The sequence below is a fragment of the Halorubrum distributum JCM 10118 genome, from assembly GCF_000337335.1.
Classification (GTDB): domain Archaea; phylum Halobacteriota; class Halobacteria; order Halobacteriales; family Haloferacaceae; genus Halorubrum; species Halorubrum distributum.
On the sequence record NZ_AOJN01000063.1, the window covers coordinates 1 to 108,217 of the forward strand.

The window sequence follows — 108,217 nt, forward strand, 5'->3', positions numbered from 1 at the left end:
GACCCCCAAGGGGAAGCGAAGACCCTATAGAGCTTTACTGCAGGCTGTCGCTGAGACGTGGTCGCCGATGTGCAGCATAGGTAGGAGTCGTTACAGAGGTACGCGCGCCAGCGCGCCACCCAGACAGCATTGAAATACTACCCGTCGGTGACTGCGACTCTCACTCCGGGAGGAGTACACCGGTAGCCGGGCAGTTTGACTGGGGCGGTACGCGCTNCATTGAAATACTACCCGTCGGTGACTGCGACTCTCACTCCGGGAGGAGTACACCGGTAGCCGGGCAGTTTGACTGGGGCGGTACGCGCTCGAAAAGATATCGAGCGCGCCCGAAGATCATCTCAGCCGGGTCGGGAATCCGGCGAAGAGCGCAAGAGCACAAGATGGTCTGACAGTGTTCTTCCCAACGAGGAACGCTGACGCGAAAGCGTGGTCTAGCGAACCTACGAGGTTCCGGAATGGGACCCGTAGATGACAGAAAAGCTACCTTAGGGATAACAGAGTCGTCACTCGCAAGAGCACATATCGACCGAGTGGCTTGCTACCTCGATGTCGGTTCCCTCCATCCTGCCCGTGCAGAAGCGGGCAAGGGTGAGGTTGTTCGCCTATTAAAGGAGGTCGTGAGCTGGGTTTAGACCGTCGTGAGACAGGTCGGCTGCTATCTATTGGGGGNNGCCACTGGTGTATCGGTTGTCCGAGAGGGCAGATGCCGAGTAGCCACGCGACACGGGGTAAGAGCTGAACGCATCTAAGCTCGAAACCCACATGGAAAAGAGGTACCACAGAGGTCACTCGTAGAAGACGAGTTCGATAGACTCGGGGTGTACGCACCAAGGCAACGAGGTGTTAAGCCCACGAGCACTAACAGACCGAGCCACATTCATTGGCGCTGACGCGCCACGACTCGCATGAGTTCAGGCGGTANGCAACGAGGTGTTAAGCCCACGAGCACTAACAGACCGAGCCACATTCATTGGCGCTGACGCGCCACGACTCGCATGAGTTCAGGCGGTATCTGGATCGCACGATTTACACGGTTGGTATCGAACCATACCGACACAGGCGTCTCTCTCCGGTCACAGAGAGAGAGTCTCGGTTCGACTCCGAGAGTCGGCATGAAGGCGGCCAGAGCGGTAGGGAAACACCCGTACCCATTCCGAACACGGAAGTTAAGCCTACCAGCGTATCGTGAAGTACTGGAGTGAGCGATCCTCTGGGAACCACGAGTCGCCGCCTACCCACTCATACGGGAACAATCCCACCAAGCCCACGGACGCAGCGTCCGTGGGCTTTTTTCATATCCAGCGACCCACACGCTCGCNGCCTACCCACTCATACGGGAACAATCCCACCAAGCCCACGGACGCAGCGTCCGTGGGCTTTTTTCATATCCAGCGACCCACACGCTCGCAGCCGACCGCTAAGCTTAAACGCTCGACAGCGGTACGTTCGCACGCGCCAAGGTGGCAGAGTCTGGTCAGACGCAGCGGCCTGCAGAGCCGCCCAACGCCGGTTCAAATCCGGCCCTTGGCTTTCTTCTTCGAGACGGACCGGCCGGTCGGTCCCACGAACTGACCCGCTTAGTAACCGTTAAACACCGGGTGACCCATGCGTGAACTATGCAACGACGCGCTGTGGCCGTGTTTGTCGCGCTGTTCCTCGCCGTCGCGGGCGTGGCGGGCGCGCTGACTGCGACGGCCGAGAGTCCGGAGATAGCGCTCGAAAACCCGGAAATTGACGCTGCGCAGGGTGATACGATCGAAGCCGGCGGGGAGACGTTCACGGTGGCCGACATCTCGGAGACGGAGGAGGGTGGCGGTCACGGCGGTGCGGCAACGACCGTCGTTACCGGAACGCTCGAACGCGAGTACACCGCCGAGACGTCCGAGACGTGGGCGAACGGCTCGACGGTGACGGTCGATGACCGCCAGTGGCGCGTTGAGATTTCCGGCGACGACGCCAGCGAGTTCACGCTCGTCGAAGTGCTCGACCGACAGGCGATTCTCCAAGCCGACGACGCGGCGGAAAACGAGACGGTCACGCTGGAGGACGGCGAGTACGTCGCGGTGACCGACGAGAACGGCGACCGGACGCTGGTGCCCGTCGACGAGTACTTCCCCGCGCCCGAAGAGCGGACGCACGCGACGGGTGAGACGCTCGAGTACGACGGGCAGACGGTCACGGTCGACGACGTGACGACCGGCGGCGCGGTCCTCGTGTGGGAGACCACGGAGACGGAGACGGTCGAGGTCGCGCAGCACTCGACGGTGACGCTCGGTGACACGGACTACGTCGCGCACTTCCCCGACGCCTCGACGCTCCGGATGTCGTCGGACATCGAGGCGTACGAGGCGCAGGTCACCGAGATCGAACGATTCAACCAGTACAGCAGCGGTCTCTCGCGCGTCCTCGTCCTCTCGGTCCTGTCGTCGATCATGCTCGCCGGGATGGCGTTCATCCCGTCGCGGTACTGACCGCCGACCGGCGTTTTCGTTCGGTTCCGCTCCGGTCTACCGACAGTCACTACCCGTCGGGACCGCTACCGAGACCATGAGTTCGACAACGGAGAAGGTGCGACAGCTCGCCCCCCACTGGGCGGTGATGTTCGTCGCCATGTTCGCCGCGCTGGCGGTCGTCGAGCGCGTCCTCGGCGGGCTCGGGCTCGCGGCGTCGCTGGTGATCGTCCTGGTCATCGCCGTCGCGTACCCCGTCGTCGTTCGGACGCTCGGCGTCGCACCGCCCGTCTGGCAGCAGTGACGGCGGCCCTCCGCAGTTGCCGGCACAGCTCCGCGCACGGGGACTCGACGACGGGATCAGCCGGCGACGGCGACCCGCCGGGCGCTCTCAAGCGGAGTCGAACGACGGCCCCTCTGAGGTACTCCGCCAGATAACACCGATGTCAGCCGGTCACCGTCCCGTCCCTCTCGATTTTATACGGCTCGGTCGCCTCTCGATCGGTATGAGTGACGAGAAGCTGGCTCCGGTCACGTCGGAGCTTCCGGACGCACCGTTCCACACCAGCGGCACCGATCACATCACGGTCTGGGGCAGCAACGAGGAGGACACGCTCGCCTTCTACCGCGACCTGCTCGGGATGCCACTCGTGTTGCGGCAGCCGAACCTCGACGACCCTTCGCAGACGCACCTCTTCTTCGACACCGGCGACGGCCGAATCCTCACGGTGTTCGTGAGCGACGAGCGGGCGTCTGCGCGCGGCCAGCGCGTCAACACGGGGGCCGTCCACCACCTGTGTTTCAGCGTCGAACCCGACGAGTACGAGGAGATCATGGCGGCGCTCGAAGACGCCGGCAAGGGGTACAACGTGTTCGACCGGGGCATCTTCCACTCGATTTACACCCAAGACAACAACGGGCTCGTCATCGAGCTGTCGGCCGACAAGTACGAGATTCCCGACGGCCGGAAGGGCGAGGTGCTCGCGACCGCGCAGCGCCTCCGCGAGGAGGACGGTGCCGACTTCGCGCAGGACCGCCACATGGAGGGGGCCCTCGAAGAGCTCGGGCTCCCCGTGAACAAACACGACCTGCCCGACGCCGACGCCGGCGTCGGGGTCTGAGATGGCCGACCGCTCTCCGGGGCCGCACGCGGGCGACGACCCCCACGGCGACGAGCCGCTGGTCACGGCCGGGACGCCGCTTGACGACGCCGGAGCGGCGCTCGTGCTCGTCCACGGCCGCGGCGCCACCGCCCGCAGCGTCGTCGACTTGGGCGAGCAGCTGGCCGGCGACCGCGACGTCGCGATCATCGCACCCGCGGCCGCGGGAAACACATGGTACCCGAACTCCTTCCTCGCGCCGATTGCGGACAACGAGCCCGGTCGGACCTCGGGGCTTCGGGCGGTCGGATCGGCGGTCGGTCGCGCGGTCGACGCCGGGATCGCTCGCGATCGCGTCCTCGTCGGCGGCTTCTCGCAGGGCGCCTGCCTCGCGAGCGAGTTCGTCGCCCGCAGCCAGACCCGCTACGGCGGGCTCGCCGTCTTCAGCGGTGGGCTGATCGGCGAGACGGTCGCCGTCGACGACTACCTCGCGGCCGCCGACATCGAGAGCGGGGCGGGGGAGGACGCCGAGGGCGGACTGGACGGCGACGCCGAGGAGCCGCTCGCCGGGACGCCCGCGTTCGTCGGCTGTAGCGACACCGACCCCCATATTCCCGAGGAGCGCGTCCACGAGACGACCGCGGTGTTGGAGGCGCTCGGTGCCGACGTCGACGAGCGGATCTACGAGGGGATGGGCCACGGGATCAACGACGACGAGATCGCGGCGGCGTCGGAGCTGGTCGCCGCGCTCGCGTAGCCGCGCTCCGTTTCCCGATCGCCTGTCACGACACCGCGGCGATCGAGAGTCGCAGCGTCGCCAGCGCGGCGGCTCCGAGCACGCCGCCGAGTGCGGTCGACGCGGCCGTGAGCCCGCCCGTCAGCGTCGCCAGCGTCGCCGGGATCACGACCGCGAGGACGAGGAGGACCACCGCGGCGCTCCCCGTCGCCATCGGGTCGAGGCGCCGCACGCGCTCCCGGAGTCCGGACGGCGCGTCGGACACGGCGGCGCGTTCGCCCGCCGCGGTCGCGGGTTCGGCCCGCTCCCCGCCGCTCGCAGCGTCGGATTCCCGCTCCCCGTCCGACCGCCGCCCGGTCACGATCCGCCAGCGGCCGTTCTCGCTGCGCGCGCGGGCGAACTCCCCGGCGATGAGGTTGGCGGCGCCCGGCGGGTAGCCGAGCCCGCGGACCAGCGCGAGGAAGTCGCTCTCGTCGTACCGGCCCGCAGTCGGCCAACGGTAGCGGTCGCGCAGGCGCTCGCCGGTCGGGAGCGCGTAGGCGACGCGGACTAGGTCGCCGTCGCGCTCCCAGCCTAACACTTGGACCCTGACGGTGCCGTCCGCGTCCGAGTGCCGGTCCAGCAGGTACAGCTCGGTCGCGTCGTCGATCGCGGTCGGGTCCCGGTCCGCGAACGCGAGCGGCGTCCCCTCCGGGAGCGGGCGCGATCGGTCGGCGCCGCGCTCGGCGGCCTCCGTCTCCGGAGCGTCCATGTCCGTCATTGTCGCCCGCCGGCCATAAGTGTCGGTCCGGAGGGCGGAACGGCGGATCCAGGGGCCACCGGGCGCCTCACGCCAGCCAGTCGTCGGGCTTCGTGTCGTAATCGACGTCGTCGGCCGCGATCCGGGACTCGGTCTCGGCGTCGAGGTCGTGTTCGGTCACGTCGCCGCCGTCGTACTGGTACCGCACGCCGACCTCCGTGCCCGCCGGCTCCTCGCCGCGTCGCTTGGCGCGCCGGACCTCCCCGTCGTCGTACTCGACGCGGATCGTCGCGAGGTTCACCGGGCGACCCCACAGCTCGAAGACGCGCTTCAGGGTCGCCTTCGCGCGCTCCGCGTCGAGTTCGACGCCGTTGTACCGGTGGCCCAAGAGGAGCTCGCCCCGGTTCCGGAAGTTCCCGTCCAGCACGACGATCGTCGGCTTCCCGAAGTTCGTGAACCGGAGGAGCAGCTTCTTGCGCACGTCGTCGGCGTCGACGCTGGCGACGCGGTGTTCCCCGGCGGCCCGGCTGTACTCGTAGGTGAAGTAGTTCCCCTCGCGGACGAACTCGTCGGTGAGGAACGCGTCGATGAACGTCACGTCGTTGTGGCTCTCGCGCACCTCGAACATGCGCTCCCAGCCGGCCGCGCGGTCGACGTCGTCGATCGCGGCCGCCACGGTGTCGTATCGGTCGACGTCGAACAGGTACCGCGCCTGCTCTTCGAGCGCCTCCCGGGAGACGTTGCGGAGCGCGCCCCGGTGCTCCGGCCGCGAGAGGACGTAGTGGCGCTCCGCGAGCCCCTCGCGCGTGAGCAGCTTCCACGGGTACCGCTCGACGTCGACGCCGGCGGACTCCGCGCCCGCGTCGGCCTCGTCTCCGGCGGAGAGCGCCCGGTCGACCGCCTCGGCGTCCACGCGGGGGTCGCCGTCGGCGGCCATTTCGGCGAGCTCGTCGAGCGTCGCCGGGCCGGCGCCCGCGATCGCCGGGTGCGGGTCGAGCAGGGCCGCGACCTCGTCGAGGTCGATCCGGGCGTGGAAGTTCTCCGGCGTCACCCCCTCGACGCGGAGCAGCTTGTCGAGCACCTCCCGGCGCGCCGCCCGGAGCTCCACGTGCGTCCACAGCTCGAAGCCGAGCTTGTACGGGTTCAGTCCGGGTGACCCGAGCACCCGGGACATGTGGTCGGCGTACGTGAGGAACTCGTCCGGGCCGGCGAACCCCTCGCCGCCCATCATCACCGACTCCCAATACGTCGCCCACCCCTCGTTCATCACCTTCGTCTGCTTCTGCCCCGCGAAGTAGTACGCCTCCTCGCGGACCGCGTCGATGACGGTGGTCTCCCACGGCTCGCGGTCGACCGCCTTCCCGCTGTCGGGGTCGTACCGCTTCCCGTGGTCGCGCAGGAACGCCAGCACGTCCGGGCGCGGCTCCTCCGGCTCGACGCCCTCCCCGCGCGCCTCCAGCCACTCGTCGTCGAACACGTCGCGGCGCACCTCCTCGGAGAGATTGAGCTCGTCGATCCGGGCTTCGATCGCCCCCAGCGGGTCCTCGTCGCCGTCGCTCACGTCGGCCGCGACGCCCGGCTCCTCGACCGACCGGGCGGCGTCGACCGGGCTGTGCTGGTCGATCGTGTCTTCGAGGGCGCTCACGGCGTCGATCAGGCGCTCCACCTCGTCGCGGTCGACGTCCGTCCGTTCGGCGATCGCCGCGATCCGGTCGGCGTTGCGCTCCAGCCGCGCCGCCGCGTTCGGGCCGTCCTCGCCGCGGTCGGCGTACAGCCCGAACCACTCGTTGTTCGCGAAGAAGTCGGCGTGCGCCTCGACGTGGGTGATGACGGCCTTCTGGTCGGCCGCCGAGTTCGACTCCTGGAGGAAGGCGTGGGCGGGGTCGTCGTTGTTGACGATCTCGAACGCCTTCCCCAGCCCGTGGCGGTCCTTCTTTTTCTGTCTCTCGTAGTTCATCCCCCACCGCCAGTGCGGGTACCGACGCTGGAAGCCGCCGTAGGCGATCAGCTCGTTCATCTGGTCGTGGTCGACGACCCAGTAGCGCACAGGGTACGGCGCCAGCCCGAGCCGCTCCGCCAGTTCGCGGGCCTCGCGGGCCGGCTCGTCGAGCGCCTCGGCCTCGCGTTTCGCCTCGACCCGGTCGTCCCTCATCGCCGCTCACCCCCGTCGGTCCGGCCGGTCGCGCGGCCGTCGCCCGTCCTGGGTCCGTCGTCTTCGGCCTCCGTGCTGAGGATCTCGTAGATCGCGTCCGTCACGTCGTCCGGCTCGCTGACGCGCGCGACGGCCACGCCGTCGTCCCCCTCGAACGCCGCCTCGACCTCGTCGGCGTGGCGGGCGTTCGCCGCGCCGTCGCCGGGCTGGGTCTCCACGTACGCGTGGAGGTTGGCGTCGATCGACTCCATCTTCGGGATCACGCGCTCGGTGGTGTCGCTGCCGGCGTTCTCGGAGTCGCCCGCGGCGAACACGTACCGGTTCCACTCGCCGTACGGGTACTCCTCGAGGATCTCCTCGACGAGGTCGTACGCGCTGGAGATCCGGGTGCCGCCCCCGGACTGAATCCCGAAGAACTCCTCGCGGTCGACCTCCCACGCCTCCGCGTCGTGGACGACGTACCGGAACTCGGCGGCGTCGTACTTCCCGGTCAGGTACCAGTCCATCGGGGTGAACACGCGCTCGACGAGCTCCCGCTTCGTCTCCCGCATCGAGCCGGAGGCGTCGCGGACGTTGACGACGACGACGTTGCGCTCGCGCTTCTCGATCACCTCCGGGTGGCGGAACCGCTCGTCCTCGCGGCGGAACGGGACGCTGTCGAGCCCCTCCCGGCGGATCCGGTGGGTGACGGGCTCGCGGTCGACCTCGGCGTCGAGCGCGTCGAAGCTCTCCCAGCGGTCGAGCGCCGCCACCGGCTCGCCGTGCCCGTCCTCTGCGGTCGCCGCGGCGTCGGCGATCCACGCCCGCGAGACCGGGATCCCCTGGTCGCGTGCCCACGCGAAGACGTCGTCCACGTCGGCGCCGGCGACGAACAGCCCCTCGCGGACGTACGACTCGTCGAAGTCGGTCGCGAGGTGGCGCTTCAGCCCGCGCTTGAAGAACTCGTCGACGTCGAGGGTCCCTCGGGGGCCGGAGCGGGCGGTGTCGGTGAAGTCGCCCTCCACCTCCGCTACCACCCGCTTCCCCTTCGGTTCGAGGTCGAGGCCGAGCGCCTCGTCGAGCTCGCGGGCGAACTCCTCGGGATCCATCTCGTAGTACTCGTGGTCGCCGCCCTCCTCGCCGGGATCGCCCTCTTCGTCGCCGTCCCCCGGCTCGGGGTCGACCGGCTGGCCGGGCTGGGGCTGGCCGTCGCCGCCCTGCCCCACCCCGCCGGCCGCTCGCTGGTCGTACTCGAAGGCGGGGAGGTCGACGACCTTGATCGGGATCCGGATCCGGTCGGCGTCGGAGCCGCCGAGGTCGCCGTGGCTGATGAACTCCGCGAGGTCCTCTCGGCGCGTCTCGCCGACCTCGCGGAAGCGCCCGCGGTCCTCCGTCAGTCCCACGGATCACCACCTCCGTTCCGGTCGGCGCCGCCGTTCGGCCCGTCTTCGTCGGCGCGGCCGCCGTCGACGTCGGGCCACTCGTCGCGAACGTCCTCCATCACCGCGCGGCTCGTCAGCTCCGCGGACGCGGGGCTGTACCCGCGCTCGCACAGGCGGGCTATCGTCTCGGCCTTCACCCGCTCCGTCTCGGTGTCGGCGGGCGGGTCGGGCCACGCCGCGGGGTCGAGATCGGGGAACCGCCGCTTCACGTCGGCGAGGTCGTTCGCGTCGATCACCGCCTTCAGCTCGGGCACCTCCCCGAGGTCGACCTCGTCGACGCTGAACTCCTCGCCGCGGTTGCGCCACGCGTACCGCGTGAGCCCGCGGATCACCCGCTCGCGCCGGAAGCGCTCGACGTCGCGGCCCGGGTCGGTCCCGCGGTAGTCGCCCTCGTCGAAGCGCCCGAGCGTCTCCGTCTCGAACACCTTCATCGCGAGCGGGTCCGGCGCCTCGTCGGCTCGCTCGCTGCCGGTCGGGTCGTCCTCCTCCCACGCGTACACGTGCTCGACGTACTCGGCGACCGTCTCCGTCGGGACGGTCTCCTCGGCGAGGATCGCGCCGATCACGTCCTCACGCTGCCGCTCGCGGATCCGCTCGGCGACCGGCCCGCGGCGCCCCTCGAACTCCGCGGCCTCGGCCCGCGAGAAGACGGGGGCGCCGGCGAGCCCGTCCGCCATCGCGTCAAGCACGTCCGTCGGGGTGACGACGCGCTCGACGGGGAGGTCGGGGTGGCTCCGGTCGGCGGTCGTCGCGAGCAGGTCGGCGACCGCGTCGCGGGCGTACGTGACCGGGATCCCGTTCCGGCCGTCCCCCGCGGCGAGGGCAACGTCGTCGACGGTCACCGCGTCGTCGCCGCGCCGGACCTCGCCCGTCTCGTACAGCTCCGCCGTCTCGATCAGGTCGAGGTCGCCGGGGAGGTCGTCGCCGTCGAGGCGCGTGACGACCGCGTACAGCGCCGCGGCCCCCACCGCGTGGGGCGCGATCTCGCGCTCGACGGCCGCGCCGTCCGACTTCCGGACCTCGATCGACAGCGGCGCGGCGCCCGGGTCGTCGCGCGCCCCCGTCGCGCCGTCGCTCCCCGCGGCGGCGTCCGCTCCGACCGCCGCGTCGTCCGCGTCGCCCGCCCCCTCCACCGCCGTCGCGCCGGCGATCTCTCTGCGCAGGAGCCGCGCCTCCAGCCGCCGGTTCGTGAGGTAGCGGAACTCGTGTTTCGAGAGCCGGCGCTTCAGCGCCTTCAGCGGGTCGGCGTCGCCGCGCTCGGCGTGGCGGTCCAGCTCCGCGTCGAGGTCGGGGTTCGAGATGACGATCAGCTGGGTGTCCAAGTCCATCCCGATCCCCTTGTCCAGCTTCACCCGGCGCTCGTCGGGGACGTTGAGCAGCCGCCGGAGCAGGTCCGCGTGCTGGCTCGCGTCCTCGACGACCGTGGCGACGCCGTTCCCCTGCGAGAGCACGCCGTCGTAGCTGAACGCCTGCGGGTTCTTCCGGCCGCGCGAGTCCAACTCGCGCAGCATGCCGCCCATCCACGAGCCGACGAGCCGCTCCTTCGCGGTCCCGTCGTCTTCGGCGTGGAGGACGCCGATCCCGCGACCCACGTCGACGACGTAGCTCGTCACGCGGAGGTGGTCGCGGTCGGTGATCGCCGAGAAGAGGTCGCGGCGTCCCCGCTCGCGGTAGGCCGACTCCAGGCGGTCGTACGCCTCGCGGCTGAACGGGTCGAGCTCCACGTCGGCGGCGATCGGGTAGGCGTCGTCGTCGGCCGCGTCGGCGATCGACTCCCGGACCGCCTCGGGGAACACCGACAGCGGGTGCGACTGGACCGGGCTGCGGTACCACTCCCCGGCGTCGCCGCCGTCGCCGTACGAGAGCGACGCGGCGCCCGCGCCGCCGCCGACGCCGTCGGCGCCCGCGACGTTCCACTCGACGGTGTACCGCCGGCCGGCGTCCGTCTTCGAGAACGCGCGGAGCCCGTTGACGAGACACCGCTTGAACTCCGATTTCCCGGTCGCGGTCGGCCCGTCGACCCAGACTATCGTCTCGTCGCCGCCCCGCCCGGTCGCGGCCGCGCGCAGGTCGTCGACGAACCCGTTGAGCGCGCGGGTGTTGCCGAGGACGGCGTGTTCGCCGTCGTTTGCCGGGTCATCGAAGAAGCGGTACCGGTCGAGCGTCTCGCCGCGCTCGCGGACCTCGCGGGTCCCGAACGACTCGACGGCCGCGAGGACGTACCCCGCGCCGGAGGCGGCCGCGGTCGGGTTCTCCAACACGCGGTCGACGTAGGCGGCGAGGCTCATCGGCGGGTCGTACGCCCCCCGGAGCGCCTCGTCGGCCGCGTCGACGAACCCCTCGCCGTCCGATCGGGTGCGGTTGCTCATCTCAGCCACCGTCCTCGATCTCCGAGCGCGCGACCGCCGCGCCCGCGTACTCCAGCACCTCGGCGGCACCCTCCTCGGAGTAGCCACGGTCGACCAAGGCCGAGACCCACGCGCTCCGGTCCTCGTCGTCGAGGTCGGTCGCGGACACCAGCGCCGAGAAGTTGATGTTGTGCTTCTTGTCTTCCCACAGCTTCCGTTCGAGGGCGCGCCGGAGCCGGTCGTTCTCCTGCGGGTCGAAGCCGCGCCCCTCGCGGGCGCGCCGCGACACCCAGTTCGACACCTCCTGTCGGAAGTCGTCTTTCCGATCGGAGGGCACGTCGAGCTGCTCTTCGACGGCGCGGAGGAACGTCTCGTCCGGCTCCGTCTCCCGCCCGGTCAGCTCGTCGTCGACGGTGTCGTCGTCGATGTACGCCATCACGTGGTCCATGTACTTCTCGCCCTGGCGACGGAGCTCGTCGACGTCGTACGCCAGCGCGTGGCGCACGTCCTCGATGGCGCGCTCGCGGTACTCCTCGCGGACGCGGTCGAGCAGGCGCTCGTAGCGGTCGAGGTCCTCGGCCGCGATCGAGCCGTGGCCGCCGAGGTTCGCCTCGAAGTGGTCGAAGACGGAGAGCGGCGAGAGGTACCCCCGCTCGCGGTGGGTGGCGTCCATGATCGCCTCCGCGATCTCGTCGCCGACGAACCGCGCGGAGATCCCGTCCATCCCCTCGCCGACGTCGGCGGACTCGGCGGCGTCCTCGCGGAGCTTTCGCCGGTCGATCTCCTCGTCTTCTAACTCCCCGTTGTACGCCTTCGCCTTCTCCACGAGCGTCACCGTCTCGTCGGTCGGCTCCTCCAGCCGGGTCAAGACGCCGAAGAGCCCGGCCATCTCCAAGGCGTGGGGCTCGACGTGGACGTTGGGTACGTCGGCGTTGTCGAGCATCTTCTCGTAGATCTTCGCCTCGCTCTCGTACTCCAACACGTACGGGTAGTCGATCCGCTTGGTGCGGTCGTTGAACGCCTCCATCTTCTCGTCGCCGGTCTTCTCGCGGTACTCCGGCATGTTCGTCCGGCCGACGATCACCTGGTCGATGTCGATCCGCGGGTTGTTCTTCGGCTTGATCGTCGACTCCTGGGAGGCGTGGAGGAAGTCGTAGAGGAACTCCCGCTGGAGCTTCAAGAGCTCCTCGCCGGAGAAGAGGCCACGGTTCGCGTTGCAGAACGCGCCGGCGTAGTCGAACGCCCGCGGGTCGGACTCGCCGTAGACGGCGAGCTTCGCGTAGTTGACGTCGCCGGTGAGCTCGGTCTCGTCCTGGTTCTTCTTGTCCTTCGGCTCGAACGTCTCGATGCACTCCCGGCGGTTCTCGTCGGCGACGAGCCGGACGACCTCGACGTGTTCGTCGAGGACGCGCTCCAAGTCGTCGTCGTAGTGCGCGAGCAGCTCGTTCAGGTAGAACTCCGAGGCCGGGTCCGGGTGCTGGTCGTTCCTGAGCGTGTAGGGGGCGTCGAGCCGCTCGTTGAGGTCGTCGATCACCGCCCCACGCTGGGGCTTCGGGAGGAGGACGAGCGGGTCCTGGCTCATCGGCGAGCGGACCGCGTCGTCGTCCGGGTCCTGATCGTCGATCACCGAACAGAGGTCGATCCACCGGAAGGTGTACATGCGGCCGGCGTCCTCGCGGGTGTACGCCTCGAAGTAGCGGCGGACCAGCCAGTCGAAGTGCGACTTGCCGGAGCCGACCGGACCGAGCAGGAGCTTGATCCGCTTTTCGGGACCCAGTCCGCGGGCCCCGGACTTCACCTTGTTGACGAACTCGTGGATCGCCTCGTGTACCTCGCGGCCGTAGAAGACGTTCTCGCCGTCGTGGAGCGGGTCCTCGGCGGCGAGCGCGTACTCGACGACGCCGCGTTCCTCGTCGTAGCGCGTCCCGTAGTGGTCGAACATGTCCGCGACGCGCTGGTGCGCGTTCCGCGCGATTTCGGGGTCGTCGTACAGCGCGTCCAGGTACCAGTCGAACGAGCGCGCGGCTCTGAGGTCGTCGGGGACCGCCGTCCGGTACTCCTCGCTGAGCCGTTCGAGCGTGTGTCGGTCTGCCATCGTATCACGTTCGCTCGGATCGCGGGCGGCGTCGCCGGCGCGGGTCGCGACGCCCGGAGCTGTCGCTCTCCGTGCGCGTATCGGCAGCTCGTCGACCCGCGAGCGGCGCGTCGTCGGGGTGCGCGTCGGTGCCGGTGGACGCCTCGCCCGTATCCGAGGCTATATATGTGGGAGGGATTGCCACGGATAAGTATGTCGCCAGTTCACATCCCACTCGATCCGTTCGGTGCCGTCGCAGTCCCCGGATCCGCCCCGATCGGTGACGGTCCGTCGGCCGGTTTTATCCGGGGTTCGTGAGATCCACGGCGGGCGTGGGTCCCCGCGAATCGCTCGCGCGCTCGCCGTCCGTTTCACCGCGCCGCTCCGCGCCCGAGAACCGGAAAGCTCGCCCCCGGAACCCACTCTTTTGCGGGACGCCGACCCAGTGGACGTGTGACGTTCAGCATCTGCGTTCGCGAGCGGTACACCGACGAGGACGGCGGCGACCAGATCCGGTTCGGCGTGGCGGTGACGACGCGGCTGCCGGGCGTCGGCACGCTGTGCCCCTTCGCGTCGTCGGACGGCGCGGTTGCGACCCAGTCGCTCGTCAACGTCGAGCTCGGGCGAAAGGGGATCGAGTACCTCGGCGACGGGCTCGCGGTCGACGACGCCTTGGAGGCCCTGTTGAACGCCGACGAGGGGAGCGCCCAGCGCCAGCTCCACGGCGTCGACGCCGACGGGACGTTCGCGTTCTCCGGCGACGAGTGTAACGGCTGGTACGGCCACCGCGAGGGGCAGAACTACACCGTCGCGGGCAACCTCCTGACGGGCGAGGACGTGATCGAGGACACCGCGGCCGCCTACGAGTCCGACGCGCACGGCGACGCGCCGCTCGCCGAGCGGCTGATCGACGCTCTCGCGGCGGGCCACGCCGCGGGCGGCGACAAGCGCGAGGACCTCGAGGTCCAGTCCGCGGCGCTGCTCGTGCGCAACACCGAGGAGGACGCGGACGACCCATACTACAACGACCTCCGGGTCGACGCGAGCGAGACCCCGGTGGCCGACCTCCGCGAGACGTACGAGACCGCCAAACGCGGCTACGAGACGATCTTGGAGAAGTACGCCGACGCGGAGGACGCCGAAGACGACGCCGGTACGGAGGCCGACGACGCCGGTACGGAGGCCGACGACGCCGACGCGGAGGCCGACAACACCGACGCGGAGTAGCGGCCGCTCCCTACACCGACAGCCGCGCGAGGATCGGCAGGTGGTCGGAGGGGTACCGCCCGCGGTCGTCGCGGTCCGTGAGCGTCGCGAACGCGTCGACCGACACCGCGGGCGAGACGATCGCGTGGTCGATCCGGCGGCCGTCGATCAGCCGCGAGAAGTCGGTGAGGCTCGTCTCCGGGCCGTGTCTGAGGTCGGCGTCGGCCGCGGCGTCGCGGAGCGCGAGGGCGTCGCCCGTCGTAGCGCCGTCTCTCGCGACGGACTCGTCCCCGACGAGGATCCGGTGCGGCTCCGACCCCGGGGTACAGTTGAGGTCGCCGACGAGCACGACCGGGGGCGTCTCGCCGGCATCGTCCTCGTCCGCCGCCGCTATCTCCGGCACCCGCTCGCGGAGCAGGCGGGCGGACTCGCGTCGCGCGTGTGCGCTCACGTGGTCGAAGTGCGTGTTGACGACGAGTAGCTCCGCGTCGCCGTCGACGGCTTGGACCCGCGCCCACGTCGCGATCCGCGGGTGGGAGGCGTCCCAGCCGGTCGAGGGCTCGTCGGGGATCTCCGAGAGCCAGAACGTGTCGCTGTCGGCGATCTCCCAGCGCTCGCTCCGGACCGCGATCGGGCATCCCTCGCCCTCACCGCCGGCCTCGCGGCCGCGTCCGACGAACTCGTACGCCAAGAGCCGCTCGCGGAGATCCTCGCGCTGCTTGGGGAGCGGCTCCTGGAACGCGGCGACGTCGGGGCGATGGAACCGGACGAGTCGCGCGACGGCGTCGCGGCGGTCGTGCCAGGCGTCGTGGTGGTCGCCGCGGTTGGCGTAGCGGACGTTGTAGCTGAGCACCCGGATCCCGGTCATTACCTCTGGGGTCGCGGGCGAGGCGATTAAAAGGCGCGGAGGGATCGCGTGTTCGCTTGGGTCGTCGTCGGTGGGTGTGCTGTCGATTACTGATAAAACAGCGTGTGCGGATCAGCGGTGAACACCGCCGAAGCCCCAGCCGGGAGGCGGCCGTACGCTCGCTGTGCTCCTCGGTCGCTCAGTTCGTTCGCTCCCTGTGGTGCTACGTCGCCTACGGCCGCCTCCCGGCAGCGTGGCGCTACGCGCCACGGGCAACCGGCGGCGGAGCTGCCGGTGACTGCCCCTTCGAGTCCCACCCCGCACCGCACGGCACCTCACGCCTCCCCAGCCTCGTCAGTCGCCGTCGCTTCGCTCAGGCGACTGACTCCCTCGCGCGGTGCTGCTCGGCCGCGAAGCGGCCTCGCAGGCACGCGCCACCGCCTCGTCTATTTATAAATAGTGTCGCTGCCGCCGCCCGAGCTCACACCGAGAACTCGTAGAGGTCGTCGCCGACGTGGTGGATCGACTCGACGACCTTCCCGCTGTCGCCGGCCATCTCGTCGCCGTCGACCAGCGCGCGGCCCACCGCCAGCACCTTCCCGTGGGTCTCCTCGGCGATCACGACGAGGTCGCCAGCGCGGATCGCCTCGTCGGCCTCGACGATCCCCGGGCGCATCACGTCGGCGCCGTCGGAGACGAAGGAAATCGCGCCCGCGTCGACCGTGACGACGCCCGTCTCCGGGTCGAAGTCGTTCGCGCCCCGGACGGTGAGGAACGGCTCGTCGTCGTCGACGTAGAAGACGGCCGGGTCGCCGTCGACCAGGACGAGCTCGTAGCCGGCGTCGACGAACTCGACGAACTCGAAGGTGTCTCCGTCGATGTCGACCCCGAGGTGGTCGGCGACCGCCTCTTGGATCGCCGTGATCTCGTCGCTCCGGAGGTGGTGCCGGGATTTCACTTCCATGGGCGTCCAGTCGACCGCTCGGCCGATAAATGGACCGCTCCGCGGCGTGGCTGCGGGCGATCTCTCCGCAGCGCTGCCGCTCGACGCCGGTCTCGTCCCGTTGGACCGATCAAAACGGTCTTAATCCACCTCTTCATATCCCCTCGTATGCTCAACCCACTGGCGATCGTGCTCGCGGCGATCGTGAACCCGCCCGCGATCGTGCTCGCGGCGGTCGCGACGCTGCTCATGGTCCTCGTCACCTCGGTGCGGGGGACGGGGTGGGAGCCCACGACCGACATCTCGGACGAAGTCCTCGAACGCCGCGCGTCCGCGGTCCCCGAGACGGAATTCCCGGAGCCGGGTAACCGCGCGGTCGGCGGCGGCGGTGGCGGCGGCGGCGCTATCCCGGCCGGCGGCGACGGCGAGGAGGGCGAGCTCGAAGAGGGCGATGCCGGCGGCTCCGGCCCCGGTGCCATCCCCGAAGACGAGGTGGAGTACTTCGAGGTCGAGTTCGTCAAGCAGGGCGAGACGGTCGAGCTCTCCAACGACGAGCCCATCCTCGAACAGGGCGAAGACGAGGGGTGGGACCTCCCGTACGCCTGTCGGCAGGGCCAGTGCGTCTCGTGTGCCGGCCGGATCGCGGACGGCCCGAGCGAAGACTTCGTCGAGCACGACAACCAGCAGATGCTCGAGGAGGCCGAGATCGACGACGGCTACACGCTCACCTGCGTCGCCTACCCCCGCGACTCCTTCAGCATCGAGACCGGCGAGGCGCCGTAGTCGCCCTCGCGTCCGCGCTCTCGCCTTCCCTCCAATTTCCGCTCGCGTTCGCTCGCGACACCCTTTTTCCCGTCTCGCCCCAACCGATCGTATGTCCGTCACCACGGCGCTCGTCGCCGGCGGCGGGGGCCTCGCCGTCGCGCTGATCGCCGCGGCCGTCTACCGCGACGCGGTCCGCGTCGGCGTCGACCTCGGCTCGCCGCCGGCGTGGGCCGCCCTCGTCGTTCTCACCGGCGGCGCGAGCCTCGTCACGCTGGTCCTCGTCCCCGACGCGCCCCTCCCCGGCGTCCTCGTGTTGACCGCGCTCGGCCCGCTGCTGTACCTGCTCGAGCGCGACGACTCGATGAACGGCGACGACGCGGCCGACCCCACGCGCCTCCCCAGCCAGTCGGGCGACGCGGCCGACCCGAGCGACGAGCCCGACCGGTAGTCGCTCGACGCCGGCCCCAGATGAGCGGTCCTCGCGGCGCTGTTCCGTCTCATCGACGATGACACAGTTCCTTTCGATTTGTTCGATCGCTCCTAAACCGCAACTTTCCATACCGTCGGCGTTGTACTGGAGGCAATGAGCGACGAGAGCGACGAAAGCCTCGCGGACCGGGTAGAGCAGTGGATGGTCGGGCAGATGCCGATCATCCAGATGCACGGCGGCACGAGCGTCGTGCGCGAGGCGGACCCCGAGACCGGCGAGGTCGTCGTCGAGCTCGGCGGCACCTGCTCCGGCTGCGGCATCTCGAACATCACCGCCGACAACATCCGCCGCGACCTCATCATGGACTTCGAGGAGGTCGACAACGTCACCGTGCGGACCGCCTCCTCCGGCGACAACGGCGCCTCCACCGTCGAGGGCGGCCGCGGCGGCGAACTGAAACACGAGACCGAGTCCGCGAACCACTTCTGAATGCGGCGCGGCGGAGGGCTCCGCCGCGTCTCTCTTCTCCTCTACTCTACAGCGGCGTGAACGGCAGCGACGCGAGCGTATCGGCGTCGTAGGCGAGCGCGTCAGACTGCGACGTTCCCTCCGGCGTGATCATGTCGATCACGCGCGGCGCGTTTCCGGCCGCGTCCGCCTTCGCACCGCCGAAGACGAACCCGCCGGCCTCGACTTGGACGTCGCGGAACGCGCCGAAGTCTTCCGAACCGACCACCGGGAGGACCTCCCAATCGGAGATGTCGGCGCCGCCGAGCGCCGTCTTCGGAACGGAGACGACGGCGACGTTCGAGCTGAAGTCGGCGAACTGCTCGGGGCTCTCTATTCGAGTCCCGTCGGCGTCGACGAGCGCCCCGGCGAAGCCGCTGGCGGAGAGCCGGTACTGCCACGGGTCGTCGAACTCCGTGACGACGCTCAGGTCACCAATTTCCGTCGTTCGCCCGCTGTCAGCCGACGGGTCGCGGAGGTAAACGACGAAGAAGTGCGGCGAGAACACGCCGCTCCCGAACGTGTCGTACAGGTTCTCCACCTCGAAGGCGAACCGGTACTCCTCTTCGCTCTCCAGCACGCGGAACGAGCGGAGGTCGAACGCGCCCGGTTGGAAGTCACCGCTCCCCGGGTAGATGTACTCGCCGGGCCCGGCGTCGTCGCCCTGCGGGTCGGTGAGCTCCGCCACGAGGTCGCCGGGAGCGACCGTGACGGTCCCGGAGCCGAGCTCCGTCCCGCTGTCGGCCTCGCGGACGACGATGTCGAAGGTGTCAATCCGCGAGACACTGAAGCCGAGCTCCACCGTCTCGTCCGTCGCGTTCGGCGGTAGTCGGACGTTATTGAGCGCTTCGACCTCGCCGTCGACGAGGATCTCGACCGTCCTGCCGCCGACGAAGGCGGCGTCGTTGGAGCCGGTCGCGGTGATGAACGGTTCTCCGATATCCGCTTCCTCGGCGACATCGACCGCCGTCACCTCCTGCTCCGGGCGCCCGTACTCGGGGAGCCGGTTGATCTCTCGGCCCGGCGCCGGGCGCAGTTTGACCGCGGTCCCGCCGCTCGCGGCGAGCGACGCGAGCAGCGTCGTGTCGGGCGTGACGACCGCCTCGTCGATGCGGACCTCGGTCGGGTCGCGGTCGACGCCGGTGCCGACCGCGTCAGCGAAGATCTCCGCGACGTACTTCGGACCGTTTCGGCCCTTGCCGCGGCCGTTTCCGCGACCGTTTCCGTTGCCGTTGCCGCGGCCGTTACCCTTCCCTTTGCCGCGCCCCGGCGCGTCGCCGGAGTTGCCGGGTGCGTTCCCCGAGTTCCCGGGCGCGAGGAAGTCGAGCGGCACGTCGACCGCGCGGCCGTCGCCGTCCGTCATGGCGCCGAGGTACCACTCGTCGCCGTGCCGGCGGGCGATCGCGAGGTAGTCGCCGATCGCGGCGCCGACGACGCGCGTCTCGTCCCAGCCGGCCGCCGGGACCGACTCGATGAAGCCGAACTCGGGCTCGGCGTCGAAGTTCTCGCTGTCGGGGACGTACCCCTCGTACTCGGCCGGGGCCGGCGACGGCTCGCCGGACTCGGTGACGGCGACGGTGTTGAGGTTGAATCCGCCCACGTCGCCGCTGAAGCCGTCGTCCCCCTGCTCGTAGTCGAGTTCGATCGCGACCTCGTTGTCGCCCGCGTCGAGGTCGACCTCGGTCGTGAACACCTGCCAGTCGTCCCAGTACTCGGTGAAGTCGGGCTCGATGGTCTCGCGGTCGTCGTTGACGCGCAGCGTCGCCCGCGGCGTGCCGGCGTCGCGCACGCGGCCCGCGTTCTCCTCGGCGTCGCTCGCGTAGCGCAGGTGGAGGTCGTACGCCCCGGCGCTCGGCACGTCTTCGACCGTGAAGGAGACCGACGACCCGCTCGGCGCGCGGTTGGGATCGACCGCGACGTAGTTGGTCCCGAACGCGTCCCGCCACTTGTCGCTGGTGACGAGCCCGTCGAGCTCGCCGGCGGCGGCCTGGAGCGCCTCGCCGACCGCGAACGTCTCGTCGACGTACCCCTCGATCCGGTCGGCGGCCATCTGGAGGCCGCTGAGGTACGTCGGGTACATCGCGAGCTGTTTCGCCCGCGTCGTCTGGATCTGGTCGCCGCGCTCGTCGTTGAAGGTGATGTCGAAGATGCCGGGCTGGTAGCTCACCGGGCCGGCGAGGTTCCGCGTGAACGGCAGCGTGACGTGGTGGTCGCGGCCGACGTTCGACCCCAGCTGACCGAACCCGTCGTACTCTTGGGCCTTCACCACCTCGCGGTTCGCCACGTTCGGGTAGGTGCGGATCTCGCCGGTCGGCTTGATCCCCTCGTGGATCTCCAGCTGCTGGCGGTTCGCGGCCGCCTCGCGGATCACCCGCCGGTGGTGGTTCACCGCGAGCTGGTTGTGGTGGTTGTGGGTCGCCGCCGTCCCGTCCCCGTCGATGCCGAGCCCCCGATCCGCGACGTAGCCGTTCTTGATCGTGTTGATGCCGACGTCGTCGTAGCCCGCGAAGGCGTCCCCGTCGAGGACCGCCTCCTCGTAGTTCGGGATGTTACCGGCGGTCTCGTTGTGGGCCGTCATCTCGACGGGCTCCGGAAGCGACGCGCCGAACTCGGTCACCTCCCGAACGTCGAAGTCGGGGTAGGTGTCGTCCACCCCGAACTTCAGCCCGGAGCCGTCGCCCGGATAGGTGTCCCACCCCTGGTTCCACCCCTCGACGAGGACGCTGTCGATGCCGTTCTCGCTCGCGAAGCGCATGTACCGCTTCATGCGCTCGGTGCGCGCGCCGTGGATGTACGCGGCGGGGTTGTTCCCCGCTCCCTCGATCTCGTCGTCGGAGCGGTACTCCCAGTTCGCCGACCCCGCGATCATCGTCCACCAGATACCGACGTACTTCCGGGGCTCGATCCAGTCGGTGTCGGGCGCGCCGCCGGCGGTCGGGAGCGCCGACTCGTCGAGCGGGTCGGAGAGCAGCGGGACCAGCTGCGACTCGATCAGCTCGCCCGGCCGGTCGACGACCTGGATCGTCCGCCACGGCGTCGCCGCCGGCAGCTCCAGCGAGGCCCGCGACCCGTCGGGCAGCGGCGTGAGCTCGGTCGCGAACGCCGTCCCCCCGTCGTCGCTCCGGGGTGCGAGCGTCGCGGCCGCGTAGTCGTCGAGGTTCGCCTCGTGGACGCTGAGGTACGCGTCGCCGGCGTCGACGGTGAGCGGCGTGTGCGCCCCGGTCCGCATCGGCGTCTCGTCGGGCCGTCGGTCATCGCTCCCGCCCGGGATCTCCGAGAGCGGCGTCTCCGCGTACTCCTGTTCGAACCGCGGGTTCGTCACCGCGTTCGCGATCCACCACGCGGTGTAGTCGTCCGCGAAGTCGACGCCGGTGTTCTCCGAGTCGACAACTGCCTTCTCCGAGTTGCTCGCGAAGCCCTCGCCGAGGATCACTCGGAGACCGACCCCGTCGTCGAAGACGCGGATCTGGAGAGTGGCGGTCCGGGCGTCCTCGGCGGCGCCCCCGTCCGATCCCGCGTCCGCGAGGCCGACGCTGAGAGCGTTGTACTCGGCCGACACCGCGTCGTAGGCGCCCCACACCGGCTCCCACTCTTCCGTCGCCGCCTCGCGCTCGGCGCCCGTGACTGCCACTGCCCCGTCCTCGCTACCGGCGCTCGCACCGAACGCCGACTGGTTCCGGAAGTCGAACCCGAGCGTCGACGAGTCGACGTAGGTCTCGCCCTCGCGCGCGACCTCGTAGGTCGGCACCCCGTCGGCGACGTCGACCGTGACCGCGATCGACCCGTCGGGCGACTCCACCGTCTGAACCGGATCGTCCGCGTCGTTGGCCACCCGCGCGGCGTCGTCGGCCGACACGTCCCGCGAGTAGGCGGCCGCGGCGACCAGCGCCCCCACGCTCCCGAGGAACCCCCGCCGCGTCGATCCGTCTAACGATTGCTGAGATCGTTTTTCACTCATTCCGTCCCCACCGTCTATACGATGAATAATAATGTTATTGTAACGAATCGAAGTGATTGAATTTCGAAACGACCGAGTCGATACGTTCGTCCGGAAGAGATATTCGGGGCGTTGGGCGCCTCACAGCGCGTTTTCCAGCGCCGACGCGACGCTCCGCGCCTTCTCCGCCAGCGGCTCGGGGACCGTTCCGGCCGCGACCGCCTCGTCGAGCTCGTCGTCGTCGACGCGCTCGACCGTTCCGTCGGGGCGTTTCACCACGTCGACGTGGAGGTCGACGTATCGGGCGGCGTCCGGGAAGATCTCCACCGGGGTACAGACGTTGACATACGTCCCGCGGACGGTCCCGTCCCGGCCGCGGTACGTCGTCGGGTACCACCAGCGCCCCTCCTTCAGGCTCGTCTCGGCCACGTCGCCGGCCACGCGCTCGACGCCGAGCCCGTCGTAGGTCCCGCCGCCGGTCATCTCACGCTCGACGGCGACGGTCCCGTCCGGGTCGACCCCCGTCACCATCCCCTCGCCGAGGGTGATCAGTCGGCCATCCGGTTTCCCGTGGTCGATCCGGAGGGCGTCGCCCTCGCGCGGGCCGAACGCGTCGGTCACGGTCGCGAACGGGAACTCGGCGGCGGCGGCGGGCTCGCAGAGCGCCTCCGCGAGGTCGACCCCGGCCGAAGCGTCCGCCGACCCCGCCTTCACGCGGTGGTGGCCCGGCATCGTCACGGTCGCGGTCCGGCGCGCGTCGTCGAGCCCTGACCGGCTCTCGCGGCCGAACCAGACCCAGACGCCCGCGCTCGGCGCGGCGACCGGCGCGTCGCGGAGCCGGCTCCGGTCGCCGCGGACGCCGAGGCCGCCGCCGTCACTGTTGGCCTCGCCGCCGACCGACTCGCTCCCTTCGCCGGACTCGACCGCCGCGCGCAGCTCCTCGGCGGCGTCGACCGCCGCGTCGAGGCCCGCGGTCAGCGCCTCCGTGTCGGCGTCGACCGCGGGGGGCTGCCACACCGCGCGCCACCCGTCCGGCGGGTCGAGGTCGAGCAGGTCGAGCATCCCCGACAGCTCGCGGGCGGCCTCGTCGTCTCGCACGTCGACCCGCGTTCCCGACCCCGGTTCGAGCGCGACGAGGTCGCCGCCGACCCGGAGTTTCCCGGCGAGTTCGGGGCGCTGGTCCGTCCACGGCGCCGCGGACTCGCGCACCTGGACGCGGACCGGGTCCCCCGTCTCCACTCGGGCGTCGACGTCGCCGTACGGGAGGTATCCCTCGGCGGCCCCCGCGGGCGCGCCCCCGGCTTCGTCGCCGGCGCCGCCGGCTTGCCCGTCGCCGACGCGGAGGTCGACGACGGCGCCGCCGCCGAGGGTCTCCGTCACCTCGCCGTCGAGGACGGCGCCGGGCGGCGTCGGGTCCGCCCACGCGAGCGCGTCGCGGCCCGCGTCGGTCAGGAGCCCGCGGACCGCGTCGAGCGCGTCGGGGTCGCCGTGCGCGCCGACGCCCTGCCGGTCGCCGCTCGTCTCGATCCGGACGTCCGGCGGGTCGTTTTCGAACTCGACGTCGAAGCGTCGGCGGATCGGCGGCGAGGCGTCGACGACCTCGTGGCCGGCGTCGAGCAGGCGCGCGGTGAGCGCCGTCGCGTAGATGCCGCGGACGCGGGCTCGGGCCATCCTCAGAGGTCCCCGCGCTCGCGCGCGAACCGCACCCGGTCGTTCACCGTGTCGCCGAGCGAGAGTTCGACGACGACCGGGTCGCCGCCGCCGTCCTCGCGGAGGATCCGTCCGCCCTCGACCGGGACGCCCCACCCGTCGAGCGAGAGGTAGCCGCGGAGGTCGCTCCCGTGGGTGAACAGGTCGACGTCGGCGGTCGCGTGTTCCTGCGTCTCCGACGCGCTGTGCGCCATCTCCATGTCGGAGTAGTAGGGCCCGTCCGCGTCGAAGAACGCGCGGAGTCGGTCGGCGTCGCGGGCGACGAGCTCGGCGACGCGGTCCGAGGCGTCGGCGACGGCGTCCGCGTCCAGCCCGGCCTCTCGGAGGGCGCGCTGGACCCGTGGATCGAAGTGCATACCCCGCCTTCGGGCGCCGCCGTTTCAACGCTGTCGGCCGCGCCGCTCCTGTCCGCTTGCCGCCGACCGCCCCTCGGACGCCGCCCACTAATTAAGTCACCCCGGAGGCAAACGGGAGCCATGCCATCCGACGAGGACCCGATCGCGTCCCGGGCCGACGACGGCCGCGACCTGTACGACGTCGCGACCTGGGAGGAACGGACCTCCCTCGACGGGCTGTCGGTCGCGTTACACTGGCTCATCACCCGCTCGGCGAAGGCGCTCGTCGTCTTCGTCGCCTTCGTCGGCCTCCTCGCGATCCTCGGCTCGTTCGGGCTGGGGCTCCTCTTCGACCCGGCCATCGCGATCCTCCTCGGCCTCTCTGTGATCCCCGCGCTCGGCCTCGCCGCGTACGTGTACGTCTCGGACGTGACGACCGCCGAGCCGCTGTCGCTGCTCGTGGCGACGTTCCTCCTCTCCATCCTCACCGCGACGTTCGCGGCGATCCTGAACAGCGTGCTCCAGCCGTACTTCCGGCCGTTCGGCTTCCTCGGGCTCGTCCTCTTCTTCTTCGTCGTCGTCGGGCCGATAGAGGAGTCGGTGAAGCTGCTCGCGGTGCGGCTGTACGCGTACACCGACGACCGCTTCGACGCCGTCATCGACGGCGCCGTCTACGGCGCCATCGCGGGCCTCGGTTTCGTCGTCATCGAGAACTTCGTGTACATCGCGCAGAACGTCGACATGGCGGAGCTGACGGTCGGGATCGCGGCGCTCGGCGCCGGCGACGGCATCGCCGCGCTCCGGGCGCTCGCGGGCCCCGGCCACGTCGTCTACTCGGCGTTCGCGGGATACTACCTCGGGCTCGCCAAGTTCAACCCCGGAAATCGCGGCCCCATCATCGTCAAGGGGCTCGTCCTCGCGGCGGCGATCCACGCGCTGTACAACACGCTCGTCGGTCCGGTGACGGGCGTCGCCTCGCAGCTGCTTGGCCTCCCGCAGGTCGTCGCGCTGTTCGGATTCGTCGTGGTCTTTCAGGGCGCGTTCGGGTACGTTCTCCTCCGGAAGATCTGGCGGTACCGCGACGCGTTCCTCGACACGCGCGACGAGGTCGGCGAGGACGTGGAGCCGGAACTCGACGAGTTCGAGCAGTAGAGACCGACCCGCTCCCGTTCCGCATGCCGCCGTCAGGGCGCCTGCTCGACGCGCGAGCGGTCGCCGGTGCCGTCCGTCAGCGCGCTCGCGAGGGCGCCTTTCACCACGACGTCGTCGCCGAGGTCGGTGAGCCGCACCTCGGGGACGTTGATGAACACCATCTCCGGGAGCTTCTCGCGGATGGGATCGAGGACGCGGTCGGGGTTGTTGAGCGCGACCGCGCCGCCGACGCTCACGACGAGCGGCGCGTACGCGTGGATGACGTTGGCGATCCCCATGGCGTTCCAGTGGGCGACCTGGTCGATCACGTGGTCGGCGAAAGTGTCCTCGCCGGCCGCCTCGAACACGTCGACCGCGGAGAAGTCGGGGTCCTCGATCGGGAGGCTCGTCTCGATCGGGTCCTCCTCGTACAGCTCGCGGGCGTACTTCGGGATGTTGTTCCCCGAGCAGTACCCCTCCCAGTGCCCGTCGAGCCCGCAGCCGCAGGTCATGAACCCGTGCGGGTCGACGGTCATGTGGCCGACCTCGCCGGCGTTACCGTCCCACCCCGAGAGCACGTTGCCGTCGACGGCCACCCCGGCGCCGATCCCCGAGGAGATGGTGAGGTACACCATGTCGTCGGGGTTGCGCTCGGAGTGGAACCGCTCGCCGATGACGCCCGCGATGGTGTCGTTGTGAAGGTACACCTCGTCGGTGTCGAGTAGCCGACCGACCGGCCCGACGAGCGGGATGCGCTCGACGGTGTCCGGGAGGTTCGCGGGCCCCTGGACGACCCCTTCCGCGAGGTCGAGGGGGCCGATCGAGCCGATCCCGGCCGCGACCGCCTCGCTCGGTGAGATTCCCGCGTCGGTACAAGCCCCCCGGACCACCTCCAAGACGGCCTCCGTGACGGCGATGCCGTTCGGTCCCCGCGGGGTGCCTCGCGACGCGGAGCCGAGGACCGCCGCGGTCTCGTCGCCGACGACCGCTCGGACGTTCGTCGCCCCGAGATCGACGCCCACGTAGTACATCGGGTGTAAGCGCGAACCCGTCTCACTTAAGCGGGACGCTTCGGGCGGTCGAGCGAGTGTAAAGAACCGAGCCGCTTCAGCGAAATCGCGTTACGAGGCGGTCTCGCGGACGAACGTCACCGGACACGGCGACGAGAGCATGACCTCCTGCGCCGCGCTGCCGAAGACGGCCTTTCCGGTCGGCGAGCGCCGCCGGCCGCCGACGACGACGCGGTCGGCCTCGAGTCCCTCGGCGGTCTCGACGACCTCGTCCGCGAGGTCGCCGACCGCGCCGCGGACGGAGTGCCGCACGCCGGCCGCCGACAGCGCCTTCGAGAGATCCCGGGTGGTCCGGTGTCGCTCCGCGACCTCGTCGGGCGTCGAGTTCTCGCCGTCCGGGTCGAAGCCCAACTTCGCGCGGGTCTCGTCGAACTCCTCCTCGCCGAACACGTGTGTCAACACGACCTCGGCGTCCGCCGGCTCGGCGAGCGCGATGATCTCCTCCGCGAGCCGCTCGGTCCGTTTCTCGTCTTCGCTCCCGACCGCCAGCACAACTGTCTCGATGCTCATACACGCCTTTCGCCCCCGACCGAGTTAAGTTTGGCGGAGTTTTAACTCGAATCTGAATAAATATTTAACCGATCGATCCTGACACTCTCACGGGCGGGAGGCGTCGCTCTTCGGCCTTCCGCCGAGCGAGAAGCTACCGGCTCCGAGCACGGCTCTCGGCGAAAAAACGGCGGCGTCCGCTCAGTAGTCGGGCGCGTCGTCCTCGACTTCGCGCTTCAGCGAGTCGCGGCGGGACTTCGCGTCGCGGCCGGTCGCCTCCAAGAGGAACTCGTTTTTCGCGTCGACGGCGTCCGCGGCGGCGTCGGCGTTCCCCTCGGCGATGACGTCCTCGGCGGGGCGCTCCTCGAAGTGGACCGCCAGCTTGTCCTTCTTGCTCCCGTACTCGGCGGCGCCCGCGACGATCCGGTCGAACACCGGGTTGTCGGGGTCCTCGACGACGTACAGTTCGTGGCCCTCCCACTCCTCGGTGTCGGTGACCTCGCCGAAGTACTCCTCGACAGAGCCCTTCAGGTCCGGCATGCGGTCGTCCAGATGCTCGCCGCGGCGCATCTTGTACTCCTTCATGCCGCGACCGTTCGACAGGCCGGCGTAAACCAGTTTCGTCACGGTCGCTCCGCGCGGGCTCGGCCGTCGATACGCGCCGTTTCCGCTCCGTCTACTGGGGCCGCTCGTCGACGTACCCGCGCTTGCACTCCGGACAGATGTCGCCGGCGCGCATCGAACTCCCGTCCGCGGCTCGGACCATCCCGCACTCGGGGCAGTAGTACTCCGTCGGCCCGTCGTCTCCCACCGTCTCAAGCTCGGGGCTCTCGCCGCGCGTGATGCCCGTCTCCCCCTCGTCGCCGGCGTCGAACGCGACGCTCTCCGCGTCGTCGGGGGCCTCGACGTACTCCGTCTCTTCCCCCTCTTCTCCCCGCTCCTCCGCGGCCTCCGGGGTGAGCCCGCCGCCGAACTCGACGCCCGCGTCGCCGCCCTCGCCGACCTCCGCGCTGAACCCCTCGTCCTCGCCGCCGTGGTCGGGCCATGCGGTCGACCCGTCGGCGTCGGCGTCCGCCTCGTCGACCGACGGCCACGCGCCGCGCTCCCTGTCGTCGGCGTCCTCCCCGTCCTCGTCGAGGATCACGCCGTCGTCGCTCTCCGCGTCGGTCTCGCCCGACGCGGATTCCGGCGCGTCGTCCGTGGGGGACGACGCGGCGGAGGCAGACGAGGCCGACGCCGAGTCCTCGCCCGCGTCCAACAGCTCCGCGTCCTCGTCCGCCGGGGCCGCTCCGCCAGCCGCGTCCGACCCGCCCGCGGTGTCGGGGCGCTCCGTCGCGCTCCCCGGCGCGTCGCTCCCTTCCGGGGACGCTCCGGCGGCCGTTTCGGGCGCCTCGTCGCCCGCGTCGTCGTCGAGGATCACCGCGTCGTCGCTCCCGGCTTCGGGCTCCTCGTCGAGGGTCACCCCTCCCGTGCCGCTCGCGGCGTCGTCCGCGTCGACGCCCCCCGACGCCGAGCCCGGCGTCCTCTCGGTGGGGCCCGGCCCGCTGCCGACTTCCGGCGTCGCGGCCGCGTCCGCGTCGCTCCCGCCGGCCGCGTTCGCGGCGGCCTCGTCGGCGAGTTGCTCCATCGTCGTCACCTCGGTGTTTTCGCTGACGATCTGCGTCTCGCCGCAGCGAGCGCAGGTCTTCACCTCCTTGACTGTCGTGACGACCTCGTCGCCCTCCTCCTCGCGCTCCCGCTGGAGTTCGGGTTCGCCGAAGTCGTGTCCGAGCAGACACCTGAGTCCCATTGTGCCACCCTGCGGTGCCGAGGGTAAAAAACGCCCCGTCGGCGTCCGACGCTCGGCACACGACCGTTTCGCGGGGCGGCCGGGCCGCCGACCTCGGTTTCGCTCGCCGCGTCGCGCGGACACAGACTCTTTGTGGATCGCTCGCGTACCGTGTACTCACATGCCTACTGTATCCTACAAGGGCGAGGAAATCGAGTGCGAGAAGGGCGCCAACCTCCGCGACGTGCTCAAAGAGGCCGGTCTCTCCGTCTACAACGGCAAGATGGAACAGCTCAACTGCCGCGGCGCCGGGTCGTGCGGCTCCTGTGCGGTCCAGGTCGAGGGCGAGGTCAGCGAACCGGGCAAGAAGGAGCGCGCCCGCCTCTGGCTCCCGCCGCACCACCCGAGCCACGACGTCCGCCTCGCGTGCCAGACGAAAGTCGAGGGCGACGTCGAGGTGACGAAGGGCCGCGGGCTCTTCGGCCAACACATCTGAGCGCGGCCGCGACGCGCTCGTCGATTCTTCTACGCACCGCGGCGCACGCGACGAGCGACGCGCTCGTCGGGAATAAAATACGGCCGCGGCGAGCGTGAGCCCGCGACGCGGACGAAAATGGTTAGTACCGTGTGTCAGAGTCGCGTTCGGCGTCAGCCGGACCGACCCACCTTTCGGATCGGCTTACTGCCGAACGACGTTGGTCGCGCGGGGGCCCTTCTCGGAGGACTCGATGTCGAACTCGAGCTCCTGGCCCTCTTCGAGGTCCGGGCCGCCGACGTCTTCCATGTGGAAGAACACGTCGTCGTCCGCGTCGTCAGTCTCAATAAATCCGTAGCCGCCAGTGTCGTTGAAGAAATCAACCTTTCCGGTCGCCATTGCGTTCATAGGGAGGCCCCGACCGGGGATAAGAATTGCGAGTGTACAGTTACCACGACGCTCTCTGAACGATTGTCTTCGAAATACCCAGTTCTACGGCAGCCAGTTGACCGTTCGACGGGTTCGCTGCGCGCGAGTGTCCGATCCGTCGAGTTCTCCGGCGCCCAGTCCGACGCCGACGTTTATGGTTCCGGCCGCGAAAGCGGCGCGTGTGTCTCACGCGCACCGAGCGGGCGGCCCCGGCTTACCGCTCCGCGAGAACGGTCCCGCGCTGTTGGTCCCGGCGGCTTGGGGAGTCGCCGCCGGGGCGGTCCTCGGCGTCGTCTCTTCGCACGCGCTGTTCGTCGCCCACGTCGTCATGAGCGCCCTGCTCGTCGCCTTCGTCGCCGCCTCGTGGCGCGACATGGCGACGGGCGTCCTGCGCGCGTGGAAGCTGGTCATCCTCGCGGGCACGCCGGTCACGCTCGCCGGCGTCGCCGGGTTCCTCGCGCGCGACGGGACCGTCCCGGCGCTCGCGGGCGCGGTCCCGGCCGACGCGCTCCTCGCCGTCGCGTTCTACGGCTGGATGCTGCTGCCCGCGCCCGCGTTCGTCTACACGGGCCTGCGTGACCCGGCGGTCCCGCGCTCGATCGTTCAGTACGTCGCGGCCGCGTGTTCGGTCGCGGGCGCCGCCGTCGCCGCGCTCGCGGGCTCTGCGACCGGCACCGTCGCGGGAATCGCGCTCGTCGGCGCCGGGCAGACCGCGGGCATCCTCGCGGCGACCGCGCTGTACTCGCTCGGGGAATGACTGACGCCGCCGACACCCACGACTGCGAGACGTGCGGCGCGAGCGTCGCCGTCGCGGACGCCCGGCGCTCGGAGCCGTTCGGCGACCTCGACGCGGACACGTGGCAGACGCTGAACTGCCCGCACTGCGGCGACCGGCTCGCGACCGTCTTCGTCGGCGACGAGTGAGCCGCGGTCGGCCGCCCGGGGCCGAGGACTGTCCGCGACCCGTGTTGACACCCTACACTATCTACGTCTCCGGCCCGTAGGCACCCCATGGTCGACGTTGGCACGGTCTACCTCGTCGCGACCGGCGCGCTGCTGCTCGTCGCGCTGGGGGTCGGGGCTCGGGCCCTCGTTGCGATCTTCCGAGAGGGTCGCGAGCGCAGCCGCAGGCGGCGCGAGGGCGAGATCGAGCGGTACACCGAGGACCCCGTCTACGACCGTGACCCGGCGGACCCGGAGACCGACGGTGCGGGTCCGTCGACCTGTCCGCAGTGCGGCGCCGAAAACGCGGCCGAATTCGTTTACTGTCGCGAGTGCGCGTCGCCGCTGGGGCCGAACGGGTGACCGGGTCCTTCAGCCGACGCTCGCGGGTTCAGAATATGCCGCCTCCCCGATTTGAAACGCGTGGGACTCCCTCCGGTCGTCTCACTGTTCCCCGCTCGCTACGCTCGCGGGGACGGGGGACAGCTCGATCTTCAATCAAGGCTAACGAATGCGGATCGTGCCGAAAAGCCATGCCGCCTCCCCGATTTGAACTCCGGAAGACGTGTTCGCTGCGCTGCGCGCGACTTCCGTGCCCAAATCGGGTCGGCGTCGTTTCTTCNCCGGAAGACGTGTTCGCTGCGCTGCGCGCGACTTCCGTGCCCAAATCGGGTCGGCGTCGTTTCTTCACCCGCTCGCCGTCGCTCGCGGGTTCAGAATATGCCGCCTCCCCGATTTGAACGGGGGACAGCTCGATCTTCAGTCGAGTGCTCTCCCAGTCTGAGCTAAGGCGGCTCGCACTCGAACCAACGCCGATTCGAGACAAAAGGATTTCGAAAGGCGGCGCCCCGATCGGACACCGCCCGCTCGCTTCCGTCGATCGCCCTCGCTCCGTTCGGCGTCCGATTCGCGTCCCAGACGTCGGACGATATCGCCGCCGATCCGGGGCGACGGTGCGGATCGGGGTTTCCGCAACCGCCCCCTTTCTCGCGCCCCTCCGATCCGCCGATGGCATCCCACGACCACGACGCTGAGGCCGACCACGACACGCACCACGAGCGACTCGACGCCGCGGTCGACGAGCGAGACGACTGGGCGCGGCGCCGCCGCAAGGGGATCCCGACCGACGAGAACCTCCTCGTCGTCGCCTGTATGGACGAGCGAATCCCGATCGAGGAGGCGCTCGGCATCGACCTCGGCGACGCGCAGGTGTTCCGCAACGCGGGCGGCAAGGTGACGGACGACGTGATCCGGTCGGCCGCGCTCACGACGAACTTCTTCGACACCGACGAGATCGTCGTGATCAACCACACCGACTGCGGCATGATGAGCGCACCCGACGATGCGGTCCGCGAGGGACTCGAAGCGCAGGCCGGCGACCTCGACGACGTCGACCTCGACCCCTCGCTCCCGGAGCTCACCATCGGCGAGGCCGACCTCCTCGACTGGGTGAAGATGACCGACGACATCGACGCGGCATGCGCCGCACAGGTCGAGTACCTCCGCGAGTCCGCGTTCATCCCGGACGACACGACCGTCTCCGGCTACGTCTACGAGGTCGAGTCCGGCGAGCTCCGCCGCCCGGACGAGCGGATCGCCGAGGAGATCAGCGAGCGGCGGGCCTGATCCGCGGACCTGATCCGGGGGCCTGATCCGGGCGGGCGACCGACGCGCCGACGCCTCGCGCCCCGAGGTGTGACGTTTTTATGCGCCCGCAGCGAACCGAGTGGCAAATGGACCGAGTACACGCGCCCGCGTTCGAGCGAGGTGGTGCCGGTGGGCGCTGACGGCGACGCGACGACCGGTGACGACGCCGTGACCGGCGCGGACGGCGCGCACGCCGCGAGCGGCGACGCCGACGCGCCGGTCGTCGCCGGCTTCTTCTCTGGGTGCGGCGGCTTGGATCTGGGCTTCGAGCGCGCCGGCTTCGACGTCGCCCTCGGGAGCGACCAGTGGGAGCCGGCCGCGGAGACGTACCGCCGCAACTTCCCCGACACCGAGTTCGTCGAGGAGGACGTCCGCGAGCTCGACGCCCCGGCGATCCGCGAGGCCGTCGCGGGCGCCGGTTACGACCCGGACGGCGTCGACGTGGTGATCGGCGGGCCGCCCTGTCAGGGGTTCAGCCGGCTCAACAACGAGCAGATCGAGCTCGACGAGATGGAGAAGGACCGCCGGAACACCCTCTTCGAGGAGTTCCTCCGGGTCGTCTCCGTCCTCGAACCGCAGCTGGTGTTGATGGAGAACGTCCGCGACCTGATCAACCGCCAGACCAGCGACGACCGGTACGTGAAGGACCTCATCGTCGACGAGTTCGCGGCCCACGGCTACAAGTGCGAGTACCGGGTGCTGGAGGCCGAGCAGTACGGCGTCCCGCAGAAGCGCCGCCGGATCTTCTTCATGGGCACCGACCGCGACGTGCCGATCCGGTTCCCGGAGCCGACGACGCCCGAGGGGCAGTGGCGCACCGCGGGCGAGGCGCTCGCGGACGCGACCGACGACCTGCCGAACATGACGTACGCGGACACCGGCGAGAAGACGCTCGAACGCATCCGCCACGTCCCCCCGGGCGGCTACTACCGCGACCTCCCCGACCGGCTGAAGACGAAGAAGTACCAGTGCGACTGCGAGGACACCGACACCTGCCCGCACGAGCCCGAGATCGTCAAGCGCTACGGGACGTACCTCCGCCGGCTCGACCCCGACGAACCGTCGCTGACGGTGAGCACGAACGTCTTCATCCACCCGAGCGAGGACCGCTACCTCACCCCGCGCGAGATGGCGCGGCTCCAGACGTTCCCCGACGAGTTCGTCTTTGAGGGGACGAAGACCGACGTGATGAAACAGATCGGCAACGCCGTCCCGGTCCGACTTGGCGAGGAGTTGGCGACCCAGCTGCTGGAGTACTACCCCGAGATCCGGGACGCGCCCCCCGCCGACCCCGACGTGTACGAACAGCAGTCGCTGACTGACTTGGCCTGAGATCTTTTTTAGGTGGTGATCGGCGGTGCGGTGAAGAATACCAAAGTTCCAGCGGCTTGTTTATAAATAGTCGCTGGTAGATCGGCGGCGAACACCTCCAAAGCCCCGGCCGAGAGGCGGTCGCACGCTCGCTGCGCTCCTCGTCACTCCGTTCGCTCCCTCGCTGCGGTGCTTGCGTCACCTGCGCCCGCCTCCCGGCTGCCCTTTTGAGTCCCACCCCGCACCGCGACCGCACCTCACACCTCCCCAGCCTCGTCAGTCGCCTCCGCTTCGCTCCGGCGACTGACTCCCTCGCGCGTGCTGCTCGGCCGCGGGGCGGCCTCGCAGGCACGCGCCACCGCCTCTTTATTTGTAAATAGTCGCCACTGCTCACGGATTGTTCGCAACAGCAGAATGGGACCGCCCGGATTCGAACCGGGGTCACGAGCACCCAAGGCTCGGAGTATACCACTAACCCACGGTCCCGTACTCCTACATACCCCGAAGAGCCGCTAAAGGGTTTCGTTGCGCGTCGTCACTCCTCGTCGTCGCGCCGTTCGAGGTCGGCGACGATGTCGTACGGGTCGGTCCCCTTCCGGACCGAGTCGAGGATGAAGAACGCCTCGTCGGGCGCGAGGAAGTGCCGCGTCACCCCGCGGCCGAGCGGCGTCGGCTCGAAGCCGTCGATGAAGTTCCACTCTAGCAGCTTCCCGAGCGCGTGCTTGGTGGGGACCTCGCCGATCATCCGGTCGTTGAGGCGCTTCGCCTTCTTGCCGGCGACGACGACGTTCGCGAGCGTCTCCTCGGCGGCCGCGGTCTCGTCGTAGTGCGTCGCCACGTCCTCCATCTCGCCTTTCAGCAGGGTGAACGCCACCTCGTCCTCCGTGCGGTCCATCGACCCGTGGTAGACGCCGTCCGGCTCGACGAGGAGGTAGACGCGGCCGCGGTCGTGGTAGTCGGGGCGTCCGGCGCGCCCGAGCATCTGCGAGAACTCCTGGACCGAGAGCCACTCGATCCCCATCGCCAGCGAGTCGAAGATCACCTGCGAGGCGGGGAAGTCGACGCCGGCCGCCAGCGCCGCGGTGGTGACGACCGCCGAGAGGTCCTGGTTCCCGAACTGGCGCTCGACCTTCTTCCGGCGGCCGTAGTCGAGCCCGGCGTGGTACGGCGCGGAGTCGTACCGCAGCTTGCGGCTGATCTCGTGGCAGCGCCGCCGCGAGTTCGTGAAGATGATCGTCTGCCCGCGGTACCCCTTCGAGGACTTCGTGTCGAACTCCCGCTTGACGAGCTTGTCCGCGATCTGCGCCTTCTCCCGGCTGTCCGCGAACGTGACGTGTCGCTCGATGGGGACGGGTCGCTCCTCGTACTCGATGAGCGTCGCCCGGAGCTTCTCGGCGAGCCACTCGGGGTTCCCGACGGTCGCCGAGAGGTAGACGAACTGGGTGCCGTCGTAGCCCGCGTGGGTCTCCATCCGATCCTCGCTGTAATACTTCAGCCGCGAGATGAGCCCGTCAAGCCGGTGGCCGCGCTCGCCCTCCTTCAGCGTGTGGACCTCGTCGATGACGACCGTGCCCACGTCGCCCAGGTCCTTGCCGGTCCGGAGCGCGTGGTCGATCCCCTCGTAGGTGCCGACGATCACGTCGGCGTGCGGGTCGAAGCGGTTGCCGTCGTCGTTCACCCGCGAGGAGCCGACCCGGATGGAGACGTCGAGCAGGTCGCCGTAGCGGTCCTCGAAGTCCTCGTGCTTCTGGTTGGCGAGCGCGACGAGCGGGACCAAGAAGAGCAGCTTCCCGTCCCCCTTCAGCGCGCGGTCGATCCCGGTCAGCTCGCCGACGAGCGTCTTCCCCGTCGCCGTGGCGCTCACCACGAGCTGGTCGTCGCCGTCGAGCAGGCCGTTCCGCACGGAGAGACTCTGGACCGGCAGTAGCTCCTCGAAGCGGCCTTGGAGGTGCGAAGAGAGGTCCGGGTGGAGGTCGAGGTCCTCGGTCCGGACCGGGGAGACGTCGTCGACGTTCGCCGACACCTCGTCGTACTTCGTGAGGTCCGGGTCGAGTCCACCTTGGAGGAGGCTCACGATCCGGTCGAGGTCGCCCGACTCGTACAGCAGCTCCTCGAGGCGTTCCTCGGCCGCGCCCGTGAACTCGCCTTTGTACGACAGTTCGCGCTCCAGCTCCCGGCGGGCGCAGTCCCGGCAGATCAGCTCGCCGTTGTGGTCGATGGCGTCCTCGCTCGTGATCGGCCCGTAGCGTCCGTCGCTCGCGCAGCGCCGGCAGGTCCGGACCGCCGTCGCCTCCAGCTGGTAGCCGTCGAGCATCTCCTTCAGCCGCGCCCGGTTCTCGGGAGTGGTCTGCTCGGAGATGCGGATCCGGCCGGCCGCGCGGGCGAGGTCGACGAACTCGTCCGGCTGGCGGGGGTGGTCCTCGCCGTCGCGGATCACCCGAAACTTCCCCGGGCGCGGGCCCGCGGAGGTCTCCTTGAGCTCGAGCCGCCCGCGGAGCACGCGCTTGCCGTCGCGGTTCGCGACGACGGTGTAGTCGCTCCGCGCCTCGTGGAGGAACAGCGTCTCGACCTCGGCCAGCTGCTGTGACACTGCCGTGCGGTACGCGAGCGAGGTATTTCAGGTGTTCGGCTCGGGGATCGGAACCGGTCCGGAGACTCGCGGCGCCGCGGCTACGTCACGCGAACGCGCGGAGAAAAGCCCGCCTCACGGACGGGGGTCGAGGTGGTCTACGAGACGAGCAGCTTCTCGCCGCGGTCGACCGTGATCCGGCACGGCGGGGAGAGCTTGTTGTACGCGCGGCGGAACGCCTCTTTCACGACGGACGCCTGCTCGACGTCGCAGTACGCCGTGAAGACGACGTCGTCCTTGTTGAGACGCGCCGCGGTGCCGACCGGCTTACCGAACGCCTGCCGCATCCCGTCGGAGACGCGGTCCGCGCCGGCGCCGGTCGCCTGCTTGTTCTCCCGGATGACCTGGTGGGGGAACTTGCGGAGGGTCATCTTGTAGTTGCCCTCGCCGAGCTCCTTGATCAGGTGGCGGTTCGCCGAGAGGCGCGCGCTCTCCAGCGAGCCGTGTCGGACCTGGAGCTCCTCCTCGACGCGGAGGCTGATCTGGACGGGGTAGTCGTCCGGCTCCGCGGAGAGGTCGCCCATGTTGTGCTGGGCGATCTTCGAGCCGGGGATGCCCGTGATGTACTCGCGGCGGGTGTACGACGGCTTGTCGATCGTCCGATACATAGAGGCGGGTTTGTCAGACATGGCTACTTGTCCGATGTAGCCCGCGCTGCGGCGATAAACCCTTCGATAGCGAGGCGGCTTCGTCGGCTCTTCGGGGGGCAGCGGCGGCGTTCCGCCTCGAATCGCGGTCCGCGTTGACACGCCGCCCGGCTCACTCCTCCGGCGTCGGGTCGAGCGCGACGTGGTCGAACCCGCGGTCCGCGAGCCGCTCCGCGGCGCGGTCGGTGACCGACGGCGCGACGAGGACGCCGCGGACCGCGGGGGCGTCGCGGTCGGAATATTCGTCCTCTTCGGTATCCTCGATCCCCAGTTCCTCGCGGAGCGCCCGCACGTACCGGGCGAGTTGCCCGACGGCGTCCGGGCCGACGCGCCGGCGCTTCAGCTCGACGACGACCGGGGTCCCGTCGGCGTCGACGCCGAAGACGTCCATCGGGCCGGCGCTGGACGGGCGTTCGGTCTCGCGGGGCTCGAATCCGGCCTCGACGAGGTCGGGTCGCTCCAAGATTCGGGTCCGGAGGTCCTCCTCGCTGCCGTGGAGGTCGAGGTCGCGCCCGCCCGTCACGGCCATCGCGGAGAGCTGGTGGACGTCCGAGAAGCGGACCGTCAGCGTCTCGTCGGGATTGCTTCGGGTCGAGCGCACGCGGAGCCGCCCCTCGCGCACCGCGGCGTGGTGTTCGGATCCCGGTGGCTGCCAGTTGACCGGCTGGCGCCCCTCGTCGGTGTGGACGAGGGCGGCGCCGTCGGGCTTCAACACGAGCAGCCGATCGCCCGCGCCGAGGTCCGAGGCGGCCCGACCCTCGTACGAGACCGTACAGCGGCCGAACAGGCTGACGAGATCGCCGCGCTCGAAGGCGTCCTCCAGCTCCCAGAGGGCCTCGCGGTGGCTCGGGTCGTGGACGCTCGTAACTGTCACTGGCCTCCGTAGGCGGTTGCGAGTGAAAAAGGGCGCGCGCCGGGGGCGGATGCGGCTCAGTCGCCGCGCCGCGACACGACGATGCCGGCGACAAATAGGATCGCCCCGAGCGCGAAGGCGGCGACGCGGAGCGTCGCGTCCGAGACGAGGATTCCGGCCAGCACCGATACGCCGAACCCGGCGTGTAACACCGCGGTCAGGTTCATGGGATCGGTACGACCGCGTCGCACAAAAGCCGGTCGAAGGCGGCGGTGCGGTCGGTGGGCGGGCTGCGTTGAGCCCGGATCAGGTGCCGTGCTCCCAGCTCCCCATGTACTTGCGCTGCTCGTCGCTGAGCGCGTCGTACTCGACGCCCTCGGCTGCGAGCTTGATGTCCGCGACCTCGCGGTCGAGATCGTCGGGCACGTCGTGGACGCCGGCGTCGTACGCGTCGCCGTTCGCGGCGAGCTCGCGGACGACGACCGCCTGGACGCCGAAGCTCTGGTCCATCACCTCGACGGGGTGGCCCAGGGCGATGGGCGCGGCGAGGTTGACGAGCCGGCCCTCCGCGATGACGTTCAGGACGCGGCCGTCGGGCATCTCGAACCCCTCGACGCCGTCGCGGACCTCGTAGCGGTCGACCGCGAGGTCGTCGAGGTCGTCGAGGTTCACCTCCACGTCGAAGTGGCCGGCGTTCGCGAGGAGGACGCCGTCGCTCATCTCCTCGAAGTGCTCGCGGGTGATCACGTCGCGGTTGCCGGTCGTCGTGATGAACACGTCGCCCTTCTTCGCGGCCTCCTCCATCGGCAGCACTTCGTAGCCCTCCATGTGGGCTTCCAGGGCCTTCCGGGGATCGACCTCGCAGACGATGACGTTCGCGTTCTGGCCGGCCGCCTTCTTCGCGACGCCCTTCCCGCACTGGCCGTAGCCGCCGACGACGACGTTCTTCCCGGCCCACGAGAGGTTCGTCGTCATCGCGATGGTCGCGAGCGACGACTCGCCCGTGCCGTGGACGTTGTCGAACAGCTGCTTCATCGGCGTGTCGTTCACGGCGAAGACGGGGTAGTGGAGCTCGCCGTCGGCGTCCATCGCGCGCAGGCGGTCGACGCCGGTGGTCGTCTCCTCGGCGCCGCCGACGATGGAGTCGATGAGGTCGGGGTACTCCTCGTGGACGAGCTTCACCATGTCCATCCCGTCGTCGACGGTGATGGTGGGCCCGTGGGCGATACAGGCGTGCATCGCGTCGTAGTACTCGTCGTCGTCGACGCCGCGGACCGCGTAGGAGGTGATCGACTCGTGGGCGTCGAGCGCGGCCGACACGTCGTCGTGCGTCGAGAGGGGGTTACAGCCGGTGATCGCGACCTCGGCGCCGCCCTCGGCGAGCAGCTCGACGAGGTTCGCGGTCTTCGCCTCGACGTGCATCGCCATCGCGATCGTCTCGCCGGCGAGCGGCTGCTCGTCGACGAACTCGTCGCGGAGCGCGTTCAGGATCGGCATGTGCTGGAGCGCCCAGTCCATCTTCCGGCGCCCTTCCTCTCGGGCCGCTTCGACGTCCGAGAGGTGCTGTGACACCGGCGAATACGCGGTTTCGCTCATGCCTCTCGGTTCGCTCACGGCGCACTAAACCCTGCCGACACGGAGTGCGCACGCAAAAGGAAAGTCGGTTCTCAGCGAGCGACGCTCGCGTTACCGACCCGAACTGCGGACCGCGTCGTCAGTTACCGCCGGGGCCGCCAGCGTGGTCCGGCGGGCCGCCGTCGTCGTCGTCGTCCTCGTCCTCTTCATCGTCTTCATCATCCTCCTCGTCGGCGTCGTCTTCGGCGTCGTCGTCTTCGGCGTCGTCTTCCTCAGCGTCGTCGTCTTCGGCGTCGTCGTCTTCGGCGTCGTCTTCCTCAGCGTCGTCGTCTTCCGCGTCGTCACCGCCCGGACCGGCGTGGGCCGGCGGGCCGCGCTCGTCGCTGTCGTTCTCGCCGTCGGGGCCGCCCGCGTGGTCGGGCGCGTTGCCCGGCGCGCTGTCGTTCTCGTCGCTGGCGTTACCGTCGTCAGGGCCGCCGGGGCCGCCCGCGTGGTCGGGGGCGTTACCGGGGTTGTTCTCCGTCACGAAGTCCGAGACCGCGCTGCCGATGCCGCCGTCCCGGTCCTCGAGGCTCTCGATGAACTCCTGGACGAGTTGGCCGAACGCCTGCTCGTCGGCCTCGTCGCCCTCGTCGCCGACGGTGAGGTCGGCGGTCGTCGAGACGCTCTCGTTCTCGTACTCGGCGGTGATCTCGACCGTGACGTCCTCCTCGGCGGCGGGGAGCGTCACCGTGCCGTTGGCGTCCGTCTCGTACTCGCCCGTGCCGGCGTAGGAGGCGTTCTCGCCCGCGTCGTCGGCGAGCTCGACGGTGATCGAGGCGTTCTCGGCGGGGTCGTCGTCGTTCGTCACCGTGACGACCGGCTCGCCGTCGGTGTTCTCCACGTCGAGTTCGAGGCCGTCGGGCGCCTCGATGTCGACCGTCTCGGAGACGCTCTCGTTCTCGTACTCGGCCGTGACGTTCACCGTCACGTCCTCCTCGGCGGCGGGGAGGTCGACGGTGCCGTTCTCGTCGGTCTCGTAGTCGCCCGTGCCGGCGTAGGAGGCGTTCTCGTCGGCGGTCGTGACGTTGACCGAGGCGTTCTCGACCGCGGTGTCGTCGTTGGTCACCGTGACGACCGGCTCGCCGTCGGTGTCCGCCACGTCGAGTTCGAGCCCGTCAGGGGCTTCGAGGTCGACCGTCGTCGCGGCGGTGTCGTTACCCGCGGCGGCCGTGACTTCGACCGTCACGTCCTCTTCGGGCGCTTCGAGGTCGACGGTGCCGTTCGCGTCCGTCTCGTACTCGCCCGCTCCCGCGTACGACTCGTTCTCCGCGTCGACCACGCTCACGACGACCGTGGCGTTCTCGACGGCGGTGTCGTTCTCGGTCACCTCGACCGTCGCTGTCCCGTCCGCGTCCGTGTCGACGGCCACTTCGAGGTGGCCGTCGGCGGCCGCAACGCCGGTCATCGCGCCGAGCGCGACGACCGCGATCAGGAGGATGGCTGTCGTGCGTTTGCTCATGTCCACTCGGGTCCACTCCCTGTTCACGTATAAATAGAGAAGTCCGTTAACGCGGTTTAATTCGGTTTGTATCCGGGTTAACGGCGCTGAGGAGTTTGTTTTGGGAGATCGGAGGTTCGGCGGCGGTTTCGACGGTGATCGCCCCCGGTTTCGACTCTGCCATCGCTCGCGCGCACTGCGTCGTTTACCTATCGCCTGTTCGCGCCGCGTCTGCTGGCGCGGTGACTACCGACGGAACCCCGGCGGCTCGTTTATAAAAGGTAGCTAGCGGAACGACGGCGAACGCCTCCAAAGCCCCAGTCGCGAGGCCGACGTACGCTCGCTGCGCGCTTCACTCGGTCGCTCACTACGTTCGTTCCCTCGTTCCAGTGCTTGCGTCGCCTACGTCGGCCTCGCGACTGCCCCTTTGAATCCCACCCGACCGCACCGCACAGCGCCTCACACCTCCCCAACCTCGCGGCTCCCTCCGCTTCGCTTCGGTCGCCGCGTCCCTCGCGCGTGCTCCTCGCGGCCGCCTCTGGCGACCACTCGGAGGCACGCGCCACCGCACTCTCATTTATAAATGGGACGTGAATCCCGGATTCGATATTTAAATACTGCCTACGTGGGTCGGCTTCGCGCTTCGCGTTCGGTTGCGGTCGCGCAGCGCGCTACGCCGATTCGACCCGCTCGACGAGGTCGCGCGCGGCGTTCGCGGCGCGCTCTTGGACCGCCTCGGCGTCGAGCGTCAGCACCTCGCGGTCGCGCATCAGGACCTGGCCGTCGCAGACCGTGTGGCGCACGTCGCTCCCGCGGGCCGCGTACGCGAGGTGCGAAACGGGGTCGTGGACGGGCGTCAGGTGCGGCGCGTCGAGGTCGACGACCGTGAGGTCGGCGGCCGCGCCCGCCTCGATCCGGCCGCCGGGGAGGTTCAGGGCGTCGGCGCCGCCGGCGGTCGCCATCTCCACGACGGCCGCCGCGGGGACCGCGCTCGCGTCGTCCGCGGCCAGCTTCCCGAGCATCGCGGCGTCGCGCATCTCGTCGAACACGTCGAGGTCGTTGTTCGAGGCCGCGCCGTCGGTGCCCAACGCGACCGTCACGCCCGCCTCGCGCAGGCGCTGAACCGGCGCCATCCCGCTGGCGAGCTTCATGTTCGAGGCCGGACAGTGGACGACCGCGGTCCCCGCCTCGGCGAGTCGGTCGACCTCGGAGTCGTCGACGTGGACGCCGTGCGCGAAGAAGTCGTCCGGGCCGAGCGCGTCGATCTCGGCGGCGTACGCGATCGGCCGCTCGCCGCGCTCCTCGACGATCGGCTCCACCTCGTCGGTCGTCTCGTTCGCGTGGAGGTGGATCGGAATCCCCGCCTCGCGCGCCTCGGCGACGCCCTCGCGCAGGAACTCCTCGCCGACCGTCGTCAGCGAGTGCGGCATGAACGCGGTGCGGACCCGCCCGTCCGCGGCGCCGTCGAGCTCGCGGGCGACCGCGAGGCTCTCCTCGACGTCCGCCCGGGCGTCCGCCTCGTCCTTCCCGACCGTGACGACGCCGTGCCCGAGTCTCGCGCGCAGCCCCGCGCGGTCGACGGCGTCGGCGACGCGGTCCATCGCGAAGTACATGTCCGCGAACGCGGTCGTCCCCGACCGGATCATCTCTACGGCGCCGAGCTCGGCGCCCGCCTCGACGTCGTCCGGCGTCAGTTCGGCCTCCGCCGGCCAGATGTCCTCGCGGAGCCACGGGTCGAGCGGCTTGTCGTCGGCGTACCCGCGGAGCAGCGTCATCGCGACGTGCGTGTGCGCGTTGACGAGCCCGGGGATCACGAGCGACCCCGACGCGTCGAGCGTCTCGGCGGCCGCCCCGCCGACCGCCTCGTCGACCTCGCTCGGCGACCCGACGGCTCGAATCGTTCCCTCGTCGCGGTCGACCGCGACGTCCGCCCGCTCGACCCGGCCGTCCGGCCGGAGCACTCGTCCGCCGGTGACGCGGAGGTGGTTCATGTCCGCTCGTTCCGCCCGCCGAACCAAACGCCTTCGGTTCCTCGTCCCCGCGCGTCGACCCCGCCCGTCGACCGATACGCTCGTCGAAACACTCCTTCACGAACGATACGACTTTATCTACCGATCGAAACGAACGGGTATGGCTCTGAACCGCATCGTCTCGGCGCTCACCGCTGGGAAGCTCCGGATCGCCGTCGTCGGGCTGCTCGTCGTCGCCGCCGCGGTCGGCGGGGCGTTCGCCCTCGGCGTCGTCGGCGTCCCGAGCGTCGCCGCCGTGAACAACTCCTTCGGCGACGTGACGAACGAGACGACGGTCGTCGAGACCGACCTGGTCGTCTCGAACCCGAACCCGATCGGGGTCGGCCTCGACGGCGTCTCGATCGACTACACCGTCTCGATGAACGACGTCGAGATGGCGAGCGGCGGCCGCGAGGGCGTCAGCGTCGCCTCCGGAAACTCCTCTATCGCGTTCGAGACGGATCTCGAGAACGACGCGATCCCGCCGTGGTGGACCAGCCACGTCGAGAACGACGAGCGGACGACCGTCGCCATCGACGCGACGGTCACCTCGGACCTGCTCGGCCGGAGCGCGAACCTCACGCGGACCCGACAGGTCGAGACGGACCTCATCGGCGCGTTCACCTCCGACGAGACGCGCCCGGTGAACGCCGACGCGCCGCTCGTCGACGACCCCGTGCTCTACGTCAACGAGACGCGCGGACGGTGGGGAACGGTGAGCGAAGAGGAGACGCCGATCGAGATGGAGTTCGACGCCTACAACCCCAACCTCGAACCGTACGTGGTCTCCGAGATCGGCTACGACGTGACGATGAACGGCGTCGAGATGGGTTCCGGTTCGACCGACGAGGAGTACGTCATCCCCTCGTACGGCTCCGAGACGGTCGAACTGTCCGCCGCGCTCCGCAACGAACGCCTCGACGAGTGGTGGGTCACCCACCTCAACGAGTCCGTCAACGGCCACCAGGTGAGCGACCTCCGGATCGAGTTCTACGCGGTGGTCGAGCTCCCCTCCGGCGAGGAGCTCACCGTCCCGCTGGACGCGCTGACATACGAGGAGACGGTCGAGACGGACATCTTCGACGAGGGGCTCGACCGAGGCGAGGGGAGCGACACCGGAGACTCGACCGACGCCGAGGGCTCCGACGACGGCGAGAACACCAGCGACGGGGGCAGCACCAGCGCCGACGACAACACGACTGACGACGGCGACTCCGGCGACGACTCCGGCGACGACGGCGGACTGCTTCCCCTCGCCGCCGACCGATAACCGCGGCCGCCTCCCGCACCTCGGACCGTTCCTCCCGCTCGCCGTCCGAACCTTCTTGCCCGCCCGCGGCCGCGTTCCGCCATGGCAACCGACGCCCAGCAGGCGTGTTTCGAGGCGGGGATCAAGTTCGGCTCGCTGTACCACCAGTTCGCCGGGACGCCCGTCAGCCCGTCGAGCGCGCGGAGCCTGGAGGCCGCGATGGCGGAGGCGATCGAGAACCAGCCGCACTGCGAGGCGGTCGAGGTGACGGTCCACGACGACCGCGTCGCGGACGCCATCGACCACGAGAACGGCTACACCGAGCTCACCGGCTCGCTGATGGACGTCCGGATGCGGATCGCCTACGAGGGCGTCACGGTCCGCACGCGCATGGAGCTGGAAGACGGGTACCCCCTAATGAAACTCGTCGAGGTGGTCGACGGCGGCCGGCCGGGCTCCGGCGACGCCGACTCATCGCCCGACGCCGACTCCTCGCCCGACGCCGACTCCTCGCCCGACGCCGACCCGAACGCTTAGTACCGCGAACCGCCTACGACGAGCCGAACGGCGGCCGACGCTCCCGATCTCCCGCTTTCAGAGACTCACATGGTCGACAGACGACACGACGGTCGGACGGACCGAACCGGCTTCGACGAGACGAAGAACTACCTCTCCGAGGCCCTCGGCCGCGTCGTGCCCCGATCGGTGGCGCGGCGAGCGATCGAGGTGACCGTCAGCACCGACGCCGCCGAGTACGCCCCCGACGAGCCGGTCGCGATCACAGTCGCGATCCGCAACCGCCTGCCGGTCCCGGTCGAGGTCCCCACGACGACCCGCCGCCTGTGGGGGTGGGCGGTCGACGGCGTCTTAGAGGCCACCGACGAGCGACGCTACGTGTCCGCCGAGGAGTCCTCGCTGTCGCTCCGGGCCGGCGAGACGAAGCGCGCGACGGTCACGTGGAACGGGCGGTTCCGCCGCTCCGACGAGGACGGGCTCGACCGGTCGGTCCGGGCCGAGCGCGGCGACCACAGGATCTCCGCGTTCGTCCCGGTCCCCGACGCCGACGAGCGTCACGAGGACGCCACGCAGATCCGGATCCGGTAGCCGGCGCTCGCCGGCCCGCTGTCAGCTTCTCCGCCGAACCAGACGGCCGAAAACGAGGGCGGTCAGTCGTCCGCTTCGGTCACTCCCGCGCCGGGGCGGGCCGCGTCGTCGACCGCGGGCTCGTCGACGGCGCTCGCGAGCGCCTCGTCGCGACGCAGGTGACACGCCGAGTAGTGACGGCCGTCGGTGAGGTCGGACGGCACCTCGTAGGCGGGCGTCGTCGTCGCGCAGACGCTCTGGTCCGCGAACCGCTCGCTGAGGATCTGTTCGGCGTCGTCCCATTCATCGCGCTCGATGTGCCCGAGCGCCTCGTCGAGCAGGGTGCCGGCGTCGCCGCTCGGCACCGCGTTTTCGAAGTACCGCGACCGGAGCGCGTCGGGGTCGGTCTCCTCGAACGCCCGGCGCTCGACCGCGCGCTGGAACTCCACGACGTTCCGCCAGGCGTCCTCCGTCATGTCGTACTCGTCCGGCTGGATCACCTTCGGACACCGCGTCCGGAACCGGCAGCCCGAGGGCGGGTCGATCGGCGAGGGCACGTCGCCCGAGAGGAGCGCCTTCCGCCCGCCGCTCCGCGGGTCCGGGACCGGAATCGCGTCGAGCAGCGCCCGGGTGTACGGGTGTTTCGGGTTCTCGAACAGCTCCTCTTTGTCGGCCAGCTCGACGACGTTCCCGAGGTACATCACCGCCACGCGGTCGGAGATGTGGCGGATGACGCTCAGGTCGTGCGCGATGAACAGGTAGGTGAGGTCGAACTCCTCTTGCAGCTCCTCCATCGTGTTGAGCACCTGCGCCTGGATCGACACGTCGAGCGCCGACACCGGCTCGTCGCAGACGATGAAGTCGGGGTTCACCGACAGGGCCCGCGCGAGGTTCACGCGCTGGCGCTGCCCGCCGGAGAACGCGTGCGGGTACCGGTTGTAGTGTTGCGGGTCGAGCCCGACCTTCTCCAACAGCTCCTTCGCGCGGGCCTCCCGGCCCTCCTCGTCGAGCATGTCGTGGGCCTTCATCGGCTCCTCGACGATCGGGCCGACCTTCATCCGGGGGTCGAGCGACGACTGCGGGTCCTGGAAGATCATCTGCATGTCCTTCCGCATCCGCCGCAGCGGCTCGCCGGACAGCTCGGCGAGGTCCTCGCCCTGGAAGTAGACGCTCCCGCTGGTCGGTTCGAGCAGCCGGAGGACGGTGCGCGCGAGCGTCGACTTCCCGCAGCCGGACTCGCCGACGAGCCCGAGGGTCTCCCCCTCCTTGATGTCGAAGCTCACGCCGTCGACGGCGCGGACGTCGGAGGTCGACCGGGAGACGTACGGGAACTCGTCGTCGAGTTGGACGCCGGCGAGGAGTCCGCTCTCGTTGTCGAAATGCTTCTTGAGGTCCCGGACCTGTAACAGCGCCTCGGGGTCCGACTCCGGCGGGCCGACTTCCGTCATTCCGCCTCACCCCCGGTCTCGGTGAAGCCGGCGGAGAACCCGCCGGTGGCCTCCGTCTCGATCGGCGGGCTCTCGTCGTACCCCACGCCGAACGCGTCGTGTTTCACGCACGCGGCCGTGTGCGGCGCCTCGCCCTCGTCACTCAGTTCCCGCGGCTCGGGGTGGACCTCGCGGCACACCTCCCGCGCCTCGGGACACCGCGAGTGGAACCGACAGCCGGCGGGCGGATCGATCGCCTCCGGCATCACCCCCTGGATCGGCCTGAGCTCGTCGACCGTCCGGTCGGGACGGGGCATCGAGTCGAGCAGCGCCGACGTGTACGGGTGTTTCGTGTCGTGGAACAGGTCGTCCACCTCGGCCTGCTCGATGATCTCGCCGAGGTACATCACGTTGACGCGGTCGCAGATCTCCGCGACGACGCTCATGTCGTGGGTGACCCAGATGAACGAGGTGTCGTACTTGTCCTGGAGCTCGGTCACCATCTCCAGGATCTCGCCCTCGACGGTGACGTCGAGCGCGGTCGTCGGCTCGTCGGCGATGATCAGGTCGGGCTGGCAGGCGAGCGCCATCGCGATCAGCACGCGCTGCCGCATCCCGCCGGAGAACTGGTGCGGGTACTCGTCGTACCGGGACTCCGGCGCCGGAATCCCGACCTCCCTGAGCATGTCGATCGCCTCTTCTTTCGCCTCCTCGGCCCCCAAATCGCGGTTAATCTCGATGAACTCCCGGAGCTGCCCCCCGACGGTGAACACGGGGTTCAAAGACTCCATCGGGTCCTGGAAGATGATCGCTATCTCGCGGCCGCGGATCCGCTTTCGCATCTCCTCTTCGGTGAGCATCTCGTCGCGGGGGCGCAGCTCGCCGTCGTCGCCCTCTTCGAGCCCGAAGATCGTCTCGCCTTTGAACTCGATCTCGCCGCCGACGATCTCGCCGGGGCTGTCGACGAGCCGGAGGATACTGGAGGTCGCCACCGACTTTCCGGCGCCCGACTCGCCGACGAGGCCGACGATCTCCCCCTCGTGGACGTCGAAGGAGATGCCGTCGACGGCGCGGACCGTGCCGTCCTCGGTGAAGAACTGTGTCTTGAGATCGCGTACGCTGAGTAGTGGTTCGCTCATATCAGTTGTTGATCCGCGGATCGAGGGCGTCCTGGAGACCGTCGCCGAGGATGTTGAAGCCGATGACGGTGATCAGAATGGCGATTCCGGGGAAGATGCTGAACGTCGGCGCGGGGAGCATGTACCCGCGCGAGGCGGACAGCATCTGCCCCCACGACGGCGTCGGCGGCTGCGCGCCGAAGCCGAGGAACGAGAGGCCGGCGACGATGAGGATGCTCACGCCGACCTGGAGCGTCGCCTGGACCAGCACCGGCGCGAAGCTGTTCGGAATGATGTGCCGGAAGATGATGTTCCGGTCTTTCACCCCGGCGGCCCGCGCGGCCTCGACGTAGTCCTCCTCGCGGATGGAGACGACGCGCGACCGGATCAGCCGGTTGAACACGGGGACCGCCGTGATCCCGACGCCGATCATCGCGAACGTGAGGTTCCGCCCGAACGCGGTCATGAACGCGATGACCAGCACGAGGAACGGGATCGCGTAGATGGTCTCGGTGACGCGCTGGAGCACGTCGTCGATCCAGCCGCCGTAGTAGCCGGAGACGGCGCCGATGACGGTGCCGCCGCCGAGGCCGATTGCGGTCGCGAGGAACCCGACCGTCATCGCGATCCGCGTCCCGTAGATTGTCCGGGAGAGCAGGTCTCGACCGCGGTGGTCGGTGCCGAGCGGGTGTGCCATAACGCCCTGCCCGAACTGGTTCTCCATGCCGACCGGCGGGAGGAGCCGCCGGACGTTCTCCGGGTCGGTCTCGGGGTTGTACAGCACCGCCTCCGCGATCGCGTAGTCGAGGACGTAGTAGTCGAACGCGGCGAACACCGCGACGAAGGTCATGAAGCCGACGATGTAGGTCCCGATCCGCGCCGTCGTGTCCTGTCTGACCTGCTTGAGCGTGTACCGCAGGCCGACGCGGGCCTCGACCTCCTCGGGCCCGCCGCTCTCGTCCCCGTCGTCCGGCGTGTCGTCGTCCGAAGTCGCGCTGTTAACAGACATTACTCGTCACCGTAGGTGACCCGCGGGTCGAGGTAGCTGTACGTGATGTCCGTGATGATCACACCGACCACGTAGACGAACCCGAACACGAGCGTCGTCCCCATGATCAGCTGGTAGTCCTGGTTGTTGATCGCCGTGATGATCAGTCTCCCCATCCCCTGGATCCCGAAGACGGTCTCCGTGAGGACGGCGCCGCCGAGCGCGGTCGAGAGGCCGAGGCCGATGATGGTGATAACCGGCAGCTGCGCCACCTGGAACGCGTGCTTGCGGACGATCGTCGACTCGGGCACGCCGTACGCGCGGGCGAGCTTCACGTACTCGCCCTGGAGCGAGTCGACCATCGACGAGCGCTCGATCCGCGTGATCTGCGCCATCTGAAGCGTTCCGAGCCCGATCATCGGGAGGAAGAGGTGATGCATCGACTGGCGTATCACCTGGAACTGCGTCGCCGCCCCGCGGACGTTCGTCGGGTCGGCCCACGGGAGGACGAGCCCCCGCGCGGGGAACCACCCGAGATAGAAGGCGAAGACGATGATCAACACCAAGCCGATCCAGAACGACGGGGTCGAGACGCCGATCAGCGAGATGATCCGGGAGACGTGGTCGGCCGGCTCGTTCCGCCGTTTCGCCGAGATCACGCCGAGCGGAATGGCGGTGATAATGGCGAACGCGAACGCGGACAACATGAGCAACAGCGTGACCGGGAGCCGGAGGATGATCATCTCGAGGACGGGGCGGTCGTAGTAGATACTGAGGCCGAGGTCGCCCGTCGCGACGCTGCTGAGGTACGCGAAGTACCGCACGTGTATCGGCCGGTCGAGGCCGTACCGGGCGCGGATTGCCTCGACCTGCTCTTGGGCCGGCGTCGGCCCGAGCATGATGTCGACCGGGTCGCCGGGGATCTGGTTGGCCAGGAAGAAGGTTATCGTCACGATACCTATCAGTACGGGTATCGCCTGTGCGAACCGCCGGAGTGTGTACCGAAGTAAGCTCACTGTCGTTGGTTCCTCGTTGCGTTCGTCTCGGTTTGTGCTGTCGCTTATCCGTTTCGCTCCTGCCGACGCACCAATTCGGAGCCGCGAGCGGCCGGTCGACCGCACCACCGACCGCTCGGAAGGGCGGCGTTTACGACTCGATACCGTTCCGAGCGCGGACCGCGCGGGTCCGCACCGCCGGGCCGATCACCGGGTCGCCGCGTCCGATCACCGGGTCACGGTGACGCCGTCCAGCTGGACCTCCGTCGAGATCGGGTGCGAGCTGAAGCCCTCCACGACGTTGCGCACGCCGTAGGAGTTGTTCAGGTTGTACGCCGGAAGGTGGACGCGCCCCTCAAGCAGCGATGTCGTGGCGTCGATGTAGAGCTGGCGACGCTCCTCGCGGTCGGCGGACTCGCGGGCCTGCGTCAGCTTCTGCGAGGCCTCGTCGTAGCCGTGGAACGTCCCGTTCGTCACGCCCTCCGTCTCCTGGCTCAGCAGGTTGTACGCGAACGTGTCCGGGTCCGGCGAGCCGGACCAGCCGAGGGTGTACATGTTGTAGTCGTCCTCGTTGCCGGTGACGTACGCGTCGAGGAATGTGCCCCAGTCGAGACGCTGGACTTCGACGTTCTGGAAGCCGGCGTTCTGGAGCCCGTCGCCGATGGAGATGCCGATCTGCTCGCGCTTGTTGTCCGGCGGCACGATGATCCGCCAGTTGTAGTCCATCGGGACGCCGGCCTCCTCGAACAGCGCCTGCGCCTCCTCGAGGTCCTGGTCGTGCTGAATGTCCGACCACTCGTCGGTCGGGAAGTTCCACTCCTCGGAGATCGAGGACGGGAACGGGCTGCTCTGGCGGACGCCGGCCGGCTCGACGAAGTTCTCGACCGCCTGGTCCATCGAGACGCAGTAGTCGACCGCCTCGCGGACGAGCGGGTCGCTCGTCGGCCCCTCGTTACAGTTGAACGCGAGGTAGAAGTACCCGATACCCGGCTCCTCCGTCAGCGTGGCGTTCTGGTTCGCCTCGACCGTCTCGTACAGCTGCGGCGGGATCGACTCGATGACGTCGACGTTCCCGGTCTCCAGCTCGGTGACCCGCGTCGTCTGCTCGACGATCGGCTCGAACTCGACCGTGCCGATCTCCGGGAGGTTGTCGCTGTCCCAGTAGTCGTCCCACCGCTCGAGCGTCGCGTAGCTCTCCGGCTCCCACTCGCTGAGCTTGAACGGCCCGGAGGTGACCGGGTCCATGTTGTACGCCTCGGTGTCCTCCTGCCGCACGGAGGCGTTGACGACGTTCCGCGCCATGGCGATCGTGAACGCGCCGTACGGGTACTTGAGGTCGAACTGCGCGGTGGTCTCGTCGATCGCCTCCCCGGTGTCGATCATGTCCACCTCGGAGGCGTTCTCGGTCTGTTCCTCGACGGGCGCCATCATCGTGTGAACGACGTCCTCGGCGGTGACCGGGTCGCCGTTCTGGAACTGGGCGTCCTCGCGGATCGGGACGATGAACCGCGTCCCGTCGCGCTCGACCGTGGGCATGTCCGCGGCGATCTTCGGCTCCAGGCTGACGCCGTCGGTGTACTCGTAGAGCCCGTCGAATATCCGCCCGGCGATCTGCGCGGACGGCACGTCGTTCATGACGACCGGGTCCATGTCGAGCGGACCCTTCGCCTGCGCGAAGAACAGGGTCGGGGCGCTGCCGCCGTCGCCGCCGTCGGAGCCGTCGCCGCTGTCGGAGCCGTCGCCGCCGTCGGAGCCGTTACCGCCGGACCCGTCGCCGCCGTCCCCGCCGCCGGCACACCCGGCCAGCAGGAGAGAGGTGCCGGCTGCCCCGCCGGCGAGAATCTTCCGTCGCGAAATGCGTTGTGTGTGTTGTCGACGCATACAGCCGATGTCTTGTTTCTATATAATAAGTATTTTGGCACCACGTGTCTGTACGGTCACATCTGGTCGCTACGCTGTCGTATCATTAACTCGTTCCCCCGTAAAAGTCGTCCAGATTAGTAAGAAACTGCTGCCGCGATCCGGATTTTTCCGCCCGGGCTTCGACCGATCTCCGCCGGCCGACACGGATACCCCGCGCTGCTCGGGAAAGCCGCGAACCGCACGCAGGCGGTCGCGGGACGGCGTTCCGCCGCGCGCGCCCTCGGTCGCCCCTGGCGCCCCGATCCGCTCACCGAAGACGAATTGCCGTCCCTCCTCGGTCTACGACGGGACACACTCAGTTGACCCAGACGCGGCCCCCCGCGCCTGTCGTCCGGGAAGAACGTCCCTCCGGACACACCGCGGTCGCCTCCGAGGGTCCCGAGGCGAGCCACCGGCTCGGACCCCTTCCGGATCCGGGCCGCGCGGTTGAGTGCCATCGTCCCTGCGTCGAACCCCCTGACCCGTTCCGGACCGCTGCCGCGTGATTTCGGGGCTGTTCCGCGCTCGATGGAGACGGCGGGAGGCCACCCCCGATTGGATTCGTTTCCGTCGGATCAGCAGAAAGCAGTGAGCGAGCGGCGACGACCGCGACCCCGGCGACGGCTCTCTCCGGTCGAGACGCGGTCAGCGCTCGTAGGCGTACACCGACTCCGGGTCCGGGAAGAACGCGTCGGGGTCGTCGTGGTCGATCGTTCCGAGGTGGGTCCCGTCGACCTTCCTCACGTGCGTGTACATGCGTCCGCGGTCGAGAGCGGCCCTGACCAGCGGCGCCGCGAACATGAGCCGGAACGTGCCGGCGATGAACACGGCAATCCCCTCGTCGTGGTCGAGACACTCGGTAACGATAAACCGGACGCCCTCCGAGTCGGCCTGATAGACTCCGGTCTCGTCGAAGTCGGCCCGGTCGTACAGCGCCCCGAACTCGTCTTCGATGTCGCCTGGAACGACGTAGCTCAGACCCCACTCGTCCGTCTCGCCCGTGTCCGGCGCCTTCGGCGTCGTGTCCCCCGCCGCGACCGTGAACGTCTCGTACCCGGCCTCCTCGCGGTCGGCGGCCATCGCCTTCATGTCCTCGATCGTCTGCTGTAGCCCCGTCTTGGACTGTTCAACCGACCGTGCGCGCCGCTCGGCGTCGTCCGCATCCTGTCCGTTGGGGTCCGTTCGAACCATGCTCTCGCACTGTTACAGAGAGGTAAAACGCTTGTGCGCTTCAGACGCCGACGCCCGCGACGAGTTCGAGCGACAGCGACACGCCCAACACGACCAGGCTCGTCACGAACGTCTTCACGTTGCGACTCACGCGCTCTTCGAACGGAATCGTTCGCTCGCGGAGTGGGGGAAGCCGCATGAGTCTGGTCTCGATGTCCCACGCCTCGTCGGTGTCGAGGGTGATGCGTTCGCGGTCACGACGCTTCGACTTGGGCTGAATGGCTAACGACCCCAGACCGAACAGCACGAACCCGACGGCGAACAGGACGTACTTCAGCGTGATCAGGCCGTCGCCGAACGCGAAGGCGACGACGGCGCAGCCCCCGACGACGGCGGCCGACGCGGCGCCGACCCAGACGGCGAACTCGCTGATCCGGTCGGCGTTAGTCGCTGTCTGCACGGCGCGTAAGCACGGGGTCTACGTCCTCGTACTCGTCGGCGTGCCGGTGACAGTAGCTGTACCGACCCGACGCGGACACCTCGTACATCTCGGGCTGTTCGTCGTCACAGACGCTGGCGAACTCCTCGTAGAGGTGTTCTTGCGCCTCCGTCGGCCGCCCCCGTTTGACCATCTTGACCGCGGTCTGTATCTCCTCGTCGACCCGCTCCGGCACCTCGATGCCGTCGAAAGTGTCTGCCCTGCTCTCTTCGATGTCGTCGAACCGGTCGAATCGGTCGAACCGCCGCCTGACTCGGTCCCCCGTCGAGAGCGCGATGCGAGCGCGTTCGCGGACGACCTCCCTGAACTGCTCGATCCCCTCCCAGAGGTCCTCGTCGAGGTCGGCGTACGACTCCGGTTTGATCTTCGCCGGGCAGCGCGTCGAGAGGTTACAGCCCGCCGGCGCGTCGCTCGGACTCGGGGGCGTCCCCGAGAGCGTTATCCGGCGAGACGTCTTGGTCGGGTCTGGCTCTGGAATCGCAGACAACAGCGACTGCGTGTACGGGTTCGACGCGTCCGCGAACAGTTCCTCCGCTTCGCCCATCTCCATGATCTTCCCGAGGTACATCACGGCGACGCGGTCGGAAATGTACCGGACCACGGAGAGGTCGTGGGCGATGAGCAGGTAGGTGAGGTTGAACTCCTCTTGGAGGTCCTCGAGGAGACTGATGATCTTCGCCTGAACGCTCACGTCGAGCGCGGAGACCGGCTCGTCGAGGACGAGGAAGTCCGGCTCGAGCGCGAGCGCGCGAGCGATCCCTATCCGCTGGCGTTGGCCGCCGGAGAACTGGTGGGGGTACCGGAAGTAGTGTTTGTCGGGGAGACCGACCGCGGACAGCAGGTCGAGCACCCGCTCGCGGCGGTCGTTCATCGTCTTCCAGTCGTGCGCGTCGAGCGGCTCCCGAATGATCTCACCGACCGTCATCCGGTCGTTCAGGCTGGATTCGGGGTCTTGGAACACCATCTGGGCGTTCTTTCGCCACTCCTTCAGATCCTTCCCGGAGAGCGTCGTGATGTCCGTGCCGTCGTATCTGATCGAGCCCTCGGTGGCGTTTTCGAGCGCCAGCATGGTGCGCCCGAGCGTGCTCTTTCCGCACCCGGACTCGCCGACCAGCCCGACCGTCTCGCCGCGCTTGATCTCGAAGGAGACGCCGTCGACCGCCTTCACCGGCGGGTCGGCGAACATCCCGTCGCCTCCGTAGTACTTTTTCAATCCCTCGACTTCCACCAGCACCTCCGACTCCTCGGTCGGGGGCGACTGCTCGACTGCGTTGCTCATGAGTGTTCCTCCGTACTCTCCTTCGCTATTTCGACGTGTTTCTCCACGCGCGCCGTCTCGCTCAGATCGTCGGGGTACAACAGACACGCCGCCGTGTGGTCCTCGGCGTCACTGACGGCAACGTGCTGCGGCGGTACCTTCTCGCAGTCGCCGAACGCCTTCGAACACCGGGGCGCGAACCGACAGTGATCGGCCGGCTCGTTCGGCGTCGGAACCTGTCCTTCGATCGTTTCGAGCCCGTCCGCACGAGAGTGTTCGCCCGGGATAGACCGGAGCAGCGCCCGCGTGTACGGGTGATGCGGATTCCCGAACAGCTCTTCGACGGGCGCCTTCTCGACGATCTGTCCCGCGTACATCACGTTCACGCGGTCCGCGATGTCCGCGATGACTCCCATGTCGTGGGTGATGAACAGTATCGACAGCCCGCGCTCCTCCTGTAGCTCCTTCAGGAGGTCGAGGATCTGCGCCTGGATCGTCACGTCGAGCGCGGTCGTCGGCTCGTCGCAGATCAGGAAGTCGGGGTCACACGCCAGCATCATCGCGATGACGGCGCGCTGGCGCATTCCGCCGGAGAACTCGTGCGGGTACTCGTCCAACCGACGCTTGGCGTCCGGAATGCCGACGGCTCGGAGCAGTCTCGTCGCCTCCTCGGTCGCCTCCTCGCCCGTGATGTCGCGGTTGACCGCGAGCGACTCACGGATCTGGTTGCCGACGGTGTAGACCGGGTTAAGCGACTGCTGCGGGTCCTGAAAGACCATCCCGATCCCGCTCCCGCGGATCGACTGGTACTGCTTCTCCGAGAGGTCGGTGAGCTCCTGTCCGTCGAACGAGATCGACGACTCCGGGAGCACCTTCCCCGGTGACTCGATCAGCCCCATGATCGAGCGGGCGGTGACGCTCTTGCCGGACCCAGACTCGCCGACGATTCCGACCGTCTCGCCGCGACCGACGTCGAAGCTCACCGAGTCGACCGCCCGGATCGTTTCGTCGTCCGTGTAAAAGACCGTTTGGAGGTCTCTGACGGAGAGGATCGGATCCTCGCGGCCGTCCGTGGCGTCCGTGCTTGCGCTCTGTGATCGGGCCATCACGCACCACCTCCGGCGGCCGCCTCCTCGCCATCGCCGGTCTCGACTTCCGGATCGATGGCGTCGCGGATCCCGTCACCGAGGGCGTTCATTCCGGTGACGAGGAGCACGATCATCAGCCCGGGGATCAGCGAGATGTGCCACGAGGGCGACGAGACGTAGCTCTGCCCGGCCGATATCGCCCGTCCCCAGGCGGGCGTCGGGGGTGATATCCCCAAGCCGTTACCGAGGAACGACAGCGCCGAGAGGCTGATGATGATCCCGCCGACGGACATCGAGGCGTAGACGAGCAGGTACCCGAGGACATAGGGGAGCATGTGCTTTTGCATGATGTTCCGCGGCCGTTGGCCGTAGCTCTCCGCGGCGCGGACCCAGTCTTCCTGTGCGACCTGTAGCGCCGGGCCCCGAACCGCTCGCCACAGGAACGGCCACGTTGTGAACGCGAATATGAGCGCCAACAGGAACCCGCCGTCGAGTACCGCCCCGAGCCACGTGTTCGCGAAGACCGCGCTCATCATTATCAGCAACAGCAGCTGTGGCACGGAGACGACTCCGTCCGCGACCGTGAGTATCCCGAGGTCGAGCGACCCGCTGTAGTACGCGGACAGCATCGACAGCGTCATCGCCACCACCGCGGCCCCCGTGATCGCCATTCCCGAGACGATCATCGTGATCCTGGCGCCGCCCATCATGAACGTGAACAGGTCGCGACCGTTCGGGAGCGTTCCGAACGGGTGGAAGCGGCCGTAGTCGTCGTAGGTCATCACGCCCACGTTGGTATCGACCGCACCCTTCGACTTCGAGTCGAAGTTGGCGTCGCCGGCGAACACCGTCTCGACCGTTCCCTCCTCCGTGAGGTACTGGATCTGGCTCTCGTCGCTGTAGGGGCTCTGGATGTTCTGACTGACCGTCGAGGGAGCCAGCGCGGACCCGAACGTCGCCATCGTCAGGAACACGACCAACACGATGATTCCGAACTGTCCCCAACGGTGTCCACGGAGGTTGTTGACGATGTCGTCCGTCGGGGTCCAGTCGGACTCGCGGTAGTGGTCGCGGTAGACGAGCCACCCGCGGAACGCCCAGTAGGCGGTAAAGAGCGCGTACGCCATGATGAGCGAGAACCTGAGAGCCCATGCGACCGCCGGCTGAAGCCCGAGGAAGGTGCCCTGCCACGCGCCGTTCGGGGTCTGATGCCCTTGGTTCGGGATGACTTCGCGGCTGAACAGCGTCGGCAACTCGCCGAGCGTCCCCCCCACGCTGCGGAGCATCCCGACCACACCGGCCTGGAAATCGGTCACGATCTGCGCCAGCCCGGGCGAGACGAACCCCACGACGATGTCGATGAGACCGGTCACTCCGATGACCAACGCGTCGAGCATACCGACCAGGATCCCGCCCCACGTGGCGAACTCGACGGCGAGCAACACGAACATCGGAACGGCCCACCACACGAACGGCTCCGGGTTCTCCGCGATGCGGGCGGTGAGCGACAGATTATCACGGTGTGTCAGTTCCTCTCGAATCGACTCGGTGGAATGTCTATCGGACATATTACTCACGCTCTCCAAGGCTGATTCGCGGGTCGATGTACGTGTACAGGAGGTCTTGGCTGATGTTGAAGAGGATCTGGATCACGATGAAGATGAACACGAGAGCCATCACCAGCGGGATGTCCGGCCCCAGCACCGCGCTGAAGAAGAGATTCCCGAGACCGTTGATACCGAACACCGACTCGACGAGGACGGATCCCCCGATCAACAGGTAGAACTCGCCCATGACGACGGGCAGAAGCGGGATGATCGCGTTTCGGCCGACGTGTTTGGCGATGATCCGACGGGGTGACACGCCCTTGGCCTTCGCTGTCTCGACGTACTTCGAATTGATGCTCTCGAGCACCGCCGTCCGTCCGATCCGTACCTCGTTACCCATCGACGACGATCCGAGCACGAGCGCCGCGGGCAGTATCCATTTGAACGCGACGAACATCGGGCCGGGATTGGGTACCGGAATGAACAACAGCTCCAGGTACGGGATGCCGCTGAATATCTCCACGTTGGTGAACAGGTTGCCCAGCGCATCGGGGGTCCCGCTGACCTGCGTCTCGACGATCGCTGTGCGGTAGAAACTGAGGGCACCACCGGCGGTGATCAGCCCGGAGATGATGACGGCGAGCCAGAAGTTCGGCATCGCGCGCCAGATGATCCCGAACCCCGAACTCGCGTAGTCGCGGAACGTGTTCGCGCGCAGGCCGGCGTACAGCCCGACCGGGACGCCGACCCCGAGCGCGATGACGACCGACCAGAACCCGAGCCAGAGCGTCGCGGGCATCCGGTTGATGATGAGCGTGGTGACGGGCGTCTCGCGCTGGATGACCCACGAGTCACCGAAGTCGAGCAGGAACAGGTCGCTGACGACTCGGAAGTACTGTTCCCACAAGGGTATGGGGTTTCCGGCCGAGTCGATGTAGTTCAGCGCCATCCGGAGCTGTCGGATGTCCGCCGGCGTCGCCTGTCGACCGAGGATGCTCCCGACGGGATCGATCGGCCCGAGGTAGAGGATCAGAAACGACATCGTGACCCCGAAGATCATCACCGGGATCGCGAGTCCTAACCGCTTGAGTATGTAGATTCCTCGATTCATGCCTCGATCACCGGATCGGGCACCGATGTCTCGCCGACGGGCTGAGGCTGGGAGGACTGGTTAGCCGGGACCGGCCCGCACGAACGTAACACGGTCCGGACGCGCCGCGCGCGGCTTGTCGGTGCCGTCAACGACTGTCGATCGTTCGTCGAATCTGTGGGGCGCAAACGTAATGGACTGATACTGGTGGCCATTCTTAACCATATCGATCAAACGACCGAGAGGGAGGCCGAACGGCCGGTTCAAAGCCGATAAACGACGCTGTCGCGGGTTACTCGCCCTGCCAGTGGTTGGCGTACCCGTCACCGCCGCCGGGGAAGACCTGCGGGGGCGTGAGGTGGTACGCGGACTCGCCGCGGCCCTTGAACACGCTCTCGACGAAGTCGTCGCGCGTCATCACGTACGCCATCGCCTTCCGGACCGGCTTGGGCACGTTCTCCATGTTGAACGCGACGTAGAACGTGTCGATGGTCGGCGTCCGCGACATGTTGACCGTCTTGTCGTTCCCGAGCGGCCCGTACGTTCCGGTCTGCTGGGCGCCGTCTTGGCTCGTCAGGTCGATGAGCCCGGGATCGAACTGCGAGGTCGGGATCCCGCCGGCGTCCGCGTTCTCGTTGAGGAACCGATTGTAGATCGCGTTCGGATCGCTGAGGATCGCGTCTTGGACGTTGTCGATCGCCGGCGCATCGCCGTGGTAGTCCCCGAACGCCGAGGCACGGAACTCGCCGCCGACGCCGGACTCCCACTGCTCGAAGACGAACGGACCGCAGCCGACCGGGTTCGTCGAGAACTCCTGGAAGGTCATGTCGCCGTCGTACCCTTCGATGTCGCCGACGATGCCCTCGGGGACGGCCGAGAACGCCGAGTAACTGAGCACCTCGAGCGCGTAGCCGAACGGCTCGCGGAGCGTGACGGTGAAGGTGTAGTCGCCGGTCGCTTCGACGGCGACCGACTCCGGCACGACGTTCCCGTCCTCGTCCTCCTCGCGGTCGATGTTCAGGACGCTGATCGGGAAGTAGGTGTTCGTCGAGTTCGAGGACTCGACGAGCCGTCGGATCGAGTAGACCATATCGTCCGCGGTCACCTCTCCGTAGTCGCCGTGGAACTGGATTCCCTCCTTGAGGGTGAACTCGTACTCGGTGAGGTCGTCGTTCGTGGAGTAGTCCTCGATCAGGAGCGGTTCGACCTCGACCGTCCCGTTGACGTAGTTGAACGGCGCGTCGAACATGTCCATGATCTTGGCGCCGCTCGCCGTGTTCCCCGAGGCGATCGGGTCGAGCGCGTTGAACGTCGCGGACGTCCCGTTCAGCGTGCTGCTGCCTTCGAGCCCGCGGACGGACGTGCTGGTCTTCGCCCGGGACGCGCCCATCCCGCCCGGCGGGTCGTAGTCGACTCGGTCGTACCAGAACAGGTCCTCGACGCTGTGGTACACCGGGAGCAGCGCCGCGGACTCCCAGAGCAGCTTCTCCAGCCGGAGGGTCGCGTCGCCGCGTGCGCTTGCCGCCTCGTCGGTGTTCTCCGGATTGCCCGAGATCCCCGCGAACGCCTCCGTCATCGCGCTACGGACTTGGGGGTCGGTGTAGGAGTCTTCGCTCCAGAACAGCCGTGCGCCGTTCGGCGACGCCCCTTCGGCGTCGTAAACCGTGTTGTCCGGATCGACCAGCTGCGTGAAGTTCCTGATCCCCGGGTAGTCCGCGATCCAACCGAGGGTGAACGCGTCCATCTCGCCTTTCTCGGTCCGCTCGAGGAGGGCGCCGAAGTCGGCCTTGCTGATGTTCATATCGATGTAGACCGACTCGAGGCGGGCTCGGAGCGTATTCGCGATCTCCTCCCACGCCGGCGAGTTGTACTGGAGCCAATCGAGGCTGAACCGGTTGTCGGGCCCGTACCCGGCCTCTTCCATCGCCGCTCGGGCCTCCTGGATCCGGTTCTCGTTCGCTCCGTACGGGTACGAAGACGGGAGTTCCAACTCGCCGTCGTCTCCGTCTCCGCCGTCGTCTCCGTCTCCGCCGTCGGATCCGTCCATTCCGTCTTCGCCGTCGGATCCGTCTCCGCCGTCGCCGCCGTTCCCGGAACAGCCCGCGATGCTAGCCGTGAGTGCCGACGCTCCAGTCACTCGGAGGAACTGGCGCCGTTTGAAATTGTCTTTGTCAGACATACACAGTCGATTCCTAAGAACAATAATTAATACTTTCGGTGTACTGAGATATCAATACCCGATCCCACCGTTCGGACCGAGTTTTTTCACCGGATCCTGAACCTGTGGCCCCACTCGCTCGGTGCCGTGAGAGATGGCAGAAAATCCGACTCTTGTTCCGATCGGATGCCTCCGCTACGACCGAAACGAGCGTCCGTCGCCGCCGCGTCGTCGGGGCGAAATCGCAGTCGAACACGGCGCGTTCGACCGCCCTTGCCACGGCCGGTCCGCGTCGGCTCTCCGGCCGTCACTCCCCCTCGGTCGACAGCACCGTCCCGACCCCCTTGCTCGACCCCTCGCGGAAGACGAACCGCTGCCCCTCCTCGATCAGGTACGGGCGGAACTTGAAGCGGACGCGCGCCTCGCCCGTGTCGCCCGGGAGCAGTCGCCCCTCCGCCGGGAAGAACGCGGCCGCCTCGGAGACGGTCTCGAGGTGGACGACCGGCTCGTACCCTTCCTGGATCCGGGTCGGGTGGTTTAGGACCATCACCTCGGCGTCGAACTCGCGGACCGGCTCCGGCTCGCTCCCGCGGGGGACCAGGGCCATCCCGCGCTCGATCTCCGCCTCGTCGACGCCCTTCAGCGCGATGCCGACGATCCGCCCGGCGGTCGCCTTGTCGACCCGGTGGTAGTGCATCTCGATCGACCGCGCCTCCACCTCGCGGAAGGAGCCGTCGGACATGGGACCGAGCAGGAGCTCGTCGCCCGTCTCGACGGTCCCCGAGTTCACCGTGCCGGACGCGACCGCGCCCACGCCGGTCACCTGGTAGCTGCGGTCGACGTACATCCGGAACGTCTCGCGATCGGGCGTCGCGCGCTTCGGCAGGTGCTCGAACAGGCGGTCGAGCGTCTCAACCCCGTCCTTCGTCACCGCGCTGGTCCGCAGCAGGGGGACGACGCCGTCGCCGACCTCCGCGATCGCGGTGTCGACCCCGTGCCGGTCGACGAGGAGGGGAGTCTGTCCCGCGTCGCGCAGCATCGACTCGACCTCGCGCTCGACGTCCGCGAGCCGCTCGTCGCTCACGGCGTCCGCCTTCGTGATCGCGACGACGGTCGGCAGCTCGGTCGCGAGGAGGATCCCGAGGTGCTCGCGGGTGGTCTTGGTCGGGCCGTCGTCGGCGGCGACGACGAGCAGCCCGTAGTCGAGCTTCTGGCCGACGAGCCCGCGGATCGTCGTCCGGAGCCACGGCTCGTGGCCGACGGTGTCGACGAAGGACACGAGCCGGTCCGCCGCCTCGACGACGCCGGCGCGGTCCGCCTTGCGGTGTGGGTTGTCCATCCGGACCGGCTCGTCGGCGTCGTCGGCGAACCCGTACACCGCGTACGAGAGGTCCGCGGAGAGGCCGCGCTCGACCTCGTGGGGCTGGACGTCGAGGAAGCCGCGCGTGCCGCCCTGCCCGTCGTCGGCGCGGCCGGTGACCAGCGTGCCGACGAGCGTCGACTTCCCGTGGTCGACGTGGCCGGCGGTGCCGACGACGAGGTGGTCCTCGTCGGCCTCGAACACGCCGCCGTCGCGGAGCGTCGCGAGCCCGACCAGCCCCGCCTCGTCGCCGTCGCGCCCGTCGCCGGCGCTCCAGGTCTCGACGTCGGCGATGTGGGCGTCCGCCTCGTCGGCCAGAAGCGACAGCACGTCCATCGTCTCCGAGAAGGTCTCGGGGGCGATGCCGGCGAGTCCCCCGTCGTCGGTGACGCCGAGGACGTAGGTTGCCTCGCCGTCGCCGGAGAGGACGCGGTGGCGGAGCTGGGCCACGAGCGACTCCATGCGCCCGTCGGCGAGGTGGACCTCGCGCGTCAGCCGCTCCTTGAACTCGATGGCGCCGCCGTCCCGCTCGCCGCGCTCGATGGCCCGCCTGAGGGCGGACCGGTCAGCGCTCATGTCCGCTCGTAGGCGACAGCCGGGCTTAACGGTTTTCGTGGTACGTGCCCCCACGACACGTGATCGCTCGCGACGCCTCGGGAGCGCTCCGGCGGGCTATTTAACCGACCGCCGCGGACAAGGACGATATGGACACCTCGGTCCCCAGCGTCGCCGAACGCCGCGTCCACGTGGTCCCGCTCGGCTACGAGCGCGACCGGATCGTCGAGCCCCTCCGCCGCCACGGCGCCGACGTCGCCTACCTCCTCGTCGACGCCCCCGACCGCGACGGGGCCCGCGGCGACGTGGACTTCGACGCGGCCGGCGCCGCCGACCCCGCCGACACCCGCGTCGACCCCGACGCGCTCACCGACTACCAGCGCGACGCGTGGACGGCCGCCGCCGAGTTCGCCGAAGTCCGGCCGATCCCCGTCGCGCTCGCGGACGTGTACGACGCCCTCGGCGTGACGACGACGGTCGCCGCCCGCCACCAGGCGAGCGCGGCGGACGGCGACCGCCTCTTCGGGAACGTCTCTACCGGACCGCGGATCGCCGCGGTCGGCGTCGCGCTGGCGTGTATGATCGTCGGCGCGCGCCCGTACAGCGTCGAGCCCGAGCGCCACCGGCACGACCGGCGCGAGGAGCCGCTCACCGAGGGCGTCGCCCGCACCGTCGACCTCCCGATCTACCCGATGGACGCGCCCACCACCGACCAGGTGGCCGTCCTCGGTCGGCTCCACGAGCGCGCGGAGGAGAACCTGACCACGGACAAGTGGAACCTGATCGAGTGGGCGCGCGAGCGCGACCTCACGTTCCTGCGCGAGGCAGGCGAGAGCCGGACCGCGAAGTACCGCGCCTTAGAGACGCACGTGCTCTCGCCGCTGCGCGAGCGCGGCTACGTCGAACTGGAGGACATCGGGCGCTCCGACACCGTCCGCCTCACCGAGACCGGCCGCCGCGTCTTCTTCGCGTTCAAGCACAAGATCGGCGAGTAGCGGAGCCATCTCGGCCGACGAGCGGCGACCGGTCGAAACGCACGCCGCGAGCCGTCCGACCCGAACGCGTTGTTCGGTCTGTCCGAACTATCGACGGCTAACGTAGAATTATCCCCCGCACCTCGACTTAGATGCGTGACGCCCGCCGGGCGGTCGGGGCGCCCTCCCCGCCCTCCACACCGCCTGTCCGCTATCGGCTCCCGGTCGCCCCGGTCCCCTCTCGCGGCGACCGGCCGTCGCCGCCGGCCGGATGCCGGCGACGATCCCCGCTGACGCCGCCGCGGCCGTCCGGCGGACCGTCACGGCCGGCGGAGCTCCCGTCGGCGTTTCTCCGACTCACTCTTCGGTCAGATCGACGTACGTCTGCCGGACGGTCACGGGCGTCACGTCGGCGACGTCCGCGGCCTCCTGTTGGGTACACTCCGCGTCGAGCTCGCGGGCCGCGGTGTAGAGGCAGGCCGCCGCGACCCCGACCGGGTTGCGGCCGTTCGCGATCCCCTCCTCGACCGCGCGCTCGGCCAGCTCGCCGGCGCGGCGCTCGACGGCCGGATCGCAGCCGAGGTCGCTGGCGAACCGCGGGAGGTACTCCGCGGGGCCGCTCGGCGCGATGGGCAGGCCGAGCTCGCGGTTCATCGCGTCGAAGGCGGCCCGGTGTTCGTCCTCGGTCGCTTTCGCCTCGGCGCACACCTCGCCGACGGTGCGCGCCACGTCGGCGGTCCGGCAGGCGACGTAGACGCAGGCGGCCGCGAAGCCCTCCAGCGAGCGGCCGCGAAGCAGGCTCTCCTCCTGCGCGGAGTCGAACAGCGCGCAGGCGGCGTCGCGGACGCTGTCGGGCAGCTCTAGGACGCCCGTGAGCCGGCGGATCTCGGTGTAGGCGTACACCTTGTTGCGGTCGCGCTTCGTCGAGATCTGCGCGCGGTTGTGCTGGGTCCGCATCCGGGCGAGCCGCCGGCGCTTGCGCCCCTTCACCTTCGTCGACCGCCCGATCTCCGTCGAGAGGCCGCGATCGTGGCGGGAGCGCGTCAGGGGGGCACCGGTCCGCTTCGGATTCGCGTCGTCGTCGTCGAACGACCGCCACTCGGGGCCGTGGTCGATCCGGTCGGCCTCGACGACGAGCCCGCAGTCGGCGCAGACGCGCTCCGCCGCGTCGGCGCGCGTGCGGCCGCCGCACTCGGGACAGGTCTCCCGGTCGCCGGCCTCCTCGGACTCCTCGGCGGTGGCGGGGCGCTCCGCGGTCGCGGCGTGCTCTGCGGTCGCGGCGCGCTCCGCGGTCGCGGCGCGGTCGGCGGTCGCGGCGTCGTCGGTCTCGGTCCGGGGCGAACGAACGCGGGTCGAGCGTGCGTCACTCATCACACGTCGAACTCCGGCCCGATGCCTTACTTAAACCCGGGCGAATCGGCGGTCGATCGGCCGGATCGCGGCGCGCGAACCGACCGGTTACCGGTCGGTGATCGGTCGGCCGAGGGCGCCGCAGTACGGTGGTTTTAACCATCCTGCCGAGCCATCGGTTCGCATGACGCTGTCGGAGATCGCGGCGGGGGTCGAGGTGACCTCGCGCCAGCGCGATCGAGGGGTCGCGCTCGCGGACGACACGGAGACGCCGCTCGTCGACCGCCTGTCGGATCACGCCGAGTCGCTCCCGTGTACGCCCGAAGCGACCGCCACGCTCGTCGACGCCTACACCGCCGGACGGAGCGTCGGCGACGCGGCCCGCGAGGCCGGGGTCTCCCCGATGACGGCCGCGAAGGCGCTCCACCGGTGCGGCGTCGCGGGCGTCTGCCCGCTCTCGCCCACGGGCCGCGACGTCGTCCGCGACTGGCTCGCGGGTCGGACCGCCCGCAGTGAGGCCGTCGAGCTCACCGGCGGCGACGAGGCCGACTTCGCGCTGGCGACGTACGTCGAGACGCACGACCCGGTCGAGCCCGTCGCGGAGGCGGTCGACGCGCAGGTCGCGGGCTCCGCCCCGCTCGGCGAGGGCCTCGGCGCCGACGACCCCCTCGGCGACGCGCTCGGCGCCGGCGACGGCCTCCGCTGAGTTCCGCGCCGCGGTTCGGCTCTCCTTCGACCCGTTTCAGGGAGTGAACCGTTCGACGAGCCCCGGCTCCGGGAACTCAACGCCGAGCGACGCGTCGAACGCGGTCTCGTAGGCGGCCGCGATCGCCCGCGCGTACGCGTCATCTCCCGTCGCCGCGGTCGGCGCGGCCGCCACGGCGGGATCGGTCTCCGGTACGCGGACGACGCCGGACCCGTCGCCGTCGCGCTCCCCGTCGCTCTCACCGCCGGACCCCGCTCGCTCGACCGCGAGCGTCGCGTCGAGGCTCCCGCCGACGTCGGCGATCCGCCCGCGGAGCCGCTGGACCGCGTCGCGCCCGTGGGCCGTCGCCGGCCTGACGGCGACCGCGCGGTCGACGGTCGTGGCGGCCGCGACCGCCTCGTTTGACCCGACCGGCGCGGCGTCGACGACCACCGCGTCGTACGTCGTCGCCGCCTCGTCGACCCGCCGCTCCAGCTTCCGGGCGGCCTCGGCGGTCTTCGCCCGCGCGACGCGCTCGAACGGCGCCCTCGCGGGTATCGCGTCGACCCGTCCCGGCAGGTCCGGCGCGTCGCCCTCGTTCCCGTCGCCTCCGCTCCCGCCGCCGAAACTCGACCGCTCGGCGCTCGCACCGGTCCCAGCGAGAGGGTACGCCGCCGCCGACAGCGCCGCGTCCGGATCCTCGGTGAGGAGCGCGGTGAGGTCGGGGTCGATCCGTCCGGAAACGTACTCGGAAAGTCCCTGCGTCGTGAACGCGGCGTCGACGACCGCGACGTCGTCGCCGTCGCGCGCGCCCATCGCCGCCAGCTCGACAGCGGTCCGCGTCGTCCCCGCGCCGCCGGTCGCCCCGACCAGCGCGAGCGTCGTCGCCTGCATGTGCCGCTCTCGCCGGAGGCCGTTTGTAAAAACCGCGAAGGCGAGCGGCGGCGCGGGCCGCGGGTCCGTCGCGCCTCCTACCCGTCTATCGCGGCCGCGACCTCGTCGGCGACGGCGTCGAGCTCGTCGTCCGAGAGGTCGGGTCGCTCCCCCGCCACCGCGTGGATCGGCGCGCCGCCGTCGCCCTCGAACCGCGGGACGACGTGGACGTGGACGTGTGGAACCTCCTGGCCGGCGGCCTCGCCGTCGTTGACGCCAACGTTGGCGCCGTCGGCGTCGACCGCGTCCTGGATCCGCGGCGTGAGCGACGCGACCGCGTCGAACAGGTCGCTCGCGAGGTCGGCGTCGAGGTCGCCGACGTGCTGCGCGTGCGACTTCGGAATCACGAGGGTGTGCCCGCGCGCGAGCGGGTTCGCGTCCAAGAACGCGAGCACGGCGTCGGTTTCGTAGACGGTGCGCGCCGGGATGTCCCCGGCGACGATCGAACAGAAGATACAGTCGTCGGACATACCCGAGCGATCGCTCGGGCGTCTCATCAAGGTTTCCCGGGCCGCGGTTCGTCGGTGCTCGCCGCCCCGTACCCCCGCCGAGGACCGACAGCTGCCCGCGTCGCCAACGGACCTATATCCGCCGCGCCGAAACGGGCGGTATGGACGACCGGCTCGAACGCGTCATCCGCCAGCAGCTCCGGAAGGCGGGCAAGCAGTTCGAGGAGGCCAGACGCGCCTACGCCGAGGGGCGCGACGACCCCGAGGGCGACGCGGCCGCGGCGGCGCGGTTCGGCCTCCCGACCGACGACGCCGGCGCGGCCCGCATCGTCTGTCGCCGTCACGCGGAACGCCGGACCGTGCCGGTCGACGCCGAGGGACGACCCGCCTGCTTCGAGTCCGGCCACCCCGACTGCGAGAGGTGCGCCGAGGACGTTCGCGACGTCGTCGTCGAGACGTGGTGACCGCCGCGACCCGCGGGATATTTCGGCGGTAGCGCGACGAGCCCACCCGAACAGGTTTGTGTTCCGGGCCTCTGGTGAGGCGCATGAAACGGATCGGGGTCGTCGTCGCCCTCCTCCTCGTGGTCGGGGTCGGCCTCGTCCTCTCCGGGTTCTTCGCCGGTGTCGCCGAGGAGCCGACGGTCGGCGACGTGGCGGACGACCGCCTCATCGAGGTCGACGGCGACTACCGGCTCTGGCCGTACACGAGTCGGAGCCGGACCGTCGAGGGGCGCACGCTCGCGATCAACGTGGTGTTCCACGCCGACGCGGCGACGACCCGGGCCGCGATCGAGGGCGACGCGGCCGCGGACTGGCAGGAGACCGACCCCGGCGAGGCGGCGGCGACGGCGGGCGACGACCAGATCCGCGAGTTCGTCGGCCGCGACTGGCGGGACGCTCACAGCTCGCTCCGCTACTCCTACGTCGAGGGACCGACTGGCGGCGTCTGGCTCGCCGAGACGTTCGAGCTCCACGACGGGGCGTACCTCGGGGTCCGCGACCACCTCCGCGCGTACGAGTCCCCCGACGGCGCCTACACGGCGATACAGGCCCACGAGGAGTACTACGACTGGTTCCGGCTCCGGCACACCGTCCCCGACATCGACGCGCCCGCGACGCGGCTGGAAGACGAGTTCATCGAGTCGGGCCGCGCGAACGACGTCCGCCGCGAGTACCGCGGCATCGACGGCGGCCGCAGCGACGGCTGGCTCTCCGTGATCGAACTGGCGGCGACCGCGGCGCTCGCCGGGGCGCTGCTCCGCCGGCGGACCCGCGAGGCGGCCGCCGACCTCCTCGGCCGGCTCCGGACCGACGCGGAGCGACACGCCGCAGCCGCGACGCTGGGGCTCGCGCTCGGCGTCGTCCTCGTCGGCGTCCGCTTCGCGGGCGTGACGCTGGAGGCGGCGCTGCCGGGCGTGTCGCCGAAGGGCATCGCGGCGCCGCTGTACCTCGTCCTCGCGCTCGGGCTGCCCGCGCTGGTCGTCTGGCGCGCGCCGCGGTCTACCCCCGAGGCGGCCTCGGTGGCCGTCGTCGTCGGCCTCGGCGGCGGCTTCGTCGCAGACTTCGCGGCGCTCGGGGTGGCGGTCCCGCCCGCCCTCGTCGTCCACCGGGTGGCGCTGCTCGCCGGGCTCGGCGTCGTCGCGATCGGGCGGGCGGCCGGGGACCGGCCGGTCGCCGTCGTCGGACTGCTGGCGTGGGCGATCGGGCTCGCGCTCCCGCTGGCGGACGTGATCTGATCGACAGGGGCCGCTCCGGACGCACGGGCGGTCCGTCGCACCGACGCGACACCTCGGCGCGGCGACAGCACAGAAGAGATATATCCGGCGACTGAAAACAGGGGGAAACGAACGGATGACGCGACCGATCAGTCGACGAGCGGCGCTCGCAGGGCTCGGCCTCGCGGCCGCCAGCGCCGGCTGTCTCGGTCGTACGGAGAACATCGCCGGACGGGACCCCCGCTCGCAGCTGACCCTGGAGATCAACACCACGCCGGCCGACGGCGACCCCAACGGGATCCGGATCGCGAGACAGCTCGAAGAGCACCTGACCGCGGTCGGCATCGACGTCCGACTCAACACCGTCGGACAGACCGACCTGTGGCGGAAGGTGCTCGTGAACCAGAACTTCGACCTCTACGTCGGGCAGTTCGTGGAGACGGAACCGTTCGATTCGGACGCGCTGTACGGGCTGACGCACTCGCAGTTCGTCGCGGAGCCGGGGTGGCAGAACCCCTTCGGGATCACGGAGATGGCGGTCGACGACCTGCTGGAGCGACAGCGCCGGACGGCCGGAAACGACCGGTCGGACGCCGTCGACGCGCTTCAGGAGACGGTGTGTGACCTCCAACCCTTCTCCGTCGTCGCGTTCCCCGACGCGCTCACCGCCGTCCAGGGGGCGCGGTTCGAGGGGTGGACCCAGGACCGCCAGCCGGTGTCGGTCACCGGACTCCTCGGCCTCGACGCCGTCCCCGACGCCGACTCGGCGGGAGACGGGGGGTCGGGCGGCGGCGACACGACGGCGGACGACGACAACGCGACCTCGTCGGCGACGGCGGGCGGCGCGGACGGCGAGGGCGGGGCCACCCTCCGGCTGGTGACGACCGACGACCGCATCACGGAGAACTGGAACCCGATCGCCGCGGAGTACCGGAAGTACGGCACGTTCACCGGCCTGTTGTACGACCCGCTCGTCCGCACGGACGGCGAGTCGACCGTCCCGTGGCTGGCGGCCGACTGGGAGCGGCCGGGCGCGAACACCGTCGACGTCGCGCTCCGCGACGCCCGGTGGCACGACGGCGAGCCCGTGACGGCGAGCGACGTCGCGTTCACCTACCGGTTCCTCCGGGACACCTCGCTGGGGGGCGTCGAGACGGCGGTGCCGACGCCGCGGTTCCGCGGGCGGAGCTCCCTCGTCGAGGACGAGCGGGTCCTCGACGACGCGACGGTCCGACTCACCGTGCCCGACGTCAACGAGACGGTCGCCGCGCGGGCGCTCCGGGTGCCGATCCTCCCGGAACACGTCTGGTCCGAGCGGACCGACCCGGCGACGATCGGGGGCTTCGAGTTCGACTTCGAGACGACGCAGGCGGTCGTCACGAACAACCCCGAACCGGTCGGGAGCGGCCCGCTGCGGTTCGTCGAGGCGACAGCCGGGGAATCGGTCGTCTTCGAGCGCAACCCCGACCACTTCCTCGTCCGTCCGGCGCCCGACGCCGACTCGGAGACCTCGGGGGGGACGACGGACCCGCGAGCGGGGATCCCGCCCCGGTACCACGGCAAGCCGGCGTTCGACCGGCTCCGGATCGAGGTGCTGCCGTCGGACATCTCGGCCGTGGAGTCGGTCGCCGAGGGGCTCGCGGACGCGACCGTCTCGAACCTCGGCCCCCAGTCGGTCCCGCGGATCGGCCGCTCGGACGACGCGCGGCTCGTGAGCGGCCGGTCGGCGGCGTTCTACCACGTCGGCTACAACGTGCGGCGGAGCCCGCTGTCGAACCCGCGGTTCCGGGCGGTCATCGCGCGGCTGATCGACAAGTCCGCGGTCGTCGACGAGGCGTTCGAGGGGTACGCGCAGGCGGCGGCCTCCCCGCTCGCGGCGTCGCCGGACGCGGTCCCCGACTCGCTGGCGTGGACTGACGGGACCGACCCCGTTCACCCGTTCTTCGACGACGAGGGATCGCTGGACGTCGAGGCCGCTCGCGCGGCGCTGCGGGACATCGGGTATCGCTTCGACAGCGAAGGGCGGCTGCTTTCGCGGGCGCAATGAGTCCGTTCCTCTCCGTCCTCTCGTCGGTCGTGGCGTGGGTCGGAGCGATGCTGGCCGCCGCGAGCGTCGCGGTGATCGGTCCCGCCCGGCTCCGGGAGACGTGGGACGGGCTCCGCGGGCGGATCTGGGACGCGCGTCGCGCCGTCGCGCTCGTCTGCGTGGTGCTTCTCGCCAGCGCGGTCGGCCGCCCGGCACTGCTGGACGTCTCCAGGCTCTTCGGGATCCAGGCGACGGCGCTCATCTACGGGCTGGAGGGCGGTTTCGTCGCGTGGGTCCAGGCGACGTTCGCGTCGCCCGCGCTGACCGCGTACTTCTCGCGGGTGTACGTGTACGGGTACGCGTTCCTCGTCGCGTTCCCGGCGATCGCGTACCTCGCGCTGCCTCGAACCGCGGATCTCAGGCGACTGCTCGTCGCGTACGCGCTCAACTACGGGATCGGACTGGTCCTCTACACCCTGGTGTTCGCGCACGGCCCGCGGAACGTGATGCCCGACATGGTGACGCCGCTGCTGTTCACCAACCAGCCGGACGTGATACTGCTCGCGAGCGAGGTGAACCAGAACTCGAACGTCTTCCCGTCGCTGCACACCTCGCTTTCGGTCACCGTCGGGACGTTCGCGGTCCTGACGCGCGACGAGTACCCGCTGTGGACGGCGGTCGCGGTGCCGCTCTCGCTGTCGGTCGTGATCGCGACGATGTACCTCGGCATCCACTGGCTCACCGACGTCGTCGCCGGCTTCGCGCTCGCGTTCGGCTGCGTCGTGCTCGCGTATCGCCTCGTGGAGCCCCGGGACGCCGCCGCAGAGGCGAGCGACGCGGGGGAGGGAAGGCGTTCCGGGTCCGAGCCCGCCGCGGAGGACTGATCGGCGCGCCCGCTCCCGCCGACCTCAGACCCCTTCGACGAGCCGTTCGAGCTGCTCCGGCGGGACCGCGCCCCGGGCGGCGTGACCGTCGTACGCGAACGTCGGGACGCCGGTGACGCCCTGTCGCCGCGCGGCGTCGAACATGTCGGTCACGCGCTCGCGGAGGTCGCCGTCGCCGAGCGCCTCGTCGACGACCTCGGGGTCGAGCCCGTCGACGTCGGCGGTGATGTCCGCCAGCACGTCGCGGTCGCCGATGTCGCGCCCCTCCAGCCACAGCGCGTCGAAGACGGCCTCGTCGAACGCGAGCCACGCGTCCGGCGCGGTCTCGCGCACGCGGACCGAGACGATCTGCGCGGGCAGCGAGTCGACGTCGGTCGCGAGCTCGAGTTGCATCTCGTCGGCGCCGTACTCCTCCTGAAGCCGGCGGACGTTCTCGCGCGCCTGCTCGTAGTACTCCTCGTCTTTCCCCGTGTCGGCGTCGTGATCGATCTCGCCGTCCGGCCCGCGCTGGCCCGCGCGGAGGTCGAACGGGTGCCAGTCGATGTCGAGCGGCTCCTCGCGCGTCTCCTGATAGTTCGAGAGCGACCGCCGTCCGAGGAAGCAGAACGGACAGACGTAGTCGGAGTAGACGGTGATCGCCTCGGGCTCGTCGGCGGCGGTCGCGGCGTCGGAGTCGGTTGCCATGTCCACGCTACGCCGCGGAGCCGAAAAGGTCGTTCGGCGACGGCAGGCGGCGTCCGAGAGAGCCGAGGATGCCCGAACCACCACCAATTAATATCACCAAGTTGTACTCCCGCGTATGTCCGAGTACGACCCGGTCGATCCGCCGGTCGCGCTGACGGTCGCCGGCAGCGACAGCGGCGGCGGGGCGGGGGTTCAGGCCGACCTGACGGCGATGCGCGCGCACGGCGTCTTCGGGGCGTCGGTCGTGACGGCGACGACCGCACAGAACACGCGCGGCGTCGAGGACGTGAACCCGCTCCCGGCCGACCACGTCGCGAGCCAGTACGCGGCGGTCGCCGACGACTTCGACGTCGCGGCGGTCAAAACGGGAATGCTGGCGACCGCCGAGGTCGTCGAGACGGTGACGGAGCTGGTCGCGGACTTCAACGCCCCGCTCGTCGTCGATCCCGTGATGGTCGCGGCGACCGGCGATCGGCTGCTCTCGCCCGCCGCGGAGGACGCCTACGAGGACCTGGTCGCGGCCGCGACGCTCGTCACGCCGAACGTGGACGAGGCCGCGGTGCTGACCGGCAACCCGGTGGAGACCCCGGCCGACGCCGAGGCGGCCGGGCGGGAACTGGTCGCGCTCGGCGCGGACGCGGCGCTGGTGAAGGGCGGGCACCTGAGCGAGGGGGCAGTTGGGGAGGACGTGGTCGTCGACACGCTCGTCCGCGCGGAGGGTGATTCGGAGTCCGGCGGCCCGACCGTCGACCGCTTCGAGACGCCGCGGATCGACACNGGGGAGGACGTGGTCGTCGACACGCTCGTCCGCGCGGAGGGTGATTCGGAGTCCGGCGGCCCGACCGTCGACCGCTTCGAGACGCCGCGGATCGACACCGATGCGACGCACGGCTCCGGCTGTGCGTTATCGAGCGCGATCGCGGCGCGGTTAGCGCGCGGGGAGTCGGTCCGCGGAGCGGTTGATGTTGCGGTCGAGGAGATGACTGAGGCGGTCCGCCGCGGCTACGACGTGGGGGAGGGCCCGGGCGCGGTCAACCCGACCGTGTTGGGCGAGGAGTGAGCCGTCGAATCGGGTGATTGTTTATAAATGAATAACGGCACGGTGAACGCCTCCAAAGCCCCAGTCGCGAGGACGGCGCACGCTCGCCGCGCTCCTCGTCGCTCGTTCCACTCGCTCCTGCGGTGCTCGCGTCGCCTGCGCCGTCCTCGCGACTGCCCCTTTGAGTCCCACCCGACCGCANGCCCGACTCCCTCGCGCGTGCGACTCGCGCCCTGCGGGCGCTCGTCGGCACGCGCCGACCGCACCGTTCATTTATAAAAAATTCGTCGCTTCCCGCACTCGTTTAAAAGTATCTCGTCGCCGCTGTCCGTCGCTTATAAATACGCGAGCGGGACCATCAGCGCGACGCCGAGCGCGATCCCGCCGACGAGGACGGGCTTGCCGCCGCGCGGGAGGTCGGCGCCCGTTTCGAGCGCCTCGGGGACGAACTCCGAGAGGACGAGGTAGATCATCGCGCCCGCGGCGAAGCCGAAGCCGTACGGGAGGAACTCGCGGGCGTACCGCACGAACGCGAAGGCGATCACGGCGCCGATCGGCTGCGGGAGGCTGGAGAAGATCGACCACCACACCATCTTCCACTTCGAGACGCCCATCGCCCGCAGCGGGATCGAGATGGCCGTCCCCTCGGGGATGTTGTGGATCGAGATGGCGACTGTCATGAACACGGCGAGCAGCGGGACCGTGAAGCCGAACAGCGCGGTGCCGCCCGACAGCCCGAGGTCCGCGAAGGAGACGCCGACCGCGATCCCCTCCGGGAAGCTGTGGACCGTCAGCACGCCGAGGATCAGAATTAGCTTCTTGAAGTCGGCCTCCTCGTACTCCTTGGGATCGATCTCTGCGTCCACCAGCACCTCGTGCGCGAGGACGACGAGCGCGACGCCCGCGAGCATTCCGACCCCGATCTCGACGGGCGTCCCCTCCGCGAGCCCTTCTTGGACCAGTCCGAACAGCGACGCGGAGAGCATGATCCCCGACGCGAACCCCCACAGCGCCACGTTCCCGCGGTCGCTGATCGCCTCGAAGAAGAAGAACGGGAGCGCGCCGATCCCGGTCGCCAGCGCCGTGATCAGCCCGGCGACGAAGACGAACGCGTAGGCGTCGAAGGCAGTCATTCGTCGGCTGGTCGTACGCCGGTACCGCCCATAACTCCGGCGGGCGCGGCCACCGGCTGGGAACCGCGTCCCGGCCGCGCCGTTTGCGAGTTCACCCGAGCATCCGAACGAGGCTGGCGAGGAACAGGAGGAGAAGCAGCGCGACGAGCAGCAACAGCGCGGTGAGTTTCGCCCCGGGGACGGAGCAGCGCCCGTCGGACCGTACGTCGCCCTTCCCGAGACGCTCCCGCGGCCGGCTCGGCAAGGTCACGTTCGCGCTCCCTGGCCGGACCGCGACGGGTCCGGGGGGTGACGAACCGCGACCGCATCGACATCGTTCGCGTCGGGCGCGGTCGACCCCTCGACGGTCGCGTTCCCCGCCGGCGTCGAGTCGTTTTGGTCCGTCTCGGTTTCGTTCGTCGCCGGCGTCGAGTCGTTTTGGTCCGTCTCGGTTTCGTTCGTCGCCGGCGTCGAGTCGTTTTGGTCCGTCGGCGGGACCGTGGCGTTCTGTTCAGTGGGTGGGACCGTGGTGTTCCCGACGGTCTCCGTGCCGTTCGCCGCCGCCGATGTCCCGTTCTCTCCCACAGCGGTCGTCCCGTTCTCGACGGGGGCGGTCGCCACGGCGAACCCGCTTCCGCTCGACTCGTTGACCTCGCTCAGTTCCTCCGGCGTCTCGAACGTCGTCGTCACGTCGACGCCGGCCGAGAGGACCGCCACCGTGGCCCCGCCGGCGAACGCGACGCTCCACACCAACACGGCCAGCGCGACGAGCGCGACGAGCGCGACGAGCCCGCGGTTCGCGGGCATCAGTCCACCTCTCCGGCGGCGTCGGGGCGTGCTGTCGGCGTCCGTACCGGTGCCGACTCGTCCGGTTCCACGCGCTCTTCGCCCGTCGCGACCGCCGCCGAGTCAGTCCCGTCGGCTTCCGCATCGATCTCGTCGGAATCCGCGTCGCTCTCGGAGACCCCGCCGTCGGCGGCCGTTTCCGACGCGTCGCCCTCCGACTCCGACGCGGCGCTCCGAACGCTCCGGTCGAGCACGCCGCTCGCCGGCACCCACGTCGCGAGCGCGCCGAACAGGAGCGTCGCGGCCGCGACCGCGACCGCGATCGCGGCGGCGCTCCGGAGCTCGAACGCGACGTACGCCGCGTACGGAGCGAAGACGGCGAGTACCGCCGCCGCGCCGCCGACCGCGTCGACCGAGACGCCGCCGGAACCGCTCGCGTCGGTCGCTGCGGCCGTCGGGGCGAGCTCGGGCTCGGCTGCGAACTCGAACGCCGCCGTCTCGGCGTCCCCTCCGCCGACCGGCTCTCCGTCCGGATTTACCGTCGCGGTGGCCGGCGACTCCGCGCCGTCGCGGCCGCGGACGATCGACCAGACCTCGGTGACCGCGAGCAGGCCGAAGGGGAGCAGCACCAGCGCCACGAACCCGACCCGGGTGCCCGCGAACTGGATGACGTACCCGATGTACGGGATCGTCAGCGTCACCGCGCCCACGAGGTTGCCGGCGGGGACGAGCCCGGGGTCCGGCCCCTCGTTGGCGTCGCCCATCGTCTCGAAGGCGAGCGCCCCGCCCTCGTCGACGACGTCGATCACGCGGTGTGTCACCGGCACCTCGCTCGTGCCCCGCATGAACGTGATCACGTCGCCCTCGGCGATCGCGGCCGGGTCGCGGTCGGCGACGATCACCACGTCGCCCGGCGCGATGGCGGGCGTCATGCTCGCCGTGAGCACGACGAAGCTCTCGTCGGCGCCGACGACCTCGGGGGCCGCGTACGCGGCGAACGGCGCGACGAGCGCGATCAACAGGACGATCCCGAGTACGTTCGCCGCGCGCTTCGTCCGTGGTGATGTGAGTATGGTTGTCATCAGTTCGCCTCCGTGTCGCCGTCTTCGCCGCCGTCGTTTCGACCGCTACTGTTCCCGTTCCCGGACCTGCCTCTGTCTTTCCCGCCGGCACCGTCGCCGTTGCCGTTCCTGCTCTCGTCACCGTCAGGAGAAGTACCGCCACCCTCCTCGGCTTCGCTGTCGCGGGCGCAGACGCTGACGGTGACGTTGCTGACCCCGTACCGCTTGCCGTTGGTGGGGTTACGCGGCGCGAACACGACCGCCCCCGTCTCTGGAGACGCCGGATCGATATCGACGGGATCGGGGTTCCGGTCCGGTCCGCCCTTGATCGCCACGGAGCACATGTCCGGCCCCGGCTTCCCGTCGGCGTCCCGAAGCCGGAACGCGACGCCGACGACCTCGCCGTCGTCCTTCGTCTCGACCTCGGTGATCTCGATCTCGTGTGGCCCCGCGCCGTCGAGGATCATCTCCAGCGACAGGACGTCGCCCGGCGCGGTCGACCCGCCGAAGTCGGCCTTCCCGAACTCGACGCACCCGGGGCAGTCCGCCTCCGACCCCTCGCAGACGACCCCCGCGAAGGGGTTCGCCCCCGGCGCGTTCGCCTGCTCCTCCGTGACGTGGCGGCACTGCTCGGCGTACAGCCGGACCGTCAGTTCGGTCTCCTTCCCACCGACGTCGGGCGAGTCGGCCGGGAGATACGGGGCGACCTCGACGACGATCGGACCGCCGTCGGGGTCGAGGCAGCCGGCGTCGACCCGCCGCCCGGTCGCGAGGTCGCGCTCGACCTCGGCGAGGGGGCGGTAGCCGCCCGTCAGCGACTCGCCGTCGACGACGACCTCGACTTCGAGGGCGTCCCCGAGCGGGTCGCCGTCGGGGCATCGCGTCGCGAGCCACACCCGGACCGGGTTCGCCGACGCTCCGACCTCGAACCGCTCGGGCTCGGGGCGACCGTCGAACGTCGTCCGGTCGACCGCGAACGGACCGACGGTGACGGTCCCGTCCGTGGGGTCGCCGTCCACCGTCAGTCCGACCGCGCCGGCGCCGAAGGCGTTGTCCGGGAACGTCTCCCGGTCGGCGAGGTACGCGCCCGTGCCGAGGCCGCTCGCCATCCCGACCGCGCCGACGCCGCCGATCCCGGCGAGGAGCCGGCGGCGGCTCAGTCCGCTCGGGCGCCCCTTCTCCTCCTCTCCGGGAGTCATACGCCGCCTCCGGCGGTGTCGCCCTCCACGTTCGTCTCGAAGGGGTTCCCCTCGGAGCCGCACTCGTCGGCGGCGAACTGCACGATGAAGTCGAGCGCGCCGCCCTGTCCGGCGTTGCCGCCCTCGCCGGTAAACTCCCACTCGACGGTCAGACAGCGCTGCTCGCCGGGGGCGAGGCAGCCGTCGCCGAGCAGGCCCGGGCGCAGTTCGACGCCGTCGGCGAGCGCGGACCCGTCGATGTCCGCGAGCGTCTCGTCGGCGATCAGTTCGCCTGCGCTCGCGAACTCGCCCTCCGCGCCGCCGCAGCTGCCGACGCCGAATATCCCGGTATCCTGTCGGACCGTGAGCGCGATGCGCTCCGCGAGCGCGGCGCTCGCGTCGTCGGGGTCGTCGAGCCCGGGATCGATCCGCAGCCACACGCGGGCGGTGTCCTCCGGGTCTTCGAGCCGAAGCCCGACGCTCGCCGTCCCGTAATCGCCCGGCAGCGCGTTGTCGACGTCGACGAGCCGGACCCCGGCCGCGCCGATGTCGTCGACGGCGCCGACCGGGCTCGAACCGACGGCCGTCCCGTTCTCCGTGCGCCGCCACCCGACGAGCAGGTTCAGCGGCGTGTCCGTCTGGGCGTACGTGTAGTCCGTGTACTCGTCCCAGTTGTCCGTCCCCGTCCGCCGTCCGGAGGCGGCCCCGAGGGTCGCGAAGCCCACGGCTCCGGCGCCCGCGAGTGCCTCCCGCCGCGTGAGTCCCGATTCTTTCTGTGTCATTGTGTGTCGTCGCGGCTCCGGACGGCCGTTTCGTCGGTTCCCTCTCCCTTCCCGTCTCTCCTACCCTCACCGCGGTCGTATGTATGCGCGACCTACTCGGCCGGTCCGGCGTCCGTACCCGATGGTACGAGGATCGTACCCGGCCGCGCTCCTCCGGTTCGGCGTTCGCGCCGTCCGGCGCGTCCGCCCAGTACCCCGGCGGGAGCTCCGGCGCTCAGGCGGGGGTCAGCTCCGGACCCGAGCCGTCGTTGTGGCGCGCCTGCTCGGTGTAGAAGCTGAGGTCGAAGGCGAGCGTATCGCCTTGGATCTCGTTGCCCACCTCGAGGGGAAGCTCCCACTCGAGTGCGACGCAGTGCATCACGCCGTCGCCGCGGAACGCGTCGCGGTCCGGGTCGTCCGCCGGGTCGCTGAGCTCGTCGTACAGCGTCGCGCGGTTGCCGTCGAGCGGGATCCCGTCCCCGTCGGCGAGCTCGGCGAGGACGTTCGCGAGCGTGTCCTCCATGATGACCTTCTCCTGCGTGGCCTGCGCCGCGAGGTTGCCGAACACCGTCGGGATGTTCAGCGGGTCGTCGAGGTCGTTGAAGAACAGCGGGTCGCCGCCCGCCCCGCCGGCGGGGCCGGCCATCGATTGGAGCGTGCTCGCGCTGCCGTCGACGTTGATCGTGAACAGGTCGGTCGCGGGGCTCGGCGACGCCGCGCGGGCGTCGTCGGCCGCCGCGGTGGGCGAGGAGAACGTCGTCGAGCCCGTCCCGTTGAACGACTCGCCGTCCGAGAGGACGACGTTCTGCTTCGCGACGCCGGTCCGGCCGTTCGCGTCGAGTTCGGCCTGCGCGTCGTCGACGCCCTCGCCGATGTACGTGCCGGTCGCGATACCGCCGCCGCCCACGAACGGGTCGGGGTTCCCGTCGCCGTCGAACGGCGTCGAGCCCGCGCCGCCGCTCACGACGTTCGCGAGCTTCTGCCGCAGGTTCGTCAGCGCGCCGTCGACCACGGAAAGGTCGTCGGTCAGGGGCTGTAAGATCCCGGTCCGGGGTTCGTTGTCGCCGCCCTTCTCGCCGTCGAAGTACGCGACGCCGACCTCAACGTCCGCGTTCGAGCTCTGGAGGAAGTCGATGAACTGCCGGGTGCCGAGCTCGACGAGGTCGATCTTCGTCGTCTCGCCGTAGGTGGTCCCGTTGATCGCGATGTCGTCTCCGTTCACCACGCCGCCGAACTGGTCGTACAGCATCGAGCCCGAGAAGTCGAGCGTCAGCATGATGTCGACCGGCTCCGCCGGGTCGTAGACGTTGTCACAGTCCTCGTCGTACCAGAGGCGCGCCTCGATGGCGTCGCCGAGGTCGCCCATGTTGTCCGGGTCGACGAGCAGCTCGGGCTCGGTGGCGGTGCCGCCGTCGTCGTCGACGTTGGCCGCCTGCATCCAGATGTAGCCGGGGTTGTCACAGAGGTGGAGCGAGAAGGTGATCTCGCCGGAGTCGCCGGGCTTCACGTCGGTGAGCTGAACCAGCGTCTCCATCTCCTCGCCCGTGACGGGGTCCGTGCCGAAGTCGGCCTCCGACAGCGGCGGGATGTTCTCGCAGGTCAGCACCGGGAGGTTCGCCCCGTTGCTGTCCGTGTCGTCCTCGTCCGGGAAGTCGCTGTACTTGAACACCTCGTCGTCTATCTCGACCGACTGCTCGCCGTCGCCGTCGTGGTCGGGGTGCGCGCTGACGAACTGGCGGCCCTCGCCGAAGTCGTAGGTCTGCTGCCAGTCGACCAAGAGGTCGAGCTGGCCGGCGGTCAGCTGGTTGCCCTCGAACGACTCGGTGTCGTTGAAGTACGCCGTGGTGCCTAAGCCCGCTCCCGCCGACGCCAGCCCGACCGCGCCGAGGCCGGCCAGGACGGTCCGCCGCGAGAGTCCGATTGTGTCGATGTTGTCTTTGTCGTTCATGAGTGTAATTCCCCGTAGGGAAGTCCCACCGACGGAGTCGAACCGTCGTCCCGGCCGCCCGCGCGGGTCCGGAATGGGTAGTGGTCGTTCGGACGGGCGTCACGGCGCCCGCCGCGGCCTCGCGCCGGTCAGACGTTGATGACCCCCGACGCGTCGGTCACGTTGTCGATGGCCCCGCGGCCGTCGTTCGAGCTGTTCGGTATCGCCGCGACGCCCTCGCCGCCGTCGCCGGCGAAGACCTCGTTGACGGTGAACTGGGTCGGGACGCTCGACAGCGACGGCAGCCCGCTCGTCCAGTCGATGACGAACGTGTAGGTCAGCTGGTCGGCGCTCTCGACCGCGAGGAACCCGGGCGCGTCCTCCGCGGCGGTGTCGAAGCGGTTGTTGTTTCCGCCCGTTCCGATATTCCGGCGGATGTACCCACCGGGACCGCTCGCGCCGCTCGTGCTGTTCCCGACGCCGCCGACGCGGGCACCGGCGCTCGAGCCGCCGAAGCCGAACCGGAAGTCGTCGTTCGGGCTCTCGCCGAGCCCGTCGGTGTCGACGTCGAAGTTCGCCTCGACGACGTAGGAGTTCGGGTTGCTCGGCCACTCGCCGGCCCCCGAGCCGTACACGTCGCCGTCCAGCTCCACCTGCACGACCGTGGTCGGGCCGCTGCTCACCCGCGCGGTGAGCCAGCTTCCCTCGGCCTCGGCCTGTTCGTCGCCGTCGCGGTCGACGCCCGGACCGGAGTCGGTGGTCAGGACGGTGTCGAACTCGACGCAGGGGTTGTGGGTCCCGTCGTTGTGGCGAGCCTGGACCGCGTAGAACTCGAAGTCGAACATGACCGAGTCCGTCTGGATCTCGTTTTCGACGCTCGTCGGTACGAACCACTCGAAGCAGACGCACTGCTCGTCGACGTTCGGTTCGCCGTCGGTGAATGGCTCGGTGACGCCATCGAAGGTGGGACGATCCGCGAGCGGCGCGTTCGCGTCGCCGTCGCTGGACAGCGGGACGCCGGCCCGGAGCGCGAGCATCACGTCCCGCAGCGAGCCGGAGACGATCTCGTCGCCGATGTCGTTGCCGCCGTCGCCGTCGTCGGTACAGTACGAGACGGTTACCTGCATCGCGTCCGCGAGGTCCCCACCGGGGGTCTCGTCGTCGTCCATCTCGGGTTCGGTCATCCCGTTCTCGTCGTTCGCGGTCAGCTCGCCGCACATCCACATGTACGCGGGGTTGTCGACGATCGAGAAGCAGAACTCGCCCTCGCCGGAGTCGCCGGGCTTCAGGTCGGAGACCTGGATGCTGAGGGGTTCTCCGTCACCGCCGCCCATGACGTTACCGTCCATGAACGTTCCGGGCTCGGTGGAGTACTGCGCGTAGCTGCCCTGGTCCTCAGAGTAGTCGACGTGGACGAACAGGTCCAGCGAGCCCGCCGTCAGCGTGTTGTCCTCGAACGTTTCGGTGTCGTTGAAGTACGCCGTGGTGCCGATGCCCGCGCCCGCGGAAGCCACGCCGACCGCACCGAGTCCGACCAGCATCTTGCGCCGCGATAGTCCGATTTTGTCGTCGTTCATTGTGTATCATCCCCGAAGGGAACTCCCGGCGGCGGTCGCGAACCGCCGCGTCGGCCGCCCGAAGGCGCCGAGCCGGGAACCGGACGTGTCTCGTCGTCCGGGGCCGCGCTGCTCCGAGGAACTAGCTCGAGTTGCTCACGTTGCCGGTGCCGTTGGGTGCGGGACCGGGGCTGGTGCTGTTCACGTCGGTCCCGTTGAACGCCACCTGCGGATTGTCGTTGTGCCGCGACTGCTCGGCGTAGACGGCCAGATCGAAGCTCACGGAGTCGGTCTGGATCTCGTTGCCGACCTCCGCCGGGAGTGTCCACTCGAAGCCGATGCACTGCGTGGTCGCGCCGGGGTACGGCTGGCGGCCCTCCTCCTGGCGGTTGCCGTCGAGCGCCTCGCCGTCGGCCAGCTCCGCGAAGACCTCGCTCATCGTGCCGGAGAGGATCTTCTGCTCGCCCGCGAGGACGATCTGCGCGATCTCGGCGTAGACGGTGTCGAGGTCGGCCGGGTCGGGCGCGACGAAGGCGTCGTCTGGCGAACTCGCGAGGCTCTGGAGCAGCGAGGTGTTCGCGCTCCCGAGGGCGATCGTGAAGATGCGGATGCCCGCGTTCTTCGCGGCGTCCGCCGCGGTGTTCGCGGCGCTGGCGCTGGAGTTCCCGTCGCTCAGCAGGATCATCACTTTTGAGGCGCCGGGGGTGGCGTTGCTCCCGTTGAGGAGCTCGTCCGCACCAACGTCGATACCTAGGTCGATGCTCGTGCCGCCACCGTCGCTGTAGGCGTTGATGGCGTCCTTGACGGCCTGGTAGTTCGTGGTCAGCTCCTGGTCGAGCGACGCGGAGCTGTTGAACGAGATCGCGGCGGCCTCGTCCGGGGCAGAGAGGTTGTCGACGAACCCGTTCGCGGCGGCCTGGAGGTCGTCGATCGAACCGCTCATCGAGCCGGAGACGTCGCTGACCAAGGCGACTTCCAGCTCCTGCTGCTGTCCCGTGCCCGTGGGCTCGTACACGTTGTCGCAGTCCTCGTCGTACCAGACGCAGACCTCGATGGCGTCCGCGAGCTCGCCGATACCGTCGGCGTCTTCGCCCTCGTCTTCCATCTCGGGCTCGGACTGCCCGTTCTCCGCGTTTTCGGTCAGCTCGCCCGCGAGGTAGAGGAACGCGGGGTTGTCACAGATGTGGATGCTGATCGTCACTTCGCCGGAGTCGCCGGGCTTCACGTCGTCGAGCGTGAAGATCGGGATCCCGTCGCCGTTGACGAGGTACTCGTCCGCCTCGGGCGAACAGAAGTCGAAGTCGTCGTCCATAACGAGGTCCTCCCACGCCTGCATGTCCGCGGGGCTGGGCGCCTGATCGAGCAGGTACCGGCCGTCGCCGAGGTCCTCGGCGTCCGGGTAACCCATGTCGACGACGTCGTCCAGACGGCCGGGGCCGCCGAGGTACGTCGACTTGTAGTCGAGCTTCAGGTCCAGTTCGCCCGCGGTGAGCGTGTTGTTGGTGAACGACTCGGTGTCGTTGAAGTACGCCGTGGTACCGAGTCCCGCGCCCGCGGACGCGACGCCGACCGCGCCGAGGCCCGCGAGCACCTTGCGCCGCGAGAGTCCGATTGTGTCGTTTGTGTCTTGGCTCATGGTTTCTCCCCCGACTCGCCCCCCGTCCGCGCTGGGCTGAACCGAATCGGTTACTCTCCCCTCCGAGGGATACCGACGTAGTTACGCACTCCCACGTCACCGCCGAACGCCCGATTCCAACCGATAGAACGTCTCATGTCGCGGGTCAAAGGAGACGTTCGACCGGCGGTCCGGCGTCCCTACTCCGGCTGATCTCGACCGTAAGCGGTCCGTACCGCCGCCCGCGAACGCGGCACGCAGACCGTACTCGTCGGGGCGAATCCGACAGGAGAGTCGTACCTTCGCCCCTCATCGGCGGCTCCGCCGGGCAGCGAGCCCATACATATAGCCTCGTCAGTCGCACAGGGTGACAGAATCCGGACGCCGCCGAGCGCGGCCGCCCAGAGCCCCATCATGAAACTCCGAAACGACGTCCTTCCGGCCGAACAGGTGTATGCCATCCTCGCGAACGAGCGCCGACGGCGCGCCATCGAACAGCTCGGCGCCGTCGGCGGGACGGTCTCGGTCAACGAGCTGTCGACGCTCGTCGCGGGCCGCGAGACCGGGGAGAGCCCGCCGCCGACGCGCTGCCGCGAGAGCGTGTACACGTCGCTGGTTCAGACGCACCTGCCGAAGCTGGCGGACGCGGGCGTGATAACGTACGATCGCGACTCCCAGACGGTCGAACTCTCGCGCCGCGCGCGCGACGTGCGGCTCTACACGGAGATCCTCGCGCCCGGCGGCGCGACGTGGTCGGAGCTGTACCGCGCGCTCGCCGTGGGATCGCTGACCGTCGTGCTCGCCGCGCTCCTCGACGCCCCGCTCGTCTCGGCCGTCGACCCGGTGCTGTGGACCAGCCTCGCGCTCGGCGCCTTCGCCGCCGCCAGCGCGGTCCAGCTGTGGGTCAACCGGTTCTCGGTGCTGCGCCAGCTGCGCCCCCGGCGATCCGACCAGAAACGCTGACCCGCCCGAAAAAACGGCGATCCGCCTGGAAAAAACAGTCCTCGTCCTCCCCCGCCGCTCCGCCCCCTCCGCCGCTACTCCTCGGCGGTCGCGAGCGACGCCGGCAGCCGGAGCTCGAACAGCCGGGCGTCACAGCCCGCGCAGCGTCCGGCGACGGCGTCGTAGCTGGAACAGCAGGACTCGACGATCCGCTCTTCGAGCGCCACCTCCCCGGCACAGGTGGGACACTCCTGGACGAACAGCCGCAGGGCGCCGAGCACCGCGCTCCGGTCCGCGAGCGGCAGGGTCGCCCAGTCGTCGCGGGTCGCCGTCAGCACGCGGTCGGCCGCGACGTCCGCCCTGAACGCCGCGCGTGACTCCCAGTGGCCGATCCGCTCCCCGTCGGCGTACGCGAACGCCGCGCCGCCGCGCCACTCGATCGACAGCGCGTCGCGGTCGAGCCCGGTGAGTTCCGCGAGTTCCCCGAGGTCGTCGCGGGCGTCCCGGCCGCGGGCGTCCCGGTTCCCGTCGCCGTTCGTCTCGCCCGTCTCGCCGCGGACCGACGCGCGCCACGCCGCGGCGAAGTCGGGCGCGAACGCGAAGTCGTCGCCCGCCGGCGTCTCGACGAGGGCACCGGTCCCGAGGAGGTACTCCTCGGGGTTGACGTCGCCCGTCGGACGCGCGTCCCGGCCCGCCACGCCCGGCGCCTTGCCGAACAGCGCGAGGACCCGCTCGGGGAGGTAGCGCTTCGTGAGTTCGGGCGTCCCCGGAACGAGGTAGCCGCGGAGCCAGATCGCCGCGAGCGAAGCGACGAACACCCCAGCGCCGAGGCCCGGGCCGACCAGTCCGCCCGCGGCGAGCGCCGCGCCGACGGCGATACAGACGTTGACCGCTGTACAGGGGAGACAACGGTTCGCGCCGGTGTACTCTGGTCGGCGGAGGCGGTCCAGCGGTCGGCGGCCGGCGCGTTCCGCCGGCCGGTCCGGCGCTTTCGTGTCGTGTGACGTAGTCATCGCCGGTCGTTCGCGCCGAACGATCGTATGTATGGAGTCCCTACCGTCGGGCCGGCGGCCGCAGAACCCGTTGTCCTCCCTGTAACCGATCAACACGGTAGGCGGTTAAACCCTCGAAGAGCGCGAGTTCAGAGACATACCGCCGACGCCGACGCGACATATTTCGCCGGGCGTCTATTCTCGAATATTATAGAAAATGATATGTCCTTCGGTACCAATTAACGAAGTAACCGGTTTTATGAGTCTCCCATGACGCCCCAACTCAAGACGCCAGCACGGGTTCCAGACGACGAGGAGGGGCCGTCCCGCGACGAGATATTCACCGCGCTGAGTAACCGGCGGCGACGGAACGTGATCAAGTACCTGAAACGGGCCGGCGACGACGCCCGCGTCAGAGACATCGCCGAGCAGCTGGCGGCGTGGGAGAACGACCTCGAGATCCCAGAGGTGACGTACAAGCAGCGCAAGCGAGTGTACACGGCGCTTCACCAGTCGCATCTGCCGAAGCTGGCGGCGAGCGGGTTCATCGAGTACGAGTCCGACCGGGGGCTGGTGTCGCTCACCGACGAGAGTCGGCAGCTGGAGGTGTACCTCGAGATCGTCTCGGACAACGAGATCCTCTGGAGCGAGTACTACGTCGGGCTCGCGGTCGTCTGCGGACTGCTGGCGGCGGCGGCGTGGGTCGGCACCGTCCCGTTCGGCTCGGTGTCCGGGTACGCGTACGCGCTGCTGTTCGCGCTGCTGTTCGGCGTCTCCGGGCTGATACACCGGACAATAACGCGTCGCAACCGGGTTGAATAGCGCCGCCCCGTCGCGGCGTTACACCCGCAGGGTTTTAGCCGCGCACGGCGGGAGTACGGACATATGGCAACGGGGATCGTCGGGGAGTTCCTCGATCTCAAGGCGGAGACGGACGCGGACGTCCTCGCGATGCAGTGCGGCGACTTCTACGAGTTCTTCGCGGACGACGCCGAGCTGGTCGCCGACGAGCTCGACCTGAGCATCTCACAGAAGTCCTCCCACGGCTCGTCGTACCCGATGGCGGGCGTGCCGCTCTCGGAGCTGACGCCGTACGTGAACGCCCTCGTCGAGCGCGGCTACCGGGTCGCGGTCGCGGACCAGTACGAGACCGAGGGCGGCGACCACGCCCGCGAGATCGTCCGGGTCGTCACGCCCGGTACTGTCCTCGAGACGAGCGACGACGACGCGCGCTACCTCGCGGCTGTGGTCCGCGAGGAAGGTACGGATCCCGACGCCGACGGCCCCTACGGGCTCGCGTTCGCCGACGTGACCACGGGGCGGTTCCTCGCCACGACGGTCGACGACGGCAGCGATCTGCGCGCCGAGCTGTACCGGTTCGACCCCGCGGAGGTGCTCCCCGGGCCGCGCGTCCGCAACGACGACGAGCTGCTCGAGGCGGTCCGCGAGGACCTCTCGGGACGCGTGACCGCGTTCGACGCGGAGGCGTTCGCGACCGGCCGCGCGCAGCACGCCGTGCGCGAGCAGTTCGGCCGCGAGACGACCGACAGCGTCGGGCTCGACTCCGAACTCGCGGTCCGGGCCGCGGGCGCCGTCCTCTCGTACGTCGAGGAGACGGGCGCGGGCGTGCTGGCCTCGATGACGCGGCTCACCGCGTACGGCGCCGACGACCGCGTCGACGTCGACGCGACCACCCAGCGCAACCTGGAGATCACGGAGACGATGCGGGGCGACGCCGACGGCTCGCTGTTCGACACGGTCGACCACACCGTCACCGCAGCCGGCGGCCGGCTGCTCCGCGAGTGGCTCACCCGGCCGCGGCGCGACCGCGAGGCGCTCGCGGCCCGGCTCGACGCGGTCGAGGCGCTGGCGTCCGCGGCGCTCGCCCGCGACCGGGTCCGCGAGGTCCTCGGCGACGCCTACGATCTCGAACGGCTCGCGGCGCGCACGACGAGCGGAAGCGCGGGCGCGCGAGAGCTGCTTTCCGTCCGCGACACGCTCGCGCTGCTCCCGGACCTCGCCGACGCGATAGGGGGGACCGCCCTCGCCGACTCGCCCGCGGCGGCCGTCCTCGACCGCGTCGACCGCGAGCGGGCGGCCGCGCTCCGCGAGGAGCTCGCCGAGGCGCTCGCCGAGGACCCGCCCAAGGCGAAGACGGGCGGCGGGCTGCTGAAGGCGGGGTACGACGGGGAGCTCGACGAGCTGATCGAGCGTCACGAGGAAGTGAAGTCGTGGCTCGACGGGCTCGCGGAGCGCGAGAAGCGGCAGCACGGCCTCAGCCACGTCACCGTCGACCGCAACAAGACGGACGGCTACTACATCCAGGTGGGGAAGTCGGTTGCCGACCAGGTGCCCGAACACTACCGGGAGATCAAGACGCTGAAGAACTCGAAGCGGTTCGTCACCGACGAGCTCGCGGAGAAGGAGCGGGAGGTCCTCCGCCTGGAGGAGGCCCGCGGCGAGCTGGAGTACGACCTGTTCGAGGAGCTGCGCGAGCGCGTCGCCGAGCGCGCCGAGCTGCTCCAGGACGCCGGGCGGGCGGTCGCCGAGCTCGACGCGCTCGCCTCGCTCGCGACCCACGCCGCCCGGCGGGACTGGACGCGCCCGGAGCTGACGACGGAACGCCGGCTCGACGTCGAGGCCGGGCGCCACCCCGTCGTCGAGGGGACGACCGACTTCGTCCCGAACGACCTCCGGCTCGACGCCGAGCGCGGCTTCCTGATCGTCACCGGGCCGAACATGAGCGGGAAGTCGACGTACATGCGGCAGGCGGCGCTGATCCAGCTGCTCGCGCAGGCGGGCTCGTTCGTCCCCGCCCGCGCGGCCGAGGTGGGGCTCGTCGACGGCATCTACACCCGCGTCGGCGCCCTCGACGAGCTGGCGCAGGGCCGGTCGACGTTCATGGTCGAGATGCAGGAGCTGTCGAACATCCTCCACTCGGCGACCGCGGACTCGCTCGTCATCCTCGACGAGGTCGGCCGCGGCACCGCCACCTACGACGGCATCTCCATCGCGTGGGCGGCGACCGAGTACCTCCACAACGAGGTCCGCGCTCGGACCCTCTTCGCCACCCACTACCACGAGCTGACGACGCTGGCCGACCACCTCCCTCGTGTCGCGAACGTCCACGTCGCCGTCGACGAGCGCGACGGGGAGGTGACGTTCCTCCGCACCGTCCGCGACGGCCCGACGAACCGCTCGTACGGGGTTCACGTCGCGGACCTCGCGGGCGTCCCCGACCCCGTCGTCTCGCGCGCGGACGAGGTCCTCGACCGGCTCCGCGAAGAGAAGGCCATCGAGGCCCGCGGCTCGCGGAGCGGGGGGAGCGGCGACGGCGCGGGCCCGGGCGACGGCGACACAGGGGGCACACAGCAGGTCGTCTTCGACCTCTCGTCCGGATCGTTCTCGGAGGGCGCTGACGCCGACGGGAGGTCGGCGGCCGACGCCTCGACCTCGGAGGCGGGTCGAAACGGAGCGGCCGCCGGATCGACGTCGCCCGGTTCCGACGCAACCGCGGGGGCCGCGGGCGACTCCGTCGAGACCACGGAGGCCGCGGCGGCCGACCGGCTCGACCCCGAGACCCGCGCCGTGATCGAGGAGCTGAGCGACGTCGACGTGGCGTCGACCCCCCCGGTGGAGCTGCTCTCCCGGGTCCAGGAGTGGCAAGAGCGGCTCGACTGACCGCGGCGCGGGACGGACGCGGGTGCGTCTGACGTAAGAACTAATGTCTAACCTCGTCGTGTGGTGTGTATGGGCATCATGAGCAAGATCCTCGGCGGAAGTGGGAGCCGCTCCGTCGACGATTACGTCGAGCTCGACGCGGACGACTTCGCCGACGCGCACGCGGAGACGGGCACGCAGGTACACTTCGCCGAGATCGGCGACCAGAGCGACGTCATCCCGATCAAGGATGCGGTGTACGACGGCGACTTCGTCATCGCGGACATCACCCGCCACTCCACGTCGGACCGGACGATAGAACACGTCTACGACGAGCTCCGTCAGGTGGTCCAGGAGGTCGACGGCGACATCGTCCAGAAGGGCGACGACCAGATCATCGTCACCCCGACCGGCGTGAAGGTCTCCCGACAGAAGCTGTAAGCGCCGCGGTCCGGCGGTCTCGGTCCGCCTCTCGGTCCGTCGTCGCGCCTTTCCGCACCCGATTCGGTCCCACCGGTCGAACCGTGTCATATATGCCGTTCTCCCGCCCACGTAGAGTCGAATGGACGAGCCGGTCCTGCTGACGGGCGCCGGCGGACGGGTGGGACAGGCCATCCTCCGCGGTCTCGGTGACGAGTACGACTGGCGGCTCCTCGACCGCGAGCCGCTCCCGGCCGCGAAGGTGCCCGACGGGGTCACCGACGCCGACCGGTACGTCGCCGACATCACCGACGAGCGCGCCGTCCGCGAGGCGGTCGGCGACGTCGGCGCGGTGATCCACCTCGCCGGCGACCCCCGGAAGACGGCGCCGTGGGACTCCGTCCTCCGGAACAACATCGACGGGACGCAGGTCGTGATGCGCGCGGCCGCCGACGCGGGCGTCAAGCGGTTCGCGTTCGCCTCCTCGAACCACGCCGTCGGCGGCTACGAGACCGAGGACCGCACGCCGGACCTCTACCGCCCCGAGGACGACTACCGGCTCGACGGCAGCGAGCTCCCCCGCCCCGGGAACCTCTACGGCGTCTCGAAGGCCGCGGGCGAGTCGCTCGGGCGCTTCTACCACGACGAGTTCGGAATGAGCGTCGTCTGCGTCCGCATCGGCAACCTCACGAGAGACCACCCGCCCCGCGAGTACGAGCGCGGGCAGGCGATGTGGCTCTCGCACCGCGACTGCGCGCACCTGTTCGACCGCTGTCTCCAGGCCGAGTACGGCTACGAGATCGTGTACGGCATCTCGAACAACGACCGTCGCTACTACTCCATCGAGCGCGCCCGCGAGGCGCTCGGCTACGACCCCGCCGACAACTCCGCCGACTACACCTTCGAGGGCAAACCCAAGTCCGACAGCGACACCGAGACGAACGGCGGTCGCTACGACGGCGACTCGTTCGCGTCGGACGCCGATCGGCCCGCACCCGAGTCGCCCGCCGAACCCAACTTCCCCGCCGACCCGGACGACGCCTGACCGGCTCGAAGCGCTCAGAACAGCCCGTCGACGTCGTGTCGCTTCCGCGCCTCCCGATCGACGTGATCGCCCAGCCGCGCGGCCACCTGCGGCCGCGCGTCCGGCGTCCGGAGGTACGCGAACAGTAGTTCCGCGAATTCGGTTTGTCCCGTCCCGCGCTGTTCGCGAGCGAACTCCGCCGCTCTCGCGAGCGTAGCCGGGTCGCCCGGCTCGCCACCCCTCGCGAGCGCCGGCCCCGCGAGCCCGGCCGCGTCGAGCGACAGACCGCCGAATTCCGGCGTCTCATCGTCGATACGGACCCGCGGCGCGGTCGCCGAACCCGTGTCTCTCGGAGCCGCAGCGAGCCGCTCCGCCCACTCTCGAACGGGACCAAGCGCGACCCCGCGCGGATCGGAGACGCTCGCCAGCGCCGCGACGGCGTCGTCCGCGCGCTCCGTCGCCCCGGACCGGTCGCCGTCGCTCGCGCGGTGCGCCGCCGCCGCGGTCGCGGCCAGCCCCCGGAGCAGTCGCTCGACGTCGTCGCTGTCGTCGCCGTCCGATGGTTGCCGTTCACCTTCCCAGACGTCGCGGGCGGTGAGGAACTGCCCCTCGTTGAACAGCGCGGCGCCGGCGGTGATCACGACTGACGCGGAGAGCGGCTCGCGCGCGCTCCGGTCCGGATCGGAGTCGCGGTCGGTCACGCCTCGGGGTCGACGGCGGCGAGTGATAAATGCCGAGTTCTGGGGTCGACAAGGCGGAGGGGAAGCGTCAGTGGGGAAGCGGAGGGGGAAGCGTCAGTGGGGAAGCGGAGGGGGAAGCGTCAGTGGGGAAGCGGAGGGGGAAGCGTCAGNGGGGGAAGCGTCAGTGGGGAAGCGGAGGGGGAAGCGTCAGTGGGGAAGCGGAGGGGGAAGCGTCAGTGGGGAAGCGGAGGGGAGGCGTCAGTGAGGGGGCCCGGTCGTCGCCCGCGCCGGACACGTCAGGCCTCTCGGACGGCGCCGTCGTCGTCCGGCAGGCGGAACGTCCGGTCGACCGCGGTCGGGTGGCGCCGGTGAAGCGCCGCGCCGGCGACGGCGCCGCAGAGGGCCGCCAGCGCGACCGCGGCGGCGATCGGGAACGAGAGGGCGGCGACCGTCGCCACCGGCAGCGCCGCGAAGGCGATCATCGCGCCGCGCGACGGGAGCGGTTCGGCCGGGTGCGGGGTCGCGTGCGGGTCAGGGTGGTCGGGGTGGGCGGTGCGTCTGGAGGGGGATCGGTCTGCGTTCATCGACGGATGTGGATCGTGGCGCGAGGCGTGCGCCTCGCAGTTGGCGTCGGTTCGGCCGCCGGCGACCGCACCGCGCGGTCTCCGGGCGGCGAAGCGGGGTCTCGGGGCGCCGGGGAGAAGACGGCGCTCGCCGCGGCGGACGAGCGGGCCGTCCCCGCGTCGGGGTCACGCGGCGACGGCGCCGAGGAGAGCGGCGACCGGTCCGCGGGCCCGTTTCCGGACGCTCCGGCGGGGGGCGAACGTCGGGGTGGGATCGCGGACGATCATGGTATCGACCCGGCGGTGGGGGACCGGCCGGGCGTGGTACTATCGACAGACGGAACCGAGTTAATAGTTGTTCGTGTGTGCGAAGCAATAGCGTGCTCTCCCCGTCGCCCCGATCCGGCCGACCGGAGCGCCCACCAGTACACTAAGGGGGGCGGAGCGTGTATCGACGACAGACGTGTCCAGTAGCCTGCTGCCGGTGATCGCGGTGATACTCGTGTCGGGGCTCGCCGTCCAGCTGCTCGCTCACCGGCTCCGGGTGCCGAGCGTCATCTTCTACCTCGCGATCGGGGTGGTGTTGGGGCCCGAGCTGCTGGGGTTGGTCACGCTGGAGACGTTCGGCGACGGACTGGAGATCATCGTCGGACTCAGCGTCGCGATCATCGTCTTCGAGGGGGCGTTCGCGCTCCGGATCGACCGGATCCGGCGCGCGTCGACGGTGTCGCTCCGGCTGGTGACGATCAGCGCGGTCGTGATGTTCCTCGGCACCGCGGCGGCGGTCCGCGCGTTCACGGACGGCACGTGGGAGATCGCGCTGCTGATCGGCGCGCTGCTGGTGGCGACCGGCCCGACCGTCATCACGCCGATCCTCAACGTGGTCCGGGTGCGGGACCACGTCGCGACCGCGCTGGAGACGGAGGGGATCGTCAACGACGTGACGGCCGCGATCGTCGCGGTCGTGATCTTCGAGACGCTGCTGCTCGACGACCTCGGCGTCCCCGCGACGGTGCTGTCCTTCCTCCAGCGGTTCGGCGTCGGCGTCGCCGCGGGGCTGCTCGCCACCGTCATCATCTACGTGTTGCTGGAGAGCGACCTCGTCCCCGAACGCGACGTGCAGGCGTCGCAGTTCCTCGTGTTGTCGGCCGCGATCGGGTCGTTCGCGGCCGCCGAGGCCGTCGCCGCGGAGGCTGGCATCGCGGCCGCGGCGACGAGCGGGATCCTCCTCGGGAACCTCGGGATCGACAACCGCGAGGAGATAGAGACGTTCGCGGAGAACACCACCACGATCGTCTTGTCCTTCGTGTTCATCTCGCTCGCGGCGTTGATCGACGTCGAGGCGATCGCGGGGCTCGGACTCGGCGTGATCGCGCTCGTCGCCGTCATCATGTTCGTCCTCCGGCCGCTGGGGGCGTTCCTCGCGACCGTCGGCGTCGAGCGGTTCACCCGGCCCGAGCGGCTGTTCATCGCGAGCGTCGGGCCGCGGGGGATCATCCCGGCGAGCGTGGCGACGCTGTTCGCCATCGAGCTTGAGCTCGCGGGCAGCGTCGCCGCCGGCGAACTGCTCGTCGGCACGGTGTTCGCGGTCATCTTCGCGACGGTCCTCGTCGAGGCGGGGCTCGCGCGGCAGATCGGAGAGTTCCTCGGAGTGTCACCAATGCGCACGATAATCATCGGCGGGGGTCGGGTCGGCCAGGCGCTCGCCACGCGACTGGAGAACAGGGGGGAGTACGTCGTGGTCGTCGAGTCGGACCCGGACGTCGCCGAGCGGGCGCGCTCGGAGGGGTACACCGTCTACGAGGGGGACGGCAGCGACACGGAGACGCTGCGCGGCGCCCACATCGAGGACGCCAAGCGGTTCATCACGACGACGAGCGACGACGACATCAACCTCCTGGCGTGCCAGCTCGCGATCACCAAGTTCGACGTCGCCTCGGTGTACTCGCGGGTGAACGACCCGGACAACGTCGACGCCTTCGACAGCATCGGCGTGACGGGTATCGACGCCACGACGGCGACAGCGGTGGCCATCGACGACGAGATCGAGCGGCCCGCGCTCACGCACTGGATGAACGAGCTCGGCGACAGCCACGACGTTCAGGAGGTCGAGGTGACCTCCCGGGAGCTCGCGGGCAAGACCATCCGCGACCTCAACGCGCAGATTCCGGACGGCACCTTCGTCGCCGTGGTGAGCCGCGACGGCGAGAATCACGTCCCCTCGGCGGACAGCGTCCTCGAAATTGGTGACCACGTGACGTTCATCGGCGACACGGACGCGGTCCGCCGCGCGATGGACCGCTTCCACCCGCACGATTAAGACGTAGAGCGGGTGGTTCGGGCCGTTCGTGAAGTGAGGATATGAGAGGTCGGGCTGTTGATCGCCTGTTTATAAATGGCCGAGGCTGATTCGGTGACCTCCGCTCAATCTCCGATTGCTCGCTTATAAATAGCGAACCGATGAGCGGCGATGACGGCCGCCTAACCTCCAGCCGCTCGCGTATAAATAATCAACTACGGATCGGTGGCGGACACCGCCAAAGCCCCAGCCGGGAGGCCGCCGTACGCTCGCTGTGCTCCTCGGTCGCTCACTCCGTTCGCTCCCTGCGGTGCTTGCGTCGCCTACGGCGGCCTCCCGGATGCCCCTTTGAGTCCCACCCGGCCGCGACCGCACAGCACCTCACCCCTCCCCAGCCCCGTCGCTGGCACCCTCCGCTTCGCTCCGGGAGCCAGCGACTCCCTCGCGCGTGCTGCTCGGCCGCGGAGCGGCCTCGCAGGCACGCGCCACCCCACAACTAACTGAGCATGTCGCGTAGGATCTACACATAGCTCGCAACCGTCGTAAAGTTGTAATTAAAGAACGTCCTGACGGAGTCTCACGCGAGCGAAGCGAGCGTGAGGCACGTCAGGACGTGAACGCAGCGGCTGTCGAACGAAGTGAGACAGCCGCAAAGTGAACGTCCTGACGGAGATTTGAACTCCGGTCCCTGGCTCCGCAAGCCAAGAGGATAGTCCACTACCCTACCAGGACTCATCTCTACGTATCGTGGTAGAACTTAAGACGGTTACGGTCCGGCGGCCGCGTGCCTGCCGTCCGCACGGTCTCCCCGCGTCGGATGAACACCTTTTGTATCGACGGGCCCCATGAGCCTCTATGAGACGCCTTCGAGCCGCGACCGCGACCCGCGTCGGTCGCCCCGCCGACCGGTCGGGTTCCGGCGCGGACCCCGGGCAACGGCAACGCTTATGCGCGACCTCGCAGACCACGGAGGGACGAGCATGGGAGCCATAGAGGAGGTGTACGAGGACCTCGACACCGACGTCGAGTTCGAGGAGTTCGAGGCCGCCGTCGAGGACAAGGTCGAGCAGATGGGCGGGCTCGCGGACGAGGAGACCGCCGCGATGCTCATCGCGCACGAGCTGCGCGACGAGGAGGCCGACACCATCGCCGACATCGAGCCGGGGATGAACGACGTGAAGTTCCTCGGGAAGGTGACCGCAATCGGCGAGGTCCGGACCTTCGAGCGCGACGACGAGGAGGCCGAGGAGGGCCGCGTCTGCAACGTCGACGTCGCGGACGCTTCCGGCTCCGTCCGGGTCGCCCTCTGGGACGACATGGCCGCGGCGGCCGAGGAGGAGCTGGAAGTCGGGCAAGTCCTCCGCGTCATGGGCCGCCCGAAGGAGGGGTACAGCGGCCTCGAAGTGAGCGCCGACAAGGTCGAACCGGACGAGGACGCCGAGGTCGACGTCCAGGTGCTCGACACCTACCGCGTCGAGGACCTCACGCTCGGCGCGTCCGACGTCGACCTCGTCGGCCAGGTGCTCGACACCGACTCGATCCGGACGTTCGACCGCGACGACGGCAGCGAGGGGCGCGTGGCGAACCTCACGGTCGGCGACGAGACGGGCCGCGTGCGCGTGACGCTGTGGGACGGCAAGGCCGACCTCGCCGAGGAGTTCGAGGCCGGCCAGGTCGTCGAGGTCGGCGACGGCTACGTCCGCGAGCGCGACGGCGACCTCGAGCTCCACGTCGGCGACCGCGGCACCGTCGAGCGCGTGGACGAGGACGTCGAGTACGTCCCGGAGACGACCGATGTCGCCGACCTGGAGATCGGCGAAACCGTCGACGTCGGCGGCGGCGTCATCGAGACGGACCCGGTGCGCACCTTCGACCGCGACGACGGCAGCGAGGGGCAGGTGCGCAACGTCCGGATCAAAGACGAGACGGGCGAGATCCGCGTCGCGCTGTGGGGCGACAAGGCCGACCGCGAGATCGAGCTGGCCGACCGCGTCGTCTTCACCGACGTCGAGATCCAGGACGGCTGGCAGGACGACCTCGAGGCGTCCGCGAACTGGCGCTCGACCGTCACGGTCCTCGACGAGGGGAGCGACGCGGCGGCCGGCGTCGCGGACGGAGCGGCCGGATCCGACGGCTCGGGGGGGAACCGGGCCGGCGGCGACGGGGGCGATCGCGGCGCGGACGAGACCGGTCTCGGCGCCTTCGCCGAGGACGGACAGAAGGCGGCCGCCGAGGCCGTCGCCGGCGAGAGCGGTGAGGACGAGGGGGGCAGCGCGAGCGGCGGCGCCGCGGCCGCGACGGCGGAGCGGTCGAGCGAGGGCGTGGAGTTCACCGGGACGGTCGTCCAGACCGGCGACCCGGTCGTCCTCGACGACGGGCAGCGGACGAAGACGGTGGACACCGACGCGAGCCTCCGGCTCGGCGAGGAGGTAACCGTCCGCGGGGCGGAGCGCGACGGCACCATCGACGCCGACGACGTCTTCTGACGCGGACGCGTCCTCTGGCCCCGACGGTTCCCGTCCGGATCCGGCGGGGATGCGGCTAACGGAAAGCGTTATACGATACACGGACGCGACTGTGTGTATGAGTGTCGAGTTGCCGTTCGCGCCGGTCGACGGGATCATCCGGCGGAACGCGGGGGAACTCCGCGTCAGCGCGGACGCCGCCGAGGAGCTCGCGCGACGGATCCAGTCGCACGGCGCGGAGCTGGCCGTCGACGCGGCCGAGCGGGCGACCGCGGACGGTCGAAAGACGCTGATGGCCGCGGACTTCGGCGTCGAGCAGGTCGTCAGCCGGGAGGACCTCACGCTGCCCGTCGCGCCCATCGACCGGATCGCTCGGCTCCGGATCGACGACCGGTACCGGGTCGGCGTCGACGCGCGGGTCGCGCTGGCCGACATCCTGGAGGACTACGCCGACAACGTCGCGAGCGCGGCCGCGACGCTGGCCCGCCACGCGGACCGACGGACGGTACAGGCCGAGGACATCGAGACGTACTTCGCGTTGTTCGAGTAGATGCGGTTCGGCTACAGCGACCGGTGTCTCGACCACGACACCGGCGAGCGACACCCGGAGAACCCGGACCGGCTCCGCGCGATCCGCCGCGGCCTCGCGAAGCGACACGGCGTCGAGTACGTTGAGGCGGACCCCGCCGAGAAGGCGGCGGTCACGGCGGTCCACGACCCCGACTACGTCGACGAGCTGGAGTCGTTCGTGGCGGACGGCGGCGGGAGCTGGGACCCCGACACCGTCGCCAGCGACGGGACGTGGGACGCCGCGCTCACCTCCGCCGGGCTCGCACAGTGGGCCGCCCGCGAGGCGCTTACCGGGTCGACCGGCCGACAGACGCCGTTCGCCGTCGGTCGCCCGCCGGGCCACCACGCCGTCACCGACGACGCGATGGGGTTCTGCTTCTTCAACAACGCCGCCGTCGCGGCCCAGACCGCGCTCGACGAGGACCTCGCGGACCGCGTCGCGATCTTCGACTGGGACGTCCACCACGGGAACGGGACGCAGGACATCTTCTACGACCGCGGCGACGTGTTCTACGCGTCGATCCACGAGGACGGACTGTACCCGGACACGGGCGACCTCGACGAGACCGGCGAGGGAGACGGCGAGGGAGCCACCGCGAACCTCCCGCTGGCGGCCGGCGCCGGCGACGCCGACTACCTGTACGCCGTCGACGAGGGGATCGCGCCCGCGGTCGACAGATTCGACCCCGACCTGCTGATCGTCTCGGCGGGGTTCGACGCGCACCGCCACGACCCCATCTCGCGGATGCGCGTCTCCTCGGAGGGGTACGCGCTGTTGACCGATCGGATCCGGTCGCTCGCCGACGACGTCGGCGCCGCCAACGCGTACGTGCTGGAGGGCGGCTACGGCCTCGACACGCTCGCTGAGGGCGTCTCCATGGTCCACGAGACGTACGACGGGCGGACGCCCGTCGCGACCGACGAGGACCCGGACGCGAAGACCGAGACGCTCGTCGACGACCTGCTGGCTGAACTGGACCTGTAGGTCGGGAGCGGAACCGCCGTCGGATGCGCTTGTTCCTACCGCTCCTCGTTCGTTGTTGCGGCAGCGAAAGACGCCCGGAGCGGGATTTGAACCCGGAGGACTTCGCTCACTGCGTTCTCGCTCGTCCTCAGATTCAAATCCCTTCGTCTGCGTTCGTCGCCGCCGGACTCGCTCGTCGCTGACGCTCCTCGCTCGTAGTCGGCGTCGACAGGAACGCCCGGAGCGGGATTTGAACCCGCGTCACGACCGTGACAGGGTCGTATGATGGGCCACTACACCATCCGGGCAAACAAGCGACAGCGCCCCGAAACCGGGGACGCCCGGAGCGGGATTTGAACCCGCGTCACGACCGTGACAGGGTCGTATGATGGGCCACTACACCATCCGGGCTTGTCGCATCAGTTCGTACCCCTGTCTGGCAAATAAGGCTTGTCATCCCTGACGGGAGTGCGGGTCGGTGACAGGGAATCGAGGCGTCCGAGCCGCGACGCCGAGGGGGGAAATGGGGGTCGCGGCCGGTATGCTTTTGTGCCGACCTCGCCTGTGTGGGAGTGTCGAACGCCCCGCGACTCGTGAGCCGCGCGCGGCGGCGCTTGGTAAGTCTTATGCCGCTGGCGTATATACGTATCTGTAGTATCTCGTGATAGCTTCTCCCCACCACCAGCACCCATGGTAGACGTAAGCCAACACGAACTCGTCCCGGACCACGTTCTCCTCGACGACCCCGAGGAGGTCGAGGAGGTCCTGGCGGAGTACGACGTGAAGAAAACGAATTTACCGAAGATCAAACGCACGGATCCCGCGCTCCCCGACGAGGCCGAAGTCGGCGACGTGGTGAAGATCGTCCGCGACTCCCGAACGACCGACGAGGCGGTCGTGTACCGACTGGTCGTCTCATGAACAGGCAAGACCGACGCGTGGTTTCACGCGAGTACTTCTCGGACGAACGGCTCGCCGAACATCACTTCCGCTCGTTCAACAACTTCCTGGACCGCGGCATGCAGGAAGTCGTCGACGAGAAGGAGACCATCGAGACGGACATCGGCGACAAGGAGGGCCAGGAGCCGGTGTACGTCGAGCTCGGCGATGTACGGATGGTCACCCCGCGCGTCCGCGAGGCCGACGGCTCCGAGGAGCTGCTGTACCCGCAGGAGGCCCGGCTCCGCAACATCACCTACTCGGCGCCCGTGTTCATGGAGATGTCCATCGTGCGCGGCGGCGAGGACGAGCCCGAACAGGTCGTCGACACGACCGAGACCAAGGTCGGCCGGATGCCGATCATGGTCGGCTCGAACAAGTGTAACATGGCGGGCTTCTCCGACGAGGAGCTCATCGACATCGGCGAGGACCCCGTCGACCCCGGCGGCTACTTCATCGTCAACGGCTCCGAGCGCGTGCTGATGACCTCGGAGGACCTGGCGCCGAACAAGATCCTCGCGGAGTACGACTCGAAGTACGGCGACGAGATCCAGGTCGCCAAGACGTTCTCCCAGCGCCGCGGCTACCGCGCGCTGGTCCTCTGTGAGCGCAACCGCGAGGGGCTGCTCGAAGTGTCGTTCCCCTCCGTCTCCGGCTCCATCGACTTCGTGACGCTGGTCCGCGCGCTCGGGCTCGAATCCGACGAGGAGATCGTCCACCGCGTCTCGGACGACCCCGAGATCGTGAAGTTCATGCTGGAGAACTTAGAGGAGGCCGACGTCCAGACGACCGAGGAGGCCATCGAGACCCTCGGCGAGCGCGTCGCCTCCGGCCAGGGGAAGAACTACCAGCTCAAGCGGGCGAACTACGTCATCGACCGCTACCTCCTGCCGCACCTCCACGAGGAGGGCGTCGACGAGGAGGACGTGCGGATCAACAAGGCGTACTACCTCTGCCGGATGGCCGAGGCGTGCTTCGAGCTCGCCCTCGACCGCCGGGAGGCCGACGACAAGGACCACTACGCGAACAAGCGCCTGAAGGTCTCCGGCGACCTCATGCGCGACCTGTTCCGCACCGCGCTGAACAAGCTGGCGCGCGACGTGAAGTACCAGCTCGAACGCGCCAACATGCGGAACCGGCAGCTCACCGTCAACACGGTCGTCCGCTCGGACGTGCTGACCGAGCGGCTCGAACACCCGATCGCGACGGGGAACTGGGTGGGCGGCCGCTCGGGCGTCTCCCAGCTCGTCGATCGGACGGACTACATGGGCGTGCTCTCGCACCTGCGGCGCCTGCGCTCGCCGCTGTCGCGGTCGCAGCCGCACTTCGAGGCGCGGGACCTCCACGCGACCCAGTGGGGTCGCATCTGTCCCTCCGAGACGCCGGAGGGACCGAACTGCGGGCTCGTGAAGAACTTCGCGCAGGCGATGGAGCTGTCGCAGACGGTCGAGGACGAACAGGGGCTAAAACGAGAACTGGCGTCGATGGGTGTCGAGGGGATCCCCGGCATCGAGGGCGTCGAACGACAGACGGCGGACGACTGATCATGGCACAAGCAGAACGCGAAGCGAAGGTGTACGTCAACGGGAGCCTCGTGGGCACCCACGAGAACCCGGACGAGCTCGCCGAACAGATCCGAGAGGCGCGCCGCCGCGGCGACGTCAGTGAGATGGTGAACGTCTCGGTGAAAGACCGGACCCGCGAGGTCATCGTCAACGCCGACGCGGGGCGGGCGCGGCGCCCGCTCATCGTCGTCGAGAACGGCGAGCCGCTCCTCGGCGACGAGGAGATCGAGGCGCTCGAACGCGGCGACGTCGAGTTCGAGGACCTCGTCGAGCGCGGCTACGTCGAGTTCATCGACGCCGAGGAGGAGGAAGACATCCTCGTCGCCGTCGACGAGGAGGACGTGACCGAGGACCACACGCACCTCGAGATCGACCCGCAGCTCGTCTTCGGTATCGGCGCGGGGATGATCCCGTACCCCGAACACAACGCGAGCCCCCGAATTACGATGGGCGCGGGGATGATGAAGCAGTCGCTCGGGCTCCCCTCGGCGAACTACCGGATCCGGCCGGACACGCGCCAGCACCTCCTGCACTACCCGCAGCTGGCGATGGTGAAGACGCAGACCTCCGACCAGATCAGCTTCGACAAGCGGCCGGCGGCGCAGAACTTCGTCGTCGCCGTGATGTCCTACGAGGGGTTCAACATCGAGGACGCGCTGGTGATGAACCAGGGCTCCGTCGACCGCGCGCTCACCCGCTCGCACTTCTTCCGGACCTACGAGGGCGAGGAGCGCCGGTACCCCGGCGGCCAGGAGGACCGCTTCGAGATTCCGGACCAGGACGTGCGCGGCGCCCGCGGCGAGGACGCCTACACGCACCTCGACGAGGACGGCCTCGTCAACCCGGAGACGAAGGTGGACGAGTCCTCGGTGCTGCTCGGCAAGACCAGCCCGCCGCGCTTCCTCGAAGAGCCCGACGACATGGGCGGGCTCTCCCCCCAGAAGCGCCGCGAGACATCCGTCACGATGCGCTCGGGCGAGTCGGGCGTCGTCGACACGGTGACGCTGATGGAGGGCGAGGACGGCTCCAAGCTCTCGAAGGTGAAGGTGCGCGACCAGCGCGTCCCCGAACTGGGGGACAAGTTCGCGTCCCGACACGGACAGAAGGGCGTCGTCGGCCACCTCGCGCCCCAGGAGGACATGCCGTTCACCGAGGAGGGGGTCGTCCCGGACCTCGTGATGAATCCGCACGCGCTGCCGTCGCGGATGACGGTCGGCCACGTGCTGGAGATGCTCGGCGGGAAGGTCGGCTCGCTGCGCGGCTCGCGGGTCGACGGCACGCCGTTCCAGGGCGAAGACGAGGAGGAGCTCCGCGGTCAGCTGGAGGAGTACGGCTTCGAGTCCTCCGGCAAGGAGGTCATGTACTCCGGCGTCACCGGCGAGAAGATCGACGCCGAGATCTTCGTCGGGACGATCTTCTATCACAAGCTGTACCACATGGTGTCGAACAAGCTCCACGCCCGCTCGCGCGGGCCGGTCCAGGTGCTCACGCGCCAGCCGACCGAGGGGCGCGCCCGCGAGGGCGGGCTGCGCGTCGGGGAGATGGAGCGCGACACGATTATCGGCCACGGCGCGTCGATGGTGCTCAACGAGCGGCTGCTGGAGTCTTCCGACGCCGAGACGGTCCACGTCTCCGCGGAGACCGGCCTCGTCGCCGTCGAGGACCGCGAGCAGCGCCGCGTGTACGACCCGGTCACGGGCGACGAGGACGACATCCACGAGCTGGAGGTCAGCTACGCGTTCAAGCTGCTGCTCGACGAGATGATCGCCCTCGGCATCCGACCGAAACTCGAACTGGAGGACGCGATTTAGATGTCAATGCAAACACCGAAAGTGCTCGGCGGGATCGACTTCGGCCTCATGGACCCGGAGACGTACCGGGACATGTCCGCGACGAAGGTGATCACGGCCGACACGTACGACGACGACGGCTATCCGATCGACATGGGGCTGATGGACCCGCGACTGGGCGTCATCGACCCCGGCCTGGAGTGCCGGACCTGCGGCTCCCACTCCGGCTCCTGTAACGGCCACTTCGGCCACATCGAGCTGGCGGCGCCCGTCATCCACGTGGGCTTCACGAAGCTCATCCGGCGGCTGCTCCGATCGACGTGCCGCGAGTGCGGGAAGCTCGCCTTGGACGAGGCGCAGCGCGACGAGTTCCGCGACCGCTACGAGCGGGCGAAGGAGCTCGGCGACGACGAACACGACGTGTTGAAGGCCGCCGTCCGGCAGGCCCGGAAGGCGTCCACCTGTCCGTTCTGCGGCGAGCCGCAGGCGGACATCAAACACGAGAAGCCGACCACGTACTACGAGGTCCAGGACGTGCTCTCGGGCGACTACTCCGAGCGCATCGCGGCCGCGATGCAGCCCGACGAGGAGGAGGACGACCCCGGCACCTCGCCGCAGGAGCTCGCCGACGAGACCGACATCGCCGTCGACCGGATCAACGAGATCATGGCCGGCGAGTTCCGCCCGCGCAAGGAGGACCGCCGCGCCATCGAGAAAGCGCTCGACGTCGACCTCACCGAGGAGGACATGAACAAGCTGATGCCCTCGGACATCCGCGACTGGTTCGAGGACATCCCGGACGAGGACCTCGAGGTCCTCGGCATCGACTCCGAGCACTCCCGTCCGGAGTGGATGATCCTGACGGTGCTGCCGGTGCCGCCGGTGACCACCCGCCCCTCGATCACGCTGGACAACGGCCAGCGCTCCGAGGACGACCTCACCCACAAGCTGGTCGACATCATCCGGATCAACCAGCGGTTCATGGAGAACCGCGAGGCCGGCGCCCCGCAGCTGATCATCGAGGACCTGTGGGAACTGCTCCAGTACCACGTCACCACCTTCGTCGACAACGAGATCAGCGGGACGCCGCCGGCGCGCCACCGCTCCGGCCGTCCCCTCAAGACCCTCAGCCAGCGGCTGAAGGGGAAGGAGGGCCGCTTCCGCGGCTCGCTCTCCGGGAAGCGCGTCAACTTCTCCGCCCGGACCGTCATCTCGCCCGACCCGACGCTCTCGCTGAACGAGGTCGGCGTCCCCGACCGCGTGGCGAAGGAGATGACCCAGACGCTCAACGTCACCGAGCGCAACGTCGAGGAGGCGCGCCAGTACGTCCGGAACGGGCCTGAGGCCCACCCCGGCGCGAACTACGTGCGCCGCCCCGACGGGCGCCGGCTGAAGGTGACCGAGAAGAACTGCGAGGAGCTCGCCGAGAAGGTCGAGGCCGACTGGGAGGTGAACCGTCACCTCGTCGACGGCGACATCGTGATCTTCAACCGGCAGCCCTCGTTGCACCGGATGTCCATCATGGCCCACGAGGTCGTGGTGATGCCGTACAAGACGTTCCGGCTCAACACCGTCGTCTGTCCGCCGTACAACGCCGACTTCGACGGCGACGAGATGAACATGCACGCGCTGCAAAACGAGGAGGCCCGCGCCGAGGCGCGCGTCCTCATGCGCGTCCAAGAGCAGATCCTCTCGCCCCGCTTCGGCGGGAACATCATCGGCGCGATCCAGGACCACATCTCCGGCACCTACCTGCTCACCCACTCCAACCCCGAGTTCTCGGAGACGCAGGCGCTGGACCTGCTGCGCGCCACCCGCGTCGACGAGCTGCCCGAGGCCGACGGCGTCGACGACGACGGCCGCGAGTTCTGGACCGGCCGGACGCTGTTCTCGGAGCTGCTCCCCGACGACCTCGACCTCTCCTTTACCTCCTCGGCCGGCGACAGCGTCGTCATCGAGGACGGCCAGCTGATCGAGGGGACCATCGACGAGGACGCGGTCGGCGCGTTCGGCGGCGAGGTCGTCGACACGCTCACCAAGGAGTACGGGGAGACCCGCGCCCGCGTGTTCATCAACGAGATCGCGTCGCTGGCGATGCGCGCGATCATGAACTTCGGGTTCTCGATCGGGATCGACGACGAGTCGATCCCGCCGGAGGCCGAAGAGCAGGTCGACGAGGCGATCGAGAGCGCCTACGACCGCGTCCAGGAGCTGATCGAGACGTACGAGGCCGGCGAGCTGGAGTCGCTCCCCGGCCGCGGCGTCGACGAGACGCTGGAGATGAAGATCATGCAGACGCTCGGGAAGGCCCGCGACTCGGCCGGGGAGATCGCCGACCAGCACTTCGGCGACGACAACCCGGCGGTCGTGATGGCCCGCTCGGGCGCCCGCGGCTCGATGCTGAACCTGACGCAGATGGCCGGCTCGGTCGGCCAGCAGGCGGTCCGCGGCGAGCGGATCAACCGCGGCTACGAGGACCGGACGCTCTCCCATTACCGGCCGAACGACCTCTCCTCCGAGGCGCACGGGTTCGTGGAGAACTCCTACCGCGGCGGGCTCACCCCGCAGGAGTTCTTCTTCCACGCGATGGGCGGCCGCGAGGGGCTCGTCGACACGGCGGTCCGGACCTCCAAGTCCGGCTACCTCCAGCGGCGGCTCATCAACGCGCTCTCCGAGCTGGAGGCGCAGTACGACGGCACGGTCCGGGACACCTCGGGCCGGATCGTCCAGTTCGAGTTCGGCGAGGACGGCACCTCGCCGGTGAAGGTCTCCTCCGGCGAGGAGGACGGCATCGACGTCGACGGCATCGTCGACCGCGTGGTCGACGCCGAGTTCGCCTCCGACGAGGAGAAAGAGCGGTTCCTCGGCGAGCGCGAGCCGCCGACGAACCTCTCGGAGCACGCCGGGCCGGGGCTGAACAAGGCCGGCGGGCCGGGGGTGGAGTCCGATGACTGAGTACGACCACGTCACCGACGACATGGAGGCGGTCGTGGAGGCGACCGAGCTCCCCCGCCGGCTCAAGTCGAAGGTGTACGAGGCGATAGACCGGAAGGCCGAGGAGGCCGGCGAGGTCACCATCGAGCAGGCGACCGACGTCGTCGAGGGCGTCGTGAACCGCTACGAGCAGACGCGGGTCGACCCCCTCGACCCGGTCGGCACCGTCTCCGCGCAGTCGATCGGCGAGCCCGGGACGCAGATGACGATGAACACGTTCCACTACGCCGGCGTCGCGGAGATCGACGTCACGCAGGGGCTCCCCCGGCTCATCGAGCTGGTGGACGCCCGGAAGACGCCGGACACGCCGATGATGACCGTCCACCTCGACGGGGAGTACGCGACCGACCGCGAGAAGGCCCACGAGGTCGTCTGGTCGATCGAGGCGACGCGCATCCTCGCGCTCGGCGACGTGTCGACGAACGTCGCGGACATGCTGGTCCGGATCGACCTGAACGACGACACGCTCTTGGAGCGGTGGCCCACCCACTCCGACCCGACGGAGGTCGCGGAGATCATCGCCAAGACGATCGAGGACTCGCTGGGCGTCGACGCCCGGCAGGCCGGCACGGTCATCGAGTTCGGCCCCAACGAGCCGAGCTACCGCGAGCTGCTCCAGCTCGTCGAGCGGCTCCGGGAGATCGTGTTCAAGGGGATCGAGGAGATCGAGCGCGTCGTCATCCGGAAAGAGGAGATCGACGGCGACGAGGAGTTCGTCCTCTACACCGAGGGGTCGGCGTTCGGCGACACCCTCGACATCGAGGGCGTCGACGCCTCGCGGACGACGTGTAACAACATCCACGAGATCTACCGCAACCTCGGCGTCGAGGCGGCCCGCGAGACGATCATCGACGAGACGAAGAACACGCTCGAAGAGCAGGGGCTCGACGACGTGAACGTCCGGCACCTCATGCTCGTCGCCGACATCATGACGAACAACGGCGAGATCGAGTCGATCGGTCGGCACGGCATCTCCGGCAACAAGGACTCGGTGCTCGCGCGCGCGGCGTTCGAGGTGACGGTTAACCACCTGCTCGACGCCGCGATCCACGGCGAGTACGACGACCTCGACGGCGTCATCGAGAACGTCATCGCCGGCAAGCCCATCTCGATGGGGACCGGCGACGTCGACCTCCGGATGGGGTCGCGCGTCGTGAGCGACGACTAATGTACGTCGAGCTCTCCGACGAGGCGCGGCAGTACATCGGTCGGTTCGACGAGCTGACCGGGGTCACGCCGACCGACTGCCTCGTGGAGGGCGACCGCCTCGTGTTCGTGGTGCCCGCCGGCGAGATGGCGGCCGCGATCGGCCAGGGCGGCGAGACCGTCGCGGAGGCCGAGCGGCGGCTCGACAAGTCGATCGAACTGGTCGAGGACGCCGACACCGCGGAGGCGTTCGTCGCGAGCGCGCTCGCGCCCGCGGCCGTCAACGCGGTCACCATCTCCGAGCAGAACGACCGCGTGGCGTACGTCGAGGTCCAAGAAGCGGACCGCGGCGTCGCCATCGGCGCTGAGGGCGCGAACATCGAGACCGCCCGCCGGCTCGCGGAGCGGCACTACGACGTCGACGACGTTCAGCTGACTTAAAACCGAACCCGCGCACTTTTGCCCGCCGGCCCGTTTGTCGACCCATGAACCGCAGACGCCTCCTCGCCGGTCTCGGAACCGCCGCCGCTGTCGGACTCGCCGGCTGTTCCGGTGACGGCGACGACAGCGGCGGCGGCAACGGAGACGGCGACACTGTCGACCGCCCGTTCCCCGACGCCGCGTGGCGCGACGGTGACGGACTCGACGTCGGGACGCTGGCGACGAGCCACGCCGACGCGGCGGTCGAGGCGGGCGGGGCGACGCTGTTCTCGACGGCGGAGACGAGCCACGACGGCGGCGAGGACCCCACGCCGTGGCTTCCCTCGCAGGAGTATGAGTCGCGGTACGACCTCGAAACCCAGCGGTTGTACGTCAGGGTGGCGGTGACCGAGACCGACGCGTCGGACGTCTCCGAACTGTACGCGGCCGACGGCGATGCGCTGTTTCGCGTCGAGCGGGAGTCGGGCGTGGAGTACGGCCGCCGGTCGATCGACCGGTCGTCGGGCGAACTCGAGTCGGCGATGCGCACGGAGATGGCGACCGGGATCCGCGTCGAGGGTGGGGCCTCGGACGTCGAGACGGAGTACGAGGGGCTGAACCTCTGGAACCCGACGAGCGACGGGGCGGGCGAGGTGCGCGGCGAGGAGACCGCGCGGTTCGCGGCAGACGCCTTCGAGGGGGACCGGAACATCCCTGAAACGGTCGAAACGGCGTCCGCGACCGTCCACGTGTACGAGTCCGGCGTCGTGCCGCGGCTCGAACAGTCGTGGGCGGGGCGACACGACGGGCAGGCGGCGACCGTCGACGTCGACATCGACTACCGGGACCTCGGCGCGACGGTGTCGGAGCCGGCGTGGGTCGAGACGGCGCGCGAGGAGACGAGCGGCTGATACCTGAATCGTTCTGTGGAATTCCATCCGAAACGACGGGCGCTCTCGCCGGCTTACCGGCTCAGCGGGAGCGAACGCCCGTCGTTTTCGGTCGAGCCGATCCGTGAAACACTCTCAGATCCGTCGAGAGGTACCGCTCGGGGGATCTGAGGGCGTTTCGCGGCGGAGAAAGACGACGCTTAAGTAGCTCCGTTCGGAAGTAGGCGTACGATGGCGAACGGCAAGTACGCGGCCCGTAAGCTCAAAAAGGACCGGCAGAAGCGCCGCTGGTCCGACTCCGAGTACGCTCGGCGCGAGCGCGGGCTCAAAAAGAAGTCCGACCCCCTGGAAGGTGCCCCGCAGGCGCGCGGCATCGTCCTCGAGAAGGTCGGCATCGAGGCAAAGCAGCCGAACTCGGCGATCCGAAAGTGCGTCCGGGTTCAGCTCATCAAAAACGGGAAGCAGGTCACCGCGTTCTGTCCCGGTGACGGCGCGATCTCTTTCATCGACGAGCACGACGAGGTCACCATCGCCGGGATCGGCGGTGCGAAGGGTCGCGCGATGGGCGACCTCTCCGGCGTCAACTACAAGGTCGAGAAGGTCAACGGCGTGTCGATGATCGAACTGGTTCGCGGGAACGCGGAGAAGCCGGTCAGATGAGCGGCGAGGAGACCGAGGCGCCGTCCGAGGAGGACGTCGCCGCCGACGAGCCGGACCCGGACGCGCCCGCCTCCAGCGAGGCCGCCAACGAGAACGCCAAGCTGTTCGGCGTCTGGGACGTCACCGAGATCGCCTACGAGGACCCCTCCACGAAGCGATACATGACCGTGACGCCCATCGCGCACACCATGGGCCGTCACGCGTCCAAGCAGTTCAAGAAGTCCGAGATCTCTCTGGTCGAGCGGCTGATCAACCGCCTGATGCAGACCGACGAGAACACGGGCAAGAAACAGCAGGCGACGCGGATCGTCCGCGACGCCTTCGACATCGTCCACGAGCGGACCGAGGAGAACCCGGTCCAGGTGCTCGTGACGGCCGTCGAGAACGCCGCGCCCCGCGAGGAGACCGTCCGCCTGAAGTACGGCGGCATCTCCGTCCCGAAGGCGGTCGACGTCGCGCCCCAGCGCCGCGTCGACCAGGCGCTGTTGTTCATCTCCGACGCCGTCGCCAGCGCGACGTACAAGTCGACGACCGCCGCCGCCGAGGCGCTCGCGAACGAACTCGTCGCCGCCGCCGACTACGACGTCGAGGGCTCCTACTCCATCTCGCAGAAGGAGGAGCGCGAGCGCGTCGCCGCCGCGGCCCGCTAACGCCGGTTCAGCGTTCGGACCGACGGGACGCGTCACGCGGTTTTTCGTTTCGATCCCACCCGCGGAGCGGTGGTGCCGTTCGGCGTTGCGGTGTGTGGATCGAGCGAGGGTGGCGAGCCATTAGCGGAGTGGGTAAATCAGACCGGTTGCTGTGAAACGCTATTTAAATAGCCGTGAGCGGTAGCGACGTTCGCTTATAAAAGAT

Annotated in this window: 94 protein-coding genes, 6 tRNA genes and 2 rRNA genes; 46 read left to right on the plus strand and 56 right to left on the minus strand. The window is 69.6% G+C overall.

Annotated elements, in window-relative coordinates:
* The 7 genes from C466_RS17175 to C466_RS14065 all read left to right on the plus strand — a co-directional run.
* Nucleotides 1-882, plus strand: a 23S ribosomal RNA gene (locus C466_RS17175); the annotation flags it as partial.
* A gap of 232 nt (nt 883-1,114) precedes the next feature.
* A 5S ribosomal RNA gene (gene rrf / locus C466_RS14040) occupies nt 1,115-1,236 on the plus strand.
* Between the two features lie 218 nt (nt 1,237-1,454).
* Nucleotides 1,455-1,530 (plus strand) — tRNA-Cys (locus C466_RS14045).
* Nucleotides 1,531-1,631: 101 nt separating this feature from the next.
* Complete coding sequence (locus C466_RS14050; protein ID WP_004599194.1) at nt 1,632-2,471, plus strand: hypothetical protein; 840 nt, start codon at nt 1,632-1,634, stop codon at nt 2,469-2,471.
* A gap of 76 nt (nt 2,472-2,547) precedes the next feature.
* Entirely contained in the window at nt 2,548-2,754 is a 207-nt protein-coding gene (locus C466_RS14055; protein WP_004599193.1) for a hypothetical protein, read from the plus strand.
* A 202-nt stretch (nt 2,755-2,956) separates the two neighbouring features.
* Nucleotides 2,957-3,571, plus strand: coding sequence for a VOC family protein (locus C466_RS14060; protein ID WP_004599191.1), 615 nt, complete (start codon nt 2,957-2,959; stop codon nt 3,569-3,571).
* Nucleotide 3,572: 1 nt separating this feature from the next.
* Nucleotides 3,573-4,307: an alpha/beta hydrolase gene (locus C466_RS14065; protein WP_004599190.1), complete on the plus strand. Its 735-nt coding sequence runs from the start codon at nt 3,573-3,575 to the stop codon at nt 4,305-4,307.
* 25 nt (nt 4,308-4,332) lie between these two features.
* Here the strand turns inward: C466_RS14065 and C466_RS14070 are convergent, their stop codons facing one another.
* The 5 genes from C466_RS14070 to C466_RS14090 form a co-directional block, all read right to left on the minus strand.
* Nucleotides 4,333-5,037 carry a hypothetical protein gene (locus C466_RS14070; protein ID WP_193366055.1) on the minus strand — a complete coding sequence of 235 codons (705 nt, stop codon included), beginning with the start codon at nt 5,035-5,037 and terminating at the stop codon, nt 4,333-4,335.
* Between the two features lie 76 nt (nt 5,038-5,113).
* Nucleotides 5,114-7,177, minus strand: a complete 2,064-nt coding sequence (locus tag C466_RS14075; RefSeq protein WP_004599186.1) for a SpoVR family protein — start codon at nt 7,175-7,177, stop codon at nt 5,114-5,116.
* On the minus strand, nt 7,174-8,559 hold the full coding sequence (locus tag C466_RS14080; protein ID WP_004599185.1) for a DUF444 family protein: 1,386 nt from the start codon (nt 8,557-8,559) through the stop codon (nt 7,174-7,176). The genes C466_RS14075 and C466_RS14080 overlap by 4 nt, the downstream gene beginning before the upstream one ends.
* Nucleotides 8,550-10,967 carry a serine protein kinase PrkA gene (locus C466_RS14085; RefSeq protein WP_004599851.1) on the minus strand — a complete coding sequence of 806 codons (2,418 nt, stop codon included), beginning with the start codon at nt 10,965-10,967 and terminating at the stop codon, nt 8,550-8,552. The genes C466_RS14080 and C466_RS14085 overlap by 10 nt, the downstream gene beginning before the upstream one ends.
* 1 nt (nt 10,968) lies before the next feature.
* Nucleotides 10,969-13,041, minus strand: a complete 2,073-nt coding sequence (locus tag C466_RS14090) for a PrkA family serine protein kinase (protein WP_004599182.1) — start codon at nt 13,039-13,041, stop codon at nt 10,969-10,971.
* Between the two features lie 432 nt (nt 13,042-13,473).
* Between C466_RS14090 and C466_RS14095 the strand changes: the two genes are divergently transcribed.
* On the plus strand, nt 13,474-14,247 hold the full coding sequence (locus tag C466_RS14095) for a DUF1028 domain-containing protein (protein WP_004599180.1): 774 nt from the start codon (nt 13,474-13,476) through the stop codon (nt 14,245-14,247).
* 10 nt (nt 14,248-14,257) lie between these two features.
* Here the strand turns inward: C466_RS14095 and C466_RS14100 are convergent, their stop codons facing one another.
* Both C466_RS14100 and C466_RS14105 read right to left on the minus strand, forming a co-directional pair.
* On the minus strand, nt 14,258-15,094 hold the full coding sequence (locus C466_RS14100; protein WP_004599179.1) for an endonuclease/exonuclease/phosphatase family protein: 837 nt from the start codon (nt 15,092-15,094) through the stop codon (nt 14,258-14,260).
* A 460-nt stretch (nt 15,095-15,554) separates the two neighbouring features.
* The gene (locus C466_RS14105; protein WP_004599178.1) at nt 15,555-16,037 is read right to left on the minus strand and encodes an RNA-binding protein; all 483 of its coding nucleotides are present in this window, start codon (nt 16,035-16,037) and stop codon (nt 15,555-15,557) included.
* A gap of 147 nt (nt 16,038-16,184) precedes the next feature.
* Here C466_RS14105 and C466_RS14110 point away from each other — a divergent pair, with 147 nt between their 5' ends.
* The 3 genes from C466_RS14110 to C466_RS14120 all read left to right on the plus strand — a co-directional run bounded on the left by C466_RS14110 (nt 16,185) and on the right by C466_RS14120 (nt 17,700).
* The gene (locus tag C466_RS14110; RefSeq protein ID WP_004599176.1) at nt 16,185-16,799 is read left to right on the plus strand and encodes a 2Fe-2S iron-sulfur cluster-binding protein; all 615 of its coding nucleotides are present in this window, start codon (nt 16,185-16,187) and stop codon (nt 16,797-16,799) included.
* Between the two features lie 91 nt (nt 16,800-16,890).
* Nucleotides 16,891-17,229: a hypothetical protein gene (locus C466_RS14115; RefSeq protein ID WP_004599175.1), complete on the plus strand. Its 339-nt coding sequence runs from the start codon at nt 16,891-16,893 to the stop codon at nt 17,227-17,229.
* Nucleotides 17,230-17,364: 135 nt separating this feature from the next.
* Complete coding sequence (locus C466_RS14120; RefSeq protein ID WP_004599172.1) at nt 17,365-17,700, plus strand: NifU family protein; 336 nt, start codon at nt 17,365-17,367, stop codon at nt 17,698-17,700.
* A gap of 46 nt (nt 17,701-17,746) precedes the next feature.
* Here C466_RS14120 and C466_RS14125 read toward each other — a convergent pair whose 3' ends face one another.
* The 3 genes from C466_RS14125 to C466_RS14135 form a co-directional block, all read right to left on the minus strand.
* Entirely contained in the window at nt 17,747-21,613 is a 3,867-nt protein-coding gene (locus C466_RS14125) for a glycoside hydrolase family 97 catalytic domain-containing protein (RefSeq protein ID WP_004599171.1), read from the minus strand.
* A gap of 183 nt (nt 21,614-21,796) precedes the next feature.
* Complete coding sequence (locus tag C466_RS14130; protein ID WP_004599169.1) at nt 21,797-23,326, minus strand: DUF402 domain-containing protein; 1,530 nt, start codon at nt 23,324-23,326, stop codon at nt 21,797-21,799.
* A gap of 2 nt (nt 23,327-23,328) precedes the next feature.
* The gene (locus tag C466_RS14135) at nt 23,329-23,721 is read right to left on the minus strand and encodes a DUF7532 family protein (RefSeq protein ID WP_004599168.1); all 393 of its coding nucleotides are present in this window, start codon (nt 23,719-23,721) and stop codon (nt 23,329-23,331) included.
* 120 nt (nt 23,722-23,841) lie between these two features.
* Here C466_RS14135 and C466_RS14140 point away from each other — a divergent pair, with 120 nt between their 5' ends.
* Complete coding sequence (locus C466_RS14140; RefSeq protein ID WP_004599166.1) at nt 23,842-24,852, plus strand: PrsW family intramembrane metalloprotease; 1,011 nt, start codon at nt 23,842-23,844, stop codon at nt 24,850-24,852.
* 32 nt (nt 24,853-24,884) lie between these two features.
* Here C466_RS14140 and C466_RS14145 read toward each other — a convergent pair whose 3' ends face one another.
* The 4 genes from C466_RS14145 to C466_RS14160 form a co-directional block, all read right to left on the minus strand.
* Nucleotides 24,885-25,862, minus strand: a complete 978-nt coding sequence (locus C466_RS14145; RefSeq protein ID WP_004599165.1) for an ROK family protein — start codon at nt 25,860-25,862, stop codon at nt 24,885-24,887.
* Nucleotides 25,863-25,952: 90 nt separating this feature from the next.
* Nucleotides 25,953-26,411, minus strand: coding sequence for a universal stress protein (locus C466_RS14150; protein WP_004599163.1), 459 nt, complete (start codon nt 26,409-26,411; stop codon nt 25,953-25,955).
* A 180-nt stretch (nt 26,412-26,591) separates the two neighbouring features.
* On the minus strand, nt 26,592-26,975 hold the full coding sequence (locus C466_RS14155; RefSeq protein ID WP_004599162.1) for a DUF5611 family protein: 384 nt from the start codon (nt 26,973-26,975) through the stop codon (nt 26,592-26,594).
* A gap of 91 nt (nt 26,976-27,066) precedes the next feature.
* The gene (locus C466_RS14160; protein ID WP_004599160.1) at nt 27,067-28,179 is read right to left on the minus strand and encodes a DUF7093 family protein; all 1,113 of its coding nucleotides are present in this window, start codon (nt 28,177-28,179) and stop codon (nt 27,067-27,069) included.
* 160 nt (nt 28,180-28,339) lie between these two features.
* Here C466_RS14160 and C466_RS14165 point away from each other — a divergent pair, with 160 nt between their 5' ends.
* Nucleotides 28,340-28,654: a 2Fe-2S iron-sulfur cluster-binding protein gene (locus tag C466_RS14165; protein WP_004599159.1), complete on the plus strand. Its 315-nt coding sequence runs from the start codon at nt 28,340-28,342 to the stop codon at nt 28,652-28,654.
* Nucleotides 28,655-28,837: 183 nt separating this feature from the next.
* Here C466_RS14165 and C466_RS14170 read toward each other — a convergent pair whose 3' ends face one another.
* On the minus strand, nt 28,838-29,032 hold the full coding sequence (locus tag C466_RS14170; protein ID WP_004599158.1) for a cold-shock protein: 195 nt from the start codon (nt 29,030-29,032) through the stop codon (nt 28,838-28,840).
* 184 nt (nt 29,033-29,216) lie between these two features.
* Here C466_RS14170 and C466_RS14175 point away from each other — a divergent pair, with 184 nt between their 5' ends.
* The 3 genes from C466_RS14175 to C466_RS14180 all read left to right on the plus strand — a co-directional run bounded on the left by C466_RS14175 (nt 29,217) and on the right by C466_RS14180 (nt 30,367).
* Nucleotides 29,217-29,819 (plus strand): hypothetical protein, encoded by a 603-nt coding sequence (locus C466_RS14175; RefSeq protein WP_004599157.1) that lies wholly within the window; start codon nt 29,217-29,219, stop codon nt 29,817-29,819.
* Complete coding sequence (locus tag C466_RS17050; RefSeq protein WP_004599156.1) at nt 29,816-29,986, plus strand: hypothetical protein; 171 nt, start codon at nt 29,816-29,818, stop codon at nt 29,984-29,986. Before C466_RS14175 ends, C466_RS17050 begins: the two co-directional genes overlap by 4 nt.
* A gap of 87 nt (nt 29,987-30,073) precedes the next feature.
* Nucleotides 30,074-30,367: a zinc ribbon domain-containing protein gene (locus tag C466_RS14180; RefSeq protein ID WP_004599155.1), complete on the plus strand. Its 294-nt coding sequence runs from the start codon at nt 30,074-30,076 to the stop codon at nt 30,365-30,367.
* Between the two features lie 358 nt (nt 30,368-30,725).
* On the opposite strand, the gene C466_RS14185 is transcribed toward C466_RS14180, so the two are convergent.
* Nucleotides 30,726-30,799, minus strand: a tRNA-Phe gene (locus tag C466_RS14185).
* A gap of 213 nt (nt 30,800-31,012) precedes the next feature.
* On the opposite strand from C466_RS14185, the gene C466_RS14190 reads away from it, so the two are divergent.
* Both C466_RS14190 and C466_RS14195 read left to right on the plus strand, forming a co-directional pair.
* On the plus strand, nt 31,013-31,630 hold the full coding sequence (locus C466_RS14190; protein WP_004599154.1) for a beta-class carbonic anhydrase: 618 nt from the start codon (nt 31,013-31,015) through the stop codon (nt 31,628-31,630).
* Between the two features lie 150 nt (nt 31,631-31,780).
* On the plus strand, nt 31,781-32,983 hold the full coding sequence (locus tag C466_RS14195) for a DNA cytosine methyltransferase (protein WP_004599153.1): 1,203 nt from the start codon (nt 31,781-31,783) through the stop codon (nt 32,981-32,983).
* A gap of 394 nt (nt 32,984-33,377) precedes the next feature.
* Here C466_RS14195 and C466_RS14200 read toward each other — a convergent pair.
* From C466_RS14200 to C466_RS14230, 8 genes are all read right to left on the minus strand, one after another.
* Nucleotides 33,378-33,448: transfer RNA gene (locus tag C466_RS14200), tRNA-Pro, on the minus strand.
* 49 nt (nt 33,449-33,497) lie between these two features.
* Nucleotides 33,498-35,552 (minus strand): DEAD/DEAH box helicase, encoded by a 2,055-nt coding sequence (locus tag C466_RS14205; protein ID WP_004599152.1) that lies wholly within the window; start codon nt 35,550-35,552, stop codon nt 33,498-33,500.
* Nucleotides 35,553-35,689: 137 nt separating this feature from the next.
* Entirely contained in the window at nt 35,690-36,220 is a 531-nt protein-coding gene (locus C466_RS14210; RefSeq protein ID WP_004599151.1) for a 50S ribosomal protein L16, read from the minus strand.
* Nucleotides 36,221-36,350: 130 nt separating this feature from the next.
* Nucleotides 36,351-37,112 carry an endonuclease NucS gene (gene nucS / locus C466_RS14215; RefSeq protein WP_004599150.1) on the minus strand — a complete coding sequence of 254 codons (762 nt, stop codon included), beginning with the start codon at nt 37,110-37,112 and terminating at the stop codon, nt 36,351-36,353.
* A 56-nt stretch (nt 37,113-37,168) separates the two neighbouring features.
* Nucleotides 37,169-37,318 (minus strand): hypothetical protein, encoded by a 150-nt coding sequence (locus tag C466_RS17055; protein WP_004599149.1) that lies wholly within the window; start codon nt 37,316-37,318, stop codon nt 37,169-37,171.
* Nucleotides 37,319-37,397: 79 nt separating this feature from the next.
* Nucleotides 37,398-38,687, minus strand: a complete 1,290-nt coding sequence (locus C466_RS14220; protein WP_004599148.1) for an adenosylhomocysteinase — start codon at nt 38,685-38,687, stop codon at nt 37,398-37,400.
* Nucleotides 38,688-38,805: 118 nt separating this feature from the next.
* A complete protein-coding gene (locus tag C466_RS14225) occupies nt 38,806-40,167 on the minus strand; it encodes a hypothetical protein (RefSeq protein ID WP_004599853.1) in 1,362 nt (453 codons plus the stop codon).
* Nucleotides 40,168-40,817: 650 nt separating this feature from the next.
* The gene (locus C466_RS14230) at nt 40,818-42,137 is read right to left on the minus strand and encodes an amidohydrolase (protein WP_004599146.1); all 1,320 of its coding nucleotides are present in this window, start codon (nt 42,135-42,137) and stop codon (nt 40,818-40,820) included.
* 139 nt (nt 42,138-42,276) lie between these two features.
* Between C466_RS14230 and C466_RS14235 the strand changes: the two genes are divergently transcribed.
* From C466_RS14235 to C466_RS14245, 3 genes are all read left to right on the plus strand, one after another.
* Complete coding sequence (locus C466_RS14235) at nt 42,277-43,425, plus strand: LEA type 2 family protein (RefSeq protein WP_004599145.1); 1,149 nt, start codon at nt 42,277-42,279, stop codon at nt 43,423-43,425.
* 81 nt (nt 43,426-43,506) lie between these two features.
* Nucleotides 43,507-43,941, plus strand: a complete 435-nt coding sequence (locus tag C466_RS14240) for a dihydroneopterin aldolase family protein (RefSeq protein WP_004599144.1) — start codon at nt 43,507-43,509, stop codon at nt 43,939-43,941.
* A 69-nt stretch (nt 43,942-44,010) separates the two neighbouring features.
* On the plus strand, nt 44,011-44,508 hold the full coding sequence (locus C466_RS14245; protein WP_004599143.1) for a hypothetical protein: 498 nt from the start codon (nt 44,011-44,013) through the stop codon (nt 44,506-44,508).
* 62 nt (nt 44,509-44,570) lie between these two features.
* Here the strand turns inward: C466_RS14245 and C466_RS14250 are convergent, their stop codons facing one another.
* From C466_RS14250 to C466_RS14310, 13 genes are all read right to left on the minus strand, one after another.
* Nucleotides 44,571-45,935: an ABC transporter ATP-binding protein gene (locus C466_RS14250; protein ID WP_004599142.1), complete on the minus strand. Its 1,365-nt coding sequence runs from the start codon at nt 45,933-45,935 to the stop codon at nt 44,571-44,573.
* Nucleotides 45,932-47,053, minus strand: coding sequence for an ABC transporter ATP-binding protein (locus tag C466_RS14255; protein ID WP_004599141.1), 1,122 nt, complete (start codon nt 47,051-47,053; stop codon nt 45,932-45,934). Before C466_RS14255 ends, C466_RS14250 begins: the two co-directional genes overlap by 4 nt.
* A gap of 1 nt (nt 47,054) precedes the next feature.
* Nucleotides 47,055-48,041 (minus strand): ABC transporter permease, encoded by a 987-nt coding sequence (locus C466_RS14260; RefSeq protein ID WP_004599140.1) that lies wholly within the window; start codon nt 48,039-48,041, stop codon nt 47,055-47,057.
* A complete protein-coding gene (locus tag C466_RS14265; protein WP_275039432.1) occupies nt 48,041-49,036 on the minus strand; it encodes an ABC transporter permease in 996 nt (331 codons plus the stop codon). The genes C466_RS14260 and C466_RS14265 overlap by 1 nt, the downstream gene beginning before the upstream one ends.
* Before the next feature lie 207 nt (nt 49,037-49,243).
* On the minus strand, nt 49,244-50,896 hold the full coding sequence (locus tag C466_RS14270; RefSeq protein WP_004599138.1) for an ABC transporter substrate-binding protein: 1,653 nt from the start codon (nt 50,894-50,896) through the stop codon (nt 49,244-49,246).
* A 666-nt stretch (nt 50,897-51,562) separates the two neighbouring features.
* A complete protein-coding gene (locus C466_RS14275) occupies nt 51,563-52,108 on the minus strand; it encodes a DUF7529 family protein (RefSeq protein WP_004599137.1) in 546 nt (181 codons plus the stop codon).
* 40 nt (nt 52,109-52,148) lie between these two features.
* On the minus strand, nt 52,149-52,547 hold the full coding sequence (locus tag C466_RS14280) for a DUF7555 family protein (RefSeq protein WP_004599135.1): 399 nt from the start codon (nt 52,545-52,547) through the stop codon (nt 52,149-52,151).
* Nucleotides 52,531-53,865 (minus strand): ABC transporter ATP-binding protein, encoded by a 1,335-nt coding sequence (locus C466_RS14285; RefSeq protein ID WP_004599134.1) that lies wholly within the window; start codon nt 53,863-53,865, stop codon nt 52,531-52,533. The genes C466_RS14280 and C466_RS14285 overlap by 17 nt, the downstream gene beginning before the upstream one ends.
* Nucleotides 53,862-54,950: an ABC transporter ATP-binding protein gene (locus tag C466_RS14290; protein WP_004599133.1), complete on the minus strand. Its 1,089-nt coding sequence runs from the start codon at nt 54,948-54,950 to the stop codon at nt 53,862-53,864. Before C466_RS14290 ends, C466_RS14285 begins: the two co-directional genes overlap by 4 nt.
* On the minus strand, nt 54,950-56,500 hold the full coding sequence (locus C466_RS14295) for an ABC transporter permease (RefSeq protein WP_004599854.1): 1,551 nt from the start codon (nt 56,498-56,500) through the stop codon (nt 54,950-54,952). Before C466_RS14295 ends, C466_RS14290 begins: the two co-directional genes overlap by 1 nt.
* 1 nt (nt 56,501) lies before the next feature.
* Nucleotides 56,502-57,590: an ABC transporter permease gene (locus C466_RS14300; RefSeq protein WP_004599131.1), complete on the minus strand. Its 1,089-nt coding sequence runs from the start codon at nt 57,588-57,590 to the stop codon at nt 56,502-56,504.
* Nucleotides 57,591-57,861: 271 nt separating this feature from the next.
* Nucleotides 57,862-59,748 carry an ABC transporter substrate-binding protein gene (locus C466_RS14305; RefSeq protein WP_004599855.1) on the minus strand — a complete coding sequence of 629 codons (1,887 nt, stop codon included), beginning with the start codon at nt 59,746-59,748 and terminating at the stop codon, nt 57,862-57,864.
* 286 nt (nt 59,749-60,034) lie between these two features.
* Nucleotides 60,035-61,663, minus strand: a complete 1,629-nt coding sequence (locus C466_RS14310; protein ID WP_004599129.1) for a GTPBP1 family GTP-binding protein — start codon at nt 61,661-61,663, stop codon at nt 60,035-60,037.
* A gap of 128 nt (nt 61,664-61,791) precedes the next feature.
* Here C466_RS14310 and C466_RS14315 point away from each other — a divergent pair, with 128 nt between their 5' ends.
* On the plus strand, nt 61,792-62,637 hold the full coding sequence (locus C466_RS14315; protein ID WP_004599128.1) for an HFX_2341 family transcriptional regulator domain-containing protein: 846 nt from the start codon (nt 61,792-61,794) through the stop codon (nt 62,635-62,637).
* Between the two features lie 336 nt (nt 62,638-62,973).
* Here C466_RS14315 and C466_RS14320 read toward each other — a convergent pair whose 3' ends face one another.
* Entirely contained in the window at nt 62,974-63,987 is a 1,014-nt protein-coding gene (locus C466_RS14320) for a transcription initiation factor IIB (RefSeq protein WP_004599127.1), read from the minus strand.
* A 163-nt stretch (nt 63,988-64,150) separates the two neighbouring features.
* On the opposite strand from C466_RS14320, the gene C466_RS14325 reads away from it, so the two are divergent.
* Complete coding sequence (locus C466_RS14325; RefSeq protein WP_004599126.1) at nt 64,151-64,672, plus strand: DUF7858 family protein; 522 nt, start codon at nt 64,151-64,153, stop codon at nt 64,670-64,672.
* A gap of 36 nt (nt 64,673-64,708) precedes the next feature.
* On the opposite strand, the gene C466_RS14330 is transcribed toward C466_RS14325, so the two are convergent.
* Nucleotides 64,709-65,545, minus strand: coding sequence for a P-loop NTPase family protein (locus C466_RS14330; protein WP_004599125.1), 837 nt, complete (start codon nt 65,543-65,545; stop codon nt 64,709-64,711).
* 77 nt (nt 65,546-65,622) lie between these two features.
* Nucleotides 65,623-66,054 (minus strand): HIT domain-containing protein, encoded by a 432-nt coding sequence (locus C466_RS14335; RefSeq protein WP_004599124.1) that lies wholly within the window; start codon nt 66,052-66,054, stop codon nt 65,623-65,625.
* Nucleotides 66,055-66,194: 140 nt separating this feature from the next.
* On the opposite strand from C466_RS14335, the gene C466_RS14340 reads away from it, so the two are divergent.
* The 4 genes from C466_RS14340 to C466_RS14355 all read left to right on the plus strand — a co-directional run bounded on the left by C466_RS14340 (nt 66,195) and on the right by C466_RS14355 (nt 70,660).
* Nucleotides 66,195-66,497 carry a DUF7091 family protein gene (locus C466_RS14340; protein ID WP_004599123.1) on the plus strand — a complete coding sequence of 101 codons (303 nt, stop codon included), beginning with the start codon at nt 66,195-66,197 and terminating at the stop codon, nt 66,495-66,497.
* A gap of 83 nt (nt 66,498-66,580) precedes the next feature.
* Nucleotides 66,581-67,771 (plus strand): hypothetical protein, encoded by a 1,191-nt coding sequence (locus C466_RS14345; protein ID WP_004599122.1) that lies wholly within the window; start codon nt 66,581-66,583, stop codon nt 67,769-67,771.
* 115 nt (nt 67,772-67,886) lie between these two features.
* Entirely contained in the window at nt 67,887-69,797 is a 1,911-nt protein-coding gene (locus C466_RS14350) for an ABC transporter substrate-binding protein (RefSeq protein ID WP_004599121.1), read from the plus strand.
* On the plus strand, nt 69,794-70,660 hold the full coding sequence (locus C466_RS14355; RefSeq protein ID WP_004599120.1) for a phosphatase PAP2 family protein: 867 nt from the start codon (nt 69,794-69,796) through the stop codon (nt 70,658-70,660). Before C466_RS14350 ends, C466_RS14355 begins: the two co-directional genes overlap by 4 nt.
* Before the next feature lie 24 nt (nt 70,661-70,684).
* Here the strand turns inward: C466_RS14355 and C466_RS14360 are convergent, their stop codons facing one another.
* On the minus strand, nt 70,685-71,344 hold the full coding sequence (locus C466_RS14360) for a DsbA family oxidoreductase (protein ID WP_004599119.1): 660 nt from the start codon (nt 71,342-71,344) through the stop codon (nt 70,685-70,687).
* 115 nt (nt 71,345-71,459) lie between these two features.
* Here C466_RS14360 and thiD point away from each other — a divergent pair, with 115 nt between their 5' ends.
* On the plus strand, nt 71,460-72,404 hold the full coding sequence (gene thiD / locus C466_RS14365; RefSeq protein ID WP_004599856.1) for a bifunctional hydroxymethylpyrimidine kinase/phosphomethylpyrimidine kinase: 945 nt from the start codon (nt 71,460-71,462) through the stop codon (nt 72,402-72,404).
* 314 nt (nt 72,405-72,718) lie between these two features.
* On the opposite strand, the gene C466_RS14370 is transcribed toward thiD, so the two are convergent.
* The 9 genes from C466_RS14370 to C466_RS14405 form a co-directional block, all read right to left on the minus strand.
* A complete protein-coding gene (locus C466_RS14370) occupies nt 72,719-73,516 on the minus strand; it encodes a ZIP family metal transporter (RefSeq protein ID WP_004599117.1) in 798 nt (265 codons plus the stop codon).
* 91 nt (nt 73,517-73,607) lie between these two features.
* On the minus strand, nt 73,608-73,766 hold the full coding sequence (locus tag C466_RS16820; RefSeq protein ID WP_159358103.1) for a hypothetical protein: 159 nt from the start codon (nt 73,764-73,766) through the stop codon (nt 73,608-73,610).
* A complete protein-coding gene (locus C466_RS14375) occupies nt 73,763-74,302 on the minus strand; it encodes a RodZ family helix-turn-helix domain-containing protein (protein ID WP_004599116.1) in 540 nt (179 codons plus the stop codon). The genes C466_RS16820 and C466_RS14375 overlap by 4 nt, the downstream gene beginning before the upstream one ends.
* Nucleotides 74,302-75,363: a signal peptidase I gene (locus C466_RS14380; RefSeq protein ID WP_004599857.1), complete on the minus strand. Its 1,062-nt coding sequence runs from the start codon at nt 75,361-75,363 to the stop codon at nt 74,302-74,304. Before C466_RS14380 ends, C466_RS14375 begins: the two co-directional genes overlap by 1 nt.
* On the minus strand, nt 75,363-76,541 hold the full coding sequence (locus C466_RS14385; RefSeq protein WP_004599114.1) for a hypothetical protein: 1,179 nt from the start codon (nt 76,539-76,541) through the stop codon (nt 75,363-75,365). The genes C466_RS14380 and C466_RS14385 overlap by 1 nt, the downstream gene beginning before the upstream one ends.
* Complete coding sequence (locus C466_RS14390) at nt 76,538-77,302, minus strand: hypothetical protein (RefSeq protein WP_004599113.1); 765 nt, start codon at nt 77,300-77,302, stop codon at nt 76,538-76,540. The genes C466_RS14385 and C466_RS14390 overlap by 4 nt, the downstream gene beginning before the upstream one ends.
* A gap of 214 nt (nt 77,303-77,516) precedes the next feature.
* On the minus strand, nt 77,517-79,229 hold the full coding sequence (locus tag C466_RS14395; RefSeq protein ID WP_004599112.1) for a SipW-dependent-type signal peptide-containing protein: 1,713 nt from the start codon (nt 79,227-79,229) through the stop codon (nt 77,517-77,519).
* Between the two features lie 128 nt (nt 79,230-79,357).
* Complete coding sequence (locus C466_RS14400) at nt 79,358-80,785, minus strand: SipW-dependent-type signal peptide-containing protein (protein ID WP_004599111.1); 1,428 nt, start codon at nt 80,783-80,785, stop codon at nt 79,358-79,360.
* Between the two features lie 121 nt (nt 80,786-80,906).
* Nucleotides 80,907-82,400, minus strand: a complete 1,494-nt coding sequence (locus C466_RS14405; RefSeq protein WP_004599858.1) for a vWA domain-containing protein — start codon at nt 82,398-82,400, stop codon at nt 80,907-80,909.
* Nucleotides 82,401-82,793: 393 nt separating this feature from the next.
* Here C466_RS14405 and C466_RS14410 point away from each other — a divergent pair, with 393 nt between their 5' ends.
* On the plus strand, nt 82,794-83,342 hold the full coding sequence (locus C466_RS14410) for a DUF7344 domain-containing protein (RefSeq protein WP_004599109.1): 549 nt from the start codon (nt 82,794-82,796) through the stop codon (nt 83,340-83,342).
* Nucleotides 83,343-83,416: 74 nt separating this feature from the next.
* Here the strand turns inward: C466_RS14410 and C466_RS14415 are convergent, their stop codons facing one another.
* Nucleotides 83,417-84,334 carry a hypothetical protein gene (locus tag C466_RS14415; RefSeq protein ID WP_004599108.1) on the minus strand — a complete coding sequence of 306 codons (918 nt, stop codon included), beginning with the start codon at nt 84,332-84,334 and terminating at the stop codon, nt 83,417-83,419.
* Between the two features lie 249 nt (nt 84,335-84,583).
* Between C466_RS14415 and C466_RS14420 the strand changes: the two genes are divergently transcribed.
* From C466_RS14420 to azf, 4 genes are all read left to right on the plus strand, one after another.
* Entirely contained in the window at nt 84,584-85,135 is a 552-nt protein-coding gene (locus C466_RS14420; protein ID WP_004599107.1) for a DUF7344 domain-containing protein, read from the plus strand.
* Between the two features lie 63 nt (nt 85,136-85,198).
* Nucleotides 85,199-87,994, plus strand: a complete 2,796-nt coding sequence (gene mutS / locus C466_RS14425) for a DNA mismatch repair protein MutS (RefSeq protein ID WP_004599106.1) — start codon at nt 85,199-85,201, stop codon at nt 87,992-87,994.
* A gap of 69 nt (nt 87,995-88,063) precedes the next feature.
* The gene (locus C466_RS14430) at nt 88,064-88,414 is read left to right on the plus strand and encodes a cell division protein SepF (RefSeq protein WP_004599105.1); all 351 of its coding nucleotides are present in this window, start codon (nt 88,064-88,066) and stop codon (nt 88,412-88,414) included.
* A gap of 121 nt (nt 88,415-88,535) precedes the next feature.
* Nucleotides 88,536-89,438, plus strand: a complete 903-nt coding sequence (azf, locus tag C466_RS14435; protein ID WP_004599104.1) for an NAD-dependent glucose-6-phosphate dehydrogenase Azf — start codon at nt 88,536-88,538, stop codon at nt 89,436-89,438.
* A gap of 14 nt (nt 89,439-89,452) precedes the next feature.
* Here azf and C466_RS14440 read toward each other — a convergent pair whose 3' ends face one another.
* Together C466_RS14440 and C466_RS17390 are read right to left on the minus strand one after the other, a co-directional pair.
* Entirely contained in the window at nt 89,453-90,118 is a 666-nt protein-coding gene (locus C466_RS14440) for a DUF309 domain-containing protein (RefSeq protein WP_004599103.1), read from the minus strand.
* Nucleotides 90,119-90,393: 275 nt separating this feature from the next.
* Complete coding sequence (locus C466_RS17390; RefSeq protein WP_239641233.1) at nt 90,394-90,681, minus strand: hypothetical protein; 288 nt, start codon at nt 90,679-90,681, stop codon at nt 90,394-90,396.
* A 463-nt stretch (nt 90,682-91,144) separates the two neighbouring features.
* On the opposite strand from C466_RS17390, the gene C466_RS14450 reads away from it, so the two are divergent.
* A complete protein-coding gene (locus tag C466_RS14450; protein WP_004599101.1) occupies nt 91,145-92,980 on the plus strand; it encodes a cation:proton antiporter domain-containing protein in 1,836 nt (611 codons plus the stop codon).
* Nucleotides 92,981-93,618: 638 nt separating this feature from the next.
* On the opposite strand, the gene C466_RS14455 is transcribed toward C466_RS14450, so the two are convergent.
* Nucleotides 93,619-93,691 (minus strand) — tRNA-Arg (locus tag C466_RS14455).
* A gap of 248 nt (nt 93,692-93,939) precedes the next feature.
* On the opposite strand from C466_RS14455, the gene C466_RS14460 reads away from it, so the two are divergent.
* The 3 genes from C466_RS14460 to C466_RS14470 all read left to right on the plus strand — a co-directional run bounded on the left by C466_RS14460 (nt 93,940) and on the right by C466_RS14470 (nt 96,979).
* Nucleotides 93,940-95,445, plus strand: a complete 1,506-nt coding sequence (locus C466_RS14460; protein WP_193366056.1) for a single-stranded DNA binding protein — start codon at nt 93,940-93,942, stop codon at nt 95,443-95,445.
* A gap of 97 nt (nt 95,446-95,542) precedes the next feature.
* The gene (locus C466_RS14465) at nt 95,543-95,974 is read left to right on the plus strand and encodes a histone family protein (RefSeq protein WP_004599099.1); all 432 of its coding nucleotides are present in this window, start codon (nt 95,543-95,545) and stop codon (nt 95,972-95,974) included.
* Nucleotides 95,975-96,979, plus strand: coding sequence for a histone deacetylase family protein (locus tag C466_RS14470; protein ID WP_004599098.1), 1,005 nt, complete (start codon nt 95,975-95,977; stop codon nt 96,977-96,979). It begins immediately after the preceding gene.
* A gap of 214 nt (nt 96,980-97,193) precedes the next feature.
* Here the strand turns inward: C466_RS14470 and C466_RS14475 are convergent.
* Both C466_RS14475 and C466_RS14480 read right to left on the minus strand, forming a co-directional pair.
* Nucleotides 97,194-97,266 (minus strand) — tRNA-Asp (locus C466_RS14475).
* A gap of 30 nt (nt 97,267-97,296) precedes the next feature.
* A tRNA-Asp gene (locus C466_RS14480) sits at nt 97,297-97,369 on the minus strand.
* Between the two features lie 279 nt (nt 97,370-97,648).
* Between C466_RS14480 and C466_RS14485 the strand changes: the two genes are divergently transcribed.
* The 9 genes from C466_RS14485 to C466_RS14525 all read left to right on the plus strand — a co-directional run bounded on the left by C466_RS14485 (nt 97,649) and on the right by C466_RS14525 (nt 108,012).
* Nucleotides 97,649-97,879 carry a DNA-directed RNA polymerase subunit H gene (locus tag C466_RS14485; protein WP_004599097.1) on the plus strand — a complete coding sequence of 77 codons (231 nt, stop codon included), beginning with the start codon at nt 97,649-97,651 and terminating at the stop codon, nt 97,877-97,879.
* On the plus strand, nt 97,876-99,441 hold the full coding sequence (locus C466_RS14490; RefSeq protein WP_004599096.1) for a DNA-directed RNA polymerase subunit B'': 1,566 nt from the start codon (nt 97,876-97,878) through the stop codon (nt 99,439-99,441). Before C466_RS14485 ends, C466_RS14490 begins: the two co-directional genes overlap by 4 nt.
* A gap of 2 nt (nt 99,442-99,443) precedes the next feature.
* Nucleotides 99,444-101,273: a DNA-directed RNA polymerase subunit B gene (gene rpoB, locus C466_RS14495; RefSeq protein ID WP_004599095.1), complete on the plus strand. Its 1,830-nt coding sequence runs from the start codon at nt 99,444-99,446 to the stop codon at nt 101,271-101,273.
* 6 nt (nt 101,274-101,279) lie between these two features.
* Complete coding sequence (locus C466_RS14500; protein WP_049908432.1) at nt 101,280-104,207, plus strand: DNA-directed RNA polymerase subunit A'; 2,928 nt, start codon at nt 101,280-101,282, stop codon at nt 104,205-104,207.
* Complete coding sequence (gene rpoA2, locus C466_RS14505; protein ID WP_004599092.1) at nt 104,200-105,414, plus strand: DNA-directed RNA polymerase subunit A''; 1,215 nt, start codon at nt 104,200-104,202, stop codon at nt 105,412-105,414. Before C466_RS14500 ends, rpoA2 begins: the two co-directional genes overlap by 8 nt.
* Nucleotides 105,414-105,833 (plus strand): NusA-like transcription termination signal-binding factor, encoded by a 420-nt coding sequence (locus C466_RS14510; protein WP_004599091.1) that lies wholly within the window; start codon nt 105,414-105,416, stop codon nt 105,831-105,833. The genes rpoA2 and C466_RS14510 overlap by 1 nt, the downstream gene beginning before the upstream one ends.
* 44 nt (nt 105,834-105,877) lie before the next feature.
* A complete protein-coding gene (locus C466_RS14515; protein WP_004599089.1) occupies nt 105,878-106,723 on the plus strand; it encodes a DUF7537 family lipoprotein in 846 nt (281 codons plus the stop codon).
* Nucleotides 106,724-106,933: 210 nt separating this feature from the next.
* A complete protein-coding gene (locus tag C466_RS14520) occupies nt 106,934-107,362 on the plus strand; it encodes a 30S ribosomal protein S12 (RefSeq protein WP_004599087.1) in 429 nt (142 codons plus the stop codon).
* Nucleotides 107,359-108,012 carry a 30S ribosomal protein S7 gene (locus tag C466_RS14525; protein ID WP_004599084.1) on the plus strand — a complete coding sequence of 218 codons (654 nt, stop codon included), beginning with the start codon at nt 107,359-107,361 and terminating at the stop codon, nt 108,010-108,012. Before C466_RS14520 ends, C466_RS14525 begins: the two co-directional genes overlap by 4 nt.
* Nucleotides 108,013-108,217 lie beyond the last annotated feature (205 nt).

Excerpts from the sequence above, each read along its gene's own strand:
- C466_RS14055 (WP_004599193.1), top strand. The coding sequence starts at position 2,548 with ATGAGTTCGACAACGGAGAAGGTGCGACAGCTCGCCCCCCACTGGGCG.
- C466_RS14060 (WP_004599191.1), top strand. The coding sequence starts at position 2,957 with ATGAGTGACGAGAAGCTGGCTCCGGTCACGTCGGAGCTTCCGGACGCA.
- C466_RS14065 (WP_004599190.1), top strand. The coding sequence starts at position 3,573 with ATGGCCGACCGCTCTCCGGGGCCGCACGCGGGCGACGACCCCCACGGC.
- C466_RS14070 (WP_193366055.1), bottom strand. The coding sequence starts at position 5,037 with ATGGACGCTCCGGAGACGGAGGCCGCCGAGCGCGGCGCCGACCGATCG.
- C466_RS14075 (WP_004599186.1), bottom strand. The coding sequence starts at position 7,177 with ATGAGGGACGACCGGGTCGAGGCGAAACGCGAGGCCGAGGCGCTCGAC.
- C466_RS14085 (WP_004599851.1), bottom strand. The coding sequence starts at position 10,967 with ATGAGCAACCGCACCCGATCGGACGGCGAGGGGTTCGTCGACGCGGCC.
- C466_RS14090 (WP_004599182.1), bottom strand. The coding sequence starts at position 13,041 with ATGGCAGACCGACACACGCTCGAACGGCTCAGCGAGGAGTACCGGACG.
- C466_RS14100 (WP_004599179.1), bottom strand. The coding sequence starts at position 15,094 with ATGACCGGGATCCGGGTGCTCAGCTACAACGTCCGCTACGCCAACCGC.
- C466_RS14105 (WP_004599178.1), bottom strand. The coding sequence starts at position 16,037 with ATGGAAGTGAAATCCCGGCACCACCTCCGGAGCGACGAGATCACGGCG.
- C466_RS14110 (WP_004599176.1), top strand. The coding sequence starts at position 16,185 with ATGCTCAACCCACTGGCGATCGTGCTCGCGGCGATCGTGAACCCGCCC.
- C466_RS14115 (WP_004599175.1), top strand. The coding sequence starts at position 16,891 with ATGTCCGTCACCACGGCGCTCGTCGCCGGCGGCGGGGGCCTCGCCGTC.
- C466_RS14120 (WP_004599172.1), top strand. The coding sequence starts at position 17,365 with ATGAGCGACGAGAGCGACGAAAGCCTCGCGGACCGGGTAGAGCAGTGG.
- C466_RS14130 (WP_004599169.1), bottom strand. The coding sequence starts at position 23,326 with ATGGCCCGAGCCCGCGTCCGCGGCATCTACGCGACGGCGCTCACCGCG.
- C466_RS14135 (WP_004599168.1), bottom strand. The coding sequence starts at position 23,721 with ATGCACTTCGATCCACGGGTCCAGCGCGCCCTCCGAGAGGCCGGGCTG.
- C466_RS14140 (WP_004599166.1), top strand. The coding sequence starts at position 23,842 with ATGCCATCCGACGAGGACCCGATCGCGTCCCGGGCCGACGACGGCCGC.
- C466_RS14145 (WP_004599165.1), bottom strand. The coding sequence starts at position 25,862 with ATGTACTACGTGGGCGTCGATCTCGGGGCGACGAACGTCCGAGCGGTC.
- C466_RS14150 (WP_004599163.1), bottom strand. The coding sequence starts at position 26,411 with ATGAGCATCGAGACAGTTGTGCTGGCGGTCGGGAGCGAAGACGAGAAA.
- C466_RS14155 (WP_004599162.1), bottom strand. The coding sequence starts at position 26,975 with ATGAAGGAGTACAAGATGCGCCGCGGCGAGCATCTGGACGACCGCATG.
- C466_RS14160 (WP_004599160.1), bottom strand. The coding sequence starts at position 28,179 with ATGGGACTCAGGTGTCTGCTCGGACACGACTTCGGCGAACCCGAACTC.
- C466_RS14165 (WP_004599159.1), top strand. The coding sequence starts at position 28,340 with ATGCCTACTGTATCCTACAAGGGCGAGGAAATCGAGTGCGAGAAGGGC.
- C466_RS14170 (WP_004599158.1), bottom strand. The coding sequence starts at position 29,032 with ATGGCGACCGGAAAGGTTGATTTCTTCAACGACACTGGCGGCTACGGA.
- C466_RS14175 (WP_004599157.1), top strand. The coding sequence starts at position 29,217 with ATGGTTCCGGCCGCGAAAGCGGCGCGTGTGTCTCACGCGCACCGAGCG.
- C466_RS17050 (WP_004599156.1), top strand. The coding sequence starts at position 29,816 with ATGACTGACGCCGCCGACACCCACGACTGCGAGACGTGCGGCGCGAGC.
- C466_RS14180 (WP_004599155.1), top strand. The coding sequence starts at position 30,074 with ATGGTCGACGTTGGCACGGTCTACCTCGTCGCGACCGGCGCGCTGCTG.
- C466_RS14190 (WP_004599154.1), top strand. The coding sequence starts at position 31,013 with ATGGCATCCCACGACCACGACGCTGAGGCCGACCACGACACGCACCAC.
- C466_RS14210 (WP_004599151.1), bottom strand. The coding sequence starts at position 36,220 with ATGTCTGACAAACCCGCCTCTATGTATCGGACGATCGACAAGCCGTCG.
- C466_RS17055 (WP_004599149.1), bottom strand. The coding sequence starts at position 37,318 with ATGAACCTGACCGCGGTGTTACACGCCGGGTTCGGCGTATCGGTGCTG.
- C466_RS14220 (WP_004599148.1), bottom strand. The coding sequence starts at position 38,687 with ATGAGCGAAACCGCGTATTCGCCGGTGTCACAGCACCTCTCGGACGTC.
- C466_RS14225 (WP_004599853.1), bottom strand. The coding sequence starts at position 40,167 with ATGAGCAAACGCACGACAGCCATCCTCCTGATCGCGGTCGTCGCGCTC.
- C466_RS14230 (WP_004599146.1), bottom strand. The coding sequence starts at position 42,137 with ATGAACCACCTCCGCGTCACCGGCGGACGAGTGCTCCGGCCGGACGGC.
- C466_RS14235 (WP_004599145.1), top strand. The coding sequence starts at position 42,277 with ATGGCTCTGAACCGCATCGTCTCGGCGCTCACCGCTGGGAAGCTCCGG.
- C466_RS14240 (WP_004599144.1), top strand. The coding sequence starts at position 43,507 with ATGGCAACCGACGCCCAGCAGGCGTGTTTCGAGGCGGGGATCAAGTTC.
- C466_RS14245 (WP_004599143.1), top strand. The coding sequence starts at position 44,011 with ATGGTCGACAGACGACACGACGGTCGGACGGACCGAACCGGCTTCGAC.
- C466_RS14250 (WP_004599142.1), bottom strand. The coding sequence starts at position 45,935 with ATGACGGAAGTCGGCCCGCCGGAGTCGGACCCCGAGGCGCTGTTACAG.
- C466_RS14255 (WP_004599141.1), bottom strand. The coding sequence starts at position 47,053 with ATGAGCGAACCACTACTCAGCGTACGCGATCTCAAGACACAGTTCTTC.
- C466_RS14260 (WP_004599140.1), bottom strand. The coding sequence starts at position 48,041 with ATGTCTGTTAACAGCGCGACTTCGGACGACGACACGCCGGACGACGGG.
- C466_RS14270 (WP_004599138.1), bottom strand. The coding sequence starts at position 50,896 with ATGCGTCGACAACACACACAACGCATTTCGCGACGGAAGATTCTCGCC.
- C466_RS14275 (WP_004599137.1), bottom strand. The coding sequence starts at position 52,108 with ATGGTTCGAACGGACCCCAACGGACAGGATGCGGACGACGCCGAGCGG.
- C466_RS14285 (WP_004599134.1), bottom strand. The coding sequence starts at position 53,865 with ATGAGCAACGCAGTCGAGCAGTCGCCCCCGACCGAGGAGTCGGAGGTG.
- C466_RS14290 (WP_004599133.1), bottom strand. The coding sequence starts at position 54,950 with ATGGCCCGATCACAGAGCGCAAGCACGGACGCCACGGACGGCCGCGAG.
- C466_RS14295 (WP_004599854.1), bottom strand. The coding sequence starts at position 56,500 with ATGTCCGATAGACATTCCACCGAGTCGATTCGAGAGGAACTGACACAC.
- C466_RS14300 (WP_004599131.1), bottom strand. The coding sequence starts at position 57,590 with ATGAATCGAGGAATCTACATACTCAAGCGGTTAGGACTCGCGATCCCG.
- C466_RS14305 (WP_004599855.1), bottom strand. The coding sequence starts at position 59,748 with ATGTCTGACAAAGACAATTTCAAACGGCGCCAGTTCCTCCGAGTGACT.
- C466_RS14310 (WP_004599129.1), bottom strand. The coding sequence starts at position 61,663 with ATGAGCGCTGACCGGTCCGCCCTCAGGCGGGCCATCGAGCGCGGCGAG.
- C466_RS14315 (WP_004599128.1), top strand. The coding sequence starts at position 61,792 with ATGGACACCTCGGTCCCCAGCGTCGCCGAACGCCGCGTCCACGTGGTC.
- C466_RS14320 (WP_004599127.1), bottom strand. The coding sequence starts at position 63,987 with ATGAGTGACGCACGCTCGACCCGCGTTCGTTCGCCCCGGACCGAGACC.
- C466_RS14325 (WP_004599126.1), top strand. The coding sequence starts at position 64,151 with ATGACGCTGTCGGAGATCGCGGCGGGGGTCGAGGTGACCTCGCGCCAG.
- C466_RS14330 (WP_004599125.1), bottom strand. The coding sequence starts at position 65,545 with ATGCAGGCGACGACGCTCGCGCTGGTCGGGGCGACCGGCGGCGCGGGG.
- C466_RS14335 (WP_004599124.1), bottom strand. The coding sequence starts at position 66,054 with ATGTCCGACGACTGTATCTTCTGTTCGATCGTCGCCGGGGACATCCCG.
- C466_RS14340 (WP_004599123.1), top strand. The coding sequence starts at position 66,195 with ATGGACGACCGGCTCGAACGCGTCATCCGCCAGCAGCTCCGGAAGGCG.
- C466_RS14345 (WP_004599122.1), top strand. The coding sequence starts at position 66,581 with ATGAAACGGATCGGGGTCGTCGTCGCCCTCCTCCTCGTGGTCGGGGTC.
- C466_RS14350 (WP_004599121.1), top strand. The coding sequence starts at position 67,887 with ATGACGCGACCGATCAGTCGACGAGCGGCGCTCGCAGGGCTCGGCCTC.
- C466_RS14355 (WP_004599120.1), top strand. The coding sequence starts at position 69,794 with ATGAGTCCGTTCCTCTCCGTCCTCTCGTCGGTCGTGGCGTGGGTCGGA.
- C466_RS14360 (WP_004599119.1), bottom strand. The coding sequence starts at position 71,344 with ATGGCAACCGACTCCGACGCCGCGACCGCCGCCGACGAGCCCGAGGCG.
- C466_RS14370 (WP_004599117.1), bottom strand. The coding sequence starts at position 73,516 with ATGACTGCCTTCGACGCCTACGCGTTCGTCTTCGTCGCCGGGCTGATC.
- C466_RS14375 (WP_004599116.1), bottom strand. The coding sequence starts at position 74,302 with ATGCCCGCGAACCGCGGGCTCGTCGCGCTCGTCGCGCTCGTCGCGCTG.
- C466_RS14380 (WP_004599857.1), bottom strand. The coding sequence starts at position 75,363 with ATGACAACCATACTCACATCACCACGGACGAAGCGCGCGGCGAACGTA.
- C466_RS14385 (WP_004599114.1), bottom strand. The coding sequence starts at position 76,541 with ATGACTCCCGGAGAGGAGGAGAAGGGGCGCCCGAGCGGACTGAGCCGC.
- C466_RS14390 (WP_004599113.1), bottom strand. The coding sequence starts at position 77,302 with ATGACACAGAAAGAATCGGGACTCACGCGGCGGGAGGCACTCGCGGGC.
- C466_RS14395 (WP_004599112.1), bottom strand. The coding sequence starts at position 79,229 with ATGAACGACAAAGACAACATCGACACAATCGGACTCTCGCGGCGGACC.
- C466_RS14400 (WP_004599111.1), bottom strand. The coding sequence starts at position 80,785 with ATGAACGACGACAAAATCGGACTATCGCGGCGCAAGATGCTGGTCGGA.
- C466_RS14405 (WP_004599858.1), bottom strand. The coding sequence starts at position 82,400 with ATGAGCCAAGACACAAACGACACAATCGGACTCTCGCGGCGCAAGGTG.
- C466_RS14410 (WP_004599109.1), top strand. The coding sequence starts at position 82,794 with ATGAAACTCCGAAACGACGTCCTTCCGGCCGAACAGGTGTATGCCATC.
- C466_RS14415 (WP_004599108.1), bottom strand. The coding sequence starts at position 84,334 with ATGACTACGTCACACGACACGAAAGCGCCGGACCGGCCGGCGGAACGC.
- C466_RS14420 (WP_004599107.1), top strand. The coding sequence starts at position 84,584 with ATGACGCCCCAACTCAAGACGCCAGCACGGGTTCCAGACGACGAGGAG.
- mutS (WP_004599106.1), top strand. The coding sequence starts at position 85,199 with ATGGCAACGGGGATCGTCGGGGAGTTCCTCGATCTCAAGGCGGAGACG.
- C466_RS14430 (WP_004599105.1), top strand. The coding sequence starts at position 88,064 with ATGGGCATCATGAGCAAGATCCTCGGCGGAAGTGGGAGCCGCTCCGTC.
- azf (WP_004599104.1), top strand. The coding sequence starts at position 88,536 with ATGGACGAGCCGGTCCTGCTGACGGGCGCCGGCGGACGGGTGGGACAG.
- C466_RS17390 (WP_239641233.1), bottom strand. The coding sequence starts at position 90,681 with ATGAACGCAGACCGATCCCCCTCCAGACGCACCGCCCACCCCGACCAC.
- C466_RS14460 (WP_193366056.1), top strand. The coding sequence starts at position 93,940 with ATGGGAGCCATAGAGGAGGTGTACGAGGACCTCGACACCGACGTCGAG.
- C466_RS14465 (WP_004599099.1), top strand. The coding sequence starts at position 95,543 with ATGAGTGTCGAGTTGCCGTTCGCGCCGGTCGACGGGATCATCCGGCGG.
- C466_RS14470 (WP_004599098.1), top strand. The coding sequence starts at position 95,975 with ATGCGGTTCGGCTACAGCGACCGGTGTCTCGACCACGACACCGGCGAG.
- C466_RS14485 (WP_004599097.1), top strand. The coding sequence starts at position 97,649 with ATGGTAGACGTAAGCCAACACGAACTCGTCCCGGACCACGTTCTCCTC.
- C466_RS14490 (WP_004599096.1), top strand. The coding sequence starts at position 97,876 with ATGAACAGGCAAGACCGACGCGTGGTTTCACGCGAGTACTTCTCGGAC.
- rpoB (WP_004599095.1), top strand. The coding sequence starts at position 99,444 with ATGGCACAAGCAGAACGCGAAGCGAAGGTGTACGTCAACGGGAGCCTC.
- C466_RS14500 (WP_049908432.1), top strand. The coding sequence starts at position 101,280 with ATGCAAACACCGAAAGTGCTCGGCGGGATCGACTTCGGCCTCATGGAC.
- rpoA2 (WP_004599092.1), top strand. The coding sequence starts at position 104,200 with ATGACTGAGTACGACCACGTCACCGACGACATGGAGGCGGTCGTGGAG.
- C466_RS14510 (WP_004599091.1), top strand. The coding sequence starts at position 105,414 with ATGTACGTCGAGCTCTCCGACGAGGCGCGGCAGTACATCGGTCGGTTC.
- C466_RS14515 (WP_004599089.1), top strand. The coding sequence starts at position 105,878 with ATGAACCGCAGACGCCTCCTCGCCGGTCTCGGAACCGCCGCCGCTGTC.
- C466_RS14520 (WP_004599087.1), top strand. The coding sequence starts at position 106,934 with ATGGCGAACGGCAAGTACGCGGCCCGTAAGCTCAAAAAGGACCGGCAG.
- C466_RS14525 (WP_004599084.1), top strand. The coding sequence starts at position 107,359 with ATGAGCGGCGAGGAGACCGAGGCGCCGTCCGAGGAGGACGTCGCCGCC.